Here is a 110,242-nt window from a genome sequence, read left to right as displayed (position 1 = left end):
CGGTCGCGCCGCGTCGGCAGCTGCGCCTTGGCCAGCAGCGCGGGGCCATCGACGTTCGCGCTTTGCCTGGGCAGCGGGCGCTGCTTCAGGTCGGCCGGCAGGGTGGGGTTCTCGGGCAGTTCAAGCTCCACCTCGCCATGCGGATTGCGCCACATGACCTTGGTCGCGCGCCCCTCCAGGTAGAGCGGGCGGTCCTGGTCGAAGCTGCTCCATCCGTGGTGCGCCCAGGAGGGCAGGGCCAGGCCCAGCGAGCCGGCAACGAACAAGCGTCTCTCGATCATCTCGGTCTCCTTGCTCAGACGTAGGCAATCCAACGCCCGCAGATGATGACAGCGAGCCAAAACCCCAGCGACAGCAGGCATTGCGCCCTGGACATCGCGCCGGTGGCGGCCAGGCCGCCCCGAAGATGGAACCAGATCGCGTTGGCGCCCGCCAGGCCGATCAGCAAGAGCTTGATGCGGAAGGCGGAATTGGCCAGCAGCTCGCCGGGCTGCGTGGAAAACATCGTGAGGCCGGTCGCGGCGCACAGCCCGAAGCCGACGAGCGCCGGCAGCAGCGTCAGGCGCGCCAACTGCCTTTGCGGCAACTCCCGGCCCAGGCCGAGCACGCGCAGTTCGAACACCAGCAGCCCGCCGAACAGCAGCGCAATGCCGACGATGTGCGCCGTCTCCAGCGCCGGATAGGCCCAGGGGTGCGAAACCAGCCCGGCCAGCATCGGCGTCAGCTCCGGGCGGCGGACTGTTCAGGGGCACGAAGGCATGGACCGGCAGGTTGCATGGGGCGCTCCTTCCATGGGTTCGGGCGAGCTTAGCCGAGGACGCATCCGGCGTCTGCGCCGGGCACGGCACAATCCGGCGGGATCTTTTTCCGAAAGGGCTGTAACCAGCCGGTCCGATGGCACGAAACACAATGGACAGCAGTTCGCGAACAAGCGACGCCGAAGCCGCGCTGCGCAGCCTGTTCCTGCGCGGCCTGGACGGCGACGCGGCCGCCTATCGCGAATTTCTGCAAAAACTCAGCGCGCATCTGCGCGCCTTTCTGGGCAAGCGCCTGTTCGGCTGGCCCGATGAAGTGGAAGACCTTGTCCAGGAATGCCTGCTCGCCATGCACAACCAGCGCCACACCTACCAGAGCGACCAGCCGCTGACGGCCTGGGTGCATGCGATTGCGCGCTACAAGATGATCGACCTGCTGCGCGCCAAGTCGGCGCGCGAAGCACTGCATGACCCGCTGGACGACGACCTGGCGGTGTTCGCCGAATCGGCCATCGAGGCCAGCGATGCCCGGCGCGACCTGGGCGGCCTGCTGCAGACCCTGCCGGACCGCCAGCGCCTGCCGATCGTGCACGTGAAGCTGGAAGGCCTCTCGGTGGCCGAGACGGCGAGCCTCACCGGCATGTCCGAATCGGCCGTGAAGGTGGGCATCCACCGCGGACTCAAGGCGCTTGCCGCCAGGCTCAGGAGCCGTGCGCCATGAAGACCGACGATCTCGTGGCCATGCTGGCGACCGGCGCCTTGCCCGCGCCGCGCCGCGCCGCAGGGCGCCGCCTGGCCCTTGCGCTGCTCGCCGGGCTGCCGCTGTCGTTCGCGATCCTGTTCACCGAATACGGATTGCGCCGCGACCTGGTGCAAGCCATGTTCTGGCCGATGTTCTGGGTCAAGGTGCTGTTTCCGCTGTGCATTGCGGCGGCCGCCTTCGTGGCGGTGCAGCGCCTCGCGCGGCCGGGCGTGCCGGTGCGGCGCGCCTGGGTCGGCATCGCGGCGCCGGTGCTTGCCGTGTGGGTGATGGCGGCGCTGGCCTGGTTCAACGCGCCGGCCGAAGAGCGCATGCCCTTGCTCATGGGCGAGTCGTGGCGCGTTTGCGCGGTCAGCATCGGGCTCATGGCGCTGCCGGTCTTTGCGGCGGCGCTGCTGGCCTTGAAGGGGCTGGCGCCCACGCGGCCTGCGCTGGCCGGTGCGGCCGCCGGCGCGCTGGCCGGCGGGGTGGGTGCGGCGGTCTATGCGCTGCACTGCATGGAGTTGACGGCACCTTTCCTCGCGGTCTGGTACGTGAGCGGCATCGGGCTGCCGGTGCTGGTGGGCGCCGTGCTCGGGCCGCGCCTGCTGCGCTGGTAGCCAGCGGGGCCCGGCTGGCTCAGCGCTTCTTGGCGCCGAAGATGCCGCCCAGCACGCCGCGCAGGATTTCCTTGCCGACCGAGGTGCCCATGGTCCGCACCGCCGACTTGGCCATGGTCTGCACCAGGCCATCGCGCTTGCCGCCGCGCGGGCCGGTGCTGCCGAAGAGCAGGTCGTTCAGCATGCTGCTGCCTTCGGACGCTTCGGCCGCACCCTTGCCGGCGCCCGCCGTCTTGGCCGCGGGTGCATCGGGCGCGGTTTCGGCCCGGCCCTTGAGTTTTTCGTAGGCTGATTCGCGGTCCACGGTCTTCTCGTACACGCCAGCGACGAGCGAATTGGCAATGACCGCCTGGCGCTGCGCGGCCGTGATGGGGCCGATCTGGCTGCCGGGTGGCACCACGAACACGCGCTCGGTCACGCTCGGGCGGCCCTTGGCATCGAGAAAACTCACCAGCGCCTCGCCCACCGCGAGCTCGGTGATCGCGGTTTCGATGTCCAGCCCCGGCTTCTGGCGCATGGTGGTGGCCGTGGCCTTGACGGCCTTCTGGTCGCGCGGGGTGAAGGCGCGCAGCGCATGCTGCACGCGGTTGCCCAGCTGGGCCAGCACCGAATCCGGAATGTCCAGCGGGTTCTGTGTCACGAAATAAACCCCCACGCCCTTGGAGCGCACCAGCCGCACCACGAGTTCGATGCGCTCGACCAGCGCCTTGGGCGCCTCGTTGAACAGCAGGTGGGCCTCGTCGAAGAAGAAGGCGAGCTTGGGCTGGTCGGGATCGCCGATCTCTGGCAGCTGTTCGAACAGTTCGGACAGCATCCAGAGCAGGAAGGTGGCGTAGAGCCGCGGCGAATTCATGAGCTTGTCGGCCGCCAGGATGTTGACCACGCCCTTGCCGCCCACCGTCTGCATGAAGTCGGCGATGTTGAGCATCGGCTCGCCGAAGAACTTGTCGCCGCCCTGGGTCTCGATCTGCAGCAGGCCGCGCTGGATGGCGCCCACGCTGGCGGCGCTGATGTTGCCGTACTCGGTGGTGAACTGGCTCGCGTTCTCGCCCACGTACTGCAGCATGGCGCGCAGGTCCTTCAGGTCGAGCAGCAGCAGGCCGTTGTCGTCGGCGATCTTGAACACCAGGTTCAGCACGCCGGCCTGCGTTTCGTTCACGTCGAGCATGCGGCCCAGCAGCAGGGGCCCCATGTCGGAGACGGTGGCGCGCACCGGGTGGCCCTGTTCGCCGAACACGTCCCACAGGGTGACGGGGCAGGCCTGCGATTCGGGCAGATCGATGCCCCGTTCCTTCAGCGTGGCCGCCATTTTTTCGCCGATGCTGCCTTTCTGGCTCATGCCGGTCAGGTCGCCCTTGACGTCGGCCATGAACACGGGAACGCCGATGCCCGAGAGCTTTTCGGCCATGGTCTGCAGCGTGACCGTCTTGCCGGTGCCGGTGGCGCCGGTGATGAGGCCGTGGCGGTTGGCCAGGCTGGGCAGCAGGGTGCACTCAATGGTGTCGTGGCGCGCGATCAGAAGGGGGTCGGCCATGAAGGGCTCCGGGTCGTATCGAAGCGGGCAGTCTAATCAAGCTGCCCTCCTATAATCCACGGCCCCCGAGGTAGTTACGGAAAAAGTTTCAGGAGGTTTTTTTGTCATCGACTGCTCAGCCCCCCATTCCCGCCGCCGGCGATTCACCTGAACAGTCGCCGATTGAAAAAGAGTTGGCCGTCCTGCTGGTGAACGCGCTCAATCTCGAAGTCGCACCCGAAGACATCGTGCCCACCGATCCGCTGTACGGCGAAGGCCTGGGCCTCGATTCCATCGACATCCTCGAAGTCGCGCTCGAGGTGTCCCGGCGCTATGGCTTCCAGCTGCGCTCGGACGACGAGCGCAACCAGCAGATCTTCCAGTCGCTGCGCACGCTCGCGACCCACGTCGCCCAGCATCGCAGCGCTTCCTGATCCATGTCTCGATGGCGACTGGCGCTCCTGCTGCTGGTGGGGGTGGCCTATGCCGGCCTCTCTCACTGGATGATGCTGTTCCACCCCACCGAGCCGTGGGCCGTGGTGGTGCTGCTCGGTCCGCTCTGGCTGGCCGCCATGGGTTTTGCCGCAAGCAAGTTCGGCCGCTGGGGTTTTGCCGCGGCCATGCTGCTGGGCATCGGGGGCTTTGCGCTCGTGTTCCTGGGTGAGGCGGGCGACACCAACCGGCTCTATGTGTTTCAGCATGTCGCCATCAACGGCCTCCTGTGCGGCTGGTTCGGCGCCTCGCTGCGCGGGCCCGGCCTGCCGCTGATCACCCAGTTCGCGCAGCGCGTGCATCCGCTCAAGGGCCAGATGCTGGCCTACACGACCACGCTCACGCGCATCTGGACCGCGTACTTCGCGCTGGTGGTGGTGTCGTCGATCGTGGTGTATTTGACGCTGCCGTTCTCGGCCTGGTCATTGCTCGCGAACGTGCTGACGCCGCTGTCGGTCACGCTTCTTTTCGTGGGCGAGCACCTGGTGCGCTACCGGCTGCACCCCGAATTCGAGCGCACGCGGCTCATCGATGCAGTGCGCGCCTTCCAGGGCGCTTCGCCCGTCGACCACGGCAGCGGCAGCCGTTGAAGCAAGGGGCCCACTGCGTGAGCGCCGATACCCGCCTGCTGCCGCTGATCGCCAACCGGGACCTCGATGCACCGCTGGCCTGGCGCGCCGGCGTGCCGGTGAGCACGCGCCAGTTCCTGGCCGACGTGGCCCGCTTCGCGCCGCTGCTGCCGGCCGAGGGCCGGGCCGTCAATCTCTGTGTCGACCGCTATGCGTTTGCGGTCGGCCTGGCCGCTGCGCTGGTGCGCGGCCATGCGAGCCTGCTGCCGCCCGACGCGCGGCCCGACACGCTCGCGCGCCTGCTCGAATCCGGCGGCTCGAATCTTTTCGCGCTGACCGATGACGCCGCGCTCGCCACGCCCGGCATGCCGCGCCTGCTGGTCGAATACCGCGGCGGCTCCGAAGGCGATGCGGGCCTCGAGCTTCCGGCCATCGACGGCGCCATGCACGCGGTGAGCCTGCTGACCTCCGGCTCCACCGGCGCACCGCAGCCGCATGCCAAGCGCTGGGACACGCTGGTCGGCGATGTCGCGGTAGCGGTGGAGCGGCTCTCCAGCCTGCTCGGCCTGCCGTCGCTGGCCGGCCTGACGCTGGTGGCGACCGTGCCCGTGCAGCACAGCTACGGGCTGGAATCATCGGCGCTGCTGGCCATGCTCGGCGGCGCCGCGTTCGACAGCGGACGGCCGTTCTTTCCAGCCGACGTGGCCAAGACGCTGGCTTCGGTGCCACGCCCCCGCGCACTGGTCACCACGCCTTTCCACCTGAAGACGCTGCTGCTCTCGGGCATCGAGCTGCCGCCGGTCGACCTGGTGCTTTCCGCCACCGCGCCGCTCTCGCCGCAGCTCGCGGCCCAGGCCGAGCAGGCGCTCGGCGGCGTGCTGATCGAGATCTACGGCAGCACCGAGTCCGGCCAGGTCGCCACCCGCCGCACCACGCAGAGCGAAGTCTGGGAGACCTTCGGAGATATCCGCGTGCACGCCCAGCCAGGGGAGGGCGACAGGGCCGAGCGCTTTATCTTCAGCGGCGACTTCCTGCCCGAGCCCACGCCGATGGCCGACGTGCTCGAGCTGCTCGACGCACGGCGCTTCCGGCTGTTGGGCCGCGCCAACGACCTGATCCATGTCGCGGGCCGGCGCAGCTCGCTCGCGCACTTGAACTACCACCTCAACAGCATCGCGGGCGTCGAGGACGGCGCGTTCTGGCTGCCCGACGAAGTGGCCGACGGCGTGGTGCGTCCGGTGGCCTTCGTGGTCGCGCCCACGCTCTCGGCCGGCCAGATCATTGCCGCGCTTCGCCAGCGGCTGGAGCCGGTGTTCGTGCCGCGCCGCGTGGTGCAGGTGAAGGCCTTTCCGCGCGAAGGCACCGGCAAGCTCACGGCGCGCGCGCTGCGCGAATTCGCGCTCGCGCAGCTGGCAGAAGACGACACGCCGGTGCAGCTGGCCCATGCGGTGCCGGTCGACCATCCGGCATTCGCGGGCCACTTCCCCGGCCAGCCGCTGCTGCCCGGTGCGCTGATATTGGCCGAGGTCCTGGAAGCCGTGCAGCGCGTGCCCGCGCTGGCCGCCCGGCTGGGTGCCCATCCCACGCTCGCGGCCGCCAAGTTCCTGGCGCCCGTGCGGCCGGGCAGCATGCTCTCCATCGAGCTGCAGCCCGAGTCCGGCGCCGCGCGCGGCGTGCGCTTCGACGTGCGCTGCGACGGCGTGCTGGCTGTCACCGGCCGCTGGGCCGCCGTGCCAGAGTCTGCGTGATGGATCACACCGACGCCGAGACGCGCGCCGTGAAAGACGCGGCGCAGGCAGGCCAGCGCGGCGACTGGGCGCACACCCCCGAGCGCAGCAACATGCTGGCGCTGCGCTTCATCTGCCTGATGGCACTGGTGTGCGGGCGCCGCATCACGCGCCTGCTGCTGCCGCCGATCAGCCTGTACTTCCTGCTGTTCGCACCCGCGCCGCGGCGCCACATCAAGCGCTACCTGTTCAGGGCCATCGGCCCGCACGCCGGCTGGCTCGACGGCTACCGCCTGCTGCATGCCTTTGCCTCGACGGTGCTCGACCGCGTGTACTTCCTGCGCGGGCGCATGGACCTGTTCGACGTGAGGGTCGAGGGCAACCAGGCGCTCGAAGCCGAGGCGCTGAAGGGGCGCGGCGCCTTCCTGCTCGGCGCGCACGTCGGCAGCTTCGAGGCCATGGGCGCCTGCAAGCACAACAGCCTGCACAAGCACGAGCTGCGGCTGGCGATGCTGATGTATCCCGACAACGCGCAGCGCATCACGGCCATCCTCAACGCCATCAGCCTGCCCGGGCTGCGGCCGCACGTGATTGCGCTGGGCCGCCCGCATTCGATGCTCGCGCTGCGCGACTGGCTCGACGGCGGCGGCCTGGGCGGCATGCTGGTCGACCGCACCCTGCCGGGCAGCGAGAACCAGCCCGCGCAGCAGCGCGGCAACAACATCGTGCTGCCGTTCCTCGGCCATCCGGCCAGCTTCGACGACGGCCCGTTTCGCCTGGCCGCGCTGCTGCGGCGCAAGGTGTTCTTCATGGCCGGCCTCTACGGCGGCGGGGCGCGCTACGATGTCCGGTTCGACCTGCTGGCCGACTTCAGCGAGCGGGCGCCCGACCCCGCCGAGCGGGAACGCCGCATCCGCGCGGCGGTCGAAGCCTACGTGGCGCGCCTGGATGCCCTGTGCCGCGCCTATCCCTACAACTGGTTCAACTTTCATGATTTCTGGCTCGAAGATTCGGTTTGACTGGCTTTGCAGGAGCCTGCTGCTGGCACTGGCCTTCTGCGCCGCGCCGGCGTGGGCCTTCGACCTGCCCGACCTGATGGTGCTGCTTGCCAAGCAGAAGAGCGGCGAGGCCCGCTTCACCGAGCAGCGTTTCGTGCACGGCCTCGAAGGCCCGCTCGATGCGCGCGGCACGCTGAGCTTCGATGCGCCCGACAAGCTGGTGCGGCGCACCTTGTCGCCGCGCGTGGAAACCATGGCGGTCGAAGGCAACACGCTGACGCTGTCGCGCGGCGGCCGCAACCGCACGCTGACGCTCGACAGCATGCCCGAGCTGCTCGGCCTGGTCGAAGCCATGCGCGGCACGCTGACCGGCGATGGCGCCACGCTGCAGCGCTATTTCCGCAGCACGGTGAGCGGTTCGGCCGCCAACTGGACGCTCGACCTCCTGCCGGCCGACAGCCGGCTCGCGGCGCAGGTGCGCAGCATCCGCATCAGCGGCCGTGCCGGCGAGGTGCTGGGCCTCGAAATGGAGTTCGTCGGCGGCGACCGCTCGGTGATGAGCATCACGCCCGAGCGCCCGGGCGCCGCTGGACGCACCACGCCGTGAAGGCGCGCGAGACCGGGGAGCGCGGCCCGCCGGGCTGGCAGCGCCGGGCGCTGGTGCTGCTGGTCTGGGCGCTGGTGCTGCTCAGCGGCGCGCTGCAGATCGCGCGCACGCAGTTCAGCGCCGACCTTTCCGCCTTCCTGCCCAAGAGCCCCGACGCGCGGCAGCAGGTGCTCATCGAGCAGCTGCAAAGCGGCGTGGCCTCGCGCACGCTGATGCTCGGCATCGAGGGCGGCGCGAGTGCCGAGCAGCGCGCGGCCGTATCGCGCGCCGTGGCCAAGTCCATGCGCGAGAGCCGGCTCTTCGACCTGATCCAGAACGGCGACACCGGCGACTGGAGCGAGGCCGGCACCTGGGTCTTCGCGCACCGCTACCAGCTTTCGCCGGGCGTCCGGCCCGAGCATTTCACCGCCGAAGGCCTGCGCGACGCGATCTACGAAACGCTGTCGATGCTCGGCACGCCGGCCGGCAACGCGATCAAGCCCTTGCTCGACCGCGATCCCACCGGCGAGACCCAGCGCATTGCCGTCGAGCTGACGCCGGCCAGTGCACCGCGCAGCGAAGACGGCGTCTGGATGTCGCGCAGCGCGCCGCGCGCGCTCATGATCGCCACCACGCGTGCGGCGGGCAGCGATCTCGACGCCCAGGCGCAAACCATTGCAAGCGTGCACGCGGCCTTCGATGCCGCCACGCGCGGCATGGAAGAGGCCGCTCGGCCGAAGCTGCTGCTGAGCGGCCCGCCCGTGTTCTCGGTGCTGAGCCGCGACAAGATCAAGACCGAAGCGATCCACCTCGCGATCGTGGGCGGCATCGTGATGGGCGGCCTGCTGCTGCTGGCCTTCGCGTCGCCGCGCGCGCTGGTCATCGCGTTCCTGCCCGTGGCCACCGGCGTGGTGGTGGGGACCGCGGCCGTCAGCGTGGTGTTCGGCTCGGTGCACGGCATGACGCTGGGCTTTGGCAGCACGCTGATCGGAGAGACCGTCGACTACGCCATCTACTACCTGATCCAGGCGCGCGGCGCGGCCGTGGCCGGCACCGGCTGGGCGCGCTGGCGCGATATGCATTGGCCCACCGTGCGGCTCGGTCTGCTGACCTCGGTGTGCGGCTTCGCGGCGCTGGTGTTCTCGGGATTCCCGGGCCTGGCGCAGCTGGGCGTGTTCTCCATCGCAGGGCTCGTGGCCGCGGCACTGGCCACGCGCTACGCACTGCCGATGCTCGCGCCCGATGGCGCCACCGGCATGGGCATGCGCCGCTACATGGCGCGTGCGGCCGGCGTGCTCGTGCGCGGCCTGCCGCACCTGCGCTGGGTGCTGGCGGGGCTCGGCGTGGCTGCGCTGGTGCTGGTCATCTGGCAGGGCGGCCATCTGTGGCGCGCCGACCTCGGCGCCATGAGCCCGGTGCCCAAGTCGGCCCAGCAGCTCGACGAGATGCTGCGCGCCGACATCGGCACCGGCGACGGCGGCACGCTGGTCGTGGTCTACGGCGCCGATGAAGAAACCGCACTGCGCAACACCGAAGCCGCCACCGCGCGGCTCGAAGCCCTGGTCGACAAGGGCGAGCTCGGCGGCTTCGAGGCCGTGACGCGCGTGCTGCCGAGCATCGCGACGCAGTCGGCCCGGCTCGCGAGCCTGCCCGACGGCGAGACGCTGCGCAGCCGGCTGGCCGAAGCCACCCAAGGCTCGCCGCTGCCGGCCTCGCGCCTCGGCCCTTTCCTGGCTGATGTCGAAGCCGCGCGCAAGCTCGCGCCCGTGCGGCGCGCCGACCTGGCGGGCGGGCCGCTCGGCTCGGTCGTCAACACGCTCATGTACCAGCGCCCGGGCGGCGGCTGGTCGACGCTGGTGGTGCTGCACCCCGGGGCAAAGTTCGACGCGCGCCGGCTCGAAGCGGCGCTGGCGGGCGTGCCCGAGGTGCAGGTGGTCGACGTGGGCCGCGAACTCGCGGGGCTCTATCAGCGCTACCTGCACGAGGCCTTCGTGCAGGTGCTGCTCGGCGCGCTGGCGGTGGTGGTGCTGCTCGGCATCTACCTGCGCTCGGGCCGGCGGCTGCTCGCGGTGTGCCAGCCGCTGCTGTTCGCGGTGGTGCTCACGCTGGGCGGCATGGCCGTGCTCCAGGTGCCGCTGGGCATCCTGCACCTGGTGGGGCTGCTGCTGATCGTGGCGGTGGGCTCCAACTACGCGTTGTTCTTCGACCAGCTGCGCGTGGCCGGGCGGGCCGACGAGGACACGCTGGCGTCGCTGATGCTGGCCAACCTCACCACGGTGGTGTCTTTCGGGCTGATCGCGATCTCGGACATTCCGGCGCTGTCGTCGATCGGCCGCGTGGTGGCGCCGGGCGCCTTGCTGGCGCTGCTGCTGTCGGCCGCGTTCGCGCGCCGCGTGGCGCCCACGCCGCCCGCCGCGCGCGGCTGATGGGAAAATCCCGCGCCATGCCGTCCGCCTCTGCCGCTCCGTCCGAATCCTGGCCCTGGCCGCTTGCCATTCGCGCCAGCGCGGCCTGGCACGTGGCGGCCATCGGCGCCGGCGCGCTGGTGCCGGGCGCCATGCCCTGGGCCATTGGCGCCATCGTGCTGAACCATGCGCTGATCACCGGCGCGGGACTCACGCCGCGCAGCAGCCTGCTGGGCCCCAATGTCACGCGCCTGCCCGCGGCGGCCGCTGCCCGGCGCCAGGTGGCCATCACCATCGACGACGGGCCCGACCCCGAGGTCACGCCCCGCGTGCTCGACCTGCTCGACGCGCACGGCCAGCGCGCCACCTTCTTCTGCATTGCCGAGCGCGTGCTGGCCCACCCGGCGCTGGCGCGCGAGATCGTGGCGCGGGGCCACAGCATCCAGAACCACACCGCGCGGCACCGGCACAATTTTTCGTTCCTCGGGCCGCGCGGCTTTGCGAGCGAGATCGCGCGCGCGCAGGACATCCTGGCCGACACCACCGGCCAGCGCCCGACCTGCTTCCGCGCGCCGGCGGGCCTGCGCAATCCGTTCCTCGAGCCGGTGCTGCACCGGCTCGGCCTGTCGCTCGTGAGCTGGACGCGCCGCGGCTTCGACACGCGCGAAGGCGATCCCGCCAAGGTCATGGCGCGCCTGGACCGCAAGCTGCAGGCGCGCGACATCCTGCTCCTGCACGACGGCAACGCCGCGCGCACCCCTTTGGGAAACCCTGTATTGCTGGAGGTACTGCCCTTGCTTTTCGAACGCCTGCGCGCCGAGCGCCTGCACGCCGTCACCCTGCCGGAAGGCCTTGAACCATGAGCGCGGTGCTGCCTTCTTCTTCGTCGTCGTCTTCTTCCACCGATGCCGCCTGGCGCGAGCTGCATGAGGCCGCCACCGTTCCCTACAAGAAGGGCGGCAGCTTCGCCTGGCATTTCGCGCGCGGCAAGCTGGGGCGCGATCCGGTGTTCCGCGGGCTGCTCGAACGCGGGCTGATCGATGCAGCTCACCGGCGCGTGGTCGACATCGGCTGCGGGCAGGGGCTCTTCGCGAGCCTGCTCGCGTCGATGAGCCGCATGCAGGCGCACGGCCGCTGGCCCTCGTCGTGGAAGCCCACGCCGCCGGCCGCCGACTACACCGGCATCGAGCTGATGCCCAAGGACGTGGCGCGCGCCGAGGCTTCCATCGGGCACCTGCAGCCGGCGCCGCGGCTGGTCTGCGCCGACATGTGCTCGGTGCCGCTGCCCGAATGCGACCTGGTCGTGATCCTCGACGTGCTGCACTACGTGGGCATCGACGCGCAGGACGGCGTCCTGCGGCGGGTGCACGACGCGCTTCGGCGCGGCGGCAGTGCGAACGCCCGGCTGCTGCTGCGCGTGGGCGATGCATCGAGCAAGCGCGGCTTTGCCATCAGCCAGTGGGTCGACCGCACCGTGACGCGCGTCCGCGGCCACAAGGTGTCGCCCACCTGGGGCCGTCCACTGTCCGACTGGGTGGCGGCGCTGCAGCGGCTGGACTTTCGCGTCCAGAGCATTCCGATGAGCAAGGGAACGCCCTTTGCCAACGTGCTGCTGGTGGCCGACCTGGAGCATCGGGCGTGACCACGGCGCCGCAGACGCTCGACCGCGCCGGCATTGCCAAGCGCATTCCGCACAGCGGCAGCATGTGCCTGCTCGACCGGCTCGAACGCTGGGACGCCGAGTCCATCCACTGCAGCACCCGCACGCATGCGCAGCCCGACAATCCCTTGCGAACGACGGGCGGCCTGCTTGTACCCAATGCCATTGAATACGCGGCGCAAGCGATGGCGCTGCACGGCGGTTTGCTGGCTGCCGAGGGAAGCTCGCCGTCGGCCGGATTCCTGGCGAGTGCGCGCAGCGTGCGCCTGTCGGTGGCGCGGCTCGACGACATCGACGGTGCGCTGCAGGTGCAGGCGCGGCGCCTGTCGGGCGACACCCACCAGATCCTCTACGAATTCGCGGTGAGCGACAGCGGCGCCCGCGTGCTGGCCGAAGGCCGCGCGGTGGTGGTGCTGAACACGCCGCTGGCAACCGGAGCCCACGCACCATGACGCTCGAAGGAAAACGCGCACTCATCACCGGCGCCAGCGGTGCCCTGGGCGCTGCCATGGCCGAGCGCCTCGCGCGCGACGGTGCCACGGTGCTGCTGCACGCCAACTCGCGGCCCGAAGCGGTGGAGCAATTGGCAGCCACCATCGCGGCCGCGGGCGGCAAGGCCGAGTGCCACGTGTTCGACCTGCGCAGCGACGAGGCCTGCCGCGTGGCCTGCGAGCGCATGCTCGAAGGCGGGCCGGTCCAGATCGTGGTCAACAACGCGGGCGTGCACGACGACGCCGTGCTGCCCGGCATGCGCGCCGACCAGTGGCACAAGGTCATCGACGTCTCGCTCAACGGATTCTTCCGCGTGACGCAGCCCTTGCTGCTGCCGATGATGCGCACGCGCTGGGGCCGCGTGCTCAATATCTCGTCGGTCTCGGCGCTGACCGGCAACCGCGGGCAGGTCAACTACGCCGCCGCCAAGGGTGCGCTCAACAGCGCGACCAAGGCGCTGTCACTCGAAGTGGCCTCGCGCGGCGTCACGGTCAACGCCATTGCGCCCGGCATCATCGCCTCGCCCATGGCCGATGCCGCCTTCGACCCCGCCATGGTCAACCAGATGGTGCCGATGAAGCGCGCCGGAACGCCGCAGGAAGTGGCGGCGCTGGCTTCATTCCTCGCCAGCGACGAAGCGGCCTACATCACCGGGCAGGTAATTTCGATCAATGGCGGAATGATCTGAGTTTGACTGCCGGGGCGCGGCGATGGGGGTTGAGCCGCTGGGCGACCGACGTCACCGGCCGCTCCGCGGCTTCCCTGCGCTGCTCGCGTCAGGCGGGGTCTCGCAGAACTCGCTCCACTGCGTTTCGCTCAGACAGCTGCGAGCCCTGATCCGCCTGTCGCTGCGCTGCTCGGCGGTGCCTCGACGGCCACCCAGCGGCTCAACCCCCATCGCCGGGAAGCACCGCCGTTGGTTCTCCTCACTTCGAGGCCGCATTTGCGTCTTGCTCCCTCTCCCTCCGGGAGAGGGCTGGGGTGAGGGCAGCGGCATCAACGTCACGGCAACTGCCCGGCAGGCGGTGCGGTGTGGACGGCCCCTCTGTGCCGCCGAAACGCGAGCACCGCAGGGCAGCCGCGAAGCGGCCGGCATAGTGGGGCCGACCGCGCCGCACCGCTTGCCGGGCACTCCCCAATAACGAGCAAACGCTATTTCTGAAACGGTGGAACCCCGCGCAGCTTGCGGAAAACCAGCCCAGGCAGCCGCACCACGAACTCGACCATCAACCGCGCGTGCATCCACGTCAGCAGCACGTTGTCGCGCCCGTAGCGAAAGTGCGAGACCCCGCCTTCCTCGGCGCTCAGGTACTTCACCGGCGCGTCGATGTTCACGGGCTTGACGCCGCGCCAGGCCAGCCGCACGACGGCCTCGGTGTCGAAGTCGAAGCGCCGCATCCAGGGCTGCCGCGCCATCACGGCGATCAGGTCGGCCACCGGGTACACGCGGAATCCGTAGAGCGAATCGCCGACGCCGGCAAACAGGGTCTCGAGCTGGGTCCAGCCATTGGACACGCGCCGTCCGCGCACGCGCAGCAGCGGGGCGGAGGCATCGAACACCGGACGGCCCAGCACCATGGTCTCGGGCCGCGCCTGCGATGCCTTCATGAAGGCGGGAATCAGGTCGGCCGGGTGCTGGCCATCCGAATCCATGGTCAGCGCATGCGTGAAGCCGGCCTCGCGCGCCGCGCGCAGGCCATGCAGCACGGCCGCGCCCTTGCCCTGGTTCTGCGGCAGCAGCCAGACCCGCAGGCCCGGGTCGCCGGCAGCCATCTGCTGCAGGCGCTCGCCGGTGCCGTCGGTGCTGCCGTCCACCACCACCCAGACCGGGCTCCACTGCGCGCGTGCCGCTTCGACCGTGGAGAACAGGCGTTCGCCCGTGTTGTAGCTGGGGATCAGGACAAGGTGTGTGCGCGAGGCGTCTGGCATGCGGGGGACGCGTCGGTTGCGCGCTGTTCCATGTGTTGGCGAAAGTATTGTTCCAGCTCCGATTGCAGCACGTGGCTGTCCTGCATGGGCGCGAAGCGCTGGCCCAGCCGGAGCCTGAAGACGATGGGCAGCGGCGGCACGCGCCACAGCGGCCAGCCCTTGCTGAGGTAGGGCGAGTCGGTCTCGATGAACACGGTCTGGATCGGGGCCTGCGCGAGCTTGGCGATCAGCGTCACGCCGGGGCCGAAGGGATTGAGCGGCGGCGTCACGGTGCGCGTGCCTTCCGGAAAGATCACCAGCTGGCCGCCATTGCGCAGGTCGGCCACGGCCAGGCGCACCATGGTGCGGGCCGACTCGTTGCTGATGTAGCGCGCCAGCCGTGCGCCCGCGCCCAGGAAGATGTTGCGCAGCAGGTCGGCCTTCATGATGCAGGCGCTGCGCGGCAGCCGCGCCACCAGCAGCAGCGCGTCGAGCATGGTCGGGTGGTTGGCCACGAAGATCACGCCCGGCTCGTTGCGCATCGGGTCGAGGCAGCTGGCGTCGATGCGCATCATCCCGGTCACCGAGGCCAGGCCCCAGAACATGCGGTAGGCGAAGGCGATGGTCAGGCGGCCCAGCGCGCGCGCGGGCGCCTCGGGCATCACCGGGTAGAGCAGCATCGCGACGAGGTTCCAGGCCAGCGAAATCAGCCCCAGGAACAGCAGCAGCGCGTAGAGCATCAACGCAAGCGGAATGGCCGTGAGAATGCGCAGCACGCGGGTCATCGACATGGGGTCGCCGGTTCGATCGATCGCGCCGGGTCAGGCCCGCAGGCGACCCGGTGCGACGGCGTGGGCTTCGATCTCGACCAGCAGGTCGCTGCGGCAGATGTCCGCTTCCAGGTAGACCGCGTGGCGGATCATCGGCGCGTCGGCGCCGAGCGCGCTCTCGAGCACACCGCGCACCTTGTCGGTATCCCCCGGATGCCGCACGTAGACCACGCAGTCGAGCATGGAGAGCGCGAAGCTGGCCGTGGCCTGGCCGTTGGCGGCCGCGATCACGGCTTCGAGGTTGCGCAGCGTTTCGCGCGTCTGCTCCAGCACGTCGCCATGGTGCACGGTTTCATGGCCCACGATGCTCGCGGTGCCCGATATGAAAAGCGCCACCTCGCCATTGCCGATCTCGGCCAGCGCGGCGCGCGAGAAGGTGGGCGAGCGCGGGCCGTAGGTTTCGGGGTAACGGTAGGCCGAGACCTGGCGCGGGTTCTCGACCGGCACGGGCGCGGTCTGGCCGGCCAGGAAGCGGATCGACAGCGCACCCTGGTGGATGCCCAGCGCACATGCCGCGGGCGCGCCCTCGAAGGCGGCGCGGCCGGCCTCGAAAAACGCTTCCTGGCGCCCGAGGTTGAACTGGCGGTAGCGCTCCAGCCCGCCGCCGTCGGCATTGATCTGCGGCAGGTAGTTCCAGATGCGCAGCAGGTGCGGCGTGCCGGCCTGGTCGAGGGTCTTGAACAGGTCGCGGTAGGCGCGGTGCGAGAGCTCGGCAAGATCCTGCTTCTCGACCGATTCGTCGAGGTCGATGGCGCCGAGCAGCCAGTGTCCGTCGCTGCGCCAGCGGGCGATGCCGGTGGTGCTCGATGCAACCTGCCCGCCGCTCACGTGCCACACGTCCGCCATGGCGCCTTGTTCGGAAAGAACGCGTGCATTGACGGTCGGCATCCATGCCAGTTCATGCGGCGTGCCATAGCCGAGCGCCGCAAAAGGCGCGCGGCCGTTGGCGGCCAGCGCAAGGCTGGCGGGCAGCGAAAGGCGCTCGACGCGCAAGGAGGAGGTGTTTTCGCCCTGGACTTGCACGGTCAGCCGGCCTCGACGGTGTTTTCTGGTTTGCGCGCCATGTATTCGGAGAACACGCCAAGGCTCGCGTGGCGGCGCACGTCGGTGAAGCCCGCGGCGCGCAGTGCCTCGAGCACGCGCTCGGGCGGAATGCAGGCCTCGATGGTGTCCCAGTAATAGCGCCACAACTCGGAAGTGTTGCTGCGGCGGCCGACCACGCGCGCGATCAGCGGCACCACGGCGCGCATGTAGGCCTTGAGCAGCGCGGTGGCGATGCGGCCGTTCGGCTTGGTGATCTCGAGCACCACCAGGCGCCCGCCGGGGCGCAGCACGCGGTGGAACTCGCCGAAGGCGGCCGCCACGTCGCTGATGTGGCGCATGGCGTAACCCATGCTCACGAAATCGCAGCTGGCATCCGGCCGCGGCAGCGCTTCCGCCACGCCCTGGACCAGCTCGACGCCGGGCAGGTCGACCTGTTCCATCATGCCCTCGCTGGGATCGACGCCCACGAGCCGGCCCCCCGGGCCGATGATCCTGAGCGCCTCGCGGGCGACCAGCCCGGTGCCGATGCCGACGTCGAGCACCTGCGCGCCCGCAGCGAGCCCGGCCTGCGAGAGGGCAGCGCGGCGGTACGACGGGCCGGTGCCGAAGGCCAGCACGCTTTCGATGCGGTCGTAGTCGGCGGCGGTGCTGTCGAAGATGCGCCGCAGGAACGCCTGGTGCTCCGCCTCGTTCCTGTAGTACAGCGGCAATGGGGTGTGCGGCGGCAGGATGGTCGGATTCCCGGGCCCGACGGAAGGCGATGGCGTCATCGAAGGATTATCACCAAAAGACCTTGCCGCTTTGGCGCTGGCGCGCCGGCCGTTGTGCGCGCCGGACAGTAAACTCGGAGCTTGCTTTTGAAAACACAAGACAGCGAGATAGAAAGCCATGGCCGGACACAGCAAATGGGCGAACATTCAGCACCGCAAGGGCCGCCAGGACGAGAAGCGCGGCAAGCTCTGGACCCGCGCCATCCGTGAAATCACCGTGGCTGCCCGCGCCGGCGGGGGCGACCTCAGCGCCAACCCGCGGCTGCGGCTGGCGGTCGAGAAGGCCAAGGCGGTCAACCTGCCGATCGACACCGTCAAGCGCAACATCGACAAGGCCACCGGCAACCTCGAAGGCGTCAATTACGAAGAAATTCGTTACGAAGGGTACGGCATCGGCGGCGCGGCGATCATCGTCGACACCATGACCGACAACCGCGTGCGCACCGTGGCCGAAGTGCGCCACGCCTTCTCCAAGCATGGCGGCAACATGGGCACCGAAGGCTCGGTCGCCTTCCAGTTCAAGCACTGCGGCCAGATCATCTTCGCGCCAGGCACCAATGAAGACAAGGTGATGGAAGCCGCGCTCGAAGCCGGCGCCGAGGACGTGGTCACCGACGACGACGGCGCCATCGAGGTGATCACCGCCGTCGCTGACTTCGAAGCCGTCAAGAATGCGCTCGAAGCCGCCGGCCTCAAGCCCGAGGTGGCCGAGGTCACCATGCGCGCCGAAAACACGATCGAACTGACCGGCGAGGACGCAGCCAGGATGCAGAAGCTGCTCGATGTGCTCGAAGACCTGGACGACGTCCAGGAGGTCTATCACAACGCCGCGCTCTCCGAATGAATGAACATTGATCCACAGCGAATGAAGAAGGCCCACGAATGAAGGTACTGGTAATTGGAGGAGGGGGCCGGGAGCACGCACTGGCGTGGCGGCTGGCGCAGGCCAGCCGGGTCAGCCGCGTGTACGTGGCGCCGGGCAACGGCGGCACCGTGAGCGACGAGCGCTACGACTGCATCGACATCACCGAGCCCGCCGCGCTGCGCGAGTGGGCTGCCAAGGAAAAGATCGCGCTCACCGTCGTCGGCCCCGAGGCGCCGCTGGCAGCGGGCGTGGTCGACGAATTCCGCGCGCACGGCCTGCGCATCTTCGGCCCCACGCAGGCCGCCGCGCAGCTCGAGAGCTCCAAGGCCTTCTCCAAGGCCTTCATGAAGCGCCACAAGATTCCCACCGCCGAGTACGAGGCCTTCACCGATGCCGCGGCGGCGCACGCCTACATCGACGCCAAGGGCGCGCCGATCGTCGTCAAGGCCGACGGCCTGGCCGCCGGCAAGGGCGTGGTGGTGGCCATGACCGCGCAGGAGGCGCACGAGGCGGTCGACTTCATGCTGGTCGACAACAAGTTCGGCGTCTCGCACAACGACGGCGGCGCGCGCGTCGTCATCGAGGAATTCCTGCAGGGCGAGGAAGCCAGCTTCATCGTGCTGTGCGACGGCAAGAACGTGACCGCGCTGGCCACCAGCCAGGACCACAAGCGCCTGCTCGACAACGACGAAGGCCCCAACACCGGCGGCATGGGCGCCTACTCGCCCGCGCCCGTGGTCACGGCCGAGGTGCATGCGCGCGCAATGCGCGAAATCATCCTGCCGACCATCCGCGGCATGGAAAAGGACGGCATCCCGTACACCGGCTTCCTCTACGCCGGCCTCATGATCGACGCCACCGGCCATCCCAAGACGCTCGAGTTCAACTGCCGCATGGGCGACCCCGAGACGCAGCCGATCATGATGCGGCTCAAGTCCGACCTGTTCGAGGTGTTCTGGCATGCCACCGACGGCACGCTCGACCAGGTCGAGCTGCAGTGGGACCGGCGCGTGGCACTGGGCGTGGTGATGGCGGCGCACGGCTATCCGCTCTCGCCGCGCAAGGGCGACCGCATCACCGGCATTCCGCCCGAGGCGCCCGATGCCGTGGTGTTCCACGCGGGCACCACCCAGCAGGACGGCGAGCTCAAGACCAGCGGCGGCCGCGTGCTGTGCGTGACCGTGCTGGCCGACAGCGTGAAGCTCGCGCAGCAGCGGGCCTACGAGGTTGCCGCGCGCATCGGCTTCGACGGCGCGCAATACCGCAAGGACATCGGACACCGCGCGGTCCACGCGCGCAACACCCCGCACGCCTGATGCAACAGACCAACCCGGCAGCGGTCGGCGACTACCTGCGCAAGCTGCAGCAGGAGATCGTCGCGGCCGTCGAGGCGGCCGATGGCGGTACCTGCGTGCGCGATGCCTGGCAAAAGGAGCCCGGCGAGGCGCTGCAGGGCAGCGGCCTCACCTGCATTCTGGAAGGCGGCGCGCTGTTCGAGCGCGCGGGCTGCGGCTTCTCGCAGGTGCGCGGCCCCAGGCTGCCGCCTTCGGCCACGCAGAACCGGCCCGAGCTCGCGGGCGCGCCCTTCGAGGCCATGGGCGTTTCGCTGGTGTTCCATCCGCGCAGTCCCTACGTGCCCATCGTCCACATGAACGTGCGCATGCTGGCCGCGCTGCCCGAGGGCAAGGACCCGGTGTGCTGGTTCGGCGGCGGCATGGACCTCACGCCCTGCTATGGCTTCGAGGACGACGCGGTTCACTTCCACACCGTGTGCCGCGATGCGCTGGCCGCCTTCGGCGAAGACAAGTACCCGCGCTTCAAGACCTGGTGCGACGAGTATTTCTTCCTCAAGCACCGCAACGAGCAGCGCGGCATCGGCGGCATCTTCTTCGACGACTTCGCCGAAGGCGGATTCGACAACGGCTTTGCCTTGCTGCGCTCGGTGGGCAATGCCTTCCTGCCGGCCTACCTGCCCATCATCGAGCGGCGCCGCGCCATGCCCTGGGGCGAGCGCGAGCGGGCGTTCCAGCTGTACCGGCGCGGGCGCTACGTGGAGTTCAACCTCGTGTGGGACCGCGGCACGCACTTCGGGCTGCAGTCGGGCGGGCGCACCGAATCGATCCTGCTGTCGATGCCGCCGCTGGCCAGCTGGGCCTATCAGCAGCAGCCGGAGCCGGGCAGCCCCGAAGCCGCGCTGTACAGCGACTTCATCGTGCGGCGCGACTGGTTGTGAATCCTTCCGGCACGGCCCCGCGCATCGGCATCTTCGGCGGCGCCTTCGATCCGCCGCACAACGCCCATGTCGCGCTGGCCGAGGCCGCATTGGCGCAGCTCGACCTCGCCGAATTGCACGTTGTTCCCACGGGCCAGGCCTGGCACAAGAGCAGGGCGCTGACGCCGAAGGAAGATCGCCTGGCAATGGCCCGCCTGGCTTTCGGCGGATTGAAGGGCACGGTCGTCATCGACAGCCGCGAAGTGTTGCGCGACGGCCCCACCTACACGCTCGACACCCTGCATGAATTGCAGCAGGAACAGCCCGGCGCCCAGCTCGTTCTGATTATGGGCGCCGACCAGGCCGGCGCATTGCCGACATGGCACGGCTGGCAGGCTATACTCGGCATTGCTATTGTTTCTGTAGCGTATCGCGCATTATCGACGGGCGGCACTGCTCGTTTTGATCCGAAGATGCTGCCCGGCCTGCCGGCTGGCGCGCGTTTCGAGGCGCTCGAATTGCCGGCCATGGACACCAGCGCCACCGACATCCGGCGGCGTGCGGCGCTTGGCGAGGACATTTCCTCGCTGGTTCCGTCCGCCGTTGCACGCTATATTGACCAACACCACCTTTACCGCCCTGCCTGATGACCACTGAAGCCGCCGCCAAGAAAGACACCCAGAAACTCCAGCGAGCCATCATCGATGGTCTCGAAGACGTCAAGGCGCAGGACATCCAGGTTTTCGATACCGAGCATCTCTCACCGCTGTTCGAGCGCGTGATCGTGGCTTCGGGCACCTCCAACCGGCAGACCAAGGCGCTGGCCGCCAGCGTGCGCGATGCCGTGCGCGAAGCCGGCTTCGGCAAGCCGCGCATCGAGGGCGAGGACAACGGCGAGTGGATCATCGTGGACTGCGGCGCCGCCGTCGCGCACATCATGCAGCCGGCCATCCGCCAGTACTACCACCTCGAGGAGATCTGGGGCGACAAGCCGGTGCGCGCCAAGCTCGGCGGCACCAAGCCGGCCCTTGCCACCGCCTCCAAGGTGATCGAGGAGAAGAAGCCGGTCGCGGCCAAGATGCCCAACCTGCGGCGCGCGAGCGCGGCCAAGACCGCCATCCGCGCGGCCGAGCAGGAAGCCAAGGCCGAGAAGGCCAGCCGGAGCCCGGCAAAGAAGACCGCTGCCAAGAAGGCGCCGGCCCGCAAGACCACGACCGCGCGCGTGCCGGTCAAGGTGGTCGGCAAACCCGCCGCCAAGAAACCTGCGGCAAAGAAGGCGCCGGCCAAGAAGGCGCCTGCCCGCCGCGCATGAAGCTGCTGGTGGTCGCCGTCGGGCAGCGCATGCCCGACTGGGCGCAGACTGCCTGGGACGACTACGCCAAGCGCTTCCCGCCCGAGCTCAAGCTCGAACTGCGCGCCGTCAAGACCGAACCCCGCGGCTCCAAGTCGCTCGAGACGCTCTATGCGGCCGAGCGCGAACGCATCGAGGGTGCCATTGCCAAGGGCATGCGCATCGTCGCGCTCGACGAGCGCGGCACCGCACTCACCACCAAGGCCCTGGCCGCGCGCCTGCAGGCCTGGCAAGGCGAGGGCGACGACGTGGCCCTGGTGATCGGCGGCCCCGACGGCCTCGACCCCGCCTTCAAGGCCGCAGCCCACGAACGCATCCGCCTGTCCGACCTGACCCTGCCGCATGCGATGGCGCGCGTGCTGCTCGTGGAGCAGCTGTACCGGGCCTGGTCGGTCAACGCGGGCCATCCGTACCACCGGGAATGAGCACCGGCTTCATCTATCTTGCATCGCAGAGCCCGCGCCGCGCCCAGTTGCTCGGCCAGTTCGGCGTCCGCCACGAACTGCTGCTGGCCGGTGCCGACGAAGACGCCGAATCGCTCGAAGCGGTGCTGCCCGGTGAATCGCCGACCGCCTACGTGCAGCGCGTGACGGGCCTGAAGCTCGATGCGGCGGTCGCGCGGCGCCAGCGCCTCGGACTCGCCGATGCACCGGTGCTTTGCGCCGACACCACCGTGGCCCTCGGCCGCACCATCCTCGGCAAGCCCGAGGATGCGCGCGATGCCGAGCGCATGCTCGCGCTCTTGTCGGGTGCCACGCACCGCGTGCTGACGGCCGTGGCGCTGCAGCATGGGCGCCGGCGCCATGCGGCGCTCAGCGTGTCGCGCGTGCGCTTCGCCGCCATGACCCGCAAGCAGATCGCGCGCTATGCCGCCAGCGGCGAGCCGCTCGGCAAGGCCGGCGCCTATGCGATCCAGGGTGCGGCGGCCGCATACATCGAGCACATCAGCGGGTCCTATTCGGGCATCATGGGACTCCCGATGTTCGAGACCGCGCAGCTTCTTCGCCGCGCCGGTTTCATTATTTAAGACCTCATGCAAGACATCCTGATCAACTGGTCCCCGCAGGAGACCCGTGTGGCGCTGGTCGAGCACGGCGCGGTGCAAGAGCTGCACGTCGAACGCACGCTGGAGCGCGGGCTGGTCGGCAACATCTACCTTGGCAAGGTGTCGCGCGTGCTGCCGGGCATGCAGTCGGCCTTCATCGACGTCGGCCTCGAGCGCACGGCCTTCCTGCACGTGGCGGACATCGTGGCGCCGTTCACGCCGGGCTCGCGGCCCAGTGCACCGGCCCCCGAGCGCGACCACCGCAACGGCGGGCCGATGGTGCCCATCGAGAAGCAGGTGTTCGAAGGCCAGTCGCTGCTGGTGCAGGTGATCAAGGACCCGATCGGCACCAAGGGCGCGCGGCTCTCCACGCAGATCAGCATTGCCGGCCGGCTGCTGGTGTTCTTGCCGCAGGACAACCACATCGGCGTTTCGCAGAAGATCCCTTCGGACCAGCGCGAATCCTTGCGCACGCGCATGCTCGCGCTGATCGAGGCCGCGGCGGCGGCCGACAGCGGCGGCGTGGTGCCTGCCAACACCGGTGGCTTCATCCTGCGCACCAACGGCGAAGATTCGTCCGACGCCGAGCTGGCCGAAGACATCGCCTACCTGCGCAAGACCTGGTCGCGCATCCGCGAGGCGTCGAGCAAAATGCCCCCGATGTCGCTGCTGCACCAGGACCTGAGCCTGCTGCAGCGCGTGCTGCGCGACATGACCAGCGAAGACACGCAGACCATCCGCATCGATTCGCGCGAGCAGTTCGAGGCGCTGCTCAAGTTCGGGCTCGAATACATGCCGCAGGCGGCCGGCAAGCTGCAGCACTACAAGGGCGAGCGGCCGATCTTCGACCTGTATTCGGTCGACGAGGAAATCGCCAAGGCGCTGGGCCGACGCGTCGAACTCAAGTCGGGCGGCTACCTCGTGGTCGACCAGACCGAGGCGCTCACCACGGTGGACGTGAACACCGGCGGCTTCGTGGGCGCGCGCAATTTCGACGACACCATCTTCAAGACCAACCTCGAGGCGGCGCAGGCCATTGCGCGCCAGCTGCGGCTGCGCAACCTGGGCGGCATCATCATCGTCGACTTCATCGACATGGGGCGCGACGACCATCGCGAGCAGGTGCTGGCCGAGTTCCGCAAGCAGCTCGCGCGCGACCGCGTCAAGACCACGGCGGGCGGTTTCTCGCAGCTCGGCCTGGTCGAGATGACGCGCAAGCGCACGCGCGAATCGCTGGCCCACATGCTGTGCGAGCCATGCGCGGCCTGCGGCGGGCAGGGCATCGTGAAGACGGCGCGCAGCGTGGCCTACGACGCCATGCGCGAGATCCTGCGCGAAGCGCGGCAGTTCACGCCGCGCGAGTTCCGCATCGTGTCGTCGCCGCAGGTGATCGAGCTGTTCCTCGACGAGGAAAGCCAGCATCTCGCGGGGCTGAGCGACTTCATCGGCAAGCCGATCTCGCTGCAGTCCGAGCCCGCGATCGGGCAGGGCCAGTACGACATCGTGCTGCTCTGAAGGCGCGTCAGAGCGTCGGGTCCTGCCCCGGCGTGGCGCTGCGCACCGCCAGCGTCTGCAGCCGGGCATAGAGCCCGTCCAGCGCCATCAGCTGCGCGTGGCTGCCTTGCTCGGCGATGCGGCCCTGTTCCATCACGATGATGCGGTCGGCATGCTGGATGGTCGAGAGCCGGTGGGCGACGATCAGCGTGGTGCGGTTCTGCATCAGGCGCTGCAGGGCGTCCTGCACCAGCCGCTCAGATTCGGTGTCGAGGGCCGAGGTGGCCTCGTCGAGCAGCAGTATGGGCGCGTTCTTGTAGAGCGCGCGTGCAATGGCCAGGCGCTGGCGCTGGCCGCCGGAAAGCTGCGTGGCGTTGTGGCCGAGCACCGTGTCGATGCCCTGCGGCAGGCTTTCGACGTGGGAGGCGAGGTTGGCGGCTTCTATGCACTGCTGCACGCGCCCGCGATCGACCGCGGCGCCCAGCGCCACGTTGGCGGCCAGCGTGTCGTTGAGCATCACCACGTCCTGGCTCACCATCGCGAACTGCGCGCGCAGGCTCTTGAGTTCCCATTCGCTGGTGTCGTGCCCGTCGAGCAGCACCTGGCCGCCGCTCGGCAGCACGAAGCGCGGCAGCAGGTTGACCAGCGTGGTCTTGCCGGAACCCGAAGGGCCGACGAAGGCCACCACCTGGCCCGGCTCGATCGTCAGGCTCACGCCGTCGAGCGCGCGGGCTTCGTCCTCGCCGCGGTAGCTGACCCTGGCCTCGCGCAGCTCGATGCGGCCTTGCGCATGGTCGATGGCGAAACTGCCCTGCGGCTCTGGCGCTACTTCGTCGATCAGCACCAGGCCGCGTTCGAGCGCCGCAAGGCCGCGCGTGATGGGTGCGGCCATGTCGGCCAGCCGGCGGATCGGCGCGATCAGCATCAGCATGGCCGTGATGTAGGCGACGAAGCCGCCCACGGTCAGGCCCTGTTCGCCGCTCTGCCAGAGCGCGATCATCACCACCACCGACAGTGCAAGCGCGGCCATCATCTGCGTGAGCGGCGTGGTGGCGGCCTGCGCAATGGTCGATTTCACGGCCAGGCGGTTCAGGCGCTGGCTCAGCTGTTCGAAGCGCTCGCCCTGCGCCGCCTCGGCCCCGTGCAGCCGCACCATGCGGTGCGCGAGCACGTTCTCTTCCACCACGTAGGCGAGCTCGTCGGTGGCCTGCTGGCCCTGCTGCGTCAGGCGGTACAGGCGCTTGGAGAACACCTTCATGATCCACGAGATGCTCGGCACCAGGAAGGCGACGATGAGCGTGAGCTTCCAGTTCAGATAGACCAGGTAGGCGAGCAGCGCCACCAGCGTGAAGCCGTCGCGCGAGAGCCCGAGCAGGGCCTGCACCAGCAGCATGGAGCCGGTCTGCACCTCGTACACCACGGTGTTGGAAAGCGCGCTGGCCGACTGGCGCGAGAACAGCGCCAGCTCGGCCGCCAGCAGGCGCTGGAACAGCACGCGGCGCAGCCGCTGCATGCCTTCGTTGGCGATGCGCGAGAGCGCATATTGGGAAATGAACTGCGCGATGCCGCGCACCGCGAACAGCAGCAGCACGGCCGCCGGCACGATCCACAGCGCGAGCTGGCCGCGGTTGAAGCCGCGGTCGAGCAGCGGCTTCAGCAAGGCCGCCATCAAGGGTTCGGTGACGGCCGCCAGCAGGGCGCCGATGAGCCCGACGGCCCACCAGTGGCGCGAGCCGCCGAACCAAGTCATGAGTCGCGCCAGCCGGCGTGTCAGGGGAGGGCGTGCGGTCTCACTGCCGGGGGATGCTTGCATGGCGGCGGATTCTACGGGGCCCACCGCAGGGCCCTTGGAGGGCCGCGCTGTAGGACCACATCGCCCGATACACGTTTTGTGACGGCACGATCGAACCAGTGTGTAACATGTGGCCCGTCGCACCGGGTAGAACTTTTTGACCCGAAACATCTCCGAACCGCATGAACAAGCCGTTGCCAGTTTCCATTCCAACTCCTTCTTCATCGTTTTTTGCACGCCGCGCCTTGATTGCGGCTCTTGCTGCAACTCCCATGCTGCCCGCGCTCGCCCAGTTCCGGGTCGAGGTGTCGGGCGTCGGACTCACGCAGCTGCCCATTGCGCTGGTTCCCTTCAAGGGGCAGGACGCCTCGCCGCAGAAGATCTCCGAGATCGTGCAGGCCGACCTGGAGCGCAGCGGCCAGTTCCGCGGCGTCGATGCTTCGGGCCAGGCGCTGGACGAAGCCTCGCGCCCCGACCTCGCCCTGTGGCGCCAGCGCACGGCCGATTCGCTCGTGGTGGGCAGCGTCACGCGCCTGGCCGATGGCCGCTTCGACGTGCGCTTCCGGCTCTGGGACGTGGTGCGCGGACAAGACCTCGGCGGCCAGAGCTACACCGTTCCGCAAGGCGACCTGCGGCTCGCGTCGCACCGCATTGCCGACTACGTCTATGAAAAGCTGACCGGCGACAAGGGCATCTTCTCGACCCGCATCGCCTACGTGACCAAGGGCGGCAGCCGCTATTCGCTGTGGGTGGCGGATGCCGACGGCGAGAACGCGCAGGCCGCGCTCGCCAGCCCCGAACCCATCATCTCGCCGGTCTGGTCGTCCAACGGGCAACAGCTGGCGTACGTGTCCTTCGAGTCGCGCAAGCCGGTGGTGTACGTGCACAACGTGGCGAGCGGGCAGCGCCGCCTCTTGGCCAACTTCCGCGGTTCCAACAGCGCGCCGGCATGGGCGCCCGATGGCGGCTCGCTGGCCGTCACGCTCAGCCGCGACGGCGGCTCCCAGCTCTACACCATTCCGGCGGCCGGCGGCGAGCCGCGCCGCCTGACCCAGAGCGCCAGCATCGACACCGAGCCCGTCTACTCGGCCGACGGCAGCACGATCTACTTCGTGAGCGATCGCGGCGGTGCGCCGCAGATCTACAAGATGAGCGCCAGCGGCGGTGCGCCGACGCGCGTCACCTTCAGCGGCACCTACAACATTTCTCCTTCTGTCAGCGGCGATGGCCGGTGGTTGGCCTACATCTCCCGCGTTGGCGGTGCCTTCAAACTCCATGTGATGGAGTTGGCCACCGGCAATGTCTCGGCCATCACCGACACCTCGGCAGACGAGAGCCCGAGTTTTGCCCCCAACAGCAAGCTGATCGTCTACGCAACGCACCTGCAAGGCCGCGAAGCGCTCATGACGACCACGCTGGATGGAAAAATAAAGGCACGTCTGGCGGGACAGGGCGGAGACATAAGAGAACCGGACTGGGGTCCGTTTCAAAAGCAATGACCAAGGTTTATTTGAGGAGTACCCAATGTTGAAACGTACGATTTATTCGCTGGCCATCGTGGCTCTGATTGCCGGTTGCTCGTCGGGCACCAAGCTCAACGACACCCCGGTGACCGACCGCTCCGGCACCGCCGGCGGCCAGCAGGGCAGCGCGAGCGCCGTGGCGCCCGTCACCATCGATCCCAATGCCGGTACCGCTCAAGGGCCGGTCGGTATCGAACGGATCGTCTATTTCGACTACGACAGCTACACGGTCAAGCCCGAGTTCCAGTCCCTGATCGACGGCCACGCCCGTTTCCTCAAGGCCAACCCGCAGCGCCGCGTTTCCATCGAAGGCCACACCGACGACCGTGGCGGCCGCGAGTACAACCTTGCACTCGGCCAGAAGCGCTCCGAGGCCGTTCGCCGCGCGCTGACGCTCTTGGGCGTGAGCGACGCCCAGATCGAAGCCGTGAGCTTCGGTAAGGAAAAGCCCGCGGTCCAGGGCTCGGGCGAAGAAGCCTGGGCACAGAACCGCCGCGCTGAAATCCGCTACACCCGGTGATGCAACACGCCCTGTTGCGAGGCGCGGCGCTGGCTGCCGCCTTGCTTTGCGTTTCGGCCGGCTCGCAGGCCGCGTTGTTCGAGGATGACGAGGCACGCCGCGCCATCCTCGACCTGCGCCAGCGGGTGGAGGCCATGCGCCAGCAGACCGACCAGCGGCTGACCGACGAAAACGGCCAGCTGCGCCGCAGCCTGCTCGACCTGCAGAACCAGATCGAGCAGATGCGGGGCGATCTCGCGCGCATGACCGGCCAGAACGAGCAGCTGCAGCGCACAGTCGGCGAGATGCAGTCGCGCCAGGCCACCATCGACGACCGGCTCAAGCAGAACGAGCCGACGAAGGTTTCGGTCGACGGCCGCGAGTTCACCGCCGATCCCAAGGAAAAGGCCGACTTCGACGCCGCGCTCGGCATCTTCCGTGCGGGCCAGTTCGCGCAGGCGCAAACCGCGTTTGCCGAATTCGTCAAGCGCTACCCGCAAAGCGGCTACAACGCCTCGGCGCTGTTCTGGCTCGGCAATGCGCAGTACGCCACGCGCAACTACAACGAGGCCATCGCGAACTTCCGCTCCATGCTGTCGCTTGCGCCCGACCACGCCAAGGCTCCCGAGGCCGTGCTGTCGATCGCCAACTGCCAGATCGAGCTGAAGGACACGCGCGCCGCGCGCCGCACGCTGGAAGACCTGACCAAGGCCTATCCGCAATCCGAAGCCGCCCAGGCCGGCCGCGAGCGTCTCTCGCGCCTGCGCTAGCAACGGCGAAGCCCTCCGCTTGAGCGCAGCCATCCTTCCCGATGCGTCGATCGCCGCCGCGGGTGTCGTGACCGACACCGCGGCGCCCGACTTCGCGCGCCGCTTCGGCGGCCTCGAGCGCCTGTACGGCGTGGCCGGTGCCGCGCGCATCCGCAACGCCCACGTGCTCGTCGCCGGCATCGGCGGCGTGGGCTCGTGGGCGGTCGAGGCGCTGGCGCGCAGCGGCGTCGGGCGGCTCACGCTGATCGATCTCGACCACGTCTCGGAGTCGAACATCAACCGGCAGATCCACGCGCTCGATGCGACCGTGGGTCAGGCCAAGGTCGAGGCCATGCGCGACCGCATTGCGCAGATCAATCCCGGCTGCCAGGTGCTCGCGCTCGATGAATTCGTCGAGCCGGGCAACTGGACGGCACTGCTCGATGCGGCGCAGGCGGCCAATGGGCCCGCGACGGCCGTCATCGATGCCTGCGACCAGGTCAAGGCCAAGCTCGCGATGGCCGCGTGGGCGCGCGCGTCGCGCAGCGCCTTCGTGACCGTGGGCGCCGCCGGCGGCAAGCGGCAGGCGCACAAGGTCGACATCGACGATCTCGCGCTCGTCACGCACGACCCGCTGCTGGCCCAGCTTCGCCAGCGCCTTCGCAAGGAGCATGGCGCTCCGCGCGAGGGCCGCAAGATCGGCGTGGCCTGCGTCTTCAGCCGCGAGAGCGTCGCACCACCCGATGCCTCCTGCGCCATCGAAGAAGGCGACGGTTCGCTCAACTGTCATGGCTATGGTTCGGTGGTGAGCGTGACCGCGACATTCGGCCAATGTGCAGCAGGTTGGGTTCTCGACAAGATTGCGAGCAACGCCACGCTATAATCTTTGGCTTTGCCGGATTCAACGCCGGTGAAGAAAAACCGAAAAAGAAGAAATTGGTTCCGGGACGTTAGCTCAGTTGGTAGAGCAGCGGACTTTTAATCCGTTGGTCACTGGTTCGAATCCAGTACGTCCTACCAGACCCCTCCAAGAAGCCGCTCCACCGAGCGGCTTTTTTATTGCCCGCGGATCGCACAGATCGCATCAGCAAAAAAAACAGCCCGCGCGAGGGCGGGCTGGAAGATGGCCTGCTGGAGGAGGGAGGATCAGAGGATTGCAGGCCACAGGAGAGCCTTCACTATGTCCCCCCAACCTGCACGCAACCTGACCTGGGCGCGTGCCTTGAACACGCGCGCCATGCAAGGCTCGGTCAGTCCTCGTCTTCCCACTTGCCCACCACGGTGCCGAGCACCGTGAAGGCGCTTCGGATCGGCTCGTGCTTCGGATTCAGCGGCAGCAGCCAGCGGCGGCCGTCTTCCTGCTTGAAGACCTTGAAGGTGACTTCGTTGCTCGCGTCGAGCCTGGCGATGATGCGCTCGCCGTCTTCGGGCGTCGTGCGCTGCGTGTCGACGAAGATGATCGACTCTGCGGGATAGCTCTTCAGGTGGCCGCTCGGTGCGGTCATGCTGTCGCCGCGCACGCGCAGCGCGTAGGTGTTGCCGGGGCTGTGATGCGCAACGCAGGGAAGCCAGCGCTCGGCCTGGATCGTTCCTTGCGCGGCGCCCTTCCATGAGGCGACCTGCGTCCACGCGATCAGGGGCACGGTGCCGGGCGTGCCGGGATTGAAGGAGGGGCCCGACGGCGGCGTGCGCGTGACCCGGTAGGCGCCCGGAGGTTCGCTGGCGTTGTCGCGCGCCGTGCCTGGCTGGGGCACGTCCCATGGCGCGGGGCCATCGCCGGTGTCGAGCCAGTTGGGGTCCACGCGGTAGGCGCGTGCCAGCGCGAGCAGGGCCATCGAGCGGCCGGTGTCGCCGCGTTCTATTTTCGAGATGTTGGATTGCTTGACGCCTGAAGCCGCTTCGGCTTGCTTCTGAGTCATTCCGGCGTATTTGCGCGCTGCCAATGCGCGCGCTGCAATAGTCTCCATGGGCGCCGATTTAAGCGCAGGCGAATATTCACTTTGGACTCTAGAATAGTTGAAAGGGAGTATTTGCCATGAAACCACGCAAGTTGGTGCTGGCGCCCAAAGCCGTGAGGCCGAAGCACAAACAAGCCAATCGAAGCGAAGAGCGAAGCCATCGCGCATGCGATGCGGCGCCGCGCTCAGCCCGTATTCATCTGTTGAGCTGAGCGGTGCGCAGGCTCCTGACGCCGGGCCTGTGGCTGGACCGCGCGCTGTGCGTGCTGTTGGCGCTGCTGTCCGCCGCGGCTCTTTTCCATGGGTTTCGTTCGCAGGACGATGGCCTGGCCGGCTTGGGGATCGCCGGCCTCGTTGCCGCGGGGTGGATCGGGACCGCGCTGTTCGACGACAGCGCCTTCAGGCGGGCGCGTGCGGTCCGGGAGGCGGTAAGGAAAGCGTCGCGCTCACGCGCACGCAATCCTTGATGTGCTGCTCGCCCAGGGCGCGCAAGGCGGCGTAGCCGAGCGCAGCGGAGACGATCTGCCCGGCAATCGGCACGTACTTGGCGGCCTGCTTGGCCGTGAGCTTCACGCCCGCGTGCCGCGCGAGCTTGATCAGCAGGTCGCGCGTGACAAGCCGGCCAACCAGCAGCGCACCAACGGTCGTGGCGGCCTTCTGGATGCGTTCGCGCTGGTGCGGCGCGAGCTTTTCGACCTGGGTGACCGACAGGCCGAACTCGGCGCTGATCTGCGGCACCAGGCGCGAGAGCAGGGCCGCATCGGCCGCCCAGTCGATGCCCGGCAGGGGCACGGCGCTGGCGGCCGCGGCCATCAGCGCCTTGCGGCCGATCAGGCGGCGGCTGCGGTGGATGGCCGCGATCAGCTTTTCGTCACCACGGGCCAGTTCGATGGCGGACGGCATGCAGGGCGTCTCCTTGGCAGAGAGCTCAGGCCGCGAGCGCCTCGAGCTGGTCCGACAGGGCCAGCCAGCGCTCTTCGAGTCGGCCGATTTCGTCGTTGAGGGCTTTCAGCCGCTTGCCCGCCTCGGCAATCTCGGCTGGCGGCAACGGCTGCGCCAGGCGCGCCTCGAGCGCGGTGCGTTCGGTGCCGGCCGCGGCCAGCCGTTCGTCGATCTGCGCGATCTCGCGCTTGATCGGCTTGGCCTGGTCGCTGCGCTGCTGGCGGTCCTGGGCGTCCTGTTTGGGCGCCGGGGCGGCCGCGCTGGCGGCTTCGCGCACGGCCACCTTGGCTTCCTCGCGCAGCCGCTTGGCTTCGTCGAGCAGGTAGCGCTGGTAGTCGTCGAGGTCGCCATCGAAATCGGCGACCACGCCGCGGCCCACGAGCCAGAACTCGTCGCACACCGAGCGCAGCAGCGCGCGGTCGTGGCTCACCAGCATCAGCGTGCCTTCGAATTCGTTGAGCGCCACGGCCAGCGCCTCGCGCGTGGCCAGGTCCAGGTGGTTGGTGGGTTCGTCCAGCAGCAGCAGGTTGGGGCGCTGCCAGACCATCATCGCGAGCACCAGGCGCGCCTTCTCGCCGCCGCTCATGGTGCCCACGGGCTGCTTCACCATGTCGCCGCTGAAGTTGAAGCTGCCGAGGAAGCCGCGCAGCGCCTGCTCGCCGGTGCTTTCCTTGACGGCGCTGCCCAGTTCGCGCGCCATGCGCACCATGTGCTCGAGCGGGTTGTCCTGCGGGCGCAGCACGTCGAGTTCCTGCTGCGCGAAGTAGCCGATGTTGAGGCCCTTGCCCTCGGTGACCTGGCCGGCCAGCGCGCCCATTTCGCGCGCAATGGTCTTCACCAGGGTCGACTTGCCCTGGCCGTTGGCGCCCAGGATGCCGATGCGCTGGCCCGCGAGCACCGAGCGGCTGACGCCGCGCAGGATGGTCTTGGGCTCTTCGCCCTCGATCTCATAGCCGAAGCTCGCATTGCTGATCGAGAGCATCGGGTTGGGGATGTTGCCCGGCTCCTTGAACTCGAAGGTGAAGTCGGCCTCGGCCAAGAGCGGCGCGACCCTTTCCATGCGCTCCAGCGCCTTGACCCGGCTTTGCGCCTGCTTGGCCTTGCTGGCCTTGGCCTTGAAGCGGTCGATGAACTTCTGCAGGTGGGCGATCTTGTCCTGCTGCTTGGAGAAGGCCACCTGCTGCTGCTCCATCTGCAACGCGCGCATGTCCTCGAACTTGCTGTAGTTGCCGCCATAGCGCGTGAGCTGCGCGTTGGCGATGTGCAGCGTGACGTCGGTCACGGCGTCGAGGAACTCGCGGTCGTGGCTGATGACGATCATGGTGCCGGCGTACTTCTGCAGCCAGGCTTCGAGCCAGACGAGCGCGTCCAGGTCCAGGTGGTTGGTGGGTTCGTCGAGCAGCAGCAGGTCGCTCGGGCACATCAGCGCGCGGGCCAGCTGCAGGCGCATGCGCCAGCCGCCCGAGAAGCTGTTGACGGGCTCGTCGAGCTCGTGCGACTTGAAGCCCAGCCCGAGCACCAGCGCCTGTGCACGCGGCACGGCGTCGTGCTCGCCGGCGTCGGCCAGGTCGGTGTAGGCGTGGGCCAGTTCCATGCCGATGTCGGCGTCGTCGGGGTTGGCTTCGTAGGCGGCCTCGATGGCCGCCAGCGTGGCGCGCAGCTCGGTCAGCCGGGTGTCGCCGCCCACCACGAAGTCGGTGGCCGACTCCTCGGTTTCGGGCATGTCCTGCGCCACCTGCGCCATGCGCCACTGCTTGGGCACGTAGAAGTCGCCGCCGTCCTCGTGCAGCGAACCGTTGAAGAGCGCGAACAGGGTCGACTTGCCGGCGCCATTGCGCCCGACGAGGCCGACCTTCTCACCGGGATTGATGGTGACGGTGGCGCCGTCGAGCAGAACCTTGGCGCTGCGGCGAAGAATGACGTTTTTGAGAGTAATCATGAAATAGGAACCGTAGGGGCGATTATCCCGCCCGGCCTGTGGCGGCCTGGCGCGAAGGGGCAAATGGGGAGGACACCACCCAAAAAAGGAGGGCCGCAGCCGGGCTGCGGGAAAACGGCGGAAAGGGCGTGAGCGGATGCAGCTAACGCACGCCGGCGCCGGCCAGCAGCGCGGCTCGGGTCACGAGCAGGACCTGGTCCTCGCCCGCGGAGGTTTCCAGCCACACGACTTCGAGCTGCGGGAAGGCGGCCTCGAAGTATTCGCGCTCGTTGCCGATCTCCAGCACCAGCACGGCCTCTTCGCTCATGCGCGAAGGCGCGTCGGCGAACAGCTGGCGCACGAAGTCCATTCCGTCGGCGCCGCCGGCCAGCGCCAGTTCGGGCTCGGCGCGGTATTCGGCGGGCAGGGCGGCCATGCTTGCGCTGTTCACGTAGGGCGGGTTGCACAGCACCAGGTCGTAGGGACCGGGCAGGCTGGCGAGGCCGTCGGATTCGACGAGCTTGATGCGCGCATCGAGCTGGTGCCGCGTGACGTTGATAGCTGCCACCTCGAGCGCCTCGACCGACAGGTCGGCGGCATCGACCGTGATGTCCGGATAGGTCATGGCCGCGAGCACTGCCAGGCTGCCGTTGCCCGTGCACAGGTCGAGCACGCGCTGCGTGTGCTCGCCGAGCCAGTAGTCGATGCTGCCGTCGGCGATCAGCTCGGCGACGAAGCTGCGCGGCACGATGGCGCGCTCGTCCACGTAGAAGGGCACGCCCTGCAGCCACGCCTCCTTGGTGAGATAGGCGGCGGGCTTGCGCGTGGCGATGCGTTCGTCGAGCAGCGCCGCGACCTTGCCGGCATCGGCCGGCGAGACGGCCTTGTCGGCCACCGCGTCGATGTCGTCCAGCGGCAGCTTCAGGCGCCACAGCACCAGCCATGCGGCTTCGTCGAAGGCGTTGGCGGTGCCGTGGCCGAAGGCGACCCCGGCCTCTTCCAGCCGCTTGGCGCCGGCCTCGATCAGCTCGATGACAGTGCTCATTGGATGACCTCCGCGCTTCGCGCTGCGGTGCGAGCTTGCTTGGGGCGGCCCGGCGCGGCGCTCATTGGATGAGCGACGCTTCGAGGCGCTCCAGCGTGCGCTTGTAGATGTTCTTCAGCGTCTCGATCTCGGCCACGTCGATGTGCTCGTCGATCTTGTGGATGCTGGCATTGACCGGGCCGAGCTCGACCACCTGCTTGCAGATCTTGGCGATGAAGCGTGCATCGCTGGTGCCGCCGCTGGTCGAGAGCTCGGTGGCGATGCCGGTTTCGTCGGCAATGGCCGTCTGCACCGCGCTGACGAGTTCGCCCGGCGTCGTGAGAAAGGGCAGGCCGCCGATGGTCCAGGCGAGCGTGCAGTCCACGCCGTGTGCATCGAGCACCGCATGCACGCGCTGCTGCAAGGACTCGGGCGTCGATTCGGTCGAGAAGCGGAAATTGAAGTCGATGACCGCGCTGCCCGGGATCACGTTGCTTGCGCCGGTGCCCGAGTGAAAGTTGCTGATCTGCCAGCTGGTGGGCTGGAAGTACGCATTGCCCGCGTCCCAGCCGCCCGCGGCGTTGATGGCCACCAGCTCCGCCAGCGCGGGCGCCACGGCATGCACCGGGTTCTTCGCGAGGTGCGGGTAGGCGATGTGGCCCTGCACGCCATGCACGGTGAGCTTGCCGCTCATGGTGCCGCGGCGGCCGTTCTTGATCATGTCGCCGCAGCGCTCGACGGCCGTGGGCTCGCCGACGATGCAGTAGTCGATGGTTTCGCCACGCGCGGCCAGCGCGTTGCAGACGATGACCGTGCCATCGACGCCCGGGCCTTCCTCGTCGCTGGTGAGCAGGAGCGCGAGCGTGAGCCTGGGATCGGGCGTGGCCGCAAGGAATTCCTCGATGGAGACCACGAAGGCCGCGACCGATGTCTTCATGTCGCACGCGCCGCGGCCATAGAGCTTGCCGCCGCGGTGGGTGGGCGTGAACGGATGGCTGGTCCACTGCTCGACCGGCCCCGTGGGCACCACGTCGGTGTGGCCCGCGAACACCAGCGTCTTGGTCGGCGCGGTGCCGGCCGGGCGGCGCACCGCCCACAGGTTGGTCACGCGAAAATCGGCCGGGCCGCTTTCGATGGTTTCGAGCGTGAAGCCCAGCCGTGCCAGCCGTTCGCCGAGGATCTGTTGGCAGCCCGCATCGTCGGGGGTGACCGAGGGGCGCGAGATGAGTTGTTCGGCGAGCTGGAGGGTACGGGACATCGGGGAAAGGCCGGGTTCAGAACTTCACGTCGAGCGTGATGTCAGTGAAGGTGGGTTCGTCGACCTGGTCCGTCAGGTTGCGGTCTTCGGTCTTCTGCTTGGGCGCGGCGCGGTTCTGCAGCCGCCACATCAGGTTGGTGGGCGAGTCGGCCTGGGCCAGGCCTTCCTCGCGCGTCACGCGCTCTTCGGTGATGAGGCGGGCAATGTCTTCCTCGAAGGTCTGCGAGCCTTCGGCCATCGATTGCTCCATGGCTTCCTTGACGGCGGAGAAGTCGCCCTTTTCGATCAGCTCGGCCACCAGGGCCGTGTTGAGCATGACCTCGAGCGCCGGCACGCGGCCGCCGGTGGGCGTGCGCAGCAGCCGCTGCGACACGATGGCGCGCAGCGCCGAGCCCAGGTCGCCCAGCAGCGTGGGGCGCACCTCGACCGGGAAGAAGCTCAGGATGCGGTTGAGCGCGCGGTAGCTGTTGTTGGCATGCAGCGTGGCCACGCACAGGTGGCCCGACTGCGCATAGGCAATGGCGGCCGTCATGGTTTCGCGGTCGCGGATCTCGCCGATCTGGATCACGTCGGGCGCCTGGCGCAGCGCATTCTTGAGCGCAACCTGCAGCGACTCGGTGTCGCTGCCCACGTCGCGCTGGTTCACCAGCGACTTCTTGTTGGTATAGGTGAACTCGATGGGTTCTTCCACCGTGAGGATGTGGCCCGTGGCGTGCTCGTTGCGGTAGTCGAGCATCGAGGCCAGCGTGGTGGTCTTGCCGGCGCCGGTCGCGCCCACCATCAGGATCAGCCCGCGCTTTTCCATGATGAGCGTCTTGAGGATGTCAGGCAGGTTCAGGTCGGCAAAGCTCGGAATGGTCGAGGCGATGTGCCGCACCACCACCGCATAGCTGCCGCGCTGGCGCATGGCGCTGATGCGGTAGTTGCCGGCGCCCTCGAGCATCACGGCCATGTTGAGTTCGCCGGTTCGCTCCAGCTCCTGGATGCGGGCTTCGGGCACCACCTCGGCCAGCAGCGCGAGCGGCGCGGTGGCCGGCAGCACCTGGGCGTTGATCGGCACGCAGGTGCCGTTGAGGCGGATCAGCACCGGGGAGTGCGCCGAGAGGTAGATGTCGGAGGCCTTGCGCTCGGCCATCAAACGAAGAATCCGCTCCATCATGTTCATCGGTCGCTCTCCTCGGGTGCTGTTGTTTTCTCGATCAGTCGCGCAGCAGGTCGTTCAGGCTGGTCTTGGAACGCGTTTGCGCATCGACCGTCTTGACGATGATTGCTGCGTAGGTGCTGTATTCCTGGCCCGACTTGGTCTTCTTGGGCAGGTTGCCGCTGATCACGACGCTGCCGGACGGCACGCGGCCGAAGGAGGTCTCTCCGGTGTCGCGGTTGAAGATCGGCGTGCTCTGGCCGATGTACACACCCATGCCGAGGACCGAGTTTTCCTCGATCACCACGCCCTCGACCACTTCGGAGCGCGCGCCGATGAAGCAGTTGTCCTCGATGATGGTCGGGCCGGCCTGCAGCGGCTCGAGCACGCCGCCGATGCCGACGCCGCCCGACAGGTGCACGTTGGCGCCGATCTGCGCGCACGAACCCACGGTGGCCCAGGTGTCGACCATGGTGCCTTCGCCCACGTAGGCGCCGATGTTCACGTAGGAAGGCATCAGGATCGCGCCCTTGGCGATGTAGCTGCCGCGGCGGGCCACGGCCGGCGGCACGATGCGAACGCCCGATTCCTTCAGCTCGTTGGCCGACAGGTGCGAGAACTTGGTGGGCACCTTGTCGTAGAAGCCCAGCGAGCCGGCCTGCATCTGCTCGTTGTCCTTCAGGCGGAACGACAGCAGCACGGCCTTCTTGATCCACTGGTGCACGGTCCACTGGCCCACGCTTTCGCGCGTGGCAACGCGCAGCTTGCCGTTGTTGAGCTCGGAAATCACGTGCTCGACGGCATCGCGCACTTCGGCAGGGGCGGCGCTGGACGAGATGTTGGCGCGGTCTTCCCACGCGGCGTCGATGATTTGTTGCAGTTGCTGGGTCATGGAGAAAGTCTCGTGTGAAAAATGGGTGCGGGCGAAAAAGCGGATCAGCGGCGAGCGTCCTTGCAGAAGCGGACGATGCGCTGGGCGGCCTCCACGCATTCGGCTGTTTCGGCGACCAGTGCCATGCGGATGCGGCCGCGGCCAGGGTTGGCGCCGTGGGCGGTCTCTCGCGCCAGATAGCTCCCCGGCAGAACCGTCACATTGTATTGAGCGTAGAGCGCGCGGGCGAAGGCTTCGTCGTCGCCAGCCCACACTTCGGGAATGCCGGCCCAGAGATAGAAACTGGCGTCGGGCAGGCGCACGTCGAGCACGGGTTCGAGCAGCGGCGTGACGGCCGCGAACTTGGCGCGGTACTGGGCGCGGTTGTCCACCACATGGGACTCGTCGCCCCAGGCCGCGATGCTGGCCGCGGCCACGGCGCCGCTCATGGCGCTGCCGTGGTAGGTGCGGTAGAGCAGGAACTTCTTGATGATGGCCGCGTCGCCCGCCACGAAGCCGCTGCGCAGGCCGGGCACGTTGCTGCGCTTGGACAGCGAGGTCAGCGCAATCAGGTTCCGGAAGTCGGGCCGCCCGAGCTTCACCGAGGCTTCGAGTCCGCTGAGCGGGGGTTCGTCGCGGAAATAGATCTCGCTGTAGCACTCGTCGGCGGCAATCACGAAGCCGTGGCGGTCCGACAGGTCGAAGAGCCTTTTCCATTCGTCCAGCGACATCACCGCACCCGTCGGATTGCCCGGCGAGCAGACGAACACCAACTGCGTGCGGGCCCAGACGGCCTCGGGCACGCTGTCCCAGGCGACCGCGAAATTGCGCGCGGGCACGCTGGCCACGTAGTACGGCTCGGCGCCCGAAAGCAGGGCCGCGCCCTCGTAGATCTGATAGAACGGATTGGGCGACATCACCACCGGCTGCGGCGAGGCGGTGGGGTCGACCACGGTCTGCGCCAGCGAGAACAGGGCTTCCCGCGAACCATTGACAGGCAGCACCTGCGTGGCCGGGTCGAGGGCGAGGCTGTAGCGGGTTTTCAGCCAGTCGGTGAAGGCGGTGCGCAGGGCCAGGTCGCCCGCGGTCGCGGGGTAGGCGGCCAGCGCGCCGAGGCTGGCGCTCAAAGCGTCCTTGATGAAGCCTGGCGTGGCGTGCTTGGGTTCGCCGATGCCCAGGCTGATGGCCGGGAACTCGGGGTTGGGCGTGACGCCCGCGAACAGTTGCTTCAGCCGCTCGAAGGGATAGGGTTGCAACCGGGAAAGCAGGGGATTCATGCCCGGGATTATCGGTGACAGGTGTTACCGCTCCTCCCGAAGCGGCTACTGGCAGCCATGACGGCTGGCAGGCGTCAGGCCGCGCTGCGCCGGTAGAAGGCGAGCGAGCCCGCCAGTGCCAGCAGCATGCCGCCGCAGGCGCGGTCGATCCAGCGCGTGGCCGATACCGTGAGCACCCGGATCGCGCGGGCGCCGACGAAGGCGTAGGCCAGCATCACCAGCGTGTCGAGGCCCGCGAAGATCAAGGCAATGATCAGGTACTGCGGCGCCTGCGCAGCCGCCGGATCGATGAACTGCGGCAGGAGCGCCGAGCAGAAGATGTAGCCCTTGGGGTTGGTCACCGCCACCAGGAAGGACTTGAAGAAGATGCGCCGGCTTTCGCCCGCCGTCACCGTGGCGGCGGCGTCCGCATCCGGCAGCTTGAAGCCGCCCTTGGAGCGCAGCATGCGCAGCCCGAGCCAGGCCAGGTAGGCGGCGCCCACCCACTTGAGCATCGAGAACCAGAACTCCGACGCCGCGAGCAGCGCACCCAGGCCAAGCGCGACGGCGCCCACCAGCACGAAGTCCGACAGCACCGCGCCGAGCATGCCCGGCAGCGCCCGGCGCACGCCATGCCGGGACCCGTTGCTCAGCGCCAGCAGCACCGTGGGACCGGGCGTGGCGATGGCGGTGAAGGCGACCAGGGTGAACAGCAGGGCGGTGGCGAGCGTCATGGCGGCGGGCGTCCTTCTTCCAGCTTCAGATTTTCTTGACCAGCACCTGGCTCTTGCGGTCCCAGTTGTACTTGCGCTTGCGGGCTTCGGGCAGCCAGTCGGGGTTGACCTGCTGGAAGCCGCGCTTGAGGAACCAGTGCATGGTGCGCGTGGTGAGCACGAAGATGCTTTCCAGGCCCATGGCCTTGGCGCGGTGCTCGATGCGCTTGAGGATGCGTTCGCCGTCGCCCTGCGACTGCGACTGGGGCGAGACGGTCAGCGCGGCCATCTCGGCGGTCTTGGCCTCGGGGTAGGGGTAGAGCGCCGCGCAGCCGAAGATCACGCCGTCGTGTTCGATGACCGTGTAGTGGCCCACGTCGCGCTCGATCTCGGTGCGGTCGCGCTTGACCAGCGTGCCGTCGCGCTCGAAGGGCTCGATCAGCTGCAGGATGCCGCCGATGTCGTCGACCGTGGCTTCGCGCAGGCTCTCGAGCTTCTCGTCGATCACCATGGTGCCGACGCCGTCGTGCACGTACACCTCGAGCAGCAGCGCGCCGTCCAGCGCAAAGGGCAGGATGTGGTTGCGCTCCACGCCGCCCTTGCAGGCCTTCACGCAGTGCTGCAGGTAGAAGGCGGTGTCGGTGGGCTTTTGCGGCGGCGGCAGCGAGGCCAGCAGCTTCTCGGCCGCGGCCAGCGGCAGCTCGGTGTCGATGGGGTTGTCTTCGCTCTCGGGCAATTCGCTGTCGATGCGGATGCCAGGGATCTCGGTCAGGAAGATCAGCTTGTCGGCCTGGATGGAGATGGCCACGCTGGTGGCGACTTCTTCCATCGTCAGGTTGAAGGCCTCGCCGGTGGGCGAGAAGCCGAAGGGCGACATCAGCACCATGGCGCCGAAATCGAGCGTGCGGCGGATGCCCACGGCGTCGACCTTGCGCACCAGGCCCGAATGCTTGAAGTCCACGCCGTCGACCACCCCGACGGGGCGCGCGGTGATGAAGTTGCCCGAGATCACGCGCACCGTCGATCCGGCCATCGGCGTGTTCGGCAGGCCCTGGCTGAAGGCGGCCTCGATCTCGTAGCGCAGCTGGCCGGCGGCTTCCTGCGCCGAATCCAGCGCCACCTCGTCGGTGATGCGGATGCCGTGCGAGTAGCGCGCCTCGTGCCCCTTGGCCGCGAGCTGCTCGTTGACCTGCGGGCGGAAGCCGTGCACCAGCACGATCTTGATGCCCATGCTCTGGATCAGCGCAAGGTCCTGCGCAATGTTCTGCAGCTTGCCCGCCGCGATCGCCTCGCCTGCCAGCGCGACCACGAAGGTCTTGCCGCGGTGCGTGTGGATGTAGGGCGCGACCGAGCGGAACCAGGGCACGAAGGTGAAGTTGAAAACGGTGGACATGGAGCGTGATTGTGCATTCTTGGAGGGCGGTTCGCGCGGGGCGGCCTATCGCCCGCAGCGCCCGGGCGGCGCCGCGAGGCGTGCAACAGCCGCGGCGCGCGCCGATAATGTGCGGTTTGCCTGCCGCGCCTTCCCGAACAGCTCTTCCCTTGACGACCACGACACCTTCCGCCCCCTTGCGCATCGACTTTCCCGAATCGCTTCCGGTCTCCGGCCGGCGCGATGAAATCATGGCCGCCATCGCGGCGCACCAGGTGGTGATCGTCTGCGGCGAAACAGGCTCGGGCAAGACCACCCAGTTGCCGAAGATCGCGCTGGCGCTCGGCCGCGGCAAGCTCAATGCGCCGCCGGGCCAGGGCCGGCTCATCGGCCACACGCAGCCGCGGCGCATTGCCGCCAGCTCGGTGGCCAAGCGCATCGCCGAAGAGCTGAAGACGCCGCTGGGCGACGTGGTCGGCTTCAAGGTGCGCTTCCAGGACCGGCTGAGCCGCGACGCGTCGGTCAAGCTCATGACCGACGGCATCCTGCTGGCCGAGACGCAGACCGATCCGCTGCTCAAGGCCTACGACACGCTGATCATCGACGAGGCGCACGAGCGCTCGCTCAACATCGACTTCCTGCTCGGCTACCTGCGCGAGATCCTTCCGCGCCGGCCCGACCTGAAGGTGATCGTGACCTCGGCCACCATCGACGCCGAACGCTTCGCGCAGCATTTCGCCTCGGCGAAAGGCCCGGCGCCGACGATCATGGTGTCCGGGCGCACCTTCCCGGTCGAGCAGCGCTACCGGCCTTTCGAAGAGTCGCGCGAGCACGACCTGAACGATGCCATTGCCGACGGCGTCGACGAGCTCTGGCGCGATCCGCACAACGCCGGCGACATCCTGGTCTTCCTGCCCGGCGAGCGCGAGATCCGCGAGGCCGCCGACCACCTGCGCCGCCACCTGAGCCACCAGCCGCTGCTGCGCAATGCCGAGGTGCTGCCGCTGTTCGCGCGGCTGTCGGGCCCCGAGCAGGACCGCATCTTCGACAGCCATTCGGGCCGGCGCATCGTGCTGGCCACCAACGTGGCGGAAACCTCGCTCACCGTGCCGGGCATCCGCTACGTGATCGACACCGGCACCGCGCGCGTGAAGCGCTACAGCTTCCGCAGCAAGGTCGAGCAGCTGCTGGTCGAGCCGATCAGCCAGGCAGCGGCCAACCAGCGCGCGGGCCGCTGCGGCCGCGTGGCCAACGGCATCTGCATCCGGCTCTACGACGAAAAGGATTTCGAAGGCCGGCCGCGCTTCACCGACCCGGAAATCCTGCGCTCGTCTCTCGCGGGCGTGATCCTGCGCATGAAGTCGCTGCGGCTGGGCGACGTGGCGCGCTTTCCGTTCCTGGAAGCGCCTTCGCCGCGCGCGATTGCCGACGGCTACCAGCTGCTCAACGAGCTCGGCGCGGTCGACGACGCCAACGAACTCACGGCCACGGGCGCCGAGCTCGCCAGGCTGCCGCTCGATCCGCGCGTGGGCCGGATGATCCTTGAAGCCCGCACGCGCGGCGCGCTCGAAGAGGTGCTGGTCATCGCGTCGGCGCTCAGCGTGCAGGACGTGCGCGACCGGCCGATGGACGCGCAGCAGCAGGCCGACCAGGCGCATTCCAAGTTCGACGACGAGAAGAGCGAGTTCAGCGGCTACCTGCGGCTGTGGAAATGGATCGCCGATGCGCGCGGCGGCCATGGAGACACCCACAAGCTCAGCAACAGGCAGTACGAGCAGCTGCTGCGCCAGAACTTCATCAACATCCGCCGCGTGCGCGAATGGCGCGACATCCACTCGCAGCTGCTCACGGTGGTCACCGAGCACAAGTGGCGCATCAACGCTGAGCCGGCCGGCTACGAGCCATTGCATCTGTCGATGCTCGCAGGCCTGCTCGGCAACGTCGGCTGGAAGCTGGAAGACGACGAGGCGTACCTGGGTGCGCGCGGCATCAAGTTCTACAAGCATCCGGGCGCGCACCTGAAGAAGAAGCCCGGCCGCTGGATCGTCGCGGCCGAGCTGGTCGAGACCACGCGGCTCTTCGGCCGCGGCATCGCCAACATCGAGCCGCAGTGGCTCGAACAGGTGGCCGGCCACCTGCTGAAGAAGCAGCTGCTCGATCCGCATTGGGAGAAGAAGGGCGCGCAGGTTTCGGCGCTGGAGCGCGCAACGCTCTACGGCCTCGTGGTGTACAGCGGGCGCCGGGTCGACTTCACGAAGGTGGACCCGGTGGCGGCGCGCGAGATCTTCATCCGCGAAGCGCTGGTCGGCGGGCAGTGGGAGAGCAAGTTCCCGTTCCTCGCGGCCAACCGCAAGCTGGTGCGCGAGGTCGAGGGGCTGGAGCACAAGGCGCGCCGGCAGGATGTGCTGGTGGACGACGAGCTGATCTTCGCCTTCTACGACGCGCAGCTGCCCGCCGACGTGGCCGGCGGCATCAGCTTCGAGAACTGGTACCGCCATGCCTCCAGGGAGCAGCCGCGCCTGCTCTTCCTCACGCGCGAGGAACTGATGCGCCACCAGGCCGCGGGCATCACCACGCAGTCCTTTCCGCCCACGCTGCGGCTGGGCGGCGTCGACTGCGCTGCAAGCTACCTGCACGCGCCGGGCGACGCCAAGGACGGCCTCACGGTCAGCGTGCCGCTCTTCGTGCTCAACCAGGTGAGCGAAGAGCGCTGTGAATGGCTGGTGACCGGCATGCTCAAGGACAAGATCCAGGCGCTGCTCAAGAGCCTGCCGCAGCGGCCGCGCTCGCGGCTGGTGCCGCTGCCCGAGTCGGCGGCCAGGCTGGCGGAAGAACTCTCGGCGCCCGAGGTCTTCGGCCACGGCTCGCTGACCGATGTGCTGCTCAAGCGCGTGCGCGACGCCACGAGCATCGACGTCAAGCGTGCCGACTTCAAGCTCGACATGCTGCCGCCGCATCTGTTCATGAACCTGCGCATCGTGGACGAGCACGGTCGCCAGCTTGGCATGGGGCGCAACCTGGGCGCGCTCAAGGCGGAGCTGGGCGCGCAGGCGCGGGGCGCTTTCCAGGCGCTGGCCGGCCTCAACGTCAAGGCGTCGGCGGACCGCAAGCCGGCCGATGCCGCCGAGGGACGCGGGCGGGCCAAGGGCAACGCCGCTGCACCGGCCCCCGCCGCGCCCAGCCTGCCCGCCGGCCAGCGCTACACGAACTGGAGCTTCGGCGAACTGCCCGAGCTGATGGAAGTGCGGCGCGGATCGCAGTCGCTGATCGGATTTCCGGCGCTGCGCGACGAGGGCGATGCCGTCACCATCGAGGTGTTCGACGAGCCCGCCGTGGCGGCCGCCAAGCACCGCGCCGGGCTGCGCCGCCTGTTCGCGCTGCAGCTGAAGGACGCACTCAAGTACCTCGAGAAGAACATCCCCGACCTGCAGAAGATGGCCGTGGCCTACATGCCGCTGGGTACCTCGGAGGAGCTGCGCACGCAGATCATCGACGTGGCGATCGACCGGGCCTTCCTGCAGGAGCCGCTGCCGACCGACGAGTTCGCCTTCAAGCGCCGCCTCGAAGAGGGCCGCGGCCGGCTCACGCTGATCGCCAACGAGGTGGCGCGGCTGGCCTCGGCCATCCTGGCCGAATACGCGGCCGCCGCGCGCAAGATCAAGGACACCAAGCTCCAGCCCGAGGCCGTGCAGGACGCCGCGCAGCAGCTGCAGCGCCTGGTCGGCAAGCGCTTCATCGCGGACGCGCCGTGGACGCAGCTGCAGCATTTCGCGCGCTATCTCAAGGCCATCGTGCTGCGGCTCGACAAGCTGCGCAGCGACCCCGCGCGCGATGCCGCCAAGCTGGCCGAGCTGCGGCCGCAGGAGCAGCGCTACTGGCGGCTGGTGGCCGAGCGCAAGGGCGTGGTGGACGAGCGCATGCTGGAGTTCCGCTGGCTGCTCGAGGAGCTGCGCGTGAGCTTCTTCGCGCAGGAGCTGCGCACGCCGCAGCCGGTCAGCATCAAGCGGCTGGACAAGGCCTGGGCCCAGCTGCAGGCCTGATCGGCGGCCGGCAAAAAGAAGCCCGCTTCTCGCGGGCTCCTTTCAGGTGCATGAAGGGCCGGGCAGCGTCATATGCGGCCCATGAGCACCAGGATGATGACGATCAGCACGACCAGGCCCAGCCCGCCGCTGGGCCAGTAGCCCCAGCTCCGGCTGTAGCCCCAGCTCGGCAGCGCACCGATCAGAAGCAATATCAGGATGATCAGCAGAATGAACGAGAGGGACATGCGTTTCTCCTGGACCTTGTTGTTACGAGCATTCATGCTCGGTGCCAGGAGACCGGGCCCGCGCCGGATAGCCGCTTCTTCGGCGGTCAGGGCTTTCCTACCGGGGCCGTCGGCATTCAAGCCGCGCGAGCCGGGTCAAAGCCGTGCGAGCCGATCCAGCGCCGCGAGCAGCGTCTCGTCCTTCTTGGCGAAGCAGAAGCGGACCACGCGCTGGTCGAAGCCGTTGCCGTAGAAGGCCGACAGCGGAATCGCCGCCACGCCGATCTCGCGCGTGAGCCACAGGCAGAACTCGGCTTCGGACAGGTCGCTCACCGCCGAGATGTCGACGCACTGGAAATAGCTGCCCTCGCTGCGCAGCAGCCTGAAGCGGGTCTTCTGGGCCAGGCCGGCCGCGAACAGGTCGCGCTTGCGCTGGTAGAAGGCGGGCAGCTCGAGGTAGGGCCCCGGCTCGGCCATGTATTGCGCGAGCGCATGCTGCATCGGCGTGTTGACGGTGAACACGTTGAACTGGTGCACCTTGCGGAACTCGGCCATCAGCGGCGCGGGCGCGGCCACGAAGCCGACCTTCCAGCCGGTGACGTGGTAGGTCTTGCCGAAGCTGCTCACGATGAAGCTGCGCGCCGCGAGGCCCGGGAAGCGCGCCACGCTTTCATGCTGCGCACCGTCGTAGACCATGTGCTCGTAGACCTCGTCGGCAATCACGAGGACGTCGGTCGGTGCCAGCAGCTCCTCGAGCTTGCGCATCTCGGCGGCGGTCCAGACCGTGGCGCTCGGGTTGTGCGGCGTGTTGACGATGATCGCCCGCGTACGCGGGGTGAGCGCCGCGGCGATCTTGTCGAAGTCGGGGCGGAAGGTGCCGGGCACCAGCGGCACGCGCACCACACGGCCGCCGGCCAGCTCGATGTTGGGCACATAGCTGTCGTAGCAGGGCTCCAGAACGATCACCTCGTCGCCCGCGCGCACCACCGCAAGAATGGCGGTGATGATCGCCTGCGTGGCGCCGGCGGTGACGGTGATCTCGTCGGCGGCGCTGTAGTCGTGGCCATAGAGCGCAGAGATCTTGCGCGCGATGGCCTCGCGCAATGCCGGGATGCCGGGCATGGGCGGGTACTGGTTGTGGCCCGCGGCCATGGCGGCCGTGACGTCTTCGAGCAGCTTCGGGTCGCAGTTGAAATCGGGGAAGCCCTGGCCGAGGTTCACCGCATTCTTTTCTGCCGCGAGCGCGGACATCACGGTGAAGATGGTGGTGCCCACGGCGGGCAGCTTGGTGGCGATCTCCGGGGTGCGGGGGGAGGAGGAAAGGGCGCTCATGGTGGTGCTCGGAATCGGATTCGGAATCGGGGTCTGGATCAAAGTTCGTAGTCTTGCTGGTGGCCGCTCAGGGCCTTGGCAATCAGATTGCGGTCGAGCCGGTCGGACAGCAGCTCGGCAAACTTGAAGACGAAGTTGCGCAGGTAGGCGCTGCGCTTGAAGGCCACGCGCGCGATGTTCTGGCCGAACACATGGCCCATGGGGCGCACCACCAGATCGGCGTTCGATTCGTCGCGCACCGCCATCTCGGCCACGATGCCCACGCCAAGGCCCAGGCGCACGTAGGTCTTGATCACGTCGGAGTCGATCGCTTCGAGCGCGATGCGCGGCGTGAGCTTCTTCTGCGCAAAGGCATGGTCGATGCGCGTGCGGCCGGTGAACGACGGGTGGTAGGTGATGATGGGCTCGTGCGCCAGGTCTTCGAGCGAGATGCGCTCCTTGGCCGCCAGCGGATGGTCCTTGGGCAGCACCAGCACGTGCTGCCATTCGTAGCAGGGCAGGGTCACGAGTTCGGTGTAGTCCGAGAGCGATTCGGTGGCGATGCCCACTTCGGCGATCTCGTCGATCACCATGCGTGCGACCTGGTCGGGCGAGCCCTGGTGCAGGCTCACGTTGACCTTGGGATAAGCCTCGCGCAGCTTGGCCACAGGCACCGGCAGCACGTAGCGCGCCTGGGTGTGGGTGGTGGCGATCGAGAGCGTGCCGCTGTCCTGTGCGCTGAACTGCTCGCCGATGCGCTTGAGGTTGCCGACTTCGCGCATGATCAATTCGATGCTCGCGATCACGTGCTGGCCCGGCTCGGTGACCCGCTTCAGGCGCTTGCCATGGCGCGCGAAGATCTCGACGCCGAGCTCTTCCTCGAGCTCGATGATCGCCTTGGACACGCCCGGCTGCGAGGTGTGCAGCGCCTTCGCCGCCTCCGTCAGGTTCAGGTTGCGCCGCACGGCTTCCTGAACAAACTTGAACTGGTGCAGATTCATATCAAATTCCGTCTTATTGCGGAATTCATTATGCCTTCGGAGTCTATGGAAATTGCTGCAAGTTCAAGATTTGCTTGCAATTCTGGCCAGCAGATCGACCAGCTCGGGCTCTTCGCCAACGATGCCGGCCAGCTGGAAGTCGACCTGCGGCCAGGCCTGGCGCAGCGCATCCACCTGAAGCGGCAGGTCTTCGCGGGCATGCTTGCCCATGCCGAGGAAGAGCGGAACCACGCGAAGTCTCCTGGCGCCGCTGGCAATCAGGGCCGCGGCCGCGGTGCGCAGGTCGGGCGCCGCAAGCTCCATGTAGGCGCAGGCCACGCGGGCCTGCGGGTCGAGCGCCGTCACGCGTGCGGCCACCGCCTCGATGGGCTCGCGCCAGCGCTCGTCGCGCGAACCATGGGCCAGCAGCACGATGCCCCTTGCATTCCCCGTGGCCATCTTCGCTACCTTCGAAGCACCAGCCAGCTGAAGGCGGCCAGCGACATCACCGAATAGATGAGCCCGGGCGCCGCCGCCGTCAGCCATGGCGACCAGTTGCTCAGGTTGCCGAGATAGCCGAAGACGTTGTTCAGCAGGAAGAAGCTGATGCCGATCATCACGCCGCCGAACACGTAGGTGGTGATGCCGGCCTGGCGGAAGTGCAGGTAGGCGAAGGGCAGGGCGAGCACCACCATCACCAGGCATGAGAGCGGGTAGAAGACCTTGCGCCAGAACTGGATCTCGTAGCGCTGCGCGGTCTGGCCGTTGGCCTCCAGGTGCCGGATGTAGTCGAACAGGTCCAGCGTGCCCATTCGGTCGGGCCGCAGCAGCGCCACCGACACCATTTCGCTAGTCAGCGTGGTCGGCCAGTCGAGCTGCGGCACCTTGGTGGTCAAGATGCGGGCCTTTTCTGCCGAGATGCGCGTTTCGTAGTCCTGCAGCTCGACGTCCGACAGCTGCCAGTGGTCGTCGAAGATGCGTGCCGAGGACGCGACGAGCTGCTTGCGCACATAGCCGTTGGCGTCGAACTCGAAGATGCGCGCATTCTTGAGCGAACCGTCGCGCGCGATGGACAGCACGTTGACGGCATAGGACACGTTCTCGCGCTTTTCCTTGAGCCATGCGCCCGTGTTGCCGACCAGCGAGTAGGAGCCCTGGTAGCGCGACTTGAGCAGCTGGCCGGTGCGCTCGGACGCCGGCGCGATGTAGTCGCCGATGGCAAAGGTCAGGAAGACGAAGCCCACGCCCAGCAGCAGCAGCGTGCGCAGCGCGCGCCACGGCCCCAGGCCGCTGGTGCGAAGAATGGTGTATTCCGAGCTTTGCGCAAGGCGCGCCATCACGAAGATGCAGCCGATCAGCACCGTGATCGGGAGCAGTTCGTAAAGGTGGCTCGGAATCAGCAGGGTCACGTAGATCAGTGCCTGCGCAGGGCCGTAGGCAAGGCTTTCGGGCCGGCCGATCGACTGCAGCTCGTCGACGAAGTCGAAGAAGAAGAACAGGCTCAGGAAGCCGAGGGTCACGAAAGCCACGGCCTTCAGTGCCTCGACATAGATCAGGCGTCGGATTGTTTTCACGAGGTCGGGTCGATTTTCGAGGGCGGCGAAGGCGGCAGGCCGCCGGCCATGACGTGCTCGGTCCTGCGCCTGCGGCCCCAGTTGTTGTTGCGCAGGAGCAGCCATGCCACGCCGATCAGCAGGACGCCGCCGTGCAGCAGCAGCATGAACGAGCCCATGCTGAAGCGCCCGGAGCTGATCCAGCTCTGGCCCAGGTTGAGCATGTTGTAGTAGACGACGAAGGCGAACAGCGCGAACAGCAGGTTGCCGCTTCGCCCCACGCGCGGGTTGACGCTCGACACCGTCAGCGCCAGCAGCACGAAATTGATGGCCGCCAGCAGCATGCCGATGCGCCAGGCCAGTTCGCCGCGGCTGGCGTCGCCGGGCTCGCGCAGCAGCTGGAGCGTGGGCTTGGCGCGCGCCGGCGTGTTGTCCGCGGAGAAGTCGGAGGTGCCGCCGGCCCGGGTGCCATAGGTCTCGAATTCGCTGATCTTGAGCCCCGCGGTGGGCAGCAGCGGCCGCTCCAGCCGCTGCCCGTTGCTCAGCATCAGGAAGCGGTTGTTGCCGACGTTCTCGATGCGTCCGCTGCGCGCCGAGGTGGTGATCTGCAGGCCGCGCTCGACCGCCCAGATGAACACGTTGGTGGCCGTGGCGCCATCCGGCGTGTCCTTGTCGATGAAGAAGACCCGCATGCGCCCGGAGGATTCGCGGAATTCGCCCGGCGTGACCCGCTCGATGTCGCTGCGCCCTTCATATTGCGCCCGCATGCCGATGGTCTGCGAGTTGGCCCACGGCCAGCCCAGCAGCGCCATCACCGCGATCAGCACCAGCACCGGCCAGGCGAAGCGGAACAGCGGCTCGACGAAATCGGCCAGGCCCCGCCCGCTGGAAAACCAGATCACCATCTCGCTGTCGCGGTACATGCGCGACAAGGTGCCGACAATGGCGATGAACAGGCTCAGGCTCAGGATGGTCGGCATGTAGCCGAGCACCGTGTACGCCATCACGAGGAACACTTCGGACGGGTTCACGCTGCCCTTGGAGGCGAGCCCGAGCGTGCGGATGAGCATCATGGTCATCACGATGGTGACCAGGACCACGAGGGTCGCTCCGAAGCTGCGCGACAGCTCCTTGCGTAGGGAAGAATGGAATAACATCGTTCGAGGAAAAAAAGGATTATGGACTTTCAGCTCAAGACCCTCACCGTCGCCCGCGCCGCGGCCGAAAAATCCGACGTGCTGATCGTGCTCGTCGGCAGCGCGCCCCTCACGGCCAAGGACCCCCTGTCCGCGCTCATCGCCAGCGCCCGCAAGGCCGGCGACCTGCCCGACAAGGCCGGCAAGCTGCTCGCGCTCTACCACCCCGACGAGGTGGTGGCCTCGCGCGTGGTGCTGGCCGCCATCGGCGACGGCAAGCCCGCCTCGGTGCGCAGCGGCGTCATTGCGGCGGTCAATGCGGCCAAGGCCTACGGGCCCAAGCGGGTGGTCATGGCCTTCGCGCAAGAGGCCGATGGCGCCGCCGTGGGCAGCGCGGTGGCCGCCGCCGCCGACGCCAGCTACGTCTACACCACCACCAAGGCCAAGACCTCGAACGGCGAGAACGGGCGCACCATCCGCCACCTGACGCTCGGCGTGGCCGACGCGGCAGCGGTGGGCACGGCCTTCGACGAAGCCCGTGCCACCGTCGCCGGCATCGAGCTCGCCAAGGAGTGGGGCAACCGCCCCGGCAACTACTGCACGCCCACGCTGCTGGCCGAGGCCGCCAAGGAGCTCGGCAAGCTGCCCCGCGTCAAATGCGAGGTGCTGGGTCCCAAGGAAGTGCAAAAACTCGGCATGGGCTCGTTCGCGGCCGTGGCGCAAGGCTCGGCCGAACCGCTGCGTTTCATCGTGCTGCGCTACCAGGGCGGGCCCAAGGACCAGGCGCCCGTGGTGCTGGTCGGCAAGGGCATCACCTTCGACACCGGCGGCGTCTCGCTCAAGCCGGCGGCCGAAATGGACGAAATGAAGTTCGACATGTGCGGCGCGGCCAGCGTGCTGGGCACCTTCCGCGCGCTTGGCGAGATCCAGCCGGCCATCAACGTGGTGGGCCTCGTGCCCTCGTGCGAGAACATGAACGACGGCCGCGCAATCAAGCCCGGCGACGTGGTGACCAGCATGAGCGGCCAGACCATCGAAGTGCTCAACACCGATGCCGAAGGCCGCCTCATCCTGTGCGATGCGCTCACCTATGCCAAGCGCTTCGAGCCCGCGGCCGTGATCGACATCGCCACGCTCACCGGCGCCTGCGTGGTGGCGCTGGGCGGCGTGCGCAGCGGCCTGTTCACCAGCGACGATTCGCTGGCCGAGGCGCTCCAGGCGGCCGGCGAGCAGTCGCAGGACCGCTGCTGGCGGCTGCCGCTGGACGACGAATACGCCGAAGGCCTGAAGAGCAACTTTGCCGACGTCGCCAACGTGGCCGGCCGAGCCGGCGGCGCCATCACCGCGGCCAAGTTCCTGCAGCGCTTTGCCGGCGATTTCACCTGGGCCCACCTGGACATCGCAGGCACGGCCTGGAAGAGCGGGGCGGCCAAGGGCTCGACCGGCCGGCCGGTGGGCCTGCTGGTCTCCTATCTGATGGAACGCGCGCGCAGCGGCGCGGCCCAGGCGGCATCGCCCAAGAAGGCGGCGCGCAAGGAGCCCGGCGCGGCCGCGCGCAAGGCCCGGTCCGCGCGGTGACGGAAATCGGCTTTCATTTCAATCTGCCGGACAAGGCGAACTACGCCTGCCGGCTGGTGCGCAAGGCCGTGAGCGTGCGCGGCTTGCGGGTGGTCGTGGTGGGCGAGCCGCAGATGCTGGAGGCGGTCGATGCGGCGCTCTGGCAGCTCTCGCCCTGCGACTTCATCGCGCATTGCCGCGGCGATGCGCAGCCCCACCTGGTGGCGCGCTCGCCGGTCATTCTTTGCGCCGAGGGCGCGGACGCCGCGGGGCTCGCGCACCGCGAGATGCTGGTCAATCTCGGGCCCACGGTGCCCGTCGGCTTCGAGCGCTTCGAGCGCCTGGTCGACATCGTGAGCAACGAGGCCGACGACCGGCAGATCGGCCGCTCGCGCTGGCGCCACTATGCCGACCGGGGCTATTCGATCCAGCCGCACGACTTTGCAAGGAGCGCCTCCTGATGGCCAGCACGCTGCGCACGCCGCCCCGGTTCGTTCCCACGCTGACCACGGTGCTCGACCTCCCCGCCGAGCCGCTGGCCGCCGAGGCGGCAACGCCCGCCAGCGCACCGCCAGCACTGGCGGTCGACCCCGCCGAAGCCGTGGCATTGCCTCCGGCCGAGCAGCGCTCCGATGCCGAGATCGTCCGCCTCGAGGAGCAGCTTCTGCACCGCGTGCTGCAGCGCGTCGACCTGTCTTTGGAAGAGCGCCTGAGCGACACGGTCTCGGCCGCCGTGCAGCAGCAGCTCGATGCGATGGTGCCCCGGCTGCGCGAGGAAATCGAGGCCGTGCTGCGCGCCTTGGTGATCGAGGCCATGGCCGCCGAGCTCTCTGAAAACACAGGGTCTACGCCAGCTTCCGGCGCATAAAGCTTCAGCTAAACTGCGCGCCAGGTCGATGGGGCGGGAGGGTGCCGCTGGTCTGCGGCGCGAAACTTGCGAGGTCTTCGCGCCCGGATCACACGACCGGTTTTTGGTTTATTCATCAATGTTCTGGAGGTTCTCATGCAATTGAAATGGACTGCGGTCGCACTGGCTGCTCTCACGCTTGTGGCTTGCGGCAAGAAAGAAGAAGCTGCTGCGCCCGCCGCTCCGGCGCCCACGGCAGCGGCCCCCGCACCTGCAGCGCCTCCGGCAGATGCATTGATCGTCAAGATCGGCCACGTCGGCCCCACCAGCGGTGCCATTGCCCACCTGGGCAAGGACAACGAGCTCGGCGCCAAGATGGCCATCGAAGACCTCAATGCCAAGGGCCTGAAGATCGGCGACAAGGTTGCCAAGTTCGAACTGCTGGCAGAAGACGACGCCGGCGATCCGAAGCAAGGCACCGCAGTGGCCCAGAAGCTGGTCGACAGCAAGGTCAACGGCATCGTCGGCCACCTGAACTCGGGCACGACCATTCCTGCTTCCAAGCTCTACAGCGACGCCGGCATTCCGCAGGTCTCGCCGTCGGCAACCAACCCCAAGTACACGCGCCAGGGCTTCAAGACCACGTTCCGCGTGGTGGCCGACGACACCCAGCTCGGCGGCACGCTCGGCAAGTACGCCGTCGAAACGCTCAAGGGCAAGAACATTGCCGTGATCGACGACCGCACGGCCTACGGCCAGGGCGTTGCCGAAGAGTTCGAGAAGGCGGCCAAGGCTGCCGGCGGGACCATCGTGGGCCACGAATTCACCACCGACAAGTCGACCGACTTCAACGCCATCCTGACCAAGCTCAAGTCCGCCAAGCCTGACGTGCTGTTCTTCGGCGGCATGGACGCCGTCGGCGGCCCGATGCTCAAGCAGGTCAAGCAGCTCGGCCTGAACGTCAAGTTCATGGGCGGCGACGGCCTGTGCACCGGCGAACTGCCCAAGCTGGCTGGCGACGCCATCGGCGAAGAGATGGTGGTCTGCGCCGAGGCCGGCGGTGTCGACGGCGACTTCAAGCAGCCGCTGGAAGACTTCAAGGCCAGGTTCAAGACCAAGAACGGCGTGGACGTGCAGATCTACGCACCGTACGTCTACGACGCGGTCAACGTGCTGGCCGAAGCCATGGTCAAGGCCGGTTCTGCCGACCCTGAAAAGTACCTGCCCGAAGTCGGCAAGGTGCAATACAAGGGCGTGACCGGCCCGATCGCCTTCGACGAAAAGGGCGCCATCAAGAACGGCGCGCTGACGCTCTTCACCTACAAGGGTGGCGTGCGTACGCAGATCGCCGTGGTTCGCTGATCCAGGCGCGCAAAAGAGAAAAGGGCCTTCGGGCCCTTTTTTTGTGCCTGCCGGCCGGGCTTTTTCAGGCCAGGCTTGCGAAGCCCGAGGGCCGGTCGGTGTTGCAGTATTCGATGAAGGCGTCGAGATCGCGCGACTTGTCGAACACCGCATCGGCACCCAGCGCTTCGCAGCGTGCGCGGATGTCGGCGGTGACGTAGTTGCTCAGCACCACGACGCGCTGGCCCGGACCGCGCGCCTTGCAGCCCGAGAGCACGCCCAGGCCGGAGCCTTCCTTCAGGAACAGGTCGACGATGAGCAGTTGCCAGTCATGGGGATGAACGGCGAGCCAGGCGAGCGCATCCGTTTCGGTTTCGGCAAAGCCGACGACCTGGCCGTTGACCAGATCTTCGAGGGCCGGGACCAGGTTGTCCCTGATGGTCTTGTTGTCCTCGACGAGGAACGTGATGAGGGCCATGCCGTGGTTTCGTTCTGAGAACCAATAGCGTAGCGTGCCGGACGCGGCCGCAGCGTAGGAGAAGGGATACGGACAGCGCGTTCTGGCGCGGCGCTGCGCTCAGTGCTTGTTGTCGGAGCGGATCCTTGCCTTGAGCTCTTCGGCCAGCGCCTGGCTTTCATCGCGCTCGGCCGTCACTTCGCGGCGCTTCTCGATTTCCTCGCTCAGTGCCGCGTTGACCTCGGCCAGCTTCTCGGCCGACTTGGCGAGCTTCTGCTCGAGCTGGCTCGTCTGCTCGATGGCCTGCGCCACCTCGCCAACCTGCACTTCGTCCGGCAGCTCCTGTTCGAGCACCGTGTTCACGACGGCGAGATTGTCCGAGGCCCGCTGCACATCGGCGGCCACTTCTTCGCTCTTCTTGAGCGTCTTGTCGAGCGACGTCTTGCCACGCGGCACGGTGGGGGGCTGTGCAGCCATCGAGGCTCCTCCTTTTGCAGGCTTGAAAGTAAGACCTTTGGATGGTAGCGCCAGACGAAGCGGGCCGGGCCAATCTCCGAGTTGCGCCAAGGCAACGCGCTTTCCCAACAAAAAACCCATCAAGCGTTTCTGCATTGATGGGTTTGATGCGGGTCAACATGCTGACGGGCTGGAAACCCGCATGAAACCCATGACTTCTCTGGCGGAGCAGGCGGGATTCGAACCCGCGGAGGGCTATTAACCCTCACACGCTTTCCAGGCGTGCGACTTAAACCGCTCATCCACCGCTCCTGAGCCCTCGATTGTAGCAGTCGATCAGGCCGGATTCTGCGGCTTGCCGGCCTGGACCATGCGCATCGCGGAGGCGATGAGGGCGGCGGTTTCGGTCATGTTGCTGGGCACGATCAGCGTGGTCTTGGAATCGGCCGCGACCTTGCCGTAGGCGTCGACCGCGCGCTCGGCCACCTTGAGCTGCACGGCCTGTTCGCCGCCGGGCTGGCGGATGGCGGCTGCCACGCGTTCGATGGCGTCGGCCGTGGCGGTGGCCACGGCCGTGATGGCGGCGGCCTCGCCCTGGGCATTGTTGATCTGGGCCTGCTTCTCGCCTTCGGAGCGGGCGATGAAGGCCTCGCGCTCGCCGGTGGCGATGTTGATCTGCTCCTGGCGGCGGCCTTCGGAGGCGGCGATGAGGGCGCGCTTGCCGCGCTCGGCGGTGATCTGCGCCTGCATGGCCAGCAGGATTTCCTTGGGCGGCGTCAGGTCCTTGATCTCGTAGCGCAGCACCTTCACGCCCCAGTTGAGCGCCGCCTCGTCGATGGCCGCGACCACCTGCGCGTTGATGACGTCGCGCTCCTCGAAGGTCTTGTCGAGTTCGAGCTTGCCGATCACGCTGCGCAGCGACGTTTGCGCCAGCTGCGTCACGGCCACGATGTAGTTCGACGAGCCGTAGCTCGCGCGCATCGGGTCGGTCACCTGGAAGTACAGGATGCCGTCGACCTGCAGCTGGGTGTTGTCGCGCGTGATGCAGATCTGGCTGGGCACGTCGAGCGGGATTTCCTTCAGGCTGTGCTTGTAGGCGACCCGGTCGATGAACGGGATCAGGAAGTTGGGGCCGGGCGTCATGGTGCCGTGGTACTTGCCCAGGCGCTCGCGCACCCAGGCGTTCTGCTGCGGCACGAACTTGACCGACTGGCTGATGAAGATGATCGCAATGACCAGGATGATGATGGGGACCGAAAATTCCATGGTTTTCTCCTCTAGGGTTCTGTTCTGATCAGGTCTTGTCGACCACGAGGCGGCTGCCGACCACCTCGACCACGCGGTGCTCGCCGGTGGTGGGGACCTGGCCCGCACGCGGGATCACGGTCCACTGGGCGCCGCGGTAGCGAACGGTGGCGGTGCCGTCGGGGTTCCATGCCTCGACGTGGATGATCTCGCCGATGTCCAGATTGACATCGCGGTTCGACGCCGTGGGCGCAGCGGCCGGACGCCGGCGCTGGACCGCATACCAGACCAGGACCGCCCCCACGCCGACGACCGCCGCCACGACCAGTTGCGAAACGGTGCCGGCACCCAGGTGCGCCGCAATGGCCGCCGCCGCAAAGCCGGTGGCCAGCAGCAACAGGTAGACCGTGCCGGACAGCAATTCCAGCACGATGGCGGCTCCCGCTATCAGCCACCAGATGGTGGAATTCGCCATGACTTCTCCTCTTTGGTGAATGCACGACATTCTGTGTCAAAACCTGACTCAATCCTTCATCCGAATTCCGTACACTTCGCGCCTCATTGCCTGTCCGGAGCCCTGCCCATGAAATTTCGCTTCCCCATCGTCATCATCGACGAGGACTTCCGCTCCGAAAACACTTCGGGCCTCGGCATTCGCGCGCTCGCGCAGGCCATCGAGACGGAGGGCTTCGAGGTGCTGGGCGTCACGAGCTACGGGGACCTGAGCCAGTTCGCGCAGCAGCAAAGCCGCGCCAGCGCCTTCATCCTGTCGATCGACGACGAGGAATTCACGGTCGGCCCCGACCTCGACCCCGCGGTGCTGAGCCTGCGCAACTTCATCGGCGAGGTGCGGCGCAAGAACGCCGACGTGCCGATCTACATCTACGGCGAAACCAAGACCTCGCGCCACATTCCCAACGACATCCTGCGCGAGCTGCACGGCTTCATCCACATGTTCGAGGACACGCCGGAGTTCGTGGCGCGCCACATCATCCGCGAGGCCAAGAGCTACCTCGAAGGCGTGCAGCCGCCGTTCTTCAAGGCGCTGATCGACTACGCCGAAGACGGCTCGTACTCGTGGCACTGCCCGGGCCATTCGGGCGGCGTGGCGTTCCTGAAGAGCCCCGTGGGCCAGATGTTCCACCAGTTCTTCGGCGAGAACATGCTGCGCGCCGACGTCTGCAACGCGGTGGAAGAACTCGGCCAGTTGCTCGACCACACCGGCCCGGTGGCGGCCAGCGAGCGCAACGCCGCGCGTATCTTCAACGCCGACCATTGCTTCTTCGTGACCAACGGCACCAGCACCAGCAACAAGATGGTCTGGCACCACACGGTGGCGCCCGACGACGTGGTGGTGGTCGACCGCAACTGCCACAAGTCGATCCTGCACGCGATCATCATGACCGGCGCGATCCCGGTGTTCATGAAGCCCACGCGCAACCACTTCGGCATCATCGGACCGATTCCGAAGAGCGAGTTCGAGCAGAGCGCCATCAAGGCCAAGATCAAGGCCAACCCGCTCTTGGCCGACGTGGACCCCAACAAGGTCAAGCCGCGCGTGATGACGCTCACGCAGTCGACCTACGACGGCGTGATCTACAACACCGAGACCATCAAGAACATGCTCGACGGCTACGTCGATACGCTGCACTTCGACGAGGCCTGGCTGCCGCATGCGGCCTTCCACCCGTTCTATGGCGCCTACCACGCGATGGGCAAGCGCCGCGTGCGGCCGAAGGAGTCGCTCGTGTTTGCCACGCAGTCGACCCACAAGCTGCTCGCGGGCATCAGCCAGGCCAGCCACGTGCTGGTGCAGGACTCGCAGAACCGTGCGCTCGACCGCGACCTGTTCAACGAGGCCTACCTGATGCACTCGTCGACCAGCCCGCAGTACGCGATCATCGCGAGCTGCGACGTGGCCGCCGCCATGATGGAGCCGCCCGGCGGCACCGCGCTGGTGGAAGAAAGCATCCTGGAGGCGCTCGACTTCCGCCGCGCCATGCGCAAGGTGGAAGACGAATTCGGCAAGGACGAGTGGTGGTTCAAGGTCTGGGGCCCCGAGAAGCTCGTCGACGAAGGCATCGGCCGCGCCGAAGACTGGATCATGACGGGCGAGAAGAACGGCAAGCAGAGCAAGAGCAAGAAGTCGCCGCGCAACTGGCACGGCTTCGGCGAGCTGGCCGACGGCTTCAACATGCTCGACCCGATCAAGTCGACCATCGTGACGCCGGGCCTCGACCTCGAAGGCAACTTTGCCGAGACCGGCATTCCCGCGAGCGTGGTCACCAAGTTCCTGGCCGAGCATGGCGTGATCGTGGAGAAGACCGGCCTGTACAGCTTCTTCATCATGTTCACCATCGGCATCACCAAGGGCCGCTGGAACACGCTGCTCACGGCGCTGCAGCAGTTCAAGGACGACTACGCGCGCAACCAGCCGATGTGGCGCATCCTGCCGGAGTTCTGCCAGCAGCATCCCGGCTACGAGCGCCTGGGCCTGCGCGACCTGTGCCAGCACATCCACCAGCTCTACGCACGCTACGACGTGGCGCGCCTGACGACCGAGATGTACCTGAGCGACCTCACGCCGGCCATGAAGCCGAGCGACGCCTTCGCCCACATTGCGCACCGCAAGACCGAGCGCGTGGAGATCGACGAACTCGAAGGCCGCATCACCACGAGCCTGATCACGCCGTACCCGCCGGGCATTCCGCTCCTGATTCCGGGCGAGGTCTTCAACAAGAAGATCGTCGACTACCTCCGGTTCTCGCGCGAGTTCAACTCGCAGTGCCCGGGCTTCGAGACCGACATCCACGGCCTGGTGGCGCGCATCGACGAAACCGGCAAGAAGCGCTACTACGCGGACTGCGTGGCCGCGCCGAAGAAGTAGGCGGCAAGAAGCGGGGAGGGCGCGCGCCGCGCTTCAGGAGGGCCGGTCGCTGCGCACCCGCATGAAGCGCGCGAACCTGGGCAAGCCGCCCGGGTTGGTGCCGTTGTAGCGGTAGGTCACCCAGCTGCCGATGGCGGGCGGGTTCTCGCGCTCGGCATCGGTCAGGCCGCTGCCGAGCTTGAAGCGCTTGCCCTCGGGAGTTTCGACCAGCAGCGCGCCCAACCGGCCGCTGTGCCGGCCCTTGCCGGGCATGTGGCCGACCACGCGGGCCTCGGCGTCGTCGTGGGTCTTGACCTTGAGCAGGTCGCTGTTGCGCTCAGCGCGGTAGAGCGATCCGCCCCGGTGCAGCATCAGGCCCTCGCCGCCCATCTTCACGGTCTTGGCGAGCAGGGCCTGCAGATCCGCATGGGTGGTGGCGCGCTCCTGCGGCACGGGCACCACCCACGGCGCATCGGTGATCGGCAGCAGCTTGCGCAAGACGGCCAGCCGCGCCGTGAAATCGCCGCCCTGGGCCGGGAGGTCGAACACCATGAAGCGCATGCTGTGCCAGGCGGTGTCGTTGGGCGTCTGGCTGCGCACGGTGGAAACCGCATGCGCGAACTGGCCCCTGCCGGCCCACAGCTCGCCGTCGAGCGGCTGCTTGGGCAGCGGCGCGATGAACCAGGCGGGCGCCACCACCGGTTCGCCGCCGCGCGTCCACAGCTGCTTGCCGTCCCAGTAGCCGCGCACGCCGTCGAATTTTTCGCTGACCCAGTAGTCGTCCAGCGACATGCCGGGGCGGTAGACCTCGGCCAGCATCAAGGCCGGCGCGGCCTCGCGCGCGGCGGCCCCGCGGGCCGCCAGCGCGCCGAGGCCGGCGAGCAGGAGGGAACGTCTGTTCAGCAAGAGGCCGCTGCCGATCGATTACCCGGCCGAGGATTACTCGGCCATGCCCGCCACGACGTTGCTGAAGCCGCCGTCCACATAGGTGATCTCGGCGGTGACGCCGCTGGCCAGGTCGCTCAGCAGGAAGGCAGCCACGTTGCCGACTTCCTCGATGGTCACGTTGCGGCGGATGGGCGAGGCGTCGGCCACGGCGGACAGCATCTTGCCGAAGCCCTTGATGCCGCTGGCCGCCAGCGTCTTGATCGGCCCGGCGCTGATGCCGTTGACCCGCATGCCCTTGGGGCCGAGCGAAGCCGCGGTGTAGCGCACCGAGGCCTCGAGCGAGGCCTTGGCCAGGCCCATGGTGTTGTAGTTGGGCAGCGCGCGCTCGGCGCCCAGGTAGGTCAGCGTGAGGAGCGCCGACTTGTCGTTGAGATAGGGCAGGGCCGCCTTGGCCATGGCCGGGAAGCTGTAGGCGCTGATGTCGTGCGCAATCTTGAAGCCCTCGCGCGAGAGCCCTTCGAGGAAGTCGCCCGCGATGGCCTCGCGCGGCGCAAAGCCGATGCTGTGCACGAACCCGTCGAACCTGGGCCACGCCTGCGCCAGATCGGCAAAGAGCTTGTCGATCTGCGCGTCGTCGCCCACGTCGCAGTCAAAAATAAGCTTGGAGCCGAAGTCCGCGGCGAATTCGGTGATACGGTCCTTGAATCGCTCGCCGACGTAGCTGAAAGCAAGCTCGGCGCCTTGTTCGTGACAGGCCTTGGCTATGCCGTAGGCAATGGAGCGATTGCTCAACACGCCGGTGATCAACAGTTTTTTGCCGGAAAGAAAGCCCATGAAGTTGCCTCGTGAAAATCTTGGGCAGAATTCTCGCATGCGGGTTTGGCTGCTTCTTTTTCTGGCGCTCTCGGCGGCTCCTTCATGGGCCGCCCATGCCTACGCGCAGTTCGGCGACATCAAGTACCCGCCCGGCTTCACCCACTTCAGCTACGTCAATCCGAACGCGCCCAAGGGCGGCGAGATCAGGATGGTGCCGCCCACGCGGCCCACCAACTTCGACAAGCTCAATCCGTTCACGCTCAAGGGCACGGCGCCTTCGGGCATCGGCTCGCTGATGTTCGAGAGCCTGATGACGGGCAATTCCGAAGAGCCGACCACGGTCTATGGCCTGCTTGCCGAAGACGTCGAGGTGGCGCCCGACCGCCTTTCGGCCACCTTCCGCCTGAACCCCAAGGCGCGCTTCAACGACGGCTCGCCGGTGCTGGCGGCCGACGTGGTGCATTCGTTCAACACCCTGACCGGCCCGCTGGCCGCGCCGCAGTACCGCACCATCTACGCCGAAGTGAAGAAGGCGACGGCCACCAGCGAGCGCGCCGTGCGCTTCGACTTCGCGAGTCCGAACCGCGAGCTGCCGCTGGTGATTGGCGGCATGGCGGTCTTCAGCCGCCAATGGGGCGGGGGCAAGCCGTTCGACCAGATCGTCACCGAGATGCCGATCGGCTCCGGCCCCTACAAGCCGGCCAGCGACCGCCTGGGCCGCGACATCACCTACGTGCGCCGCGCCGACTACTGGGGCGCCGACCTGCCGGTGCGCAAGGGGCTGTACAACTTCGATCGCATCACCTTCCGGGTCTACCTGGACGAAACCGCGCGCTTCGAGGGCCTGAAGGCCGGGGAGTTCGACTTCATGCGCGAATTCACCTCGCGCAACTGGGCGCGCCAGTACAAGGGCAGGCAGTTCGACAGCGGCGAGATCGTCAAGCGCGCCTTCGAGAACCACAACCCCGGCGATTTCCAGGGCTATGTGTTCAACATCCGCAAGGACAAATTCAAGGACGTGCGCGTGCGCCAGGCCATTGGTTTGGCCATGGATTTCGAGTGGCTCAACCGCCAGCTGTTCTACGGCCTCTACACGCGGGTGCAGGGCTACTTTCCGAACAGCGAGTTCCACGCCGAGGGCCTGCCCAAGCCCGACGAACTCGCGCTGATGGAGCCGCTGCGCAGCAAACTCAAGCCCGAGGTGTTCGGCCCGGCCCCGCAGCCGCCAAGCACGGCGCCGCCCAACAGCCTGCGCGAGAACCTGCGCAAGGCGAGGGCGCTGCTGGAGGAGGCCGGCTGGACCTACCGCGACGGCGCGCTGCGCAACGCGAAGAACGAGGCCTTCACGATCGAGTTCCTCAATGACCAGCCCGGGCTGATCCGCGTCGTGACACCGCTGCAGACGGCGCTGCGCAAGCTCGGCATCGAGATGACCTTCCGCACGGTCGATTTCTCGCTCTCGCAGCAGCGCATGCAGAACTTCGACTTCGAGATGACCTCGCTGCGCCTGCCCGGCAACAGCGCGCCGGGCGGCGAGCTGCTCGAGCTGTTCGGCTCCAAGGCGGCCGACACGACGGGCTCGTCCAATATCTGGGGCATTGCCGATCCGGCGGTCGACGCGGTGGTCGGCAAGGTGCTGGCGGCCACCACGCGGCCCGAGCTGGCCACGGCCATGCGCGTGCTCGACCGGGTGCTCTCCAACGGCTACTACTCGATCCCGCAGTACTACGGCAACGCCTTCCTCGTCGGCTACCGGCCGGCGCCGTTCGTGCTGCCGCCGACCATTCCGCCGTACTACGATGCCGGCGACTGGGCGCTCACCACGTGGTGGGCTTCGCCCATCAACAAATGACGCGGCCGCACCGGACATGAACACCGAATGACCAGCTACATCCTCAAGCGCCTGCTGCTGATGATCCCCACGCTGCTGGGCGTGCTCGTCATCACCTTCGGCGTGATCCAGTTCGTGCCGGGCGGCCCGGTCGAGCAGATGGTGGCGCAGTTGCAGGGGCGCGATTCGGGTGGCGAGCGGGCCGCGGCCAGCGGCGCCGGCTACCGCGGCCGCCAGGGCCTCGACCCGCAGCGCGTCGAGGACATCCGCAAGCTCTACGGCTTCGACAAGCCCGCCCACGAGCGCCTGTGGACCATGCTGAAGTCGTTCGCACGCTTCGACCTGGGCACCAGCTTCTACCAGCGCAAGGACGTCTGGCAGCTCATCAAGGAGAAGATGCCGGTGTCGATCAGCCTCGGCCTCTGGACCTTCTTCATCAGCTACCTGATCGCAGTGCCGCTGGGCGTGGCCAAGGCCGTGAGGGCCGGCACGCGCTTCGACTTCGTCACCACGCTGATCGTGCTGGTCGGCTACGCCATTCCGGGCTTCGTGCTGGGGGTGGCGCTGCTGGTGATCTTCGGCGGGCAGCTGCAGTGGTTTCCGCTGCGCGGCCTCACGTCACCCAACTGGGAGAGCATGAACTGGGGCGCGCGCATCGTCGACTACCTGTGGCACATCGCGCTGCCGGTCACGTCGATGGTGCTCGGCAGCTTTGCGGTCACCGCCATGCTCACCAAGAATTCCTTCCTCGAGGAGATCCGCAAGCAGTACGTGCTGACCGCGCGCGCCAAGGGACTGTCGCAGCGGCAGGTGCTCTGGAAGCATGTGTTCCGCAACGCGCTGATCCCGATCATCACCGGCTTTCCGTCGGCCTTCATCGGCGCGTTCTTCACCGGCTCGCTGCTGATCGAGACGCTGTTCACACTCGACGGCCTGGGCCTGCTGAGCTACGAGAGCGTGATCCGCCGCGACTATCCCGTGGTGCTGGGCACGCTCTACCTGTTCACGCTGATCGGCCTGGTCACCAAGCTGATTTCCGACCTCTGCTACGTCTGGGTCGATCCGAGGGTCAAGTTTGACTAGCGCCGCCGTTGTCGTTTCCGCGAGCCCGGGCCGCCGCGCCTGGCGCCGCTTCCGCCGCAATCCGCTGGGGTTCTGGAGCCTGGTCATCTTCTCGACGCTGGTGGTGCTGAGCCTGTTCGCCGAGCTGCTGTCCACCGAGAAGCCGCTGGTCGTGCGCTACGCCGGGCAGACCTACTTCCCGGTGCTGCGCGACTATTCCGAGAAAACCTTCGGCGGAGACTTCGAAACGCCCGCCGACTACCTCGATCCCTTCATCCAGAAGCGCATCACCGAGGGCGCCAACTGGGCGCTCTATGCACCCAACCGCTACGGTCCGCGCACGCTGAACTACTTTGCTTCCCAGCCCAATCCCGCGGCGCCTTCGGGCGAGAACTTCTTCGGCACCGACGACCGCGGCCGCGACCTGCTCGCGCAGCTGATCTACGGCTTTCGCGTGAGCGTGCTGTTCGGCCTGGCGCTGACCGTCATCGGCACGGTGCTGGGCGTGGCGGCGGGGGCGGTGCAGGGCTACTTCGCGGGCAAGATCGACCTCGCGTTCCAGCGCTTCATCGAGATCTGGGCCTCGATGCCCGAGCTCTACCTGCTGATCATCTTCAGCGCCATCTTCGCGCCCAGCGTGGCGCTGCTGCTGATCCTGCTGAGCCTGTTCGGCTGGATGGGCCTGGCCGACTACGTGCGCGCCGAGTTCCTGCGCAACCGCCAGATGGACTACGTGCGCGCCGCTCGGGCGCTGGGCGTGGGCAACCTGCAGATCATGTGGCGCCACATCCTGCCCAACAGCATGGTGCCGGTCGTCACCTTTCTGCCGTTTCGCATGAGCGCGGCCATCCTGGCGCTCACTTCGCTCGATTTCCTGGGCCTGGGCGTGCCGCCGGGCACGCCCTCGCTCGGCGAACTGCTGAGCCAGGGCAAGGCCAACATCGACGCCTGGTGGATCTCGCTGTCGACTTTCGGCGTGCTGGTCGTGACGCTGATGCTGCTCACCTTCATGGGCGACGCGCTGCGCGATGCCCTCGATCCGCGGAAGGCCGACAAGTGAGCCAAATCAAGCATCTCCAGCCGCTGCTGGACGTGAAAGAGCTGCGCGTGGCCTTCGGCGGCAAGGAGGTGGTGCACGGCATCGACTTCCGCATTGCCGCGGGCGAGAAGCTCGCGCTGGTCGGCGAATCGGGTTCGGGCAAGACCGTGACGGCGCTGTCGCTGCTGCGCCTGGCGCAGAACGCCGACGTGGCCGGCACCGCGACCTTGTTCGGCTCCGCAGATGCGCCAAGCGGGCGCGACCTGCTCTCGATTCCGGAGCGTGAGCTGCGCGGCATCCGCGGCAAGGAGATCGCGATGATCTTCCAGGAGCCGATGACCGCCCTCAACGCGCTCTACACCGTGGGCGACCAGATCGCCGAGGTGCTCGAACTGCACGAGGGCCTGTCGGCGCGCGCGGCCCAGGCGGCCGCCGTGCAGCTGCTGGCCGACACCGGCATTCCGGAGCCGGCGCGGCGGGCGAGGGCGTTTCCGCACCAGCTCTCGGGCGGCCAGCGCCAGCGCGCGATGATCGCCATGGCGCTCGCCTGCAAGCCGCGCCTGCTGTTGGCCGACGAGCCGACCACCGCGCTCGACGTCACGGTGCGCGCGCAGATCCTCGAGCTGCTGGCCGATCTGCAGCGCAAGCATGGCATGGCCGTGCTGCTCATCACGCACGACCTCAACCTGGTGCGCCGCTTCGCCGACCGGATTGCCGTGATGGAAGACGGCCACGTGGTGGAGCAGGGCGCCGTGGCGGCCGTGTTCGAGGCGCCGCAGCACGCCTACACCCGCAAGCTGATCGACAGCCATCCGCAGCGCGATGTCATCGCCGTGCCCGCGGGTGCCGGCGCGCGGCCGGTGCTCGAGGCCACCGGCCTGCGTGTGAGCTACCCGGTGCCGCGGCCCGGTTTTGCCGGCTGGTTCCGCAAGGGCGAATTCATTGCGGTGCAGAACGCGGATTTCCGCATCGCACCGGGCGAAACGCTGGGCGTGGTCGGCGAGTCCGGATCGGGCAAGTCCACGCTGGCGCTGGCCGCCCTCGGGCTGCTGAAGCACCAGGGTGCGCTCAAGGTGGATGGCAAGGGCTGGGCGGTGGACCGAAGCTCCGACCTGGCCTTGAGGCGAGTCATGCAGGTGGTTTTCCAGGACCCGTTCTCCTCGCTCTCGCCGCGCATGACGGTCGAGCAGATCGTGGGCGAGGGGTTGCGCGTGCACGCGCCTGAGCTCGACACGGCGCAGCGCCGCGCGCGGGCGCTGGCGGCGCTGGCCGACGTGGGCCTGGGCGAGGCGCAGTTTCCCTCGCTGCTCGACCGTTATCCCCACGAGTTCTCCGGAGGGCAGCGCCAGCGGCTCGCGATTGCGCGCGCGCTCATCGTCGACCCGCAGCTGCTGGTGCTCGACGAGCCCACCAGCGCGCTCGACGTGACGATCCAGAAGCAGGTGCTGGGCCTGCTGCAGCGCCTGCAGCGGGAGCGCGGCCTGAGCTACCTGCTGATCACGCACGACGTGGAGGTGATCCGCGCCATGGCGCACCACGTCATCGTGATGAAGGACGGTGCCATCCTCGAAGCCGGCGCAGTGGAGCGCGTGCTCGACGCGCCCGAGCACCCCTACACCAAGAAACTGGTGGCCGCCGCGCTGCTGGAATAGAACAACGGAATTGCAAGAAATGTCGGATATCGGACGGGACAGGCGCGGTGCCTGGCGCGCGGCACTGGCGTGCATGGTGACCTTGGCCGTTGCCATGGGCCTGGGGCGCTTTGCCTTCACGCCCATGCTGCCGATCATGTTGCACGAGGGAAAGCTCCAGCTCGAGGCGGGCGGCGTGCTGGCTTCGCTCAATTACCTTGGTTACTTTCTGGGCGCGGTCAGTTGCGCGGCCATCGGCATCCAGGCCAAGACCATGGTGCGCGGCGGCCTGGTGGCCACGGCCGCGCTGCTGGTGGGCATGGGGGTGCTCCACAGCTTCACGAGCTGGGGCATCCTGCGCACCGCGGCCGGCGTGATGAGCGCCTGGGTCTTCGTCTTTGCGTCCGGCTGGGGCCTGCGGCGGCTCGCCGAGACCCATTCCCCGGCGCTGGCCGGCGTGATCTACACCGGCCCCGGCATCGGCATCGCGATGACCGGCCTGCTCGGCGGCGCCCTGGGGCGCTGGGGTTCCGAGGCGGGATGGATCGGCCTGGGCCTGCTGGCGGTGGTGCTGGTGGCGCTGATCTGGCGCGTGTTCGACGATGGCGAACTGCCCTCGGGGCAAGGCTCCGCGGGCGCGCCTTCCGCCCAGGCCGGTGCGGCCGCGTCGCCTTCCGCGCGCAGCGACGCCGTCTGGCTGGTCGCGCTCTATGGGCTGGCCGGCTTCGGCTACATCATCACCGCCACCTTCCTGCCGGTGATTGCGCGCCAGGCACTGCCGGGCTCGCCATGGCCCGACTTCTTCTGGCCGCTGTTCGGGCTGGCGATCATCCCCGGCGCGCTGATCGGCGCCCGCGCGCCCGTGCACTGGGACAACCGGTTGCTGCTGGCCGCGGCCTATGCGCTGCAGGCGCTGGGCGTGGTGCTGTCGGTGGCCTGGCCCACCATCACCGGCTTTGCGCTCGGCAGCCTGCTGCTGGGCATGCCTTTCACGGCCATCACCCTTTTTGCGATGCGGGATGCGCGCCGGCTGCGCGGCAATGCCGCGGCCGGGCTGATCGGCTATGCGACCGCTTCCTATGGGGTCGGGCAGATCATCGGCCCGCTGTTTGCGGCGCCGCTGGCCCAGCGGACCGGGTCTTTCGAGCTCCCGCTGCTGGTGGCGGCCGCTGCATTGGCGCTCGGTTCGGTGCTGTTTGCCGTCGTCTGGTCAAAATCCCGGCGCAAAGTGGCGCTTTGAGCAACCCAAGCCACTTCATTTATCACGGGAATAGCATATAATTCGAGGCTCACGACCAAACGGGCGGGTACCAACCGCCCGTTTTTTTTGGTCTATGCAATTTCGATGCGTGACACCCGTGGCGGGCGGGTGGCACGCATAAGCATTTTTACAAGGCAAATTCAAACACGTGGCATTGCAGCAGACAGTGGAACAAACCGTTGCCGGTCTCGGCTACGACCTGGTCGAGATCGAACGCTCGGCCGGGGGATTGCTGCGCGTGACAATTGATTTGCCCTGGACTGCCCCCACATCGGAAGCTGTGGCTGCAGGCATTCCCGAACCCTTCGTGACGGTCGAGGATTGCGAGAAGGTCACGCGCCAGTTGCAGTTTGCGCTCGAGGTCGACGGTGTCGATTACAAGCGGCTCGAGGTTTCCTCGCCGGGTATTGACCGTCCGCTTCGCAATGAGCAGGATTTCGAGCGTTTCGTGGGCGAGGTGATCGACATCACGCTCAAGGCGCCCATGGGTGCCGCGGCGGCGGGGCAGGTGTCTGCCGCCCGCAAGAAGTTTCGCGGCACGCTGGAGCGCGTGGCGGGGGCCGACGGGGCCCCGGGCTGGCAAATCGTCTGGAGCGATGCGCCGGAGCCCAAACCGGGTCAAAAAGTCAGCAAGAAGCGGGCGCCTGCAAAGTTGCATGCGCTGGGTTTCGTGCTGGATGAGCTGCGCGATGCGCGGCTCGCGCCAATTGTGGATTTCAAGGGCCGCAAGGCCAAAACCCAACCGGGTTTTTCGGATATTGACGACGGAACCAACGTTCCGGACTGACTAGAGGAGTGGGTGGCATGAATCGCGAAATGTTGATGTTGGTGGATGCGATCTCGCGCGAGAAGAACGTCGAGCGCGACGTGGTTTTCGGCGCGGTCGAATCCGCGCTGGCGCAAGCCACCAAGAAGCTCCACCAGGGCGACGTGGACATCCGCGTCTCGGTCGACCGCGACAGCGGCGACTACGAAACCTTCCGCCGCTGGCACGTCGTCCCCGACGAAGCCGGCCTGCAGCTGCCCGACCAGGAAATCCTCCTGTTCGAAGCCAAGGAAGAAATGCCCGACATCGAGGTCGGCGAGTACATCGAGGAAGCGGTGGACTCGGTGCCGATCGGCCGCATCGGCGCCATGGCGGCCAAGCAGGTCATCCTGCAGAAGATCCGCGACGCCGAGCGCGAGATGCTGCTCAACGACTTCATGTCGCGCGGCGACAAGATCTTCGTGGGTACCGTCAAGCGCCTGGACAAGGGCGACATCATCGTGGAGGCCGGCCGCGTCGAAGGGCGCCTGCGCCGCAGCGAGATGATCGCCAAGGAAAACCTGCGCAACGGCGACCGCGTGCGGGCCATGATCATGGAGGTCGACCTGACGCTGCGCGGCGCGCCGATCATCCTGTCGCGCTCGGCGCCCGAGTTCATGATCGAGCTGTTCCGCCAGGAAGTGCCCGAGATCGAACAGGGCCTGCTCGAAATCAAGAGCTGCGCCCGCGACCCCGGTTCGCGCGCCAAGATCGCCGTGCTCTCGCACGACAAGCGTGTCGATCCCATCGGCACCTGCGTCGGCGTGCGCGGCACCCGCGTCAATGCCGTGACCAACGAGCTCGCCGGCGAGCGCGTGGACATCGTGCTGTGGAGCGAAGACCCGGCCCAGTTTGTGATCGGCGCCCTGGCTCCGGCCAACGTGTCGTCGATCGTGGTCGATGAAGAAAAGCACGCCATGGACGTGGTGGTCGACGAGGAAAACCTCGCCATCGCGATCGGCCGCGGCGGCCAGAACGTGAGGCTCGCCTCCGATCTGACCGGCTGGAAGATCAACATCATGGACGCCAATGAATCGGCCCAGAAGCAGGCGAGCGAAACCGACGCCAGCCGCAAGCTGTTCATGGAAAAGCTCGACGTCGACGAGGAAATCGCCGACATCCTGATCTCCGAGGGCTTCAACAGCCTCGAGGAAGTCGCCTATGTGCCGATCTCCGAAATGCTGGAGATCGAAGCCTTCGACGAAGACACCATCAACGAGCTTCGTTCGCGCGCCAAGGATGCGCTGTTGACCATGGAAATCGCCAAGGAAGAGGGCGTCGAGACCGTCTCGCAGAATCTGCGCGACCTCGAAGGCCTCGACCCCGAGCTGATTCCCAAGCTGGCCGAGGCGGGTGTGCACACCCGCGACGACCTCGCCGACCTCGCGGTCGATGAACTCACCGAGATCACCGGCCACAGCGCCGATGACGCCAAAGCCCTCATCTTGAAAGCCCGCGAACATTGGTTCGCCGGCCAAGAGTGATGGTCATGGAGGCACGAAACCAATATGTCCAGTACCACTGTCGCCGAGTTCGCGAACGAGCTCAAGAAGACTCCCGAAACCTTGCTTGACCAGCTCAAGAGCGCAGGCGTGCCCAAGGCGGCACCCACCGATGCACTCACCGAGGCTGACAAGCAGCGCCTGCTCGGCTTTCTCAAAGCCAGCCATGGCACCGCCGAGCCCGAGCGCAAGAAGATCACGCTGACGAAGAAGTCGACCAGCGAGATCAAGCAGGCCGACGCCACCGGCCGCGCCCGCACCATCCAGGTCGAGGTGCGCAAGAAGCGCACCTTCATCCAGCGCGACGACGGCCACCCGGCCACGCCCGAAGCGCAACCGGTGGCCGAAGCGCCCGCCGCGGCACCTGCCGCACCCCGCATCGACGAAGCCGAACTGGCCCGCCGCGAGGAAGAGGCGCGCCGCCAGGCCGAGCTGATCCGCCGCCAGGAAGAAGAACTGGCCGAGAAGCGCCGCCTGCGCGAAGAAGCCGAAGCCCGCGAACGCGAACAGGCCGAGAAGGCCGAGCGCGCAGAGCAGGCCGAGCAGGAAGCCGCACGCGCCGCCGCCGAGAAGAAGGCTGCCGCCGAAGCCGCGGCCGCGCCCGCCAAGGAAGCGGCCAAGCCGGCTGCTGCGCCTGTTGCAGCCGCTGCAGCCGCCGCCGAACAGCAGGCCGCCGACACCAAGCTGGCTGCCCAGACCGCCGCCACGCAAGCCAAGGAAGACGCCAAGGCCAAGGCCGCCGCCGAATCGAAGGCCCGTGCCGACGAGGAAGCCGCCCGCGCCAAGGACCTGGACGAGCGCCGCCGCAAGGCCCTGGCCGAAGCCGAAGCCATCCGCGCCATGATGAACGCACCGGCCCGCGTGCTGGTGCCGCACAAGGCGCCCGAGAAGCCGCAGCCCGAAAAGGCCGCGGTCAAGGGCACGCTGCACAAGCCGGCCGCGCCCGCAGCGCGCCCCGGCGCGCCGGCCGCACCGGGTGCTGCCGCAGCCCCTGGCGCCGCCGGTGCCGGCAAGGAAGTCAAGTCGGCCAAGCTCTCGTCGAGCTGGGCGGGCGATCCTGCCAAGAAGAAGGAAATCAAGACCCGCGGCGATGCCAGCGGCGGTGTCGGCCGCGGCAACTGGCGCGGAGGCCCGCGCGGCCGCCGTGGCAGCAATGACCGCGGAGGCCACGAAGAGCATGTGCAGGCCGCACCGGTGGAGGCGCGCATTCTCGAAGTGCACGTGCCCGAAACCATCACGGTGGCCGAGCTCGCGCACAAGATGGCCGTCAAGGCACAGGAAGTCATCAAGCAATTGATGAAGCTGGGCCAGATGGCGACCATCAACCAGTCGCTGGACCAGGACACCGCCATGATCCTGGTGGAGGAAATGGGCCACAACGCGGTCGTTGCCGCGCTGGACGACCCCGAAGCCTTCACCGACGAGGACGTGTCGGCGCAAACCGCCGAAGCCCTGCCGCGCGCACCGGTCGTGACCGTCATGGGCCACGTCGACCACGGCAAGACCTCGCTGCTCGACTACATCCGCCGCGCCAAGGTTGCAGCGGGCGAAGCCGGCGGCATCACGCAGCACATCGGTGCCTACCATGTGCAGACCGAACGCGGCATGGTGTCCTTCCTCGACACCCCGGGCCACGAGGCCTTCACGGCCATGCGTGCCCGTGGTGCGCAGGCCACCGACATCGTCATCCTCGTGGTGGCGGCCGACGACGGCGTCATGCCGCAGACCAAGGAAGCCATCAAGCACGCGAAGGCTGCGGGTGTGCCGATCGTGGTTGCCATCAACAAGATCGACAAGCCCGATGCCAGCCCGGACCGCGTGAAGCAGGAACTGGTGGCCGAAGAGGTGGTGCCCGAAGAGTACGGCGGCGACGTGCCGTTCGTGCCGGTGTCCGCCAAGACGGGCCAGGGCATCGACGACCTGCTCGAGCAGGTGCTGCTGCAGGCCGAAGTGCTGGAACTCAAGGCGCCGGTGGATGCCGCCGCCAAGGGCCTGGTCATCGAAGCGCAGCTCGACAAGGGCCGCGGCCCGGTCGCGACCGTGCTGGTGCAGTCCGGCACGCTCAAGACCGGCGACGTGGTGCTGGCAGGTTCGACCTATGGCCGCGTGCGCGCCATGCTCGACGAAGACGGCAGGACCATCAAGTCGGCCGGCCCGTCGATCCCGGTCGAGATCCAGGGCCTGACCGAAGTGCCCCAGGCGGGCGACGAGTTCATGGTGATGAGCGACGAGCGCCGTGCGCGCGAAATCGCCACCTACCGTGCCGGCAAGTTCCGCAACACCAAGCTGGCGAAGGCCCAGGCCGCGAACCTGCAGAACATGTTCACCGACCTCTCGGCCGGCGAAGTGCAGACGCTGCGCATCATCATCAAGGCCGACGTGCAGGGCTCGCAGGAAGCGCTGGCCCAGTCGCTGCTCAAGCTGGCGACCGACGAGGTCAAGGTGCAGATCGTGTACGCCGGCGTGGGCGGCATCAGCGAAAGCGACATCAACCTGGCGATCGCCTCCAAGGCCATCGTGATCGGCTTCAACGTGCGTGCCGATGCCGGCGCGCGCAAGCTGGCCGAAGGCAACGGCGTGCAGCTGAACTACTACAGCATCATTTACGACGCCGTGGACGAGATCAAGGTCGCGATGTCGGGCATGCTGGCACCGGAGCGCCGCGAGGAAATCATCGGCTCGGCCGAGATCCGCACGGTGTTCGTGGCCTCGAAGATCGGTACGGTCGCGGGTTCCTACATCACCTCGGGCTCGGTCAACCGCAGTGCGCATTTCCGCCTGCTGCGCGACAACGTGGTGATCTATACCGGCGAAGTCGACTCGATCAAGCGCATGAAGGACGACGTCCGCGAAGTGCGCGAAGGCTTCGAGTGCGGTATCAAGCTCAAGAACTACAACGACATCAAAGAGGGCGATCAGCTCGAGTTCTTTGAAATCAAGGAGATCGCCCGTACGCTGTAACAAGCGTTCGATGCGACCGTATCCATGCCCAAGAGAAAAGCCGCCGCCCCCAACCGCGCGTTCAAGGTTGCCGACCAGATCCAGCGCGATCTGACGGAGCTGATCGCGCGCGAGTTGAAGGACCCGCGCGTGGGCATGGTCACGATCCAGGCGGTCGAGGTCACGCCCGACTATGCGCACGCGAAGATCTACTTCAGCATGCTCACGGGCGACGTGACCGAGACCACCGAGGCGCTGAACCAGGCCGCGGGGTTCCTGCGCAACGGCCTGTTCAAGCGCCTGCACATCCACACCGTGCCGACGCTGCACTTCCTGTTCGACCGCACCACCGAGCGTGCGGCCGACATGAATGCGCTCATCGCGCAGGCCGTCGCTTCGCGTTCGAAAGACGACTAGCGATGAATGCGCCACGCACAAGGGTGCAGCGGCGCCCTGTGCATGGGGTGTTGTTGCTCGACAAGCCGCTGGGACTCTCCAGCAACCAGGCCTTGCAGAAGGCCAAGTGGTTGCTGCGCGCCGAAAAAGCGGGCCACACCGGCACGCTCGATCCGCTGGCCACCGGCGTGCTGCCGCTGTGCTTTGGCGCGGCCACCAAGTTCAGCCAGCTGCACCTCGATGCCGACAAGACCTACGAGGCCACGGCACGCCTTGGCATCAAGACCTCCACCGGCGACGCCGAGGGCGAGGTGATTGCCGAGCGCCCGGTGCATGTCACCGCGGAAGACCTGGCCCGCGTCGAAGTGCAGTTCACCGGCCCGATCCGGCAGGTTCCGCCGATGCACAGCGCGCTCAAGAAGGACGGCAAGGCGCTGTACGAGTACGCGCGCGAAGGCATCGAGATCGAGCGCGCGCCGCGCGACGTCATCATTCACAAGCTCGCGCTGACGCAGCTGGACGGCTCCCGCATCCGCATCGTTGCGTGCGTGAGCAAGGGCACCTACATTCGCACGCTGGGCGAGGACATCGGCGAGGCACTGGGCTGCGGCGCGCACCTCACGTCGCTGCGCCGCACGGCCACGGGCGGTTTCGGCGAGACGGAGTGCGTCACGATCGAGGCGCTCGAAGCCATGGCCGAAGAGGAGCGCCTGGCACGCCTGTTGCCTGCCGAAGCACTGGTCGAGGGCCACAGCCGCGTCACGCTCGCCGCCGAAGATGCGGCACGTTTTCTTTCAGGCCTGCGCCGCCGTGGCGGCTGGGCCGATGCCGAAGCGGTGGCCGTGTTCGGCACCGACCCGCAGGCGTTCCTGGGCACCGCCCATGTGAGCGCCGGCGAACTGATCCCGGGGCGCTTGCTGAACCCCATCGAAATCCAGCAAATTCTTTTGAACGCACAACAGACCGAAGCGACACCATGAGTACCAAGCAAATCCGCAATATCGCCATCATTGCCCACGTCGACCATGGCAAGACCACGATGGTCGACCAGCTGCTGCGGCAGTCGGGCACCTTTGCCGAGCACGAGAAAGTGGTCGACACGGTGATGGACAACAACGCCATCGAAAAGGAACGTGGCATCACGATCCTGGCCAAGAACTGCGCCGTGACCTGGGAAGGCACGCACATCAACATCGTCGACACCCCCGGCCACGCGGACTTTGGCGGTGAAGTGGAGCGCGCGCTGTCGATGGTCGACGGCGTGGTGCTGCTGATCGACGCGCAGGAAGGCCCGATGCCGCAGACGCGCTTCGTGACCAAGAAGGCGCTGGCCCTGGGCCTGAAGCCGATCCTGGTCGTGAACAAGGTCGACAAGCCGGGCGCCAACCCCGACAAGGTGGTGAACGCCGCCTTCGACCTGTTCGACAAGCTCGGCGCCACCGACGAACAGCTGGACTTCCCTGTGGTGTACGCCTCGGGCATCAACGGCTGGTCGTCGCTCGAAGAGGGTGCGCCCGGCGAGCAGTGGGGCCCCGACATGTCGGCGCTGTTCAACACCATCCTGAAGCATGTGCCGGCGCAGAAGGGCGATCCGGACGCACCGCTGCAGCTGCAGATCTCGGCGCTCGACTTCTCGACCTTCGTCGGACGCATCGGCGTGGGCCGCATCAGCCAGGGCACGCTCAAGCCCATGATGGACGTGCTGGTGATGGAAGGTCCGGACGGCAAGACCGTCAAGGGCCGCGTCAACCAGGTGCTGACCTTCCAGGGCCTGGACCGCGTGCAGGCCACCGAAGCCGGCCCGGGCGAGATCGTGCTGATCAACGGCATTGCCGACATCGGCATCGGCGTGACCGTGACCGACCCGGCCAACCCGTCGCCGCTGCCCATGCTCAAGGTCGACGAACCGACCCTGACCATGAACTTCTGCGTCAACACCAGCCCGCTGGCCGGCCGCGAAGGCAAGTTCGTCACCAGCCGCCAGATCTGGGACCGCCTGCAGAAGGAACTGCAGCACAACGTGGCGCTGCGCGTGAACGAAACCGACGAGGAAGGCATCTTCGAGGTGATGGGCCGCGGCGAACTGCACCTGACCATCCTGTTGGAAAACATGCGCCGCGAAGGCTATGAAATGGCCGTGTCCAAGCCGCGCGTGGTGTTCCGCACCGTCAACGGCGAGAAGCACGAGCCGATCGAGCTGGTGACGGCCGACATCGAAGAGCAGCACCAGGGCGGCGTGATGCAGGCCCTGGGCGAGCGCAAGGGCGAGCTGGTCAACATGGAACCGGACGGCCGCGGCCGCGTGCGCCTGGAGTACCGCATTCCGGCGCGTGGCCTGATCGGCTTCACCAACGAATTCCTGAACCTGACGCGCGGCTCGGGCCTCATCAGCAACATCTTCGACAGCTACGAGCCGCACAAGGGCGAGATCGGCAGCCGCAAGAACGGCGTGCTGATTTCCATGGACGACGGTGAAATCTTCACCTACGCCCTGGGCAAGCTGGACGACCGCGGCCGCATGTTCGTGAAGGCGAACGATCCGGTGTACGAAGGCATGATCGTGGGCATCCACAGCCGCGACAACGACCTGGTGGTGAACGCCACGCGCACCAAGCAGCTGACCAACTTCCGTGTCTCGGGCAAGGAAGACGCGATCAAGATCACGCCGCCGATCGAACTCACGCTGGAATACGGCGTGGAATTCATCGAGGACGACGAGCTGGTCGAGATCACGCCCAAGAGCGTGCGCCTGCGCAAGCGTTTCCTCAAGGAAAACGAGCGCAAGCGCGCCAGCCGCGAAATGGCGAGCTGATCGCCATCCAGCCGTGCTGCTGCGCCTGACCCACGGCGGGGCCGTGTGGCTGATGGTTGCCGTGACCCTGATGTGGGCCACGGCGGGCGTTGTCACGCGGCACCTGGCGCAGGCCCACAGTTTCGAGATCACCTTCTGGCGCAGCTTCTTCACGATGCTTGCGCTGCTGGTGATCTTGCCGCTTTGGCGGGGCCGGGCGGTGTTCTCGCAGATCCGTTCGGGCGGGCGCGAGCTCTGGATCTCGGGCGTCTGCTGGACCGTGATGTTCACGGCCTTCATGGTGGCGCTCACGCTGGCTTCGACGGCCAGCGTGCTGGTCACGATGTCGCTGGGCCCATTGCTCACTGCGCTGGCCGCGCGCCTCTTCATCGGCCACCGCCTGCCCGTGCGGACCTGGGTGGCCATCGTGGTGGCCGGCCTCGGCATCGCGTGGATGTACGGCACGCAACTGATGCAGGGCGGAGCGGCGGGCGGATCGCTGCTCGGAACGCTGGTGGCGCTGTGCGTGCCGCTCGCGGGCGCCACCAACTGGACGGTGGTCCAGCATGCGCGCGCCAAGGGACATGACATCGACCTGGTTCCCGCGGTGCTGATCGGCGCGGCGCTGAGCGCGCTGCTCACGCTGCCTTTTGCCTTGCCGTTCCAGGCCAATGCGCACGATCTCGGCCTGCTCGCTTTCCTCGGTGTTTTCCAGCTGGCCATTCCCTGCGTGCTGGCGGTCCTGTGCGCGCAGGTGCTCAAGGCGCCCGAGGTGGCGCTGCTCGCGCTGCTCGAGGTGATCTTCGGCATTGCACTGGCCTGGATCGGCGCGGGCGAGGAGCCGGCTGCGAGCGTGCTGACCGGCGGCGCGCTGGTCATCGGTGCGCTGGTTTTCAACGAGCTGCTGGCGCTGCGCGGGCGCCGCGCCACCGTGGCCGACGACGCGCTTCCCACCGCCCACTGAGCCGCTTGCGCGAGCCAAAAAAGAAAAGGCCCCGACATCTGCCGGGCCTTCGAGTTGGAGCGCGATCAGGCGATCACGGAATCAGGGGCGGGCCACCTTCCAGGCGCCGTTCAGGACGCCGTCGCCGGTCTTGTCGCCCGGCTTGCTGTCCTTGGTCCAGTAGTAGAGCGGCCAGCCCTTGTAGGCCCACTGCCTCTTGCCGTCTTCGCGCACGATGATGGTGTAGCCACCCATCGGCTTGGCCGTTTCGGCCACCGGCAGCGGCGGCCAGTTGGCGGCGCACTGGGCGTTGCAGGCGGAGGTGCCTGCACCGGCCGTGTCGCGGGCGAAGGTGTACAGCGTCATGCCATTCGGGCCGACCAGCACGCCATCGGCGGTGCGGGTGGGGGTGTCGGGGGCGCTGGCGGTCTTGTTGGACATGCCGCCGCAGCCGGCGAGCAATGCCGCCGCGAGGATCGAGGCGCTGAGCAATTTCATGCAGTTTCTCCTTCAGTTGAAAAATCGCGAAAACAAGGCAGTGGTTGCGCGACACGGCAGTTTATGCCGGCCTCACGACAAATCGCGGTAGGCGAGCGTCGCGAGTTTCAGCAAAACTTCACGCGGTAGCTTGCCGGCAACGGCATAGCCGAAGCCCTGGTCGATCCAATAGAAGCTGGGCACCGGTCCTTCGGACGCGAAACGGAAGGCTGTTTCGCGCGATGCGGCGGTGCCGGCGGCGGCCTGGCTGTCGAGGGTGCCGATGTAGAGCGTGATGCGTTCGCCGGCGGCGTCCTCGAACATGAACTGGGCGCGCGCGCCGCTTTCCCCGGGCAAGAGGCGGCCGCCGACGAGCGTGTAGCCCATGGCGGTCAGGTCCGGCACCTTGAGCGGCCTGTCCAGGCGCTTGGACAGCCACTGCACGAGGTGCTGCTGCTCGCTGGCAGCCACTTCGACCGGGTGCCTTTTTTCCGGCGCATAGACGGCGTGGGCAATGGAGGCGTCGTGCACGAACTCGCGCATCGCAGGCGCCCTGGCCAACTGAGCCGAAGCGGCGCGCTGCATCGACCACTGGGCATTGCCGAGCCAGCCGGCGGCAAAGGCAACCAGCACGCCGGCCGCCATGCCGCCCCATCGCATCCAATGGCCTCGCCGGGCCTGGCTGCGATCGAGCGCGTTCATCAGGGGCGCGGGCACGGGCTCTACCAGCAGCTCTCCATGCAGCCGGCGCAGTGCGTCGCGCTGGGTGCGCCAGGCCGCCACCCGCGCCGCAAGGGCCGGATCGTGCGCGACGGCGTCCTCGAGCTCGGCGTGGCGTTCCGGTGCCAACTGGCCATCGATGAGCGCATGCAACTCGTCGTCGGTGGGGGGCGGGGCAGGGCGATTCATGATGGAGCGGCAGGTTTCACTTGAGGCGGCGCAGTCCGGGGCGATGCGGCGCAGCGGCGCCATCCATCAGCTCCTGCAGCCGGACGCGGGCGCGCGACAGGCGCGACATCACGGTGCCGGCGGGGATGCCGAGCACCTTGGCCACCTCGGCATAGGAAAGGTCTTCGAGCGTGACGAGCAGCAGCACGGCGCGCTGCTCTTCGGGCAGCTGCATCAGGCAGCGCTGCAGGTCCAGGCCCATGCCGGGGTCGCGGCCCGGATCGGCGGCGCCGTGCAGCTCCTGCACCGCGTCCTCCAGCGGCACCACGCTGTGCGGAGGCGGCGTGCGCCGCAGCTGGCTCGCAAAGATGTTGTGCATGACCGTGAACAGCCAGGCGCGCAGGTCGCTGCCCACCACCCAGAGCCGCCACTTGCTGCAGGCCCGCTCGAGCGTGTCCTGCACCAAGTCGTCGGCCGCCCAGGCGTTGCCCGTGAGCGCGCGCGCATAGCGGCGCAGGCTCGGGATCTGGTCGGCCAGCAGGCGGGCGTCCATGGGGAGCGGGAGCGCGCGAGGATCAGGGCTTGGCGGTTTTCCAGGCGCCGCCGACGCCGTCGCCGGTCTTGTCGCCCGGTTTGCTGTCCTTGGACCAGTAGTAGAGCGGCCAGCCCTTGGCGGCCCATTGCTTCTTGCCGTCGTCGCGCGTGACGATGGTGAAGTCGCCGGCCGGCTTGTCGCTGTCGGTGGCCATGAAGGGCGGCCAGTTGGCCGCGCAGCCGCCGTTGCAGGCCGACTTGCCGCTGCCGGCCGTGTCCTTGTCGAAGGTGTAGAGCGTCATGCCGTTCGGGCCGACCAATGCGCCGTCGGCGGCCTTGGGCTGGGCGAACGAGGGAAGCGCGAGCAGGCCGGAAAGCAGCGCAGCGGCAAGGCCGGCGCAGGAAAGGCGAAGAGGCGGCATGGAAGACTCCTGGAAGTTGGTGGCACCGACGATCCGATGACACCGCACAAACGCCTGCAAGCGGCGTTTTATTCCATGCCGCGCAAAAAAAGAACTAGCGGCTGCGGCTCTTCATCGCGCGCTCGACCTCGCGCTTGCCTTCGCGGTCCTTGATGGTGTCGCGCTTGTCGTGCTCGGCCTTGCCCTTGGCCAGCGCAATTTCGCATTTGACCTTGCCGGCCTTCCAGTGCAGGTTGAGCGGCACCAGCGTGTAGCCCTTTTGTTCGACCTTGCCGACCAGGCGGCGGATCTCTTCCTTGTGCAGCAGCAACTTCTTGGTGCGGATGGAGTCAGGGTTGACGTGGGTCGAAGCGCTCTTGAGCGGGTTGATCTGCAGGCCCACGACGAAGAGCTCGCCGTCGCGGATCACCACGTAGCCGTCAGTCAGCTGGACCTTGCCCTCGCGCAGGGACTTGACCTCCCAGCCTTCGAGGACGATGCCGGCCTCGAAGCGTTCTTCGAAGAAATAGTTGTACGCGGCCTTCTTGTTGTCGGCAATGCGGGAGGAGGTATCTTGTTTCTTGGTGGCCATGGCTCGGAAAGGTGGGGGCGCATGGCTTCAATACAATCCGTCGCGCACGCTGTCCCGATTCTATGAAAACCGTCAACAAGTCCGTCCTCATCTGGTACAGCGCCGAAGAGATGTACGCGCTCGTCACCGACGTGGAGAAATATCCGCAGTTCCTGCCCTGGTGCGACAAGTCCAGGGTCATCGAGGAAGACGAGGCCGGCATGACCGCCGAAGTGGGCCTGGCCTTTGCCGGCCTGCACCAGAGCTTCACCACCCGCAACACCCACGTGCCGGGGCGCGAGGTGCACCTCAAGCTGGTCGATGGACCCTTCTCCAACCTCGACGGCCTCTGGAAGTTTGCGCCCGTGGGCGAGCCCGGCGAGCGCGCCTGCCGCGTCGAGCTGCACATGAGCTACGGCTTCAGCAACTTTGCTTTGCAGGCGCTGGTGGGGCCGGTGTTCGACACCGTGGCCTCCAGCCTGGTCGAAGCCTTCGTCAAGCGCGCCGAGCAGGTCTACGGCACGTCCTGATGATCGAAGTCACGCTCTGCTGCTCGCCCGCGCCGCGCGAGGTGTTCGAGCAGGTGCTGCGGCTCGCGCCCCCAGCTACCGTGGCCGATGCCGTGACGGCCAGCGATCTTTCGCAGCGCTTTCCGCAGCTCGATTGGCGCGAGGCCATGACGCCGGGAATCTGGGGCAGGGAAGTCGGCTGGGAGCAGCCGCTCGAGGACGGCGACCGCGTCGAACTGTGCCGGCCCTTGGCGGTCGATCCGAAGGTGGCGCGCCGCGAGCGCTTCCAGCGCCAGGGTGCGCGCGGCACCGGTCTTTTCGCGAACCGCCGCAAGGGCGGCAAGGCCGGCTACTGAACCGGTGCGGGCTGCTTATTTGCAGTCGCTTTCGATGATCGACTGAAGACGCTTCTGCTCGGCGGCCCGGGCCGCGTCGTCCATGATTTCGCGCTCGCCCTTCGCGTTGATCTTGGCGACGCGGATGCCGCTGTCGAAGGTGGCCTTGCCCTGGCGCGCGCGGTCGCAGTTGTCGGCCTTGGCCTTGGCGTTCTTCTCTGCCTCGGCGGCCTGCTTGGCCTTTTCCTCGGCCTGCGCCTTCTTGGTCTTTTCCTCGAGCTCCTTGTCGACGCCCGCGGGCTTGGGCGCGGCCGCGGCCTTGGGTGCTGCGGCGTCGGGCGCGTCGGCGTCGGCAGCGGCCGGCACCGAGCCGCCTCTGGGCGGCGGAGAACCCGCGCGGCGCAGGATGTTCTTTTCCGGCACGTCCGTCGGCGGCGGCTGGTCGCTGAAGACCTTCTTGCCGCTCTTGTCGATCCATTGCCATTGCGCGCTGGCCGAGAGCGGCAGCAGGCAAACACATCCCAGTACGAGCCAATGCGCGAATTTCATGCGGCGAGTTTAGCCTTCCTTACGTTTTGCAACATGAGAGCGCCCGGCTTTCGTTGCCGGCGAGTTGGGATTTGGCTACGTTTTCGCCGCCTTGCCGGCCCGGCGGGGCTTGGCTGAAGCCCCTGGCAGGGCGGGTAAGTACCGACGGTCGCTACAATCCGTCTTTTGGAGCTTCACCCATGCGCCTTCTCGGCAAAGCGCTCACCTTCGACGACGTGTTGTTGGTGCCAGCGTTCTCCCAGGTCCTGCCCAAGGACACCTCCCTCGCCACCCGTTTCTCCCGCAACATCACGCTGAATCTGCCGCTGGTCTCCGCCGCGATGGATACGGTGACCGAAGCACGCCTCGCGATCGCGATCGCGCAGGAAGGCGGCATCGGCATCGTGCACAAGAACTTCACCGCCGCCGAGCAGGCCGCGCAGGTGGCCAAGGTGAAGCGCTACGAATCGGGCGTGCTGCGCGATCCCGTGGTGATCACCCCCACGCACACCGTGCTGCAGGTCATGCAGCTGTCCGACGAACTCGGCATCTCGGGCTTCCCGGTGCTCGACGGCGGCAAGGTGGTGGGCATCGTGACCGGGCGCGACCTGCGCTTCGAGAACCGCTACGACGTGCCGGTGAGCGAGATCATGACGCCGCGCGACAAGCTCATCACCGTGCCCGACGGCACCACGCTGGCCGAGGCCAAGGCGCTGCTCAACAAGCACAAGCTCGAACGCCTGCTCGTCATCAACAGCGCATGGGAGCTCAAGGGCCTGATCACCGTCAAGGACATCACCAAGCAGACCAGCTTTCCCAACGCCGCACGCGACCCGAGCGGCCGCCTGCGCGTGGGTGCGGCGGTCGGCGTCGGCGCGGGCACCGAGGAGCGCGTCGAAGCGCTCGTGAAGGCTGGCGTCGACGCCATCGTGGTCGACACCGCGCACGGCCACAGCGCCGGCGTGATCGAGCGCGTGCGCTGGGTCAAGAAGAACTATCCGCAGGTCGACGTGATCGGCGGCAACATCGCCACCGGCGATGCGGCCCGCGCGCTGGCCGATGCCGGTGCCGACGCGGTCAAGGTCGGCATCGGCCCCGGATCGATCTGCACCACGCGCATCGTGGCCGGCGTGGGCGTGCCGCAGATCATGGCGGTCGACAGCGTCGCCACCGCGCTGCAGGGCACCGGCATTCCGCTGATTGCGGACGGCGGCATCCGCTATTCGGGCGACATCGCCAAGGCCATTGCCGCGGGCGCAAGCACCGTGATGATGGGCGGCATGTTCGCCGGCACTGAAGAGGCGCCCGGCGAGATCGTGCTGTTCCAGGGCCGCAGCTACAAGAGCTACCGCGGCATGGGCTCCATCGGCGCCATGCAGCAGGGCAGTGCCGACCGCTATTTCCAGGAATCCACCACCGGCAATCCCAACGCCGACAAGCTTGTGCCTGAAGGCATCGAAGGCCGCGTGCCGTACAAGGGCTCGATGGTGTCGATCGTCTACCAGATGTCGGGCGGCTTGCGCGCGAGCATGGGCTACTGCGGCTGCGCCACGATCGAAGAGATGAAGAACAAGGCCGAGTTCGTCGAAATCACCACGGCCGGCATCCGCGAGAGCCACGTGCACGACGTGCAGATCACGAAAGAAGCGCCGAACTACCGCGCTGAATAAGTGATGAGCAGGCCCAATCTGGCCAGACCTTGAAAGTCAGGCCAGATTGGCATTAGAATTCAGGCCAGATTCAAATTTTCTGGCCTAAATGCAATCCATCGGCATCGCTGAAGCCAAGAACAACTTCTCGGCCCTGATCGACCTGGTCGAAAAGGGCGAGGAGGTTCGCATCACCCGCCACGGCAAGGAAGTCGTGCGCATGCTGCCGGTGCGGCGCAAGCCGGTCATCACCGACGAGCAGATCGAGCGCGAACTCGGCCAGATCGACGCACTGCACGCCACCATCCAGCCCGGCCAATCGGTCCGCGCGCTGCTCGACGCAGGGCGCCAATCGTGACAGCCTTCGTCATGGACGCCTCCGTCACCGCCGCCTGGCTCTTGCCCGACCAGGCCAGCGAACACACCCGCAAGCTCTACGCCGCCATCCGCCGCGACGAGGTCGAGCCGCAGGCGCCCAACGCCTGGCAGTGGGAGTGCGCCAACATCCTTGCCAACGGCGTGCGCAGCGGCCGCATTCCGGCGTCCGCGGTCGAAGGGCTGTGGAGCGTGCTCGACGCCATCCGCCACCGCGTCGAGCTGCACGAACTCGCACCCGCGCAGCACAAGGCCGTGCTGGCGGTGGCCATCGATGCCGGCGTGTCGCTCTACGATGCGGGCTACCTCTGGCTCGCGCGCTCGCTCAATCTCCCGCTCGCCACTTTCGACGAGCAACTCATCCAGGCCGCGCCCAAGGCGGGCGTCAAGCTGTTCGACATTTCAACGCTCTGAGTCCCAACGCCCATGCAACACGACAAGATCCTCATCCTCGATTTCGGCTCGCAAGTCACGCAGCTCATCGCGCGCCGCGTGCGCGAGGCGCATGTGCTGAGCGAAGTGCATCCCTGCGACGTCAGCGACGAATGGGTGCGCGAGTACGCGGCCGATGGGCACCTGAAGGGCGTGATCCTCTCGGGCAGCCACGCGAGCGTGTACGAGGAAACCACCGACAAGTGCCCGCAGGCCGTGTTCGATCTCGGCATTCCCGTCCTCGGCATCTGCTACGGCATGCAGACCATGGCGCACCAGCTTGGCGGCAAGGTCGAGGGCGGCCACAAGCGCGAGTTCGGCTTTGCGTCCGTGCGCGCGCATGGCCACACCGCGCTCCTGAAGGACATCGCCGACTTCACCACGCCCGAAGGCCACGGCATGCTCAACGTGTGGATGAGCCATGGCGACAAGGTCACCGAGCTGCCGCCCGGCTTCAAGCTCATGGCCAGCACCGACAGCTGCCCGATCGCCGGCATGGCCGACGAGGCGCGCCGCTACTACGCGCTGCAGTTCCACCCCGAAGTCACGCACACGGTGCAGGGCAAGGCGATCCTCGAGCGCTTCGTGCTCGGCATCTGCGAGGCGAAGCCGGACTGGGTCATGCGCGACCACATCGCCGAGGCCGTGGCGAAGATCCGCGAGCAGGTGGGCGATGAGGAAGTCATCCTCGGCCTCTCGGGCGGCGTCGATTCGAGCGTGGCTGCCGCGCTGATCCATCGCGCCATCGGCGACCAGCTGACCTGCGTGTTCGTCGACCATGGCCTCTTGCGCCTGGACGAGGGCGACATGGTCATGGAGATGTTCGAGGGCAAGCTGCATGCGAAGGTGATCCGCGTCGATGCGAGCGAGCTGTTCCTCGGCAAGCTCGCGGGCGTGAGCGACCCCGAAGCCAAGCGCAAGATCATCGGCGGCGAGTTCGTCACCGTGTTCAAGCAGGAAGCCGCCAAGCTCAAGGCGGGCGACGGGGGACACAAGGGCGCCACCTTCCTCGCGCAGGGCACCATCTACCCCGACGTCATCGAGTCGGGCGGTGCCAAGAGCAAGAAGGCCGTCACCATCAAGAGCCACCACAACGTGGGCGGCCTGCCCGAGCAGCTCGGCCTCAAGCTGCTCGAGCCGCTGCGCGACCTGTTCAAGGACGAGGTGCGCGAACTCGGCGTGGCACTCGGCCTGCCGCCCGAAATGGTGTACCGCCATCCGTTCCCGGGCCCCGGCCTGGGCGTGCGCATCCTCGGCGAAGTGAAGAAGGAATACGCCGATCTGCTGCGCCGCGCCGACGCAATCTTCATCGAGGAGCTGCGCAACTTCAAGGACGAGAGCGGCAAGAGCTGGTACGACCTCACGAGCCAGGCCTTCACCGTGTTCCTGCCGGTGAAGAGCGTGGGCGTGATGGGCGACGGCCGCACCTACGACTACGTGGTCGCGCTGCGCGCCGTGCAGACCAGCGACTTCATGACCGCCGACTGGGCCGAGCTGCCGTACGCGCTGCTCAAGAAGGTGTCGGGGCGCATCATCAATGAAGTGCGCGGGATCAATCGCGTGACCTACGACGTGTCGAGCAAGCCGCCGGCGACGATCGAGTGGGAGTGAAGAACGATGCCGCGTCCGGCCGCTGCCGCGCAGCCTGACACTCTGATCGGAAGAATTCCACCAGCCGCCCTCCCGCGAATGCGGAGGGTCTTCCGACTCAGCGGCTCTTCTCCATCCCGCTAGGACAAAGTTTCGCGCTTGGCGAAGATGCTTGCCACTTCCGCCATGTGCTCGGTTCCCCAGGTGCACAGCGGAACGATCGCTTCGGCCAGGCTGCGGCCGAGCGGGGTCAGCGCGTAGTCCACGCGCGGCGGTACCTCCTTGTAGTCGGTCCGCGCCAGCACGCGATCGGCCTCCAGATCCTTCAGATGCTGGATCAGCACCTTGTCGCTGACGCCTTCGATCAAGCGCTTGAGTTCGCCGTAGCGCCTCGGGCCGTCGCGCAGGAAAAACAGGATCAACGGTTTCCACTTGCCCGAGATGATGCGCAGCGTGGCATCGAGCCCACAGGAGAAGCCGCCGGTACCGCAGGTTGGATGAGAAGAAGGCGTCGTCATTTTTTCATACTTACCAAAAAGTGCATACTTGTCCTTAGGTTATCAGAACTCCATACTTGTTCTCAAGCAGTTCCCTGCTTCCGTGCAACTTCAACTATGGATCCCATGACATGACCAGACTGAATGGAAAGACCGCCGTGATCACCGGCGGCGCCACCGGCATCGGCCGCGCCGCGGCAAAGCGCTTCATCGAGGAGGGCGCCTTCGTCTTCATCTTCGGCCGCCGGCAGGAAGCGCTCGACGCCGCAGTGGCCGAACTCGGGCCCAATGCCCGCGCCGTGAAGGGTTCGGTCTCCGACGAGGCCGACCTCGACCGGCTCTACGCGGCGGTGAAGGCCGAGCGCGGAACCCTCGACATCGTCTTTGCCAATGCCGGGGCGGGAAGCCCGCTTGCGCTCGGCAAGATCACCGCCGAGCACATCGACGAAACCTTCGACACCAATGTGAAGGGCACGGTCTTCACGGTCCAGAAGGCGCTGCCGCTGATGGGCAAGGGCGCATCGATCATCCTGACCGGTTCGAGCGCCGGCACCACGGGTGCCCCGGCCTTCAGCACCTACAGCGCAAGCAAGGCGGCGGTGCGCAACCTCGCGCGGACCTGGGCGGAGGACCTGAAGGGCACCGGCATCCGGGTCAACGTGCTGTCACCCGGGCCCACGGCGACCGAACTCGCGAAGGCGGCGCTGGGCGAGGAGGGCATGAAGGTCTTCGCATCGATGAATCCGCTCCAGCGCATGGCCGATCCGGCGGAGATCGGAGCGGTGGCCGCATTTCTCGCGTCGCAGGACAGCAGCTTCATGACCGCCAGCGAGGTTGCCGCCGACGGCGGCCTGGCGCAAATCTGACGCGAAAACCAAAAAGGAAATCCATGAGCTACGCAATCATCGGCTTCGGCAGCATCGGCCAGGCCCTGGCCAAGGCGTTTGCCCGAAGCGGCATCGAGGTATCCGTTGCAACCACGCGCGACCCGGAAAGCTTTGCATCCGCCGCGGCCGCGATCGGGCCCGAGGTCATTCCCAAAACCCTGGCGGAAGCCGTCAAGGCGGACGTCGTCTTTCTGGCTGTCCGGTTCGAGTCGCACAAGGATGTCGCGAAGGCGCTGCCCAGCTGGCAAGGAAAGACCATCGTCGACGTGACCAATGCCTACGGCGTGTCCCCCGAGGAACTGGGAGGACAGCCTTCTTCCAAGGCCGTCGCGCAGGCCTTCTCTGGTGGACGGCTGGTCAAGGGTTTCAACCATTTGGCGGCCGCGGTCCTTGAACAAGACCCGGCCGTACATGGCGGCAGGAGAGTCGTGTTCCTCGCGAGCGACGATGACGGCGCCGCGGCGGAGATCGGTGCGCTTGCGGAAAACCTCGGTTTCGCGCCGATCAAGCTTGGCGGGCTTTCGGAAGGTGGACTGCTTGTGCAGGCGCGCGGAAATAGCTGGGGTCAGCTGATCTTCAAGGACTTGGTCAAGTTCGATTGATGATGAATCGGGATCGCGAATTTCGGTGCGATCCCGCCTCGTGGGTAAGGGGCGGCCACGATTCGCCGGGAGGCCCCAGCCCCTCAAGCAGGCGCGGCCGTCCCCAGCGCCTCGGCCAGCACCGCAACAAGGCCGCTGCCGGCGCTGCCATCCTCGTCGAGGCGCGGGTTGTAGATGGTGACCTCCATGCCGACGGCCTTTCCGCTCGCCAGGATGAGCCGGAGCGCGGTCGACAGTTCGTCCCATGACAGCCCGCCCGGTACGCGGAAATCGACCGCCGGCATGAGGGCATCGTCGAGGCAATCGGCGTCCAGGTGGATGAAGAAGCCGTCGAGCTCGGGCCGCGTCAGGTGGTCGATGGCCGCACGGGTTGCGGCTTCGACACCCAGGCGGCGGATGGTGGGGAGATCGCAGGCCATGAGCTCCGCCGGCAAAGGCTGGCTGCCGAATTGGGCCTGGTCTTCGTGGTCGCGGAACGCGAAGGCGACGGTGTCCTCGGGCCGCACCAGCGGACGGTGGCCTTCCAGGTTGGTCAGCAGCGCCGGCCCGTGGCCGGTGACGAAGGCCAGGTCCATGGACGCACCCTCGCCGTTGGGTTCGGCCTCGGGCTGGAAGAAATCGGCGTTGCCGTCGATGAAGAACAGGCCGTAGCGGCCGCGCCGGCGCAGCGCGAGCATCGAACCCAGCACGATCGTGCAGTCGCCGCCGAGCACCATCGGGAATTCGCCCGCGTCCAGCACCTTCTCCACGGCATCGGCGAGCGTGGGCGACCACGACGCGATCGCATCGGCATTCAGCACCAGGGTGGATGGATCGGGCTTCGGGTCTTTCGGCGGAACGGCCAGCCGCCCGGCACGGCGCGCATGGATGCGGTCTGCGAGTCCCAGTTCCAGCAGCCGGCCGGGCAGGCGCTCCACGCCGTCGGTCGACAGGCCGAGCGTGGAGGGCGCTTCAAGGATGGCATAGCGTCGGGTCGGCATCAGGTGCTCCACGGCAAGACGGGTTCTTTCATTGGACGCCTCGCATTTCGTGAAGTGGACGAAGGGCCGGCGGCGCGAGGTGCCGCTGCAAAAAGTTCTGCACGGCCGCAGCCACCTCGCCAGGGTGCGTCTCGAGAAGCCAGTGGCCGCCGTCGAAGTATTCGATCGCGGCATCCGGCAGGTCCTGGCGAAAGGCCTCCGCCTGCGCTGGCCGGTAGTACTGATCGCACCGTCCCCAGAGGATCAGGGTCGGAAGGCGAGAGCGGCGCAGGTACGCCTGGATCGCAGGATAGAACGCGACGTTGCTCCCATAGTCGCGATGAAGATCGAGCAGCGCATCGGCCACGCCCGGCCGCTGGACGTGGTCGCATGCCAGGCGGATGACCGCGGGATCGATGCGCTCGGCGATGTGGGCGGGAAGCTGTTCGACGAACTCGCTGCGGATGCCGTCTTCATTGAGAAGCGAAGCACGCATCCTCTCGCGGTTGGCATCCGAGGGATCACGCCAATAGGCTTCGGCGGACGACCATGCATCGGTACGGCCCGCATCGAAATAAGCCTCGCTGTTCTGGATGACGAGAGCCGCCGGCCGCAGGGCCGCGCTTGCGAGCAGCCGGAATCCGGTTTGCGCTCCATAGTCGTGAAGGTAAAGGGCGCGAGGCTCGATGCCCATGGCCCGGACAAAGCCTTCGATCACCTCGGCAAGATGAGCGAAGGTGTAGGCGAAATGGCGGTGGTCGGGGACGGCGCTGAATCCAAAGCCCGGCAAGTCGGGTGCGACGAGCCGCCATCGATCGGCCAGCGTCCACAAGAGATGGCGGAACTGCACGGACGACGACGGAAACCCATGGAGCAGAAGAAGCGCCGGCGCATCCGGCGGCCCCGCTTCGCGGTAGAAGATCTGCGTGCCGCCGACGCTGATGTATCGGTGCCTTGGCGAAGACATGGCGCCATGTTCCACCTCCTGCTGACCGCAGCCAAGCCCTTGACCCTGCGGACGTTGGGGACCTGCTGATGAGTCCCGGCAGGGCCATCAGGGCCCGATGGCGCGCGCCTCGGCCAGATACCGGTCGTTGTCGAACACGCCGGGCCGATCCCCCGCGAAGCGCCACATCTGCCTCTTCGTGTGCAGCAGATTGCCGAGGTACACATGCAATGCGCCCGAACGCGCCGTGCCCGGGTTCGCCACCGCATGCACGGTATCGGGAGGCAGGTGAACCACCTCGGGTGCGATGGCTTCGCGCCGCTCCGGCACCTGCAGCCGGCCGTCGGACAGCGGGTAGATCAAGTTTGTCTCTCTGCCCCGGTAGATGCCGATGAGGGCATCCATCAAGTGGTTGTGAGGCGGGTACTGCAGGCCCGGCGTGAGGGTGATGTGATAGATCGTCAGCGTGTCGTTCGCGCACAGCAGGACTTCATCGTCGCTTGCCTCGTGGACCAGCTCGCCGAGCGAATGGAAGCGGGCGGTGATGTCGCGCAGCACCGCGGCGACGCGATCGAAGCGATCGGCCTTTGCGGCGGCGTCGACGATCTCGTCGATCGCGGTTTGAAGGGTCGAGCTGATGGGAAAGGGCGAAATCATCTTGAATCGGCGGAACTGGGGCAGGATAGATCAGGTGCGTGGGTTCGGTCCAGGGGCGAACGCTGCATCAGCTGCCCGGTGCACCGGCGCCGCGTTCGCGCATCCAACGCCAAAGCGTCGAGCGGCTCACGCCGAGTTGCCGGGCCGCGGCCTGGCGGTTGCCGCCTTGCGCCTGCAGCGCCGCGGCCACGCGTGCAGCGCTCAGCCCAGTGTCGCCGGCCACCTCGCTTGCGGTGGCATCGGCGAAAAGCTCCGGCAGATCGTGCCGCAGTTCGTCGTAGCGGACGTTTTCGAGGCGGTCGAACTGCATGAGGAACACAGCGATGCGCTCGCCGAGGTTTTCCAGCTCGCGGATGTTGCCGGGCCAGTCGTAGGCGCGCAGACGTGGCAGCAGCGGCGCCAGCGCGCGCGCCGGGTCCAGGCGCGTGCCCAGGCGCTGCAGGCAGCGCCCGACCTGCGCTTCGGCCAGCGGCGCGATGTCTTCGCGGCGCTCGCGCAAGGGCGGCAGCGGCAGGCGCAGCGTGTTGAGGCGGTAGAACAGGTCTTGCCGGAAACGGCGCTCGGCAATCATGTCGTTCAGCGGCTGGTGCGTGGCGGCGATCACGCGCACATCGACCGGGATGGCGGCCGTGGCGCCGAGCCGCGTGATCTCGCGCTCCTGCAGCACGCGCAGCAGTCGCGTCTGCAGCTGCAGCGGCATGTCGCCGATCTCGTCGAGAAAGAGGGTGCCCGTGTGCGCCGCCTCGAACAGGCCGCGCTTGCCGCCGCGGCGTGAGCCGGTGAAGGCGCCTTCCTCGTAGCCGAACAGCTCGCTTTCCAGCAGGGCTTCCGGAAACGCGGCGCAGTTGACGGCGACGAAGGGCCGCCCCGCGCGCACGCTCTCGTTGTGGATGGACTGCGCAAACAGCTCCTTGCCGACGCCGCTCTCGCCGGCGATCAGCACCGTGAGGTCGGTACGCGCAAAACGCCGTGCGGTCTGCACCGCGCGCACGAAGGCCGGGCTCTGGCCGATGAGGTTGGCGAAGCGGTGGCGCGCCGCGCTCTGGCGCCGGCCCTGCTGGATGCGCAGGCTGGTGTCGGCTTCCTGGATGGTGCGCGCGTCGTAGAGCGTGAGGGCGGCACCGACGATCTCGCCGTGCTCGCGGATCGGCGTGCGGTTGACCACCCAGTCGCGCTGCGCAAAGCGCTGCACCACGGCGCGCTCGACCTGCCCGCTGTCAAGCGTGGGCTGCAGCGACAGCTCGGGTTCGATCGCCTCCAGCGACTGGCCGATGAGCCGCGCGTGCGGCGGGCCGAGCAGCTGCTGCATCGGCGGGTTGACCGCGATCACGCGGTTGTCGCGGTTCACCGCCAGCACGGCCTCCTGCAGGTTGTGCAGCACGCCGTTGAGCTGCTCGTAGCGGCCGGCTTCGAGTCGCGCGACGCGTGCGAGTTCGAGCGCGTCTTCGAAGCCCTTGCGCACGCTGCCCAGCGAATAGGCGAGCAGCCCGTGCAGGCCGGCCTGCTCCGCGAGCTCGACGACCAGGCTGGAGCCGACGATCACCTCGAAGCCCTCGCGCCGCAGCTGCTCGAAGCGCTGGCGCGCGTCGTCGGGCGTCTGGTAGGCGTGCTGCACCACCTCGATGTTGAGCAGGTCCTTCACTTCGTCGAGTTCGGGGATGGTCTGGCCGTACATGACGACGCCGACGCGGCTGGACATGCGCCGCGCCTTGATGAGCGCCTGCAGCAGGTCGAAGCCGCTCAGCTGGATGGTGGCGACAGGCGCCTGCAGGCCGGCACGCAGGATGCTCGCGTTCGAGCCCGCGCTCACGAAGGCGTCGACGAGGCCGCGCTCCAGCCGGTCGCGCGCGATGGCGAGTGCGTCGCCGAAGGTGCCGTCGACCACCTCGATCTCGGCGCGGCCGGTGTATTCCGCCACCACCGGCATCGCGAATCCGCGGATCTGCCGGTAGCTCAGGAAGCACAGGCGTGGCAGCTCGCCGCTGCGTACGGGAGCCGGGAAGAAGGGGGAGGAGGGGCGATCGCCGGGCATGTCGCATTGAAACATATCAATGTTTCACGGGCGTCGCATTGCAACGCAAGGAGGTGATCGGAAGAACGACAATCCCTTTCAAATCAATCACTTGCACGCGTTTCGAGCGCTGGCACGGCCCCTGCGATAGCTGGGCATTCGCCAACCTTTCGGAGACATTGAACGTGGCACTCGAACACATCACCGTGCTGGACCTGACACACATGCTGTCCGGCCCCTACGGCACCATGCTGCTGGCCGACCTCGGCGCACGCACCATCAAGGTCGAGCCGCCCGGCAGCGGCGAAGGCACCCGCCGGCTGCTGGAGAACGACCCGCACTACTCGCGCGACGGCATGGGGGCGTACTACCTCACGCTCAACCGCAACAAGGAGAGCGTGTGCGTCGACCTCAAGACGCCGGCCGGCAAGGCGGTGTTTCTCGATCTCGTGCGCAAGGCCGACGTGGTGTTCGACAACTTCAGCGTCGGCGTGACCGGGCGGCTCGGCATCGACTACGCCTCGCTTGCCAAGGTGAACCCGCGCATCGTCACCTGCTCGGTCACCGGCTTCGGCCAGACCGGCCCGCAGACGCAGCGCCCGGCCTTCGACCAGGTGGTGCAGGCGATGGGCGGCGGCATGTCGATCACCGGCACGCCCGAGACGGGCCCGACGCGCAGCGGCATCCCCATTGGCGACCTCGGCGGCGGCATGTTCGGCGCGATGGGCGTACTGGCCGCGCTGGTGGAGCGCGACCGGACCGGCGTGGGCCAGCACGTCGACATTTCGATGCTCGACGCGCAGATCTCGCTGCTCAACTACATGGCGACGATGCATCTGCTGTCGGGCCACGTGCCCGAAGGCATCGGCAACGGGCATTTCGTGCATGTGCCGTACAACAGCTACCCGACAGCCGATGGCCACGTGATCATTGCGTGCATCGGCGACCCGTTCTTCGATCGCTTCGTCGAGTTCATCGACCTGCCGGCGCTGCGCAAGCCCGAATACCGCCAGCAGCCGGTGCGCTTCGCGGCCAAGGCCGAGATCGATGCGGTGGTCGGCGAAGCGATGCGCAAGCAACCGACCGCCCATTGGCTCGAGCGTCTGCGCGAGGCGCGCATTCCGTGCGGCCCGGTCAACAACTTCGAGCAGGCGCTGAGCGATGCACAGGTGCTGGCGCGCGACATGGTGGTCGAGGTGCCGCTGAAGACCGGCGAACGCGTGCGCATGCCGGGCAACCCGATCAAGCTGTCGGCAGCCGACAAGGGCAGGGCGTTCACCTGTCCGCCGGCGCTCGGCGAAAACACGCGCCAGGTGCTCGGCGAGCTTGTCGGCTACGCACCCGACAAGCTCGAAGCACTGCGCGCCGAAGGGGCGATTGCATGAGCGCGAGGGAAGCGATCCACATCACCGACGTCGCGCCGCGCGACGGTTTGCAGAACCAGGCGATCCGCGTCGGCACCGAGGGCAAGCTGCGCCTGATCGAACTGCTGGCCGAGGCCGGCCTGCGCAGCATCGAGGCGGCCAGTTTTGTCTCGCCGAAGGCCGTGCCGCAGATGGCCGACGCCGGCGAACTCGTGCCGCAGGTGCAGGCGCGCTTTGCGGCGCTGCGCACCTCGGTGCTGGTGCCCAACCTCAAGGGGCTGGAGCGCGCGCACGCGGCCGGCGCGAAGGAGATCGCCGTCGTGCTTTCGGCCACCGAGACCATGAACCGCAAGAACATCAACATGGGCCTGGACCAGGCGACCGAAGTGAGCGAGCAGACGATCGCCGCCGCGCGCGCGCTGGGCATGCGCACGCGCGCCTACGTGGCCGTGGCCTTCGACTGCCCCTTCGAGGGCGAGACGCCACTCGACGAGGTGCTGCGCCTGTCGGCCCGCATGCACGCCGCCGCGGCCGACGAGATCGTCATCGCCGACACCATCGGCTCGGCCTCGCCGGGCCAGGTGAAGGAGCGCATTTCGGCGCTGCGCGGCGTGGTGCCGATCGAGCGCCTCGCGGTGCACCTGCACGACACGCGCGGCATGGGCGTGGCCAATGCATGGGCGGCGCTCGAGGCCGGCGTGCGCCGCTTCGATGCGAGCGTCGGCGGCATCGGCGGCTGCCCGTTCGCGCCCGGCGCTGCAGGCAACCTGGCGACGGAAGACCTTGTGCTCATGGCCGAGCGCAGCGGCTTTGCCACCGGCATCTCGCTCGCCGGCCTGCTCGCGGCGGTGGACTTCGCGCAAGACGAACTGCAACGGCCGCTTGGCGGCCGCGCCATCGCCTGGCTGCGCCGCCAGCGCGACAAGGACACACAAGACAACACCAGGAGACTTGCATGAACCCGACCTTCAACCTTCCTCATCCCAACCGCCGCCAGATGCTCGCCGGCCTCGCGTCATTCGCCTCATTCGCCGCCGTCGGCACGGGCGGCACCGCCTTCGCGCAGGGCGCCAAGTACCCGAGCAAGGCCGTCACGCTCGTGGTGCCGTATTCCGCCGGCGGCGGCACCGACATCGTGGGCCGCCTGATGGCGCAGCGCCTGTCGGAGCTGTGGGGCCAGTCGGTGGTGGTGGACAACCGCACCGGCGCCAACGGCGTGATCGGCTCCAGCACCGTGGCACGCTCGGCGCCCGATGGCCACACGCTGCTGCTGGTGGTGGGCTCGCACGCGGTCAACCCGGTGCTGATGAAGTCGCTGCCCTACGACACCGACAAGGCCTTCACGCCCATCACCAACATCGCGAACTCGCCTTCGGTGCTGGTGGTGCAGGCCAACGGCCCCTACAAGACGCTGGCCGACCTGCTGGCCGCGGCGCGCAAGGAAGAGCTGGGCTGCGGCTACTCGGAAGGGCAGACGCGCCTGACCGGCGAACTGATCCGCCAGGTCGGCCATCTCAAGCTGACCGGCGTGCCCTACAAGGGCGGTGCGCCGATCATGGTCGACATCATCGGCGGCCACCTGCCGATGGGCGTGACCAGCGTGCTGACTGCTCTGCCGCACGTGCGCTCGGGCGCGCTGCGCGTGGTGGGCGTTGCGGCCGATCGCCGCATGCCGCTGTTCCCCGATGCGATGACCTTCAAGGAAGCGGGTTTGAACGGTGTCGAGTCGCTGAGCTGGTATGGCCTGTTCGGCCCGGCCGGCCTGCCGGCCCCGATCGTTGCGCAGATCAACCAGGACCTGAAGAAGGTCGCGGCCGACCCCGCGGTGCAAAAGCAGATGCATGACCAGGGCGCCGACATCACGCTCACGCCACCGGCCGAGTTCCGCACCTTCCTGGCGAGCGAGACGAAGAAGTGGTCGCTCGTCGCGCAGCGCGGCGGCATCACGGCGGAGTAAGCGGGCATGGCGAACCCCATCCTCCGGCAGAAGCTCGACCGCGGCGAATTCATCGTCGCGCCCGGCCTGCACGACATGATTGCCGCCACGGTGGCGAACAAGGTCGGCTTCGACATCGTCTACGGCACGGGCTACTGGCTCACCGCCTCCAGCCTGGGCCTGCCCGACGCGGGCATCGCCACCTACACGCAGATGCTCGACCGCATGGCGACGCTGGTGCGCACGAGCAAGGGCGCAGTCATCGCCGATGCCGACACCGGCTACGGCGGGCTGCTGAACGTGCACCACACGGTGCGCGGCTACGAGGCGGCCGGCGTCACGGCCATCCAGCTCGAGGACCAGGAGTTTCCAAAGAAGTGCGGCCACACGCCCAACAAGCGCTGCGTGCCCATGCAGGACATGGTCGAGAAGATCAAGGTGGCCGCCGAGGCGCGCGAGGACAAGGACAACTTCCTCATCATCGCCCGCACCGATGCGCGCGCATCGCTAGGCGTCGACGAGGCGATGCGCCGCCTGGAGGCGTATGCCGAGGCCGGTGCCGACATCCTGTTCTTCGAGGCGCCGCAGTCCGAAGAAGAGATGCGCAGGGCCTGCGCCGCATTCGACACGCCGATGCTGGCCAACATGGCCGATGGCGGCACGACGCCGATCCTGCCCGCGAAGGTGTTGGAGGAGATCGGCTTTGCGCTGGCCATCTACCCCTCGCTCACCAGCCTGTCGGCCGCAGCCGCGATGGAGCGCGCGCTGAGCCACCTCAAGGACAGCGGCCTGAGCCAGGCGCCCGAGGTGCCGCTGTTCGACTTCAACGAGTTCTGCGGTCTCATCGGCTTTCAAGAAGTGTGGGATTTCGACAAGCGCTGGGCGCGCTGAAGATTCAATCAACAAAAGAACGGAGACAAAACCCATGACGAACACCTACAACGCTTCGCGCCGCCGCTTGCTGGCGCTGGCAATAGCCACTACCAGTGCGCTCGCCATCGCAGCAATGCCGGCGCACGCTCAGCAGGACTACCCGAACAAGCCGATTCGCCTCGTCGTGCCTTTCACACCCGGCGGCGTGACCGACACCGGCGCGCGCGTCGTGGCCGAGCGCCTCGGGGCCCGGCTGGGCCAGCAGGTGGTGGTCGACAACCGGCCCGGCGCGTCCGGCAACATCGGCACGCAGATGGTCGCGGCCGCGCCGCCCGACGGCTACACGCTGGTGCTGGGCTTCGACGGCACGCTGGTCATCAACCCGCACGTGTTCGCGAAGGTCCCGTTCGACACAGTGAAAGACTTCGTGCCGGTCAGCAAGATCGGCGATGCGGTGCTCGTCATCGTCACGCACCCTTCGGTGCCCGCGAAGACCTTGCCCGAGCTGATCGCGTATTCGAAGAGCAACCCGGGCGGCTTGTCCTACGGCAGTTCTGGCACGGGTGGCACGCCCCACGTCGCCGCTGAAATGCTCAAGGTGAAGACCGGCGCCAACTTCGTCCATGTGCCCTACAAGGGCGGCGGCCAGGCCATGACCGACGTGGTCGGCGGCCAGCTGCCGATGCTCTACACCGCCGTGGCCGGCGCGCTGCCCTTCATCGAGAGAGGGCAGGTGCACGCCATCGCGATTTCGAGCGCGCAGCGACTGCCATCGCTCCCCGACGTGCCCACCGTGGGCGAAACCGTGTCGGGCTTCGAAGCGAGTTCCTGGATCGGCATCCTCGCGCCCACCAAGACCCCCACGCCCATCATCGACCGCATTCAGCGCGAGTTGCATGCCGTGGTGAACGAGCCCGCCGTCAAGGAGCGCCTCGCCAAGCTCGGCATCACCTCGGTAGGCAATACGTCGGCGGAGTTCGGGCAACAGATCCAGGCGGATTTGAAGAAGTACGCGGATGTAGTGAAGGCGGCCGGGATCAAGATTGATTGAGGCGGGGCATCGGCGGCGCCCTGGCGATCAAGCCAACGGAGATCGGCTATTGCCTCGCGAGCTCTTGTCGCCGCCGGTAGGGCAGGCGTCAAGCATTCGCCAACTCGGCAAGATGGCTTGAAAAGTCGCTCCCGGCACCAGCGGCATTCACATGCTCGAAATGGTCGTACCAACCTGATGCCTTGATGCCTGCGAGCAGGGCATCGCGGGCCCTGGCATCGGGAAGGCGCCAGATGCCGAGGAAGCGATGGCCGCTGGCCTGGTCGATGCCCGGTTCGGTCTGGCCCAGCATCAGGATTTCGACGCCGAGTTCGCCCAGGCCGCCCATGCCTGCCTTGATTCCGTCCAGGAACTGGCTGCGCTGCACCGCCGGCAACGCCAGCCAGCCGGGCTTGGGCGAATAGAGTTCAACGAGGTAGTGGGACATGGAAGCTCCTTTGCTCGAGGTTGTGTGATGCGCGGCGTTGTTGGTCATGGCGGGCCTCCCGCCGCATCACTGCGGTCGGCCATGCCTGCCGCTACTTTCTGCAGCAGGCCGCCGAGCGTCTTTCGCTCCTGCGCGGACAGATGGAGGAACAGGCTGGCAATCCAGCGGCCATGTTGATCGAACGCCTTCCTGGCCATCTGCTTGCCCTTGCGCGTGAGTCGAATGGTCAAGGAGCGCCGATCGTTGGCATCGGCATGCCGCTCGATCAGCGACTCGCGCTCCAGCCCATCGAGCAGGCCGGTGACCGTCGCGCGCGTGACGCCTGCCCGCTCGGCCAGTGCATTGGGAGCCAGTCCGTCGTCGGCCGCATCGAGCACGAACAACAGCACGAAGCGGCCTTCGGACAGGCCGAACGGGGCCAGCAGCGCGGCGCAGTCGCGGTCGATGGACGAGGCGAGCGACAGCACCTGAAAGCAAAGCCGGATGCTGTCCAGATCGGGCAACTGGCGCCGCTCGGCTTCGCCCAGAAGGGCAAGGTATTTCTGTTCTAGCTTTTTCATAGTCACCATATTGTATGGTGGCTAATCATATCGTCGACATCGCAAGAAGGCGAGAGATTGGAAGATGTTATTGCGAATATGCTCACATCTCTCGACTCGGGGCAGGGCGACGAGGACGAAGATCAGTCAGTAGTGCTGCGTAACCAGATCAGACGATGCGTGTCATCCTCGCCTTCGATCAAGCGGGCGTAGATCGTGACGGGGAACAAACGATCGTCCGAGTCACCAACAGCGTCCACTAAGCCGTGGTCACTGTGTCAGTGACCCAAGAGGACGCGGCGGAAAAGTCATCCCCACAAAAGCGCGCATAGCGATGATCCGATGCCGGGTTCTTGATCCTCTCGAACCGCTAAAACACCATCTCCGGCCGATCGACGGGCACGCCGTCGATTTTGATGGCGATTCTTTCGTTATCGCTGCGCACAACCAAGAAATCAACGGCCTCGCGGTCGCTGAGGTTCAACTCCTGGTGTGGCACATAGGGGGCGAAGTAGACAAAGTCACCATCAGACACCTCAGCCGCAAATTCGAGCCTGTCGCCCCACCGTATTTCACTGCGGCCTTTGAGCACATAGATGGCGACCTCATGGCGACCGTGATGGTGCAGCCCCGTCTTCGCACTGGGTTGGACAGTCACTGTGCCAATCCAGGTCTTTTGCCCCCCGGTTCCGGCGAAATCGAGCGCTGTTGCACGTCCAGTTCCCGATGGGTCACGCAAGACCAGGTCCAGTTTCCGTCCCCGCACGACCGTTACACCGTCTCGCCACGTTTTTGTTTCAGGCATCACTCAACTCCATTCAAGGCTTCGATCCAGTCTAAGGCGAAACCATCTTTGACATCAAGATTGCGAGAGGATCAAAGTAGTTATTGCTAATGCATTCGCAATTGCAATATATAGTCAGGGCATGGAACACCCAACCCGCCAACCTGAAGCATCACCCCATGCCTGGCCGGAAAGCCCGCCGAGCCTGCTGATGGCCAGCGCATGGGTGCGTGTGCCGGGCGCGCTGATGCTTGCCGCGGTGCTGTGGCTGGCTGTTGGCTGGGCGCTGAAATGAGCGGGGCGCCGATGCCTCCTCCCGCCATCCGGCTGAACAATCTCACGGTGGCCTATCGCGGCCACCCGGCCGTGCATCACCTGTCGGGGGAGTTCGCGCCGGGCTCGCTCACCGCCATCGTCGGGCCGAACGGTGCGGGCAAGACCAGCCTGCTCGCCGCAATCATGGGACGCATCCGGCCGGCCGAGGGAGGGGTCTCCTTCGATGGCGACTCGCGCGACCGCATCGCGTGGCTGCCGCAGCAGGCCGAGATCGACCGGAGCTTTCCGATCCGGGTGCTCGACCTGGTGGCGCTCGGGCACTGGGGACGGCTCGGCAGCTTCAAGGGCATCGCCGCGCGGCAGCGCGATGCCGTGGGAGCGGCGCTCGAGGCCGTCGGCCTTGGCGGCTTCCAGCGCCGCGGCATCGCCGAATTGTCGGCGGGGCAGTTCCAGCGCGTGCTCTTTGCGCGCATGCTGCTGCAGGACGCACCGGTGATCCTGCTGGACGAACCTTTCAACGCGATCGATGCGCGCACCACTGCCGACCTGCTGGCCGTGGTCGCGCGCTGGCATGCGGAGGCGCGCACCGTGATTGCCGTGCTGCACGACCTCGAGCAGGTGCGCCTTCATTTCGACCGCACCCTGCTCATGGCAAGGCGATGCGTGGCTTGGGGGCCGACGGCCGAAGTGCTGCATGCCGAGAACCTGTTCCGCGCGCGCCAGATGGCCGAGGCGTGGGACGAGGATGCGCCTGTCTGCAAGGAAGCTGCATGACCGCAGGTGCCTTGCTGGTGCAGCCCTTCGTGGAATACGGCTTCATGCGCCGCGCGCTGGTGGCCACGCTGGCGCTCGGCCTGGGCAGCGCGCCGATCGGCACCTTGCTGGTGTTGCGGCGCATGAGCCTGATGGGCGATGCGATGGGGCACGCGCTGCTGCCGGGCGCGGCGCTCGGCTTTCTGTTTGCCGGCTTCTCGCTGGCGGCGATGAGCGCGGGCGGATTCTTCGCGGCGCTCGCGGTGGCGCTGGCGGCGGGTTTCGTCACGCGCGTGACCTCGCAGCGGGAGGACGCGAGCTTTGCGGCCTTCTACCTGATCGCGCTCGCGCTGGGCGTGCTGCTGGTGTCGACCCACGGCAGCAGCGTCGACCTGATGCACATGCTTTTCGGCACCATCCTTGCGGTGGACGACGCGGCGCTGCTGCTGATGGCCGGCGTCGCTAGCCTGACCCTCGTTGTGCTGTCCGTGATCTACCGGCCGCTGCTCGTGGAATGCCTCGACCCGGGCTTCCTGCGCAATGTGGGCGGGCCCGGTTCGCTGGTGCATGGCGTCTTTCTGGTTCTTACGGTTGCCAACCTGGTGGCGGGCTTCCAGGCGCTGGGCACGCTGATGGCGGTCGGCTTGATGATGCTGCCGGCCACCGCGGCGCGCTTCTGGGCCGCCGAAGTCTGGAGCCTTGCGCTGGTTGCAGCCGGCATGGCGCTGCTGTCCGGCTTTGCCGGGCTGCTGCTGTCCTTCCATGCGCAGTGGCCCTCGGGCCCCGCGATCGTGCTGGTGGCGGGCGCGGCCTACCTGCTGTCGCTCGTGTTCGGACCGCACGGCGGACTGCTCGCCCGGCTCCTGCGCCCACGTTCTCATCGAAATGCCTGACATGAACCCCCACGCTCATCACTTCGTGTATTCGCTGCCCCCCGAGGGGGCGCAGGCCTCCCTTGGGGCGGCCCAGCGGGAGACCTGACATGAACTTTCCATCGAATCCCGCGCGCCGCCGGTTCTTCGCCGCGTCGCTCGTTGCGCTGCCGCTGCCAGTGCTTGCGCAATCCACCGCACCACGGCCGCTGCGCGTCGTCGCGAGCTTCTCGATCCTTGCCGACATGGCGCGCGAGATCGGCGGCAGCGCCGTCGAGGTTGCGGCCCTGGTCGGTCCGGACTCCGACGCGCACGTCTTCCAGCCGAGCCCGGCCGATGCGCGGCGCCTTGCCAATGCAGAACTGGTCGTCGTCAACGGACTGGCGTTCGAAGGCTGGATGGACCGGCTGGTGCGCTCATCCGGCTACCGCGGTCCCGTCGCCGTGGCCAGCGATGGCGTGCCGGTGCGCCGCATGGGCCGTGCGCCCGATCCGCATGCATGGCAGGACCTTGCGAACGCGCAGCGCTATGCCGCGAACCTGCGCGATGCGATGGCGCGGGCACGGCCGGCATTCGCGGCCGAGATCGGCCGGCGCTGCGCGAGCTACATCGAGCGGCTCCAGGCGCTCGACCGCGAGATTCGCGCACGTTTCGACGCGATGCCGCGCGAGCATCGCCGCGTGATCAGTTCGCACGATGCGTTCGGCTATTTCGGCGCGGCCTACGGCATCGAGTTCCTTGCGCCGCAGGGCATGAACACCGACAGCGAGGCCTCCGCCGCCTCGGTCGCGCGCCTGATCGGCCAGATCCGGCGCGAGGACGTGCGCGCGGTGTTCGTCGAGAACATTTCCGATCCGCGCCTGGTGCAGCGCATTGCACGCGAGGGCGGGGTCGTCGTCGGCGGCCGGCTTTATTCCGACGCACTGTCGGCACCGGGAACCGAAGCGGACACCTACCTGAAGCTGTTCGCGCACAACGCCACAACCATTGCCTCGGCGCTCTCGGCCAAGCGCTGAGCCTGCCGGGCGCCCGATCAACCATCACCCAGAGTCATCCATGAGCCTCATTCCCGTCACCATCCTCACCGGCTTCCTCGGCAGCGGCAAGACCACGCTGCTGAACCGTATCCTGAAGGAGCAGCACGGCCACAAGATTGCCGTGATCGAAAACGAGTTTGGCGAAGCCGGCATCGACAACGAACTGCTGGTACAGGAAGAGGGCGAGCAGATCATCGAGATGAACAACGGCTGCATCTGCTGCACCGTGCGCGGCGATCTGGTGCGCATCCTGGGCGAGCTCGCGGCGCGCCGCAAGAACGGCAGCGCGAGCTTCGAGCGCGTGATCATCGAAACCACCGGGCTGGCCGACCCCGCGCCCGTGGCACAGACCTTCTTCGTCGATGAAGAGATCAGCCAGACCTACCTGCTCGATGCGATCGTGACGCTGGTCGACGCCAAGCACGCGATGGCGCAGCTCGACGAGCACCATGAAGCCCAGGAGCAGGTGGGCTTTGCGGACCGCATCCTGCTTTCGAAGACCGACCTGGTGTCGGTCGACGAGGTGAGGGCGCTCGAGCAGCGCCTGCTGCGCATGAATGCGCGCGCGCCGATCACCGCGGCGCATTTCGGCCAGACGCCGATCGACCAGCTGCTCGACATCCGCGGGTTCAACCTCAACGCCATCCTGGAGATCGAGCCCGACTTCCTGACCGATGTCGATCACGAGCACGATGACGATGTATCGAGCTTCGTGTTTCGCGCCGAACGGCCCTTCGATGCGGCGCGGCTGGAGGACTTTTTCGGCGCCATCCTGCGGATCTACGGCACCCACCTGATGCGCTACAAGGGCGTGATCGCAGTGGCCGGACTGGACACCCGCGTGGTGCTGCAGGGCGTTCACATGCTGATGGGCACCGAAGCCGGCTCCAACTGGAAAGAGGGCGAGCCGCGCCACAGCCGCATCGTCTTCATCGGCAAGCAGCTGCCCAGGGATGTGCTGGTGCAGGGACTCGAACAATGCCTGGCGCCGGCGCCGTAAGCCGTCCTTGCAGGCCGGACCTGAATCCCCGCGCGTCCGTGGTTGAGCGCCCTCAGGCCGCAACGGCAATCGGAAAGCGCGCCTGCAGGCCGTCCGGCCCGCGCTCGAAAGGCACTGTGACAGCCTCCCTCGCGGCCAGCGGAAGATTGCGCCAGAGGTAGTCGCGCGCATTGCCCGGGTCACCGGCCACGTAGAGCTGCGTGGTCAGCAGCTCGCGCGTGCCGAGCTTCACCTTGACGTGGATGTGCGGCGTGCGGCCGCTGTAGGGCACCGGGCGGATGGTGCGAAAGCGGTAGCTGCCGTCTTCGCCGACCGTGACGCGGCCGAAGCCCTGGAAGGCGGCGTCGGCGCGGTCGCCGTCGCCGGGGTGGTGGTAGTGGCCGTTCTGATCGCACTGCCAGATTTCGACCTGCGCACCGCGCAGCGGCCTGCCGCCCAGATCGGTCACCGTGCCGTCGACCCAGGCCGGCTGGCCGCTGCGGTAGTCCAGCGTGCCGTTGCGCAGCAGATCGCCATCGGAATCCTGCGGCAGGCGCACGGGGTAGAAGGGTCCCTCGGTCTGCGAAGGGGTGGCGAGCCGGCTTGCCGCCGGCTGTGCGCGGGCGCCCAGCCAGAGCGCGGGCATGGCAACGAGCGCCGCGGCGACGGTGCGCCGGGGAAGGCCGGGTGCGGAGAGGGCGTTCATGGCAGGTCAGAGCCGTGCAGCATGCGCCGAGTTCCGGGTGCGGGTCAACCGACGGTCTCCGGCCGTGTTTGAATGCACCGGTGAATCCGATATCTCCCATGCCCGAACAACTGCTGCTCCCAGGCATCGATCCCGCGCCGCCGCCGTTGCGCCGCCCGCGCCGCACCGTACCACCCAAGGAGCGCCTGCCGCGCTCGCTGTTCTTCGCGATCTTTCCGCGCCCTGAAGATGCCGCATCGATTGCCGCGCTGGCGGCGCGCCTGAAGGACCGGCACGCGCTCAAAGCCAAGCTGACCGAGGCGCATCGCCTGCACGTCACGCTGCATCACCTCGGGCATTTTCCGGCAGTGCCGCGCGAAAAGGTGCAAGCCGCCCTGGAGGCCGCTGCTGCCGTGGCGCCGCCGTCGTTCGAGGTGGTGTTCGACGAGGCCATGCGCTTCGAGCAGAGCAAGGCCTTCGTGCTGTGCGGCGGCGGCAGCGGCACCTCGGCGCTTGCGGCATTCAGGCAGCGCCTGGGCGAGGCGCTGGCGGATGCGGGCTTCAAGCCCGAGCGCGGCTTCACGCCCCACATGACGCTGGCCTACACGCCGAGCAAGATCGAGCCGCATCTGGTCGAGCCGGTCCGGTGGATGGCCGACTCGTTCTCGCTGATCGAAAGCCACGTCGGCGAAGGCATCCACGAGGTGATGGGGCGGTGGCCTTCGGACCGGGCCGCCTGAGGCGTGTGACGCATCGTCTGTTGTGCATCGCGCCTGTGCGATCTGTATCTGTTCTTCGAAGAGCGGCTGGCGACAATGAGGCTTCACTGAACGGAAGCCAACAAAGATGACGTCGCAGACCCGAGACCAGATTGCCGACCGCATCGCCGCCGAGCTGGGCCACAGCTTCGAGGGCGAGCTCGTCGCCGGCGGCAACTACATCCCCGTCGTGCGTGACGGCCGCACGCTCTACACCAGCGGCCAGGTGCCGCGCGTGGGCACCACGGTGGTCGTCACAGGCCGCGTGGGCGACCAGGTGCCGCTCGGCAAGGCCCGCGAGGCCGCGCAGATCTGCGCCTTGCGCTGCCTCGCGCTGCTGCGCCGCGAACTGGGCTCGCTCGACGGCATCGAGAAGGTGCTGCGCGTTGGCGTCTTCGTGCAGTGCACGGCCGAATTCACGCAGCAGAGCGAAGTGGCCGATGCGGCCTCCGAGCTGCTGCACCGCGTGTTCGGCGAGGCCGGCGTGCATGTGCGCACGGCCGTCGGCGTCTATGCGCTGCCGAAGAATGCGAGCGTGGAGCTGGAGATGACGGTGGCGGCCAAGGACAACGCAGGTTAGCGCTTTGGCAGCCCGGCGATGTCCCGCGCAAGCGAGGCGATCGTCAGCGGCGCGCAGCCTTCGGCGTTGTTGCTCACTGTGACATAGGCCAGCTGGCCCGCGCCGGTGGTGCCCGCGATCACGCGGGCCAGGGCCTCGCGGGTCTCGGGGTCGGGATCGACGATCCTGTCGAACGGACCGTAGAGCTTTTCCGCATCTTCATAGCCGAAGCGGCCGTGGCGGCGGTGCAGGTTCCAGCGGCACACCAGCGGCCCGGGCCAGAGCGCGCGCAGCATCGGCAGCTGGTCTTCGATCGGCGGCATCTTGGCGTGCAGGCCCATGCAGAAGGTGGCGCCCACGCTGCGCAGCATGTCGGCGAAGGCGGGGCAGAGCAGTTGCGGGTCGCGCACCTCGACCGCGATCACGGCATCGGGCGCGGTCGGCTTCAGGCCGGGCAAGGCCTCGAGCATTTCGCCGATGCGCGCGAGCAGCGCTGGCTGGTCGGCCAGCAGCTGCGCAGGGATCGGGCTCAGCTGGAACACCAGCGCGCCGATGCGGTGGCCCAACCCTTCGAGCGCCGGCTGCACGAACTCCTGGATCGCGATCTCGCTGTTCAGGAACACCGGGTTGGCCTGCGTGCCGCGGCCGCTTTCGTCGCGCACGGTGGCGTCGGTCACGAGGCTCGGCGCCTTCACCACGAAGCGGAAATCGTCCTGCACCATGGCCGCGTAGCGCGCGTACTGGCTGGCGGTGAGCGCGCGGTAGAAGTTGCGGTCCAGGCTCACGGTGCGAAAGAGCGGATGCCGGGCGAGGGCGGAGAGGCCGCTCTTCGACAGCACCGCCTCGGCGTATTCGCCATCCCAGACGAGGTTGGCCCAGCCGGGATAGCTCCACGAAGAGGTGCCGAGCCGCAGGCCGGGAGGGAGCGCCGCGGCCAGTTCGACCAGTGCCGGGTCGGCGGGCGCCGGTGCCACGGTGGCGCCGCGCGGCTTCTTCTTCGCGGGCGGTTCGGCCTCGGCCTCCGGCGGCACGGTGGGGGGCGCCTCGGGCGGGCGCGGAAGATCGGGGAAAAGGGAGTCCTGCACTTCATCGGCCATGTTGGGGCCGCATTCTCGGCCAACATCGGGAGGCTGCGCCGCGCCGGGCACAATCCGCGCCATGAAACAGTGGTTGCGCACGCAGGGTGGCTGGTGGCTGGCATGGCTGGTCCTCACGGCCGTGGGCGCGGTGTGGCTCGCGCGCGCCGAGCTCGCGCAGCTGCAGCAGGATTTCGAGACCGACGCGCGCATCGCGCACCGGCTCATGAGCCAGCAGGTGGTGCAGTACGACGCGGTGCTGGCCACGCTCGCGCTGCTCGAACCCGGCGACGGCGCGGACCGCCCGGAGCAGCGCCTGCCATCGGTCTATCCGTCGATCCTGCGCGTGCAGCGGCGCGAGCGCGACCAGGCCTGGCCCGACGAGAAGCAGGCCGGCGCATTGGCCGCTGCAGAAGCGCGTTCGCGCAGCGAGCGCCGCGCCGAACTGGCGGGACTGGACCTCGCGCAGGGCCGCTACCAGCTCGTGATGGGCGCGACGCCCGTCAGCTACGCACTTGAGATCGACCTGGCCGGCTCGGTGCCGTGGCGCGACTGGCCGATGGACCCGAAGCAAAGCCCGGTGCGCGTGAGCCTGCAGCGCGGCGCGCAGCAGTTCGTGCTGCAGCCGGGGCGGACCGCGCAAGCGGATGCGGGCGGCTGGCGCTTCGGCCTCACCAAGGCCCTGGCCTCGCCGAGCCAGCCTTTCGACCTGATGGCCGAGCGCCATGTGGGCTGGGGTGAACTGCCGTGGCGCGGCATCGCCGGCTGGGCCGTGGCGGCGGCGCTGCTGCTGGCCGGCCTGTGGACCGCGCAGCGCCAGCGCATCGCGCGGCGCCGGGCCGAAGATCTGCTGCGGCTCGGGCAGGTGGCGCGGCTCAATGCCCTGGGCGAGCTTTCGGCAGGGCTGGCGCACGAGCTGAACCAGCCGCTCACGGCCGTGCTGGCCAATGCGCAGGCCGCGCGCCGGCTGCTCGACGAGGATCCGCCCGACCTGGCGACGGCGCGCAATGCCATGGGCCAGGCCGTGGAGCAGGCGCGCCGCGCGGCCGGCGTGGTCGGCCGGCTGCGCCGTGTGATCGAACGCCCTGAAGCCGGCGGCGACGTGAAGCCGCTGGTGCTGCAGGAGGTGGTGCGCAGCGCCATGCACCTGCTCGCACCCGAGTTCGCGCAGCGCGGCGTGGCGGCGCAGTTCGACGCCACCGCGCAGGCGCCGGTGCGCGTGCAGGCCGAGACGGTGGCGCTCGAGCAGATCGTGCACAACCTGCTGATGAACGCCTTGCAGGCGCTCGACCTGGTGCCCGCGTCCGAACGCCGCCTTTCCGTTTCGGTCGGCCGCAATGGGCAGGAGGGCGTGCTGACCGTGACCGACAACGGACGCGGCATTGCGCCCGAGGCCATGCCGCGCCTCTTCGAACCTTTCTTCAGCACGCGCGAGGGCGGCCTGGGCCTTGGCCTGAGCCTCAGCGAAACGCTGGCGAGCGGCATGGGCGGCAGCCTCACCGCAGCCAATGCGGCGCCGCGCGGCGCGCGCTTCACGCTGCTGCTGCCGCTGGTGGCGGCGTCCACGGAGCGCATGGCATGAACACCGCCTCTGGCACCCACCAGCCGCAATCGCCGCTGATCCATCTCATCGACGACGACCAGGCGGTGCGCGACAGCCTGTCGCTCCTGATCGGCACGGTCGGCCTGCGGGTGCAGGGCTGGGCCGATCCGCAGGCCTTCATCGACGGCTTCGACCGCGCGAGCGTCGGCGCCATCGTGCTCGACGTGCGCATGCCCGGCATCAGCGGCCTCACGGTGCTCGACCGGCTCATGGCGCAGGGCGTCGACCAGCCGGTGATCATGCTCACCGGCCACGGGACGGTCGAGATGTGCCGCCGCGCCTTCAAGGCCGGCGCGGCCGAGTTCCTGGAGAAACCGGTGGACGACGAGCAGCTGCTCGAGGCCCTGCAGCAGGCGGTGCGCCAGCATGTGCGCTCGCGCGAACGCTCGCAGGCCGACAACGCGGCGCGCGAGCGCGTGGCGCAGCTGTCGGAGCGCGAGCGCGAGGTGCTTGCCTTCATCGTGCAAGGCCTCACCAACAAGGAGATCGCGCGCACGCTCGCGCTGTCGCCGCGCACGGTCGAGACGCACCGCGCCAACCTGTTCGCCAAGCTCGACTGCGATTCGCTCGCGCAGCTGATCCGGCGCTACGCGGTGCTGGTTGCGGGGCAAGACTGAAAGCGGGCGCTCCGTAGAACTACGGAGCACCGGGCGTAGCCGTACGAATGGCCTCGGCGGACGGTGTTTCCTACAGTGGCGCAGCCGCCGGCAGACAGCCGGTGCCATCACCCTGCATCCACTGGAGAAAACGAAAAATGCGTTCCAACCTTCGCCTCGGCGCTCTCGCCATCCTGCTTGCCGCATCGGCCGTCCAGGCCCAGACGCCTGCACCTGCGGTGCGCACCGAGAAGAACATCTCGCTCGCACTGGCCAACCAGATCGCAGCCGAAGCCGTGGCCGCCTGCGCAGTCAACGGCTACAACGTGGCCGCCACCGTGGTCGACCGCGCCGGCACCGTGCGCGCCGTGCAGCGCGCCGACAACGCCGGCCCGCACACGCTGGCTTCGAGCGAGCGCAAGGCATGGACCTCGGCATCGGCCAAGAGCGCGACGCAGGCCATGATGGAAGGCGCGCAGAAGAACCCTGGCGCCGCCAACCTGGTGTACCTGCCGGGCTTCCTGCTGCTGGGCGGCGGCGTGCCGGTGAAGTCGGGCAACGAAGTGATCGGCGCCGTGGGCGTTGGCGGTGCGCCGGGCGGCCACCTGGACGACCAGTGCGCCAACGCGGCCATCGAGAAGGTCAAGGGCCAGCTGGGCTGATGATGAAGCGCGGCATCGGGTCCGGGCTGCTGGCGGTTGCGCTTGGACTGGGCGCATCGGCCGGCGTGTCGGCCCAGGTGCCGCCGCAGGCTGCCGAGCTGCTGGCCTATGAAGGACTGCACCGGGCGGCCTGGCAGGGCGACCTGGTCAAGCTGAAGGGCTTGATCGCCTCGGGCGCCAATCTGGATGCGCGCGATCCGCGGGGCCGCACGCCCTTGCACGTCGCCACCCATGCACGGCAGCGCGAGGCGGTGAAGCTGCTTGCCAAGGCCGGCGCGAACCTCGACCTGCTCGACGACGACCGCTATGACGCCGTCACCATCGCCGCGGTGGCCGACGATGCCGCGACGCTCGCGCTGCTGCTGTCGCTCGGCGCGAAGGCCGGGCAGGTGACCAGCCGCTACGACGGCACCGCGCTCATTGCCGCGGCGCACCTGGGCCATGACGAAGTGGTGCGCCAGCTGATCGCGGCCGGCGCGCCGCTCGACCACGTCAACAACCTGCACTGGACGGCGGTGATCGAATCGATCGTGCTGGGCGACGGCGGCCCGCGCCACCAGCGCACGCTGGCCGCGCTGGTCGACGCCGGCGCCAACCTTGCGCTGGCCGACCGGCAGGGCAACACGCCGCTGCAGCTGGCGCGGGCCCGCGGCTACACGGCCCTGGTGAAGCTGCTGGAAGCGCCGCGCGCAAGATAGGACGGCTCGGGGACAATCGGAGCCTCACCACGAGGAAATTGCCCCATGTACATGCCGCCGCAATTCAACGCCAAGGACCCGGCCATCGCGCTGGAGCTGATGCGTGCACATCCCTTCGCCAGCCTGATCTCGAACGACGACGAGGGCCTGCCCTACGTCACGCACCTGCCGCTGGTGGCCGAGCAGCAGGAGGGCGGCCAGCTGGTGCTGCTGGGCCACTGCGCCAAGCCCAATCCGCACTGGCGCCATCTGCAGGCGCGGCCGCAGGCGGTGGCCACCTTTCTCGGTCCGCATGCCTACCTGTCGCCCTCGGTCTATCCGGACCTCGCGCGCGTGCCGACCTGGAACTACCTGGTGGTGCACTGCACCGTCGAAGCCCGGCTGATCGAGGAGCCCGCGGCCAAGGACGCGCTGCTCAAGAAGCTCATCGGCGAGCACGAGCCCGGCTACGCGCAGCAATGGCGCGACCTGGGCGAGGAGTTCCAGCTCAAGATGCTGGCCGGCATCGTCGGGTTCGAGCTGCGCGTGAGCGCACTGCAATGCAAGGTCAAGCTGAACCAGCACCGCCGCGAATCGCACGCTGCGATGCATGCCATCTACAGCGCCGGCACGCCCGACGAGAAGGCGCTGGCCGTGTGGATGGAACGCCTGGGCATGACGGCGGAAGCACCCGTGGCGGAAGGAAGCTGAGATGCGCATGTTCGGACTGCTCGGCCTCTTGCTGGCGCTCGTGATCGCCGGAGTGGTCGCGAAGAAGCAGCTCACCAGCGCTGCCGCGCCCGCGTCCGGCGAGGCGCCCGCCGATCCCCGTACGCAGGTCCAGCAGGTGCAAAAGCAGGTCAAGGAAGCGCTCGACGCCGCGGCGCAGGCGCGCA

114 protein-coding genes, 2 tRNA genes and 1 pseudogene (2 of these 117 only partly in view) are annotated in these 110,242 nt (G+C 67.7%); 69 read left to right on the top strand and 48 right to left on the bottom strand.

All coding sequences use genetic code 11. The features are described from left to right. On the bottom strand, nt 1-281 hold the 5' portion of the coding sequence (locus VPA02S_RS29755; protein WP_062367074.1) for a DUF6152 family protein. 187 nt of this gene lie to the left of the window's left edge; only the first 281 of its 468 coding nucleotides appear in the window; it begins with the start codon at nt 279-281; the stop codon falls past the left edge of the window. Nucleotides 282-295: 14 nt separating this feature from the next. After that, nucleotides 296-715 (bottom strand): hypothetical protein, encoded by a 420-nt coding sequence (locus tag VPA02S_RS29750; RefSeq protein WP_012747772.1) that lies wholly within the window; start codon nt 713-715, stop codon nt 296-298. A gap of 179 nt (nt 716-894) precedes the next feature. Between VPA02S_RS29750 and VPA02S_RS29745 the strand changes: the two genes are divergently transcribed. Further along, the gene (locus VPA02S_RS29745; RefSeq protein WP_230537828.1) at nt 895-1,476 is read left to right on the top strand and encodes a sigma-70 family RNA polymerase sigma factor; all 582 of its coding nucleotides are present in this window, start codon (nt 895-897) and stop codon (nt 1,474-1,476) included. After that, complete coding sequence (locus tag VPA02S_RS29740; RefSeq protein WP_062367072.1) at nt 1,473-2,114, top strand: NrsF family protein; 642 nt, start codon at nt 1,473-1,475, stop codon at nt 2,112-2,114. Before VPA02S_RS29745 ends, VPA02S_RS29740 begins: the two co-directional genes overlap by 4 nt. A 19-nt stretch (nt 2,115-2,133) precedes the next feature. On the opposite strand, the gene VPA02S_RS29735 is transcribed toward VPA02S_RS29740, so the two are convergent. After that, complete coding sequence (locus VPA02S_RS29735; RefSeq protein WP_062367070.1) at nt 2,134-3,648, bottom strand: helicase HerA-like domain-containing protein; 1,515 nt, start codon at nt 3,646-3,648, stop codon at nt 2,134-2,136. 101 nt (nt 3,649-3,749) lie between these two features. Here VPA02S_RS29735 and VPA02S_RS29730 point away from each other — a divergent pair, with 101 nt between their 5' ends. The 10 genes from VPA02S_RS29730 to fabG are packed head-to-tail and all read left to right on the top strand — an operon-like array spanning nt 3,750 to nt 13,244. After that, the gene (locus tag VPA02S_RS29730; RefSeq protein WP_012747776.1) at nt 3,750-4,061 is read left to right on the top strand and encodes a phosphopantetheine-binding protein; all 312 of its coding nucleotides are present in this window, start codon (nt 3,750-3,752) and stop codon (nt 4,059-4,061) included. A 3-nt stretch (nt 4,062-4,064) separates the two neighbouring features. Next, on the top strand, nt 4,065-4,709 hold the full coding sequence (locus VPA02S_RS29725; protein ID WP_012747777.1) for a COG4648 family protein: 645 nt from the start codon (nt 4,065-4,067) through the stop codon (nt 4,707-4,709). A 17-nt stretch (nt 4,710-4,726) separates the two neighbouring features. After that, nucleotides 4,727-6,436, top strand: coding sequence for an ApeI family dehydratase (locus VPA02S_RS29720; RefSeq protein WP_062367068.1), 1,710 nt, complete (start codon nt 4,727-4,729; stop codon nt 6,434-6,436). Beyond that, on the top strand, nt 6,436-7,434 hold the full coding sequence (locus tag VPA02S_RS29715) for a lysophospholipid acyltransferase family protein (protein WP_012747779.1): 999 nt from the start codon (nt 6,436-6,438) through the stop codon (nt 7,432-7,434). Before VPA02S_RS29720 ends, VPA02S_RS29715 begins: the two co-directional genes overlap by 1 nt. After that, complete coding sequence (locus tag VPA02S_RS29710) at nt 7,406-8,020, top strand: LolA-related protein (RefSeq protein WP_012747780.1); 615 nt, start codon at nt 7,406-7,408, stop codon at nt 8,018-8,020. The genes VPA02S_RS29715 and VPA02S_RS29710 overlap by 29 nt, the downstream gene beginning before the upstream one ends. Further along, nucleotides 8,017-10,425, top strand: a complete 2,409-nt coding sequence (locus VPA02S_RS29705; protein WP_062367066.1) for an MMPL family transporter — start codon at nt 8,017-8,019, stop codon at nt 10,423-10,425. Before VPA02S_RS29710 ends, VPA02S_RS29705 begins: the two co-directional genes overlap by 4 nt. Then, complete coding sequence (locus VPA02S_RS29700) at nt 10,425-11,267, top strand: polysaccharide deacetylase family protein (protein WP_012747782.1); 843 nt, start codon at nt 10,425-10,427, stop codon at nt 11,265-11,267. The genes VPA02S_RS29705 and VPA02S_RS29700 overlap by 1 nt, the downstream gene beginning before the upstream one ends. Next, the gene (locus VPA02S_RS29695; RefSeq protein WP_012747783.1) at nt 11,264-12,046 is read left to right on the top strand and encodes a class I SAM-dependent methyltransferase; all 783 of its coding nucleotides are present in this window, start codon (nt 11,264-11,266) and stop codon (nt 12,044-12,046) included. The genes VPA02S_RS29700 and VPA02S_RS29695 overlap by 4 nt, the downstream gene beginning before the upstream one ends. Beyond that, nucleotides 12,043-12,516 carry a hotdog family protein gene (locus VPA02S_RS29690; RefSeq protein WP_062367063.1) on the top strand — a complete coding sequence of 158 codons (474 nt, stop codon included), beginning with the start codon at nt 12,043-12,045 and terminating at the stop codon, nt 12,514-12,516. The genes VPA02S_RS29695 and VPA02S_RS29690 overlap by 4 nt, the downstream gene beginning before the upstream one ends. Further along, nucleotides 12,513-13,244, top strand: coding sequence for a 3-oxoacyl-ACP reductase FabG (gene fabG / locus VPA02S_RS29685; RefSeq protein WP_062367061.1), 732 nt, complete (start codon nt 12,513-12,515; stop codon nt 13,242-13,244). The genes VPA02S_RS29690 and fabG overlap by 4 nt, the downstream gene beginning before the upstream one ends. A 464-nt stretch (nt 13,245-13,708) precedes the next feature. Here fabG and VPA02S_RS29680 read toward each other — a convergent pair whose 3' ends face one another. From VPA02S_RS29680 to VPA02S_RS29665, 4 genes are read right to left on the bottom strand one after another with little or no spacing between them, the layout of a single operon-like run. Continuing rightward, nucleotides 13,709-14,485 carry a glycosyltransferase family 2 protein gene (locus VPA02S_RS29680; RefSeq protein WP_062367059.1) on the bottom strand — a complete coding sequence of 259 codons (777 nt, stop codon included), beginning with the start codon at nt 14,483-14,485 and terminating at the stop codon, nt 13,709-13,711. Further along, a complete protein-coding gene (locus VPA02S_RS29675) occupies nt 14,452-15,255 on the bottom strand; it encodes a lysophospholipid acyltransferase family protein (RefSeq protein WP_244883806.1) in 804 nt (267 codons plus the stop codon). Before VPA02S_RS29675 ends, VPA02S_RS29680 begins: the two co-directional genes overlap by 34 nt. A 30-nt stretch (nt 15,256-15,285) precedes the next feature. Further along, nucleotides 15,286-16,317 carry a chorismate transformation FkbO/Hyg5 family protein gene (locus VPA02S_RS29670; protein WP_062367058.1) on the bottom strand — a complete coding sequence of 344 codons (1,032 nt, stop codon included), beginning with the start codon at nt 16,315-16,317 and terminating at the stop codon, nt 15,286-15,288. 2 nt (nt 16,318-16,319) lie between these two features. Further along, complete coding sequence (locus tag VPA02S_RS29665; protein ID WP_062367056.1) at nt 16,320-17,108, bottom strand: class I SAM-dependent methyltransferase; 789 nt, start codon at nt 17,106-17,108, stop codon at nt 16,320-16,322. Between the two features lie 118 nt (nt 17,109-17,226). Between VPA02S_RS29665 and VPA02S_RS29660 the strand changes: the two genes are divergently transcribed. The 8 genes from VPA02S_RS29660 to rng are packed head-to-tail and all read left to right on the top strand — an operon-like array spanning nt 17,227 to nt 24,096. Next, the gene (locus tag VPA02S_RS29660; RefSeq protein WP_012747790.1) at nt 17,227-17,952 is read left to right on the top strand and encodes a YebC/PmpR family DNA-binding transcriptional regulator; all 726 of its coding nucleotides are present in this window, start codon (nt 17,227-17,229) and stop codon (nt 17,950-17,952) included. 38 nt (nt 17,953-17,990) lie between these two features. Then, nucleotides 17,991-19,289, top strand: a complete 1,299-nt coding sequence (gene purD, locus VPA02S_RS29655; protein WP_012747791.1) for a phosphoribosylamine--glycine ligase — start codon at nt 17,991-17,993, stop codon at nt 19,287-19,289. Then, nucleotides 19,289-20,206: an oxygen-dependent coproporphyrinogen oxidase gene (gene hemF / locus VPA02S_RS29650; protein ID WP_062367054.1), complete on the top strand. Its 918-nt coding sequence runs from the start codon at nt 19,289-19,291 to the stop codon at nt 20,204-20,206. The genes purD and hemF overlap by 1 nt, the downstream gene beginning before the upstream one ends. After that, nucleotides 20,203-20,832: a nicotinate (nicotinamide) nucleotide adenylyltransferase gene (gene nadD / locus VPA02S_RS29645; protein ID WP_062367051.1), complete on the top strand. Its 630-nt coding sequence runs from the start codon at nt 20,203-20,205 to the stop codon at nt 20,830-20,832. The genes hemF and nadD overlap by 4 nt, the downstream gene beginning before the upstream one ends. After that, nucleotides 20,832-21,497, top strand: a complete 666-nt coding sequence (rsfS, locus tag VPA02S_RS29640; protein ID WP_062367049.1) for a ribosome silencing factor — start codon at nt 20,832-20,834, stop codon at nt 21,495-21,497. Before nadD ends, rsfS begins: the two co-directional genes overlap by 1 nt. Beyond that, nucleotides 21,494-21,961 carry a 23S rRNA (pseudouridine(1915)-N(3))-methyltransferase RlmH gene (rlmH, locus tag VPA02S_RS29635; protein ID WP_062367047.1) on the top strand — a complete coding sequence of 156 codons (468 nt, stop codon included), beginning with the start codon at nt 21,494-21,496 and terminating at the stop codon, nt 21,959-21,961. Before rsfS ends, rlmH begins: the two co-directional genes overlap by 4 nt. Beyond that, nucleotides 21,958-22,563, top strand: coding sequence for a Maf family protein (locus VPA02S_RS29630; RefSeq protein WP_062367045.1), 606 nt, complete (start codon nt 21,958-21,960; stop codon nt 22,561-22,563). Before rlmH ends, VPA02S_RS29630 begins: the two co-directional genes overlap by 4 nt. Before the next feature lie 6 nt (nt 22,564-22,569). Beyond that, nucleotides 22,570-24,096, top strand: coding sequence for a ribonuclease G (gene rng, locus VPA02S_RS29625; protein ID WP_012747797.1), 1,527 nt, complete (start codon nt 22,570-22,572; stop codon nt 24,094-24,096). A gap of 7 nt (nt 24,097-24,103) precedes the next feature. Here the strand turns inward: rng and msbA are convergent, their stop codons facing one another. Further along, nucleotides 24,104-25,888: a lipid A export permease/ATP-binding protein MsbA gene (gene msbA / locus VPA02S_RS29620; protein WP_062367043.1), complete on the bottom strand. Its 1,785-nt coding sequence runs from the start codon at nt 25,886-25,888 to the stop codon at nt 24,104-24,106. A gap of 251 nt (nt 25,889-26,139) precedes the next feature. Here msbA and tolB point away from each other — a divergent pair, with 251 nt between their 5' ends. The 5 genes from tolB (at nt 26,140) to VPA02S_RS29595 (ending at nt 29,658) form a co-directional block, all read left to right on the top strand. Next, nucleotides 26,140-27,366: a Tol-Pal system beta propeller repeat protein TolB gene (gene tolB / locus VPA02S_RS29615; protein WP_062367041.1), complete on the top strand. Its 1,227-nt coding sequence runs from the start codon at nt 26,140-26,142 to the stop codon at nt 27,364-27,366. A gap of 25 nt (nt 27,367-27,391) precedes the next feature. Then, on the top strand, nt 27,392-27,910 hold the full coding sequence (gene pal, locus VPA02S_RS29610) for a peptidoglycan-associated lipoprotein Pal (protein ID WP_012747800.1): 519 nt from the start codon (nt 27,392-27,394) through the stop codon (nt 27,908-27,910). Then, nucleotides 27,910-28,659, top strand: coding sequence for a tol-pal system protein YbgF (gene ybgF / locus VPA02S_RS29605; RefSeq protein ID WP_062367040.1), 750 nt, complete (start codon nt 27,910-27,912; stop codon nt 28,657-28,659). Before pal ends, ybgF begins: the two co-directional genes overlap by 1 nt. A 67-nt stretch (nt 28,660-28,726) precedes the next feature. Continuing rightward, entirely contained in the window at nt 28,727-29,521 is a 795-nt protein-coding gene (locus VPA02S_RS29600) for a tRNA threonylcarbamoyladenosine dehydratase (RefSeq protein WP_244883815.1), read from the top strand. Between the two features lie 61 nt (nt 29,522-29,582). Beyond that, nucleotides 29,583-29,658, top strand: a tRNA-Lys gene (locus VPA02S_RS29595). 230 nt (nt 29,659-29,888) lie between these two features. Here the strand turns inward: VPA02S_RS29595 and VPA02S_RS29590 are convergent. The 10 genes from VPA02S_RS29590 to argA form a co-directional block, all read right to left on the bottom strand. Next, entirely contained in the window at nt 29,889-30,605 is a 717-nt protein-coding gene (locus VPA02S_RS29590) for a helix-turn-helix domain-containing protein (protein WP_081247643.1), read from the bottom strand. 390 nt (nt 30,606-30,995) lie between these two features. Beyond that, entirely contained in the window at nt 30,996-31,499 is a 504-nt protein-coding gene (locus VPA02S_RS29585; protein ID WP_012747818.1) for a hypothetical protein, read from the bottom strand. Between the two features lie 25 nt (nt 31,500-31,524). Further along, the gene (locus VPA02S_RS29580) at nt 31,525-33,477 is read right to left on the bottom strand and encodes an ABC-F family ATP-binding cassette domain-containing protein (protein ID WP_062367035.1); all 1,953 of its coding nucleotides are present in this window, start codon (nt 33,475-33,477) and stop codon (nt 31,525-31,527) included. 142 nt (nt 33,478-33,619) lie between these two features. Beyond that, a complete protein-coding gene (prmB, locus tag VPA02S_RS29575; RefSeq protein WP_062367033.1) occupies nt 33,620-34,501 on the bottom strand; it encodes a 50S ribosomal protein L3 N(5)-glutamine methyltransferase in 882 nt (293 codons plus the stop codon). Between the two features lie 61 nt (nt 34,502-34,562). After that, nucleotides 34,563-35,738, bottom strand: a complete 1,176-nt coding sequence (gene dapE / locus VPA02S_RS29570) for a succinyl-diaminopimelate desuccinylase (protein ID WP_062367030.1) — start codon at nt 35,736-35,738, stop codon at nt 34,563-34,565. A gap of 16 nt (nt 35,739-35,754) precedes the next feature. After that, nucleotides 35,755-36,903: a PilT/PilU family type 4a pilus ATPase gene (locus VPA02S_RS29565; RefSeq protein WP_062367027.1), complete on the bottom strand. Its 1,149-nt coding sequence runs from the start codon at nt 36,901-36,903 to the stop codon at nt 35,755-35,757. A gap of 34 nt (nt 36,904-36,937) precedes the next feature. Beyond that, nucleotides 36,938-37,771, bottom strand: a complete 834-nt coding sequence (gene dapD, locus VPA02S_RS29560; protein WP_012747823.1) for a 2,3,4,5-tetrahydropyridine-2,6-dicarboxylate N-succinyltransferase — start codon at nt 37,769-37,771, stop codon at nt 36,938-36,940. Between the two features lie 44 nt (nt 37,772-37,815). After that, nucleotides 37,816-39,027 (bottom strand): succinyldiaminopimelate transaminase, encoded by a 1,212-nt coding sequence (gene dapC, locus VPA02S_RS29555; protein ID WP_062367025.1) that lies wholly within the window; start codon nt 39,025-39,027, stop codon nt 37,816-37,818. 74 nt (nt 39,028-39,101) lie between these two features. Beyond that, complete coding sequence (locus VPA02S_RS29550; protein WP_062367023.1) at nt 39,102-39,740, bottom strand: LysE family translocator; 639 nt, start codon at nt 39,738-39,740, stop codon at nt 39,102-39,104. A gap of 25 nt (nt 39,741-39,765) precedes the next feature. After that, nucleotides 39,766-41,112: an amino-acid N-acetyltransferase gene (gene argA / locus VPA02S_RS29545; protein WP_062367021.1), complete on the bottom strand. Its 1,347-nt coding sequence runs from the start codon at nt 41,110-41,112 to the stop codon at nt 39,766-39,768. 230 nt (nt 41,113-41,342) lie between these two features. Between argA and hrpA the strand changes: the two genes are divergently transcribed. Continuing rightward, nucleotides 41,343-45,131: an ATP-dependent RNA helicase HrpA gene (gene hrpA / locus VPA02S_RS29540; protein ID WP_244883814.1), complete on the top strand. Its 3,789-nt coding sequence runs from the start codon at nt 41,343-41,345 to the stop codon at nt 45,129-45,131. Nucleotides 45,132-45,199: 68 nt separating this feature from the next. Here hrpA and VPA02S_RS31585 read toward each other — a convergent pair whose 3' ends face one another. The 6 genes from VPA02S_RS31585 to lptF all read right to left on the bottom strand — a co-directional run bounded on the left by VPA02S_RS31585 (nt 45,200) and on the right by lptF (nt 50,338). Further along, nucleotides 45,200-45,358, bottom strand: a complete 159-nt coding sequence (locus tag VPA02S_RS31585; RefSeq protein WP_012747828.1) for a DUF3309 family protein — start codon at nt 45,356-45,358, stop codon at nt 45,200-45,202. Between the two features lie 135 nt (nt 45,359-45,493). Then, the gene (locus VPA02S_RS29535) at nt 45,494-46,669 is read right to left on the bottom strand and encodes a pyridoxal phosphate-dependent aminotransferase (protein ID WP_062367160.1); all 1,176 of its coding nucleotides are present in this window, start codon (nt 46,667-46,669) and stop codon (nt 45,494-45,496) included. 38 nt (nt 46,670-46,707) lie between these two features. Next, nucleotides 46,708-47,649: a CysB family HTH-type transcriptional regulator gene (locus VPA02S_RS29530; RefSeq protein WP_012747830.1), complete on the bottom strand. Its 942-nt coding sequence runs from the start codon at nt 47,647-47,649 to the stop codon at nt 46,708-46,710. 63 nt (nt 47,650-47,712) lie between these two features. Beyond that, entirely contained in the window at nt 47,713-48,087 is a 375-nt protein-coding gene (locus VPA02S_RS29525) for a sirohydrochlorin chelatase (protein ID WP_062367017.1), read from the bottom strand. A gap of 5 nt (nt 48,088-48,092) precedes the next feature. Next, nucleotides 48,093-49,202, bottom strand: coding sequence for an LPS export ABC transporter permease LptG (gene lptG / locus VPA02S_RS29520; protein WP_062367015.1), 1,110 nt, complete (start codon nt 49,200-49,202; stop codon nt 48,093-48,095). Continuing rightward, the gene (gene lptF / locus VPA02S_RS29515) at nt 49,199-50,338 is read right to left on the bottom strand and encodes an LPS export ABC transporter permease LptF (protein WP_062367013.1); all 1,140 of its coding nucleotides are present in this window, start codon (nt 50,336-50,338) and stop codon (nt 49,199-49,201) included. The genes lptG and lptF overlap by 4 nt, the downstream gene beginning before the upstream one ends. A 21-nt stretch (nt 50,339-50,359) precedes the next feature. Here lptF and VPA02S_RS29510 point away from each other — a divergent pair, with 21 nt between their 5' ends. The 4 genes from VPA02S_RS29510 (at nt 50,360) to VPA02S_RS29495 (ending at nt 54,083) form a co-directional block, all read left to right on the top strand. Beyond that, entirely contained in the window at nt 50,360-51,895 is a 1,536-nt protein-coding gene (locus tag VPA02S_RS29510; protein WP_062367011.1) for a leucyl aminopeptidase, read from the top strand. Then, nucleotides 51,892-52,335, top strand: a complete 444-nt coding sequence (locus VPA02S_RS29505; RefSeq protein WP_062367009.1) for a DNA polymerase III subunit chi — start codon at nt 51,892-51,894, stop codon at nt 52,333-52,335. The genes VPA02S_RS29510 and VPA02S_RS29505 overlap by 4 nt, the downstream gene beginning before the upstream one ends. Further along, a complete protein-coding gene (locus VPA02S_RS29500; protein WP_062367007.1) occupies nt 52,335-52,742 on the top strand; it encodes a hypothetical protein in 408 nt (135 codons plus the stop codon). Before VPA02S_RS29505 ends, VPA02S_RS29500 begins: the two co-directional genes overlap by 1 nt. A 135-nt stretch (nt 52,743-52,877) precedes the next feature. Further along, nucleotides 52,878-54,083, top strand: a complete 1,206-nt coding sequence (locus tag VPA02S_RS29495) for a branched-chain amino acid ABC transporter substrate-binding protein (protein ID WP_062367005.1) — start codon at nt 52,878-52,880, stop codon at nt 54,081-54,083. A gap of 64 nt (nt 54,084-54,147) precedes the next feature. Here VPA02S_RS29495 and VPA02S_RS29490 read toward each other — a convergent pair whose 3' ends face one another. From VPA02S_RS29490 to VPA02S_RS29470, 5 genes are all read right to left on the bottom strand, one after another. Further along, entirely contained in the window at nt 54,148-54,540 is a 393-nt protein-coding gene (locus tag VPA02S_RS29490) for a response regulator (RefSeq protein ID WP_012747838.1), read from the bottom strand. A 99-nt stretch (nt 54,541-54,639) separates the two neighbouring features. After that, on the bottom strand, nt 54,640-54,996 hold the full coding sequence (locus VPA02S_RS29485) for a hypothetical protein (protein WP_062367002.1): 357 nt from the start codon (nt 54,994-54,996) through the stop codon (nt 54,640-54,642). A 200-nt stretch (nt 54,997-55,196) separates the two neighbouring features. Further along, nucleotides 55,197-55,287: transfer RNA gene (locus tag VPA02S_RS29480), tRNA-Ser, on the bottom strand. Nucleotides 55,288-55,311: 24 nt separating this feature from the next. Beyond that, nucleotides 55,312-56,241 (bottom strand): SPFH domain-containing protein, encoded by a 930-nt coding sequence (locus VPA02S_RS29475; RefSeq protein ID WP_012747840.1) that lies wholly within the window; start codon nt 56,239-56,241, stop codon nt 55,312-55,314. A gap of 28 nt (nt 56,242-56,269) precedes the next feature. Next, a complete protein-coding gene (locus VPA02S_RS29470) occupies nt 56,270-56,695 on the bottom strand; it encodes an NfeD family protein (RefSeq protein ID WP_062367001.1) in 426 nt (141 codons plus the stop codon). A 108-nt stretch (nt 56,696-56,803) separates the two neighbouring features. Between VPA02S_RS29470 and VPA02S_RS29465 the strand changes: the two genes are divergently transcribed. Then, entirely contained in the window at nt 56,804-59,107 is a 2,304-nt protein-coding gene (locus tag VPA02S_RS29465; protein ID WP_062366998.1) for an arginine/lysine/ornithine decarboxylase, read from the top strand. Nucleotides 59,108-59,140: 33 nt separating this feature from the next. On the opposite strand, the gene VPA02S_RS29460 is transcribed toward VPA02S_RS29465, so the two are convergent. Together VPA02S_RS29460 and fabI are read right to left on the bottom strand one after the other, a co-directional pair. Then, complete coding sequence (locus VPA02S_RS29460; protein WP_012747843.1) at nt 59,141-59,992, bottom strand: DNA ligase; 852 nt, start codon at nt 59,990-59,992, stop codon at nt 59,141-59,143. Nucleotides 59,993-60,025: 33 nt separating this feature from the next. Beyond that, nucleotides 60,026-60,808, bottom strand: a complete 783-nt coding sequence (fabI, locus tag VPA02S_RS29455) for an enoyl-ACP reductase FabI (RefSeq protein ID WP_012747844.1) — start codon at nt 60,806-60,808, stop codon at nt 60,026-60,028. A 37-nt stretch (nt 60,809-60,845) separates the two neighbouring features. Here fabI and VPA02S_RS29450 point away from each other — a divergent pair, with 37 nt between their 5' ends. The 12 genes from VPA02S_RS29450 (at nt 60,846) to VPA02S_RS29395 (ending at nt 77,012) form a co-directional block, all read left to right on the top strand. Next, complete coding sequence (locus tag VPA02S_RS29450; protein ID WP_062366991.1) at nt 60,846-62,642, top strand: extracellular solute-binding protein; 1,797 nt, start codon at nt 60,846-60,848, stop codon at nt 62,640-62,642. A 27-nt stretch (nt 62,643-62,669) separates the two neighbouring features. Further along, complete coding sequence (locus VPA02S_RS29445) at nt 62,670-63,704, top strand: microcin C ABC transporter permease YejB (protein ID WP_062366989.1); 1,035 nt, start codon at nt 62,670-62,672, stop codon at nt 63,702-63,704. Continuing rightward, nucleotides 63,697-64,743 (top strand): ABC transporter permease, encoded by a 1,047-nt coding sequence (locus VPA02S_RS29440; RefSeq protein WP_062366987.1) that lies wholly within the window; start codon nt 63,697-63,699, stop codon nt 64,741-64,743. Before VPA02S_RS29445 ends, VPA02S_RS29440 begins: the two co-directional genes overlap by 8 nt. After that, a complete protein-coding gene (locus VPA02S_RS29435) occupies nt 64,740-66,374 on the top strand; it encodes an ABC transporter ATP-binding protein (protein WP_062366985.1) in 1,635 nt (544 codons plus the stop codon). The genes VPA02S_RS29440 and VPA02S_RS29435 overlap by 4 nt, the downstream gene beginning before the upstream one ends. Before the next feature lie 19 nt (nt 66,375-66,393). Continuing rightward, nucleotides 66,394-67,593: a YbfB/YjiJ family MFS transporter gene (locus VPA02S_RS29430; RefSeq protein WP_062366983.1), complete on the top strand. Its 1,200-nt coding sequence runs from the start codon at nt 66,394-66,396 to the stop codon at nt 67,591-67,593. 169 nt (nt 67,594-67,762) lie between these two features. After that, nucleotides 67,763-68,401: a ribosome maturation factor RimP gene (gene rimP, locus VPA02S_RS29425; protein ID WP_062366981.1), complete on the top strand. Its 639-nt coding sequence runs from the start codon at nt 67,763-67,765 to the stop codon at nt 68,399-68,401. A gap of 17 nt (nt 68,402-68,418) precedes the next feature. Beyond that, nucleotides 68,419-69,903: a transcription termination factor NusA gene (gene nusA / locus VPA02S_RS29420; protein WP_012747851.1), complete on the top strand. Its 1,485-nt coding sequence runs from the start codon at nt 68,419-68,421 to the stop codon at nt 69,901-69,903. A 24-nt stretch (nt 69,904-69,927) separates the two neighbouring features. Continuing rightward, nucleotides 69,928-72,882: a translation initiation factor IF-2 gene (infB, locus tag VPA02S_RS29415; protein ID WP_062366979.1), complete on the top strand. Its 2,955-nt coding sequence runs from the start codon at nt 69,928-69,930 to the stop codon at nt 72,880-72,882. A gap of 24 nt (nt 72,883-72,906) precedes the next feature. Continuing rightward, on the top strand, nt 72,907-73,278 hold the full coding sequence (rbfA, locus tag VPA02S_RS29410; protein ID WP_012747853.1) for a 30S ribosome-binding factor RbfA: 372 nt from the start codon (nt 72,907-72,909) through the stop codon (nt 73,276-73,278). A gap of 2 nt (nt 73,279-73,280) precedes the next feature. Next, a complete protein-coding gene (truB, locus tag VPA02S_RS29405; RefSeq protein ID WP_062366977.1) occupies nt 73,281-74,237 on the top strand; it encodes a tRNA pseudouridine(55) synthase TruB in 957 nt (318 codons plus the stop codon). After that, nucleotides 74,234-76,069: a translational GTPase TypA gene (typA, locus tag VPA02S_RS29400; protein WP_012747855.1), complete on the top strand. Its 1,836-nt coding sequence runs from the start codon at nt 74,234-74,236 to the stop codon at nt 76,067-76,069. Before truB ends, typA begins: the two co-directional genes overlap by 4 nt. 19 nt (nt 76,070-76,088) lie before the next feature. Next, on the top strand, nt 76,089-77,012 hold the full coding sequence (locus VPA02S_RS29395) for a DMT family transporter (protein WP_026284059.1): 924 nt from the start codon (nt 76,089-76,091) through the stop codon (nt 77,010-77,012). 81 nt (nt 77,013-77,093) lie between these two features. Here VPA02S_RS29395 and VPA02S_RS29390 read toward each other — a convergent pair whose 3' ends face one another. The 5 genes from VPA02S_RS29390 to smpB form a co-directional block, all read right to left on the bottom strand. Beyond that, on the bottom strand, nt 77,094-77,489 hold the full coding sequence (locus tag VPA02S_RS29390) for a COG4315 family predicted lipoprotein (RefSeq protein ID WP_012747857.1): 396 nt from the start codon (nt 77,487-77,489) through the stop codon (nt 77,094-77,096). A gap of 72 nt (nt 77,490-77,561) precedes the next feature. After that, nucleotides 77,562-78,377, bottom strand: a complete 816-nt coding sequence (locus tag VPA02S_RS29385; RefSeq protein ID WP_062367158.1) for an anti-sigma factor family protein — start codon at nt 78,375-78,377, stop codon at nt 77,562-77,564. A 16-nt stretch (nt 78,378-78,393) separates the two neighbouring features. Further along, nucleotides 78,394-78,909 (bottom strand): sigma-70 family RNA polymerase sigma factor, encoded by a 516-nt coding sequence (locus VPA02S_RS29380; RefSeq protein ID WP_062366975.1) that lies wholly within the window; start codon nt 78,907-78,909, stop codon nt 78,394-78,396. A gap of 22 nt (nt 78,910-78,931) precedes the next feature. Beyond that, the gene (locus VPA02S_RS29375; protein WP_062366974.1) at nt 78,932-79,312 is read right to left on the bottom strand and encodes a COG4315 family predicted lipoprotein; all 381 of its coding nucleotides are present in this window, start codon (nt 79,310-79,312) and stop codon (nt 78,932-78,934) included. 94 nt (nt 79,313-79,406) lie between these two features. Continuing rightward, nucleotides 79,407-79,883, bottom strand: a complete 477-nt coding sequence (gene smpB / locus VPA02S_RS29370) for an SsrA-binding protein SmpB (RefSeq protein ID WP_012747861.1) — start codon at nt 79,881-79,883, stop codon at nt 79,407-79,409. A 62-nt stretch (nt 79,884-79,945) separates the two neighbouring features. Here smpB and VPA02S_RS29365 point away from each other — a divergent pair, with 62 nt between their 5' ends. Continuing rightward, on the top strand, nt 79,946-80,392 hold the full coding sequence (locus VPA02S_RS29365) for a type II toxin-antitoxin system RatA family toxin (RefSeq protein WP_062366972.1): 447 nt from the start codon (nt 79,946-79,948) through the stop codon (nt 80,390-80,392). Continuing rightward, nucleotides 80,392-80,727, top strand: coding sequence for an RnfH family protein (locus VPA02S_RS29360; protein ID WP_062366970.1), 336 nt, complete (start codon nt 80,392-80,394; stop codon nt 80,725-80,727). Before VPA02S_RS29365 ends, VPA02S_RS29360 begins: the two co-directional genes overlap by 1 nt. 15 nt (nt 80,728-80,742) lie before the next feature. Here the strand turns inward: VPA02S_RS29360 and VPA02S_RS29355 are convergent, their stop codons facing one another. Then, entirely contained in the window at nt 80,743-81,255 is a 513-nt protein-coding gene (locus VPA02S_RS29355) for a DUF4124 domain-containing protein (protein WP_062366968.1), read from the bottom strand. A 179-nt stretch (nt 81,256-81,434) separates the two neighbouring features. Between VPA02S_RS29355 and guaB the strand changes: the two genes are divergently transcribed. The 4 genes from guaB (at nt 81,435) to guaA (ending at nt 85,301) form a co-directional block, all read left to right on the top strand. Further along, nucleotides 81,435-82,904: an IMP dehydrogenase gene (guaB, locus tag VPA02S_RS29350; RefSeq protein WP_012747865.1), complete on the top strand. Its 1,470-nt coding sequence runs from the start codon at nt 81,435-81,437 to the stop codon at nt 82,902-82,904. An 88-nt stretch (nt 82,905-82,992) separates the two neighbouring features. After that, complete coding sequence (locus VPA02S_RS29345) at nt 82,993-83,241, top strand: type II toxin-antitoxin system Phd/YefM family antitoxin (RefSeq protein ID WP_062366967.1); 249 nt, start codon at nt 82,993-82,995, stop codon at nt 83,239-83,241. An 11-nt stretch (nt 83,242-83,252) separates the two neighbouring features. Beyond that, nucleotides 83,253-83,672: a type II toxin-antitoxin system VapC family toxin gene (locus tag VPA02S_RS29340; RefSeq protein WP_062366964.1), complete on the top strand. Its 420-nt coding sequence runs from the start codon at nt 83,253-83,255 to the stop codon at nt 83,670-83,672. 12 nt (nt 83,673-83,684) lie between these two features. Continuing rightward, complete coding sequence (gene guaA, locus VPA02S_RS29335) at nt 83,685-85,301, top strand: glutamine-hydrolyzing GMP synthase (protein WP_062366962.1); 1,617 nt, start codon at nt 83,685-83,687, stop codon at nt 85,299-85,301. Nucleotides 85,302-85,420: 119 nt separating this feature from the next. Here guaA and VPA02S_RS29330 read toward each other — a convergent pair whose 3' ends face one another. Next, entirely contained in the window at nt 85,421-85,798 is a 378-nt protein-coding gene (locus VPA02S_RS29330; RefSeq protein WP_012747869.1) for a winged helix-turn-helix transcriptional regulator, read from the bottom strand. A 110-nt stretch (nt 85,799-85,908) separates the two neighbouring features. Between VPA02S_RS29330 and VPA02S_RS29325 the strand changes: the two genes are divergently transcribed. Then, nucleotides 85,909-86,643, top strand: a complete 735-nt coding sequence (locus tag VPA02S_RS29325) for an SDR family NAD(P)-dependent oxidoreductase (protein WP_062366960.1) — start codon at nt 85,909-85,911, stop codon at nt 86,641-86,643. A gap of 23 nt (nt 86,644-86,666) precedes the next feature. Continuing rightward, nucleotides 86,667-87,266 carry an NADPH-dependent F420 reductase gene (locus tag VPA02S_RS29320; protein WP_062366958.1) on the top strand — a complete coding sequence of 200 codons (600 nt, stop codon included), beginning with the start codon at nt 86,667-86,669 and terminating at the stop codon, nt 87,264-87,266. 83 nt (nt 87,267-87,349) lie between these two features. Here VPA02S_RS29320 and VPA02S_RS29315 read toward each other — a convergent pair whose 3' ends face one another. The 4 genes from VPA02S_RS29315 to prpR all read right to left on the bottom strand — a co-directional run bounded on the left by VPA02S_RS29315 (nt 87,350) and on the right by prpR (nt 91,860). Beyond that, nucleotides 87,350-88,246: an arginase family protein gene (locus tag VPA02S_RS29315; RefSeq protein ID WP_062367156.1), complete on the bottom strand. Its 897-nt coding sequence runs from the start codon at nt 88,244-88,246 to the stop codon at nt 87,350-87,352. A gap of 28 nt (nt 88,247-88,274) precedes the next feature. Then, nucleotides 88,275-89,192 (bottom strand): alpha/beta fold hydrolase, encoded by a 918-nt coding sequence (locus VPA02S_RS29310; protein WP_062366956.1) that lies wholly within the window; start codon nt 89,190-89,192, stop codon nt 88,275-88,277. Between the two features lie 87 nt (nt 89,193-89,279). Next, a complete protein-coding gene (locus VPA02S_RS29305; protein WP_062366954.1) occupies nt 89,280-89,828 on the bottom strand; it encodes a hypothetical protein in 549 nt (182 codons plus the stop codon). A 67-nt stretch (nt 89,829-89,895) separates the two neighbouring features. After that, the gene (gene prpR, locus VPA02S_RS29300) at nt 89,896-91,860 is read right to left on the bottom strand and encodes a propionate catabolism operon regulatory protein PrpR (RefSeq protein WP_155736635.1); all 1,965 of its coding nucleotides are present in this window, start codon (nt 91,858-91,860) and stop codon (nt 89,896-89,898) included. Between the two features lie 164 nt (nt 91,861-92,024). Here prpR and VPA02S_RS29295 point away from each other — a divergent pair, with 164 nt between their 5' ends. From VPA02S_RS29295 to VPA02S_RS29275, 5 genes are read left to right on the top strand one after another with little or no spacing between them, the layout of a single operon-like run. Continuing rightward, the gene (locus VPA02S_RS29295; RefSeq protein WP_062366950.1) at nt 92,025-93,224 is read left to right on the top strand and encodes a CaiB/BaiF CoA transferase family protein; all 1,200 of its coding nucleotides are present in this window, start codon (nt 92,025-92,027) and stop codon (nt 93,222-93,224) included. Continuing rightward, entirely contained in the window at nt 93,221-94,162 is a 942-nt protein-coding gene (locus VPA02S_RS29290) for a hydroxymethylglutaryl-CoA lyase (protein ID WP_062366949.1), read from the top strand. Before VPA02S_RS29295 ends, VPA02S_RS29290 begins: the two co-directional genes overlap by 4 nt. Next, a complete protein-coding gene (locus VPA02S_RS29285; RefSeq protein WP_062366947.1) occupies nt 94,159-95,160 on the top strand; it encodes a tripartite tricarboxylate transporter substrate binding protein in 1,002 nt (333 codons plus the stop codon). Before VPA02S_RS29290 ends, VPA02S_RS29285 begins: the two co-directional genes overlap by 4 nt. 6 nt (nt 95,161-95,166) lie before the next feature. After that, the gene (locus VPA02S_RS29280; protein ID WP_062366945.1) at nt 95,167-96,030 is read left to right on the top strand and encodes an isocitrate lyase/PEP mutase family protein; all 864 of its coding nucleotides are present in this window, start codon (nt 95,167-95,169) and stop codon (nt 96,028-96,030) included. A gap of 34 nt (nt 96,031-96,064) precedes the next feature. Beyond that, nucleotides 96,065-97,063: a Bug family tripartite tricarboxylate transporter substrate binding protein gene (locus tag VPA02S_RS29275; protein WP_062366943.1), complete on the top strand. Its 999-nt coding sequence runs from the start codon at nt 96,065-96,067 to the stop codon at nt 97,061-97,063. Nucleotides 97,064-97,151: 88 nt separating this feature from the next. On the opposite strand, the gene VPA02S_RS29270 is transcribed toward VPA02S_RS29275, so the two are convergent. The 4 genes and pseudogenes from VPA02S_RS29270 to VPA02S_RS29260 all read right to left on the bottom strand — a co-directional run bounded on the left by VPA02S_RS29270 (nt 97,152) and on the right by VPA02S_RS29260 (nt 98,834). Continuing rightward, on the bottom strand, nt 97,152-97,538 hold the full coding sequence (locus VPA02S_RS29270) for a DUF6616 family protein (RefSeq protein ID WP_244883803.1): 387 nt from the start codon (nt 97,536-97,538) through the stop codon (nt 97,152-97,154). After that, entirely contained in the window at nt 97,535-98,050 is a 516-nt protein-coding gene (locus VPA02S_RS29265; RefSeq protein WP_062366939.1) for a MarR family winged helix-turn-helix transcriptional regulator, read from the bottom strand. Before VPA02S_RS29265 ends, VPA02S_RS29270 begins: the two co-directional genes overlap by 4 nt. 122 nt (nt 98,051-98,172) lie before the next feature. Then, a pseudogene (locus VPA02S_RS31890) lies at nt 98,173-98,268 on the bottom strand (DUF736 domain-containing protein); the annotation flags it as partial. Nucleotides 98,269-98,399: 131 nt separating this feature from the next. Beyond that, nucleotides 98,400-98,834, bottom strand: a complete 435-nt coding sequence (locus VPA02S_RS29260) for a cupin domain-containing protein (RefSeq protein ID WP_062366937.1) — start codon at nt 98,832-98,834, stop codon at nt 98,400-98,402. Between the two features lie 121 nt (nt 98,835-98,955). Here VPA02S_RS29260 and VPA02S_RS31885 point away from each other — a divergent pair, with 121 nt between their 5' ends. The 5 genes from VPA02S_RS31885 (at nt 98,956) to VPA02S_RS29240 (ending at nt 102,751) form a co-directional block, all read left to right on the top strand. Further along, nucleotides 98,956-99,108, top strand: coding sequence for a hypothetical protein (locus tag VPA02S_RS31885; protein ID WP_155736634.1), 153 nt, complete (start codon nt 98,956-98,958; stop codon nt 99,106-99,108). An 11-nt stretch (nt 99,109-99,119) separates the two neighbouring features. Next, on the top strand, nt 99,120-99,863 hold the full coding sequence (locus VPA02S_RS29255; protein ID WP_062366935.1) for a metal ABC transporter ATP-binding protein: 744 nt from the start codon (nt 99,120-99,122) through the stop codon (nt 99,861-99,863). Beyond that, on the top strand, nt 99,860-100,735 hold the full coding sequence (locus VPA02S_RS29250; protein WP_062366933.1) for a metal ABC transporter permease: 876 nt from the start codon (nt 99,860-99,862) through the stop codon (nt 100,733-100,735). Before VPA02S_RS29255 ends, VPA02S_RS29250 begins: the two co-directional genes overlap by 4 nt. Nucleotides 100,736-100,824: 89 nt before the next feature. After that, entirely contained in the window at nt 100,825-101,730 is a 906-nt protein-coding gene (locus VPA02S_RS29245) for a metal ABC transporter substrate-binding protein (RefSeq protein WP_062366931.1), read from the top strand. 40 nt (nt 101,731-101,770) lie between these two features. After that, the gene (locus VPA02S_RS29240; protein ID WP_062366929.1) at nt 101,771-102,751 is read left to right on the top strand and encodes a CobW family GTP-binding protein; all 981 of its coding nucleotides are present in this window, start codon (nt 101,771-101,773) and stop codon (nt 102,749-102,751) included. 52 nt (nt 102,752-102,803) lie between these two features. Here the strand turns inward: VPA02S_RS29240 and VPA02S_RS29235 are convergent, their stop codons facing one another. Then, entirely contained in the window at nt 102,804-103,436 is a 633-nt protein-coding gene (locus VPA02S_RS29235; RefSeq protein ID WP_439951157.1) for a dioxygenase family protein, read from the bottom strand. Between the two features lie 98 nt (nt 103,437-103,534). Here VPA02S_RS29235 and thpR point away from each other — a divergent pair, with 98 nt between their 5' ends. Then, a complete protein-coding gene (thpR, locus tag VPA02S_RS29230; RefSeq protein ID WP_062366927.1) occupies nt 103,535-104,155 on the top strand; it encodes an RNA 2',3'-cyclic phosphodiesterase in 621 nt (206 codons plus the stop codon). Nucleotides 104,156-104,261: 106 nt separating this feature from the next. Beyond that, the gene (locus VPA02S_RS29225) at nt 104,262-104,753 is read left to right on the top strand and encodes a RidA family protein (RefSeq protein ID WP_062366924.1); all 492 of its coding nucleotides are present in this window, start codon (nt 104,262-104,264) and stop codon (nt 104,751-104,753) included. On the opposite strand, the gene VPA02S_RS29220 is transcribed toward VPA02S_RS29225, so the two are convergent. After that, complete coding sequence (locus tag VPA02S_RS29220) at nt 104,750-105,829, bottom strand: DUF72 domain-containing protein (RefSeq protein ID WP_062366922.1); 1,080 nt, start codon at nt 105,827-105,829, stop codon at nt 104,750-104,752. The genes VPA02S_RS29225 and VPA02S_RS29220 overlap by 4 nt on opposite strands. Nucleotides 105,830-105,890: 61 nt before the next feature. On the opposite strand from VPA02S_RS29220, the gene VPA02S_RS29215 reads away from it, so the two are divergent. From VPA02S_RS29215 to VPA02S_RS29190, 6 genes are all read left to right on the top strand, one after another. Then, complete coding sequence (locus tag VPA02S_RS29215) at nt 105,891-107,390, top strand: sensor histidine kinase (protein WP_062366920.1); 1,500 nt, start codon at nt 105,891-105,893, stop codon at nt 107,388-107,390. Next, nucleotides 107,387-108,028: a response regulator transcription factor gene (locus VPA02S_RS29210; protein ID WP_012747894.1), complete on the top strand. Its 642-nt coding sequence runs from the start codon at nt 107,387-107,389 to the stop codon at nt 108,026-108,028. The genes VPA02S_RS29215 and VPA02S_RS29210 overlap by 4 nt, the downstream gene beginning before the upstream one ends. A gap of 137 nt (nt 108,029-108,165) precedes the next feature. Continuing rightward, nucleotides 108,166-108,669, top strand: coding sequence for a GlcG/HbpS family heme-binding protein (locus tag VPA02S_RS29205; RefSeq protein WP_062366918.1), 504 nt, complete (start codon nt 108,166-108,168; stop codon nt 108,667-108,669). Continuing rightward, nucleotides 108,669-109,367, top strand: coding sequence for an ankyrin repeat domain-containing protein (locus tag VPA02S_RS29200; RefSeq protein WP_062366916.1), 699 nt, complete (start codon nt 108,669-108,671; stop codon nt 109,365-109,367). The genes VPA02S_RS29205 and VPA02S_RS29200 overlap by 1 nt, the downstream gene beginning before the upstream one ends. A 45-nt stretch (nt 109,368-109,412) precedes the next feature. After that, on the top strand, nt 109,413-110,057 hold the full coding sequence (locus VPA02S_RS29195; RefSeq protein ID WP_062366914.1) for an FMN-binding negative transcriptional regulator: 645 nt from the start codon (nt 109,413-109,415) through the stop codon (nt 110,055-110,057). A gap of 7 nt (nt 110,058-110,064) precedes the next feature. Next, on the top strand, nt 110,065-110,242 hold the 5' portion of the coding sequence (locus VPA02S_RS29190; protein WP_244883801.1) for a hypothetical protein. The gene runs 20 nt beyond the window's last position; the window shows 178 of its 198 coding nt (coding positions 1-178); the start codon lies at nt 110,065-110,067; the stop codon falls past the right edge of the window.

Origin of the sequence: Variovorax paradoxus NBRC 15149 (genome assembly GCF_001591365.1) — a bacterium.
Lineage (GTDB): Bacteria > Pseudomonadota > Gammaproteobacteria > Burkholderiales > Burkholderiaceae_C > Variovorax > Variovorax paradoxus.
This window is presented reverse-complemented; position numbering and strand designations above follow the sequence as displayed.

Bases quoted from the DNA above. Each gene is read 5' to 3' on its own strand.
- VPA02S_RS29745 (WP_230537828.1), top strand. From the start codon at position 895: ATGGCACGAAACACAATGGACAGCAGTTCGCGAACAAGCGACGCCGAA.
- hemF (WP_062367054.1), top strand. From the start codon at position 19,289: ATGCAACAGACCAACCCGGCAGCGGTCGGCGACTACCTGCGCAAGCTG.
- VPA02S_RS29360 (WP_062366970.1), top strand. From the start codon at position 80,392: ATGATCGAAGTCACGCTCTGCTGCTCGCCCGCGCCGCGCGAGGTGTTC.
- VPA02S_RS29205 (WP_062366918.1), top strand. From the start codon at position 108,166: ATGCGTTCCAACCTTCGCCTCGGCGCTCTCGCCATCCTGCTTGCCGCA.
- VPA02S_RS29325 (WP_062366960.1), top strand. From the start codon at position 85,909: ATGACCAGACTGAATGGAAAGACCGCCGTGATCACCGGCGGCGCCACC.
- VPA02S_RS29580 (WP_062367035.1), bottom strand. From the start codon at position 33,477: ATGATTACTCTCAAAAACGTCATTCTTCGCCGCAGCGCCAAGGTTCTG.
- VPA02S_RS29585 (WP_012747818.1), bottom strand. From the start codon at position 31,499: ATGCCGTCCGCCATCGAACTGGCCCGTGGTGACGAAAAGCTGATCGCG.
- VPA02S_RS29535 (WP_062367160.1), bottom strand. From the start codon at position 46,669: ATGAGCGCCCTTTCCTCCTCCCCCCGCACCCCGGAGATCGCCACCAAG.
- VPA02S_RS29275 (WP_062366943.1), top strand. From the start codon at position 96,065: ATGACGAACACCTACAACGCTTCGCGCCGCCGCTTGCTGGCGCTGGCA.
- rsfS (WP_062367049.1), top strand. From the start codon at position 20,832: ATGACCACTGAAGCCGCCGCCAAGAAAGACACCCAGAAACTCCAGCGA.
- VPA02S_RS29630 (WP_062367045.1), top strand. From the start codon at position 21,958: ATGAGCACCGGCTTCATCTATCTTGCATCGCAGAGCCCGCGCCGCGCC.
- VPA02S_RS29565 (WP_062367027.1), bottom strand. From the start codon at position 36,903: ATGAACATGATGGAGCGGATTCTTCGTTTGATGGCCGAGCGCAAGGCC.
- prmB (WP_062367033.1), bottom strand. From the start codon at position 34,501: ATGAGCACTGTCATCGAGCTGATCGAGGCCGGCGCCAAGCGGCTGGAA.
- VPA02S_RS29355 (WP_062366968.1), bottom strand. From the start codon at position 81,255: ATGAAATTCGCGCATTGGCTCGTACTGGGATGTGTTTGCCTGCTGCCG.
- VPA02S_RS29750 (WP_012747772.1), bottom strand. From the start codon at position 715: ATGCTGGCCGGGCTGGTTTCGCACCCCTGGGCCTATCCGGCGCTGGAG.
- typA (WP_012747855.1), top strand. From the start codon at position 74,234: ATGAGTACCAAGCAAATCCGCAATATCGCCATCATTGCCCACGTCGAC.
- truB (WP_062366977.1), top strand. From the start codon at position 73,281: ATGAATGCGCCACGCACAAGGGTGCAGCGGCGCCCTGTGCATGGGGTG.
- VPA02S_RS29235 (WP_439951157.1), bottom strand. From the start codon at position 103,436: ATGAACGCCCTCTCCGCACCCGGCCTTCCCCGGCGCACCGTCGCCGCG.
- VPA02S_RS29525 (WP_062367017.1), bottom strand. From the start codon at position 48,087: ATGGCCACGGGGAATGCAAGGGGCATCGTGCTGCTGGCCCATGGTTCG.
- VPA02S_RS29735 (WP_062367070.1), bottom strand. From the start codon at position 3,648: ATGGCCGACCCCCTTCTGATCGCGCGCCACGACACCATTGAGTGCACC.
- VPA02S_RS29495 (WP_062367005.1), top strand. From the start codon at position 52,878: ATGCAATTGAAATGGACTGCGGTCGCACTGGCTGCTCTCACGCTTGTG.
- guaA (WP_062366962.1), top strand. From the start codon at position 83,685: ATGCAACACGACAAGATCCTCATCCTCGATTTCGGCTCGCAAGTCACG.
- VPA02S_RS29550 (WP_062367023.1), bottom strand. From the start codon at position 39,740: ATGACGCTCGCCACCGCCCTGCTGTTCACCCTGGTCGCCTTCACCGCC.
- VPA02S_RS29700 (WP_012747782.1), top strand. From the start codon at position 10,425: ATGGGAAAATCCCGCGCCATGCCGTCCGCCTCTGCCGCTCCGTCCGAA.
- nusA (WP_012747851.1), top strand. From the start codon at position 68,419: ATGAATCGCGAAATGTTGATGTTGGTGGATGCGATCTCGCGCGAGAAG.
- VPA02S_RS29445 (WP_062366989.1), top strand. From the start codon at position 62,670: ATGACCAGCTACATCCTCAAGCGCCTGCTGCTGATGATCCCCACGCTG.
- VPA02S_RS29245 (WP_062366931.1), top strand. From the start codon at position 100,825: ATGAACTTTCCATCGAATCCCGCGCGCCGCCGGTTCTTCGCCGCGTCG.
- smpB (WP_012747861.1), bottom strand. From the start codon at position 79,883: ATGGCCACCAAGAAACAAGATACCTCCTCCCGCATTGCCGACAACAAG.
- VPA02S_RS29470 (WP_062367001.1), bottom strand. From the start codon at position 56,695: ATGGCGAATTCCACCATCTGGTGGCTGATAGCGGGAGCCGCCATCGTG.
- VPA02S_RS29675 (WP_244883806.1), bottom strand. From the start codon at position 15,255: ATGTCGATGACCCGCGTGCTGCGCATTCTCACGGCCATTCCGCTTGCG.
- argA (WP_062367021.1), bottom strand. From the start codon at position 41,112: ATGTCCACCGTTTTCAACTTCACCTTCGTGCCCTGGTTCCGCTCGGTC.
- VPA02S_RS29365 (WP_062366972.1), top strand. From the start codon at position 79,946: ATGAAAACCGTCAACAAGTCCGTCCTCATCTGGTACAGCGCCGAAGAG.
- VPA02S_RS29465 (WP_062366998.1), top strand. From the start codon at position 56,804: ATGAAATTTCGCTTCCCCATCGTCATCATCGACGAGGACTTCCGCTCC.
- VPA02S_RS29255 (WP_062366935.1), top strand. From the start codon at position 99,120: ATGCCTCCTCCCGCCATCCGGCTGAACAATCTCACGGTGGCCTATCGC.
- VPA02S_RS29270 (WP_244883803.1), bottom strand. From the start codon at position 97,538: ATGACCAACAACGCCGCGCATCACACAACCTCGAGCAAAGGAGCTTCC.
- fabI (WP_012747844.1), bottom strand. From the start codon at position 60,808: ATGGGCTTTCTTTCCGGCAAAAAACTGTTGATCACCGGCGTGTTGAGC.
- dapC (WP_062367025.1), bottom strand. From the start codon at position 39,027: ATGAATCCCCTGCTTTCCCGGTTGCAACCCTATCCCTTCGAGCGGCTG.
- VPA02S_RS29210 (WP_012747894.1), top strand. From the start codon at position 107,387: ATGAACACCGCCTCTGGCACCCACCAGCCGCAATCGCCGCTGATCCAT.
- VPA02S_RS29220 (WP_062366922.1), bottom strand. From the start codon at position 105,829: ATGGCCGATGAAGTGCAGGACTCCCTTTTCCCCGATCTTCCGCGCCCG.
- rlmH (WP_062367047.1), top strand. From the start codon at position 21,494: ATGAAGCTGCTGGTGGTCGCCGTCGGGCAGCGCATGCCCGACTGGGCG.
- VPA02S_RS31585 (WP_012747828.1), bottom strand. From the start codon at position 45,358: ATGTCCCTCTCGTTCATTCTGCTGATCATCCTGATATTGCTTCTGATC.
- thpR (WP_062366927.1), top strand. From the start codon at position 103,535: ATGCCCGAACAACTGCTGCTCCCAGGCATCGATCCCGCGCCGCCGCCG.
- hrpA (WP_244883814.1), top strand. From the start codon at position 41,343: ATGGCCGCCATCGCGGCGCACCAGGTGGTGATCGTCTGCGGCGAAACA.
- VPA02S_RS29320 (WP_062366958.1), top strand. From the start codon at position 86,667: ATGAGCTACGCAATCATCGGCTTCGGCAGCATCGGCCAGGCCCTGGCC.
- infB (WP_062366979.1), top strand. From the start codon at position 69,928: ATGTCCAGTACCACTGTCGCCGAGTTCGCGAACGAGCTCAAGAAGACT.
- VPA02S_RS29200 (WP_062366916.1), top strand. From the start codon at position 108,669: ATGATGAAGCGCGGCATCGGGTCCGGGCTGCTGGCGGTTGCGCTTGGA.
- fabG (WP_062367061.1), top strand. From the start codon at position 12,513: ATGACGCTCGAAGGAAAACGCGCACTCATCACCGGCGCCAGCGGTGCC.
- VPA02S_RS29290 (WP_062366949.1), top strand. From the start codon at position 93,221: ATGAGCGCGAGGGAAGCGATCCACATCACCGACGTCGCGCCGCGCGAC.
- VPA02S_RS29280 (WP_062366945.1), top strand. From the start codon at position 95,167: ATGGCGAACCCCATCCTCCGGCAGAAGCTCGACCGCGGCGAATTCATC.
- VPA02S_RS29215 (WP_062366920.1), top strand. From the start codon at position 105,891: ATGAAACAGTGGTTGCGCACGCAGGGTGGCTGGTGGCTGGCATGGCTG.
- VPA02S_RS29430 (WP_062366983.1), top strand. From the start codon at position 66,394: ATGTCGGATATCGGACGGGACAGGCGCGGTGCCTGGCGCGCGGCACTG.
- VPA02S_RS29250 (WP_062366933.1), top strand. From the start codon at position 99,860: ATGACCGCAGGTGCCTTGCTGGTGCAGCCCTTCGTGGAATACGGCTTC.
- VPA02S_RS29260 (WP_062366937.1), bottom strand. From the start codon at position 98,834: ATGCCTGAAACAAAAACGTGGCGAGACGGTGTAACGGTCGTGCGGGGA.
- VPA02S_RS29310 (WP_062366956.1), bottom strand. From the start codon at position 89,192: ATGTCTTCGCCAAGGCACCGATACATCAGCGTCGGCGGCACGCAGATC.
- VPA02S_RS29285 (WP_062366947.1), top strand. From the start codon at position 94,159: ATGAACCCGACCTTCAACCTTCCTCATCCCAACCGCCGCCAGATGCTC.
- VPA02S_RS29475 (WP_012747840.1), bottom strand. From the start codon at position 56,241: ATGGAATTTTCGGTCCCCATCATCATCCTGGTCATTGCGATCATCTTC.
- ybgF (WP_062367040.1), top strand. From the start codon at position 27,910: ATGCAACACGCCCTGTTGCGAGGCGCGGCGCTGGCTGCCGCCTTGCTT.
- purD (WP_012747791.1), top strand. From the start codon at position 17,991: ATGAAGGTACTGGTAATTGGAGGAGGGGGCCGGGAGCACGCACTGGCG.
- VPA02S_RS29740 (WP_062367072.1), top strand. From the start codon at position 1,473: ATGAAGACCGACGATCTCGTGGCCATGCTGGCGACCGGCGCCTTGCCC.
- VPA02S_RS29315 (WP_062367156.1), bottom strand. From the start codon at position 88,246: ATGCCGACCCGACGCTATGCCATCCTTGAAGCGCCCTCCACGCTCGGC.
- VPA02S_RS29240 (WP_062366929.1), top strand. From the start codon at position 101,771: ATGAGCCTCATTCCCGTCACCATCCTCACCGGCTTCCTCGGCAGCGGC.
- lptF (WP_062367013.1), bottom strand. From the start codon at position 50,338: ATGTTATTCCATTCTTCCCTACGCAAGGAGCTGTCGCGCAGCTTCGGA.
- VPA02S_RS29660 (WP_012747790.1), top strand. From the start codon at position 17,227: ATGGCCGGACACAGCAAATGGGCGAACATTCAGCACCGCAAGGGCCGC.
- VPA02S_RS29485 (WP_062367002.1), bottom strand. From the start codon at position 54,996: ATGGCTGCACAGCCCCCCACCGTGCCGCGTGGCAAGACGTCGCTCGAC.
- dapE (WP_062367030.1), bottom strand. From the start codon at position 35,738: ATGTCCCGTACCCTCCAGCTCGCCGAACAACTCATCTCGCGCCCCTCG.
- msbA (WP_062367043.1), bottom strand. From the start codon at position 25,888: ATGCAAGCATCCCCCGGCAGTGAGACCGCACGCCCTCCCCTGACACGC.
- VPA02S_RS29510 (WP_062367011.1), top strand. From the start codon at position 50,360: ATGGACTTTCAGCTCAAGACCCTCACCGTCGCCCGCGCCGCGGCCGAA.
- prpR (WP_155736635.1), bottom strand. From the start codon at position 91,860: ATGCCCGGCGATCGCCCCTCCTCCCCCTTCTTCCCGGCTCCCGTACGC.
- VPA02S_RS29710 (WP_012747780.1), top strand. From the start codon at position 7,406: ATGATTTCTGGCTCGAAGATTCGGTTTGACTGGCTTTGCAGGAGCCTG.
- VPA02S_RS29680 (WP_062367059.1), bottom strand. From the start codon at position 14,485: ATGCCAGACGCCTCGCGCACACACCTTGTCCTGATCCCCAGCTACAAC.
- dapD (WP_012747823.1), bottom strand. From the start codon at position 37,771: ATGACCCAGCAACTGCAACAAATCATCGACGCCGCGTGGGAAGACCGC.
- VPA02S_RS29500 (WP_062367007.1), top strand. From the start codon at position 52,335: ATGGCCAGCACGCTGCGCACGCCGCCCCGGTTCGTTCCCACGCTGACC.
- VPA02S_RS29330 (WP_012747869.1), bottom strand. From the start codon at position 85,798: ATGACGACGCCTTCTTCTCATCCAACCTGCGGTACCGGCGGCTTCTCC.
- VPA02S_RS29590 (WP_081247643.1), bottom strand. From the start codon at position 30,605: ATGGAGACTATTGCAGCGCGCGCATTGGCAGCGCGCAAATACGCCGGA.
- VPA02S_RS29385 (WP_062367158.1), bottom strand. From the start codon at position 78,377: ATGAATCGCCCTGCCCCGCCCCCCACCGACGACGAGTTGCATGCGCTC.
- rbfA (WP_012747853.1), top strand. From the start codon at position 72,907: ATGCCCAAGAGAAAAGCCGCCGCCCCCAACCGCGCGTTCAAGGTTGCC.
- VPA02S_RS29715 (WP_012747779.1), top strand. From the start codon at position 6,436: ATGGATCACACCGACGCCGAGACGCGCGCCGTGAAAGACGCGGCGCAG.
- VPA02S_RS29265 (WP_062366939.1), bottom strand. From the start codon at position 98,050: ATGAAAAAGCTAGAACAGAAATACCTTGCCCTTCTGGGCGAAGCCGAG.
- VPA02S_RS29450 (WP_062366991.1), top strand. From the start codon at position 60,846: ATGCGGGTTTGGCTGCTTCTTTTTCTGGCGCTCTCGGCGGCTCCTTCA.
- VPA02S_RS29695 (WP_012747783.1), top strand. From the start codon at position 11,264: ATGAGCGCGGTGCTGCCTTCTTCTTCGTCGTCGTCTTCTTCCACCGAT.
- VPA02S_RS29375 (WP_062366974.1), bottom strand. From the start codon at position 79,312: ATGCCGCCTCTTCGCCTTTCCTGCGCCGGCCTTGCCGCTGCGCTGCTT.
- VPA02S_RS29305 (WP_062366954.1), bottom strand. From the start codon at position 89,828: ATGATTTCGCCCTTTCCCATCAGCTCGACCCTTCAAACCGCGATCGAC.
- VPA02S_RS29345 (WP_062366967.1), top strand. From the start codon at position 82,993: ATGCAATCCATCGGCATCGCTGAAGCCAAGAACAACTTCTCGGCCCTG.
- VPA02S_RS29390 (WP_012747857.1), bottom strand. From the start codon at position 77,489: ATGAAATTGCTCAGCGCCTCGATCCTCGCGGCGGCATTGCTCGCCGGC.
- VPA02S_RS29380 (WP_062366975.1), bottom strand. From the start codon at position 78,909: ATGGACGCCCGCCTGCTGGCCGACCAGATCCCGAGCCTGCGCCGCTAT.
- VPA02S_RS29340 (WP_062366964.1), top strand. From the start codon at position 83,253: ATGGACGCCTCCGTCACCGCCGCCTGGCTCTTGCCCGACCAGGCCAGC.
- tolB (WP_062367041.1), top strand. From the start codon at position 26,140: ATGCTGCCCGCGCTCGCCCAGTTCCGGGTCGAGGTGTCGGGCGTCGGA.
- VPA02S_RS31885 (WP_155736634.1), top strand. From the start codon at position 98,956: ATGGAACACCCAACCCGCCAACCTGAAGCATCACCCCATGCCTGGCCG.
- VPA02S_RS29225 (WP_062366924.1), top strand. From the start codon at position 104,262: ATGACGTCGCAGACCCGAGACCAGATTGCCGACCGCATCGCCGCCGAG.
- rng (WP_012747797.1), top strand. From the start codon at position 22,570: ATGCAAGACATCCTGATCAACTGGTCCCCGCAGGAGACCCGTGTGGCG.
- VPA02S_RS29490 (WP_012747838.1), bottom strand. From the start codon at position 54,540: ATGGCCCTCATCACGTTCCTCGTCGAGGACAACAAGACCATCAGGGAC.
- pal (WP_012747800.1), top strand. From the start codon at position 27,392: ATGTTGAAACGTACGATTTATTCGCTGGCCATCGTGGCTCTGATTGCC.
- guaB (WP_012747865.1), top strand. From the start codon at position 81,435: ATGCGCCTTCTCGGCAAAGCGCTCACCTTCGACGACGTGTTGTTGGTG.
- VPA02S_RS29530 (WP_012747830.1), bottom strand. From the start codon at position 47,649: ATGAATCTGCACCAGTTCAAGTTTGTTCAGGAAGCCGTGCGGCGCAAC.
- VPA02S_RS29725 (WP_012747777.1), top strand. From the start codon at position 4,065: ATGTCTCGATGGCGACTGGCGCTCCTGCTGCTGGTGGGGGTGGCCTAT.
- VPA02S_RS29665 (WP_062367056.1), bottom strand. From the start codon at position 17,108: ATGACGCCATCGCCTTCCGTCGGGCCCGGGAATCCGACCATCCTGCCG.
- VPA02S_RS29195 (WP_062366914.1), top strand. From the start codon at position 109,413: ATGTACATGCCGCCGCAATTCAACGCCAAGGACCCGGCCATCGCGCTG.